The 83,794-nt window shown below is 66.5% G+C and carries 76 protein-coding genes and 2 pseudogenes; 31 read left to right on the forward strand and 47 right to left on the reverse strand.

Annotated elements, in window-relative coordinates; genetic code table 11:
• Positions 1-168 precede the first annotated feature (168 nt).
• From DWA33_RS18980 to DWA33_RS19000, 5 genes and pseudogenes are all read right to left on the reverse strand, one after another.
• On the reverse strand, positions 169-441 hold the full coding sequence (locus DWA33_RS18980) for a hypothetical protein (protein WP_107344873.1): 273 nt from the start codon (positions 439-441) through the stop codon (positions 169-171).
• A 130-nt stretch (positions 442-571) separates the two neighbouring features.
• Positions 572-868 (reverse strand): type II toxin-antitoxin system HicB family antitoxin, encoded by a 297-nt coding sequence (locus DWA33_RS18985; protein ID WP_114360086.1) that lies wholly within the window; start codon positions 866-868, stop codon positions 572-574.
• A pseudogene (locus DWA33_RS18990) lies at positions 865-1,063 on the reverse strand (type II toxin-antitoxin system HicA family toxin). The gene DWA33_RS18985 and the pseudogene DWA33_RS18990 overlap by 4 nt, the downstream one beginning before the upstream one ends.
• A gap of 790 nt (positions 1,064-1,853) precedes the next feature.
• Positions 1,854-2,978, reverse strand: coding sequence for a GGDEF domain-containing protein (locus tag DWA33_RS18995; RefSeq protein ID WP_244601343.1), 1,125 nt, complete (start codon positions 2,976-2,978; stop codon positions 1,854-1,856).
• Positions 2,979-3,149: 171 nt separating this feature from the next.
• The gene (locus tag DWA33_RS19000) at positions 3,150-4,229 is read right to left on the reverse strand and encodes a DUF3443 family protein (protein WP_167443240.1); all 1,080 of its coding nucleotides are present in this window, start codon (positions 4,227-4,229) and stop codon (positions 3,150-3,152) included.
• A 229-nt stretch (positions 4,230-4,458) separates the two neighbouring features.
• On the opposite strand from DWA33_RS19000, the gene DWA33_RS25510 reads away from it, so the two are divergent.
• Complete coding sequence (locus DWA33_RS25510; protein ID WP_244601344.1) at positions 4,459-5,553, forward strand: hypothetical protein; 1,095 nt, start codon at positions 4,459-4,461, stop codon at positions 5,551-5,553.
• 8 nt (positions 5,554-5,561) lie between these two features.
• On the opposite strand, the gene DWA33_RS19010 is transcribed toward DWA33_RS25510, so the two are convergent.
• The gene (locus DWA33_RS19010) at positions 5,562-5,906 is read right to left on the reverse strand and encodes a 5-carboxymethyl-2-hydroxymuconate Delta-isomerase (protein ID WP_114360088.1); all 345 of its coding nucleotides are present in this window, start codon (positions 5,904-5,906) and stop codon (positions 5,562-5,564) included.
• A 191-nt stretch (positions 5,907-6,097) separates the two neighbouring features.
• Between DWA33_RS19010 and DWA33_RS19015 the strand changes: the two genes are divergently transcribed.
• Both DWA33_RS19015 and DWA33_RS19020 read left to right on the forward strand, forming a co-directional pair.
• Positions 6,098-6,943, forward strand: coding sequence for an alpha/beta hydrolase (locus DWA33_RS19015; protein ID WP_114360089.1), 846 nt, complete (start codon positions 6,098-6,100; stop codon positions 6,941-6,943).
• Between the two features lie 60 nt (positions 6,944-7,003).
• Positions 7,004-7,984: an NADPH:quinone oxidoreductase family protein gene (locus DWA33_RS19020; RefSeq protein ID WP_114360090.1), complete on the forward strand. Its 981-nt coding sequence runs from the start codon at positions 7,004-7,006 to the stop codon at positions 7,982-7,984.
• A 343-nt stretch (positions 7,985-8,327) separates the two neighbouring features.
• Here the strand turns inward: DWA33_RS19020 and DWA33_RS19025 are convergent, their stop codons facing one another.
• From DWA33_RS19025 to DWA33_RS19070, 10 genes are all read right to left on the reverse strand, one after another.
• A complete protein-coding gene (locus DWA33_RS19025; protein ID WP_114360091.1) occupies positions 8,328-9,905 on the reverse strand; it encodes a gamma-glutamyltransferase family protein in 1,578 nt (525 codons plus the stop codon).
• An 84-nt stretch (positions 9,906-9,989) separates the two neighbouring features.
• The gene (locus DWA33_RS19030; protein WP_114360092.1) at positions 9,990-11,648 is read right to left on the reverse strand and encodes a dipeptide ABC transporter ATP-binding protein; all 1,659 of its coding nucleotides are present in this window, start codon (positions 11,646-11,648) and stop codon (positions 9,990-9,992) included.
• Entirely contained in the window at positions 11,645-12,484 is an 840-nt protein-coding gene (locus tag DWA33_RS19035) for an ABC transporter permease (RefSeq protein WP_114360093.1), read from the reverse strand. The genes DWA33_RS19030 and DWA33_RS19035 overlap by 4 nt, the downstream gene beginning before the upstream one ends.
• Before the next feature lie 12 nt (positions 12,485-12,496).
• Complete coding sequence (locus DWA33_RS19040) at positions 12,497-13,519, reverse strand: ABC transporter permease (protein WP_114360094.1); 1,023 nt, start codon at positions 13,517-13,519, stop codon at positions 12,497-12,499.
• Positions 13,516-15,105, reverse strand: a complete 1,590-nt coding sequence (locus DWA33_RS19045) for an ABC transporter substrate-binding protein (RefSeq protein WP_114360095.1) — start codon at positions 15,103-15,105, stop codon at positions 13,516-13,518. Before DWA33_RS19045 ends, DWA33_RS19040 begins: the two co-directional genes overlap by 4 nt.
• Positions 15,106-15,183: 78 nt before the next feature.
• Entirely contained in the window at positions 15,184-16,767 is a 1,584-nt protein-coding gene (locus tag DWA33_RS19050; protein ID WP_114360096.1) for an acetolactate synthase large subunit, read from the reverse strand.
• On the reverse strand, positions 16,767-18,065 hold the full coding sequence (locus DWA33_RS19055) for an ArgE/DapE family deacylase (protein WP_114360097.1): 1,299 nt from the start codon (positions 18,063-18,065) through the stop codon (positions 16,767-16,769). The genes DWA33_RS19050 and DWA33_RS19055 overlap by 1 nt, the downstream gene beginning before the upstream one ends.
• A gap of 51 nt (positions 18,066-18,116) precedes the next feature.
• The gene (locus DWA33_RS19060; protein WP_114360098.1) at positions 18,117-19,568 is read right to left on the reverse strand and encodes an NAD-dependent succinate-semialdehyde dehydrogenase; all 1,452 of its coding nucleotides are present in this window, start codon (positions 19,566-19,568) and stop codon (positions 18,117-18,119) included.
• Positions 19,569-19,604: 36 nt separating this feature from the next.
• Positions 19,605-20,879, reverse strand: coding sequence for a 4-aminobutyrate--2-oxoglutarate transaminase (gene gabT, locus DWA33_RS19065; RefSeq protein ID WP_114360099.1), 1,275 nt, complete (start codon positions 20,877-20,879; stop codon positions 19,605-19,607).
• A 197-nt stretch (positions 20,880-21,076) separates the two neighbouring features.
• Positions 21,077-21,967, reverse strand: a complete 891-nt coding sequence (locus DWA33_RS19070; RefSeq protein WP_114360100.1) for a LysR substrate-binding domain-containing protein — start codon at positions 21,965-21,967, stop codon at positions 21,077-21,079.
• A 283-nt stretch (positions 21,968-22,250) separates the two neighbouring features.
• Here DWA33_RS19070 and DWA33_RS19075 point away from each other — a divergent pair, with 283 nt between their 5' ends.
• Positions 22,251-24,545, forward strand: a complete 2,295-nt coding sequence (locus DWA33_RS19075; RefSeq protein WP_114360156.1) for a molybdopterin guanine dinucleotide-containing S/N-oxide reductase — start codon at positions 22,251-22,253, stop codon at positions 24,543-24,545.
• A 128-nt stretch (positions 24,546-24,673) separates the two neighbouring features.
• On the opposite strand, the gene DWA33_RS19080 is transcribed toward DWA33_RS19075, so the two are convergent.
• Together DWA33_RS19080 and DWA33_RS19085 are read right to left on the reverse strand one after the other, a co-directional pair.
• Positions 24,674-25,243, reverse strand: coding sequence for a DUF4142 domain-containing protein (locus DWA33_RS19080; protein ID WP_114360101.1), 570 nt, complete (start codon positions 25,241-25,243; stop codon positions 24,674-24,676).
• A 174-nt stretch (positions 25,244-25,417) separates the two neighbouring features.
• Complete coding sequence (locus tag DWA33_RS19085; RefSeq protein ID WP_147305250.1) at positions 25,418-26,461, reverse strand: hypothetical protein; 1,044 nt, start codon at positions 26,459-26,461, stop codon at positions 25,418-25,420.
• A 943-nt stretch (positions 26,462-27,404) separates the two neighbouring features.
• Here DWA33_RS19085 and DWA33_RS19090 point away from each other — a divergent pair.
• The 11 genes from DWA33_RS19090 to DWA33_RS19140 all read left to right on the forward strand — a co-directional run bounded on the left by DWA33_RS19090 (position 27,405) and on the right by DWA33_RS19140 (position 37,248).
• Complete coding sequence (locus DWA33_RS19090; protein WP_114360103.1) at positions 27,405-28,061, forward strand: RNA polymerase sigma factor; 657 nt, start codon at positions 27,405-27,407, stop codon at positions 28,059-28,061.
• A 142-nt stretch (positions 28,062-28,203) separates the two neighbouring features.
• Positions 28,204-29,019, forward strand: coding sequence for a flagellin (locus DWA33_RS19095; RefSeq protein ID WP_114360104.1), 816 nt, complete (start codon positions 28,204-28,206; stop codon positions 29,017-29,019).
• 67 nt (positions 29,020-29,086) lie between these two features.
• Positions 29,087-30,781 carry a flagellar filament capping protein FliD gene (fliD, locus tag DWA33_RS19100; protein WP_114360105.1) on the forward strand — a complete coding sequence of 565 codons (1,695 nt, stop codon included), beginning with the start codon at positions 29,087-29,089 and terminating at the stop codon, positions 30,779-30,781.
• A 2-nt stretch (positions 30,782-30,783) separates the two neighbouring features.
• Positions 30,784-31,188 (forward strand): flagellar export chaperone FliS, encoded by a 405-nt coding sequence (locus tag DWA33_RS19105; RefSeq protein WP_114360106.1) that lies wholly within the window; start codon positions 30,784-30,786, stop codon positions 31,186-31,188.
• A 128-nt stretch (positions 31,189-31,316) separates the two neighbouring features.
• The gene (locus DWA33_RS19110; protein WP_244601345.1) at positions 31,317-31,604 is read left to right on the forward strand and encodes a hypothetical protein; all 288 of its coding nucleotides are present in this window, start codon (positions 31,317-31,319) and stop codon (positions 31,602-31,604) included.
• A gap of 238 nt (positions 31,605-31,842) precedes the next feature.
• Positions 31,843-32,511 (forward strand): flagellar hook assembly protein FlgD, encoded by a 669-nt coding sequence (locus tag DWA33_RS19115; RefSeq protein WP_114360107.1) that lies wholly within the window; start codon positions 31,843-31,845, stop codon positions 32,509-32,511.
• 18 nt (positions 32,512-32,529) lie between these two features.
• Complete coding sequence (flgE, locus tag DWA33_RS19120) at positions 32,530-33,798, forward strand: flagellar hook protein FlgE (RefSeq protein ID WP_114360108.1); 1,269 nt, start codon at positions 32,530-32,532, stop codon at positions 33,796-33,798.
• A gap of 3 nt (positions 33,799-33,801) precedes the next feature.
• Complete coding sequence (locus DWA33_RS19125) at positions 33,802-34,083, forward strand: hypothetical protein (protein ID WP_114360109.1); 282 nt, start codon at positions 33,802-33,804, stop codon at positions 34,081-34,083.
• 1 nt (position 34,084) lies between these two features.
• On the forward strand, positions 34,085-34,540 hold the full coding sequence (locus DWA33_RS19130) for a flagellar protein FlgN (protein WP_114360110.1): 456 nt from the start codon (positions 34,085-34,087) through the stop codon (positions 34,538-34,540).
• A gap of 21 nt (positions 34,541-34,561) precedes the next feature.
• Positions 34,562-36,325 carry a flagellar hook-associated protein FlgK gene (gene flgK / locus DWA33_RS19135; protein ID WP_114360111.1) on the forward strand — a complete coding sequence of 588 codons (1,764 nt, stop codon included), beginning with the start codon at positions 34,562-34,564 and terminating at the stop codon, positions 36,323-36,325.
• Between the two features lie 11 nt (positions 36,326-36,336).
• Positions 36,337-37,248 (forward strand): flagellin, encoded by a 912-nt coding sequence (locus DWA33_RS19140; RefSeq protein WP_114360112.1) that lies wholly within the window; start codon positions 36,337-36,339, stop codon positions 37,246-37,248.
• A 51-nt stretch (positions 37,249-37,299) separates the two neighbouring features.
• Here DWA33_RS19140 and DWA33_RS19145 read toward each other — a convergent pair whose 3' ends face one another.
• A complete protein-coding gene (locus DWA33_RS19145; protein ID WP_114360113.1) occupies positions 37,300-37,887 on the reverse strand; it encodes a PepSY domain-containing protein in 588 nt (195 codons plus the stop codon).
• 283 nt (positions 37,888-38,170) lie between these two features.
• Entirely contained in the window at positions 38,171-38,854 is a 684-nt protein-coding gene (locus DWA33_RS19150) for a TetR/AcrR family transcriptional regulator (RefSeq protein WP_114360114.1), read from the reverse strand.
• A 283-nt stretch (positions 38,855-39,137) separates the two neighbouring features.
• Between DWA33_RS19150 and DWA33_RS19155 the strand changes: the two genes are divergently transcribed.
• A complete protein-coding gene (locus DWA33_RS19155) occupies positions 39,138-39,731 on the forward strand; it encodes a hypothetical protein (protein WP_114360115.1) in 594 nt (197 codons plus the stop codon).
• 114 nt (positions 39,732-39,845) lie between these two features.
• Here DWA33_RS19155 and DWA33_RS19160 read toward each other — a convergent pair whose 3' ends face one another.
• The 11 genes from DWA33_RS19160 to cyoA all read right to left on the reverse strand — a co-directional run bounded on the left by DWA33_RS19160 (position 39,846) and on the right by cyoA (position 50,904).
• Positions 39,846-40,253: a Na+/H+ antiporter subunit G gene (locus DWA33_RS19160; RefSeq protein WP_114360116.1), complete on the reverse strand. Its 408-nt coding sequence runs from the start codon at positions 40,251-40,253 to the stop codon at positions 39,846-39,848.
• Between the two features lie 4 nt (positions 40,254-40,257).
• Complete coding sequence (locus DWA33_RS19165; protein ID WP_114360117.1) at positions 40,258-40,527, reverse strand: K+/H+ antiporter subunit F; 270 nt, start codon at positions 40,525-40,527, stop codon at positions 40,258-40,260.
• Positions 40,524-41,012, reverse strand: a complete 489-nt coding sequence (locus DWA33_RS19170) for a Na+/H+ antiporter subunit E (protein WP_114360118.1) — start codon at positions 41,010-41,012, stop codon at positions 40,524-40,526. The genes DWA33_RS19165 and DWA33_RS19170 overlap by 4 nt, the downstream gene beginning before the upstream one ends.
• Positions 41,009-42,550, reverse strand: coding sequence for a monovalent cation/H+ antiporter subunit D (locus DWA33_RS19175; RefSeq protein WP_114360119.1), 1,542 nt, complete (start codon positions 42,548-42,550; stop codon positions 41,009-41,011). The genes DWA33_RS19170 and DWA33_RS19175 overlap by 4 nt, the downstream gene beginning before the upstream one ends.
• Positions 42,547-42,915, reverse strand: coding sequence for a Na(+)/H(+) antiporter subunit C (locus DWA33_RS19180; protein ID WP_114360120.1), 369 nt, complete (start codon positions 42,913-42,915; stop codon positions 42,547-42,549). The genes DWA33_RS19175 and DWA33_RS19180 overlap by 4 nt, the downstream gene beginning before the upstream one ends.
• A gap of 1 nt (position 42,916) precedes the next feature.
• Positions 42,917-45,793, reverse strand: a complete 2,877-nt coding sequence (locus tag DWA33_RS19185; protein WP_114360121.1) for a monovalent cation/H+ antiporter subunit A — start codon at positions 45,791-45,793, stop codon at positions 42,917-42,919.
• Between the two features lie 232 nt (positions 45,794-46,025).
• On the reverse strand, positions 46,026-46,865 hold the full coding sequence (locus tag DWA33_RS19190) for a universal stress protein (RefSeq protein WP_114360158.1): 840 nt from the start codon (positions 46,863-46,865) through the stop codon (positions 46,026-46,028).
• A 157-nt stretch (positions 46,866-47,022) separates the two neighbouring features.
• Positions 47,023-47,418 (reverse strand): cytochrome o ubiquinol oxidase subunit IV, encoded by a 396-nt coding sequence (gene cyoD / locus DWA33_RS19195; RefSeq protein ID WP_114360122.1) that lies wholly within the window; start codon positions 47,416-47,418, stop codon positions 47,023-47,025.
• Positions 47,415-48,065 (reverse strand): cytochrome (ubi)quinol oxidase subunit III, encoded by a 651-nt coding sequence (locus DWA33_RS19200; RefSeq protein ID WP_114360123.1) that lies wholly within the window; start codon positions 48,063-48,065, stop codon positions 47,415-47,417. The genes cyoD and DWA33_RS19200 overlap by 4 nt, the downstream gene beginning before the upstream one ends.
• Entirely contained in the window at positions 48,062-50,065 is a 2,004-nt protein-coding gene (gene cyoB, locus DWA33_RS19205) for a cytochrome o ubiquinol oxidase subunit I (RefSeq protein WP_114360124.1), read from the reverse strand. The genes DWA33_RS19200 and cyoB overlap by 4 nt, the downstream gene beginning before the upstream one ends.
• Positions 50,011-50,904, reverse strand: a complete 894-nt coding sequence (gene cyoA, locus DWA33_RS19210; RefSeq protein WP_114360125.1) for a ubiquinol oxidase subunit II — start codon at positions 50,902-50,904, stop codon at positions 50,011-50,013. The genes cyoB and cyoA overlap by 55 nt, the downstream gene beginning before the upstream one ends.
• A 188-nt stretch (positions 50,905-51,092) precedes the next feature.
• Between cyoA and DWA33_RS19215 the strand changes: the two genes are divergently transcribed.
• The 3 genes from DWA33_RS19215 to DWA33_RS19225 are packed head-to-tail and all read left to right on the forward strand — an operon-like array spanning position 51,093 to position 54,935.
• Positions 51,093-51,914, forward strand: coding sequence for a class II glutamine amidotransferase (locus DWA33_RS19215; RefSeq protein WP_114360126.1), 822 nt, complete (start codon positions 51,093-51,095; stop codon positions 51,912-51,914).
• A gap of 29 nt (positions 51,915-51,943) precedes the next feature.
• Entirely contained in the window at positions 51,944-53,713 is a 1,770-nt protein-coding gene (locus tag DWA33_RS19220; RefSeq protein ID WP_114360127.1) for an N-acetylglutaminylglutamine amidotransferase, read from the forward strand.
• A complete protein-coding gene (locus DWA33_RS19225) occupies positions 53,703-54,935 on the forward strand; it encodes a carboxylate-amine ligase (protein ID WP_114360128.1) in 1,233 nt (410 codons plus the stop codon). The genes DWA33_RS19220 and DWA33_RS19225 overlap by 11 nt, the downstream gene beginning before the upstream one ends.
• A gap of 33 nt (positions 54,936-54,968) precedes the next feature.
• Here DWA33_RS19225 and DWA33_RS19230 read toward each other — a convergent pair whose 3' ends face one another.
• Positions 54,969-58,202 (reverse strand): efflux RND transporter permease subunit, encoded by a 3,234-nt coding sequence (locus tag DWA33_RS19230; protein WP_114360129.1) that lies wholly within the window; start codon positions 58,200-58,202, stop codon positions 54,969-54,971.
• A 129-nt stretch (positions 58,203-58,331) separates the two neighbouring features.
• A complete protein-coding gene (locus DWA33_RS19235) occupies positions 58,332-59,531 on the reverse strand; it encodes an efflux RND transporter periplasmic adaptor subunit (RefSeq protein WP_114360130.1) in 1,200 nt (399 codons plus the stop codon).
• 201 nt (positions 59,532-59,732) lie between these two features.
• Between DWA33_RS19235 and DWA33_RS19240 the strand changes: the two genes are divergently transcribed.
• Both DWA33_RS19240 and DWA33_RS19245 read left to right on the forward strand, forming a co-directional pair.
• Positions 59,733-60,320, forward strand: coding sequence for a TetR/AcrR family transcriptional regulator (locus tag DWA33_RS19240; protein WP_114360131.1), 588 nt, complete (start codon positions 59,733-59,735; stop codon positions 60,318-60,320).
• 118 nt (positions 60,321-60,438) lie between these two features.
• Positions 60,439-61,608, forward strand: coding sequence for a GGDEF domain-containing protein (locus tag DWA33_RS19245; protein ID WP_114360132.1), 1,170 nt, complete (start codon positions 60,439-60,441; stop codon positions 61,606-61,608).
• Between the two features lie 92 nt (positions 61,609-61,700).
• Here DWA33_RS19245 and DWA33_RS19250 read toward each other — a convergent pair whose 3' ends face one another.
• Together DWA33_RS19250 and DWA33_RS25270 are read right to left on the reverse strand one after the other, a co-directional pair.
• Positions 61,701-62,105, reverse strand: coding sequence for a hypothetical protein (locus tag DWA33_RS19250; protein ID WP_114360133.1), 405 nt, complete (start codon positions 62,103-62,105; stop codon positions 61,701-61,703).
• 203 nt (positions 62,106-62,308) lie between these two features.
• The gene (locus DWA33_RS25270) at positions 62,309-62,587 is read right to left on the reverse strand and encodes a hypothetical protein (RefSeq protein WP_167443241.1); all 279 of its coding nucleotides are present in this window, start codon (positions 62,585-62,587) and stop codon (positions 62,309-62,311) included.
• 16 nt (positions 62,588-62,603) lie between these two features.
• On the opposite strand from DWA33_RS25270, the gene DWA33_RS19260 reads away from it, so the two are divergent.
• Positions 62,604-63,254 (forward strand): CPBP family intramembrane glutamic endopeptidase, encoded by a 651-nt coding sequence (locus DWA33_RS19260; protein WP_114360135.1) that lies wholly within the window; start codon positions 62,604-62,606, stop codon positions 63,252-63,254.
• A 6-nt stretch (positions 63,255-63,260) separates the two neighbouring features.
• On the opposite strand, the gene DWA33_RS19265 is transcribed toward DWA33_RS19260, so the two are convergent.
• Together DWA33_RS19265 and DWA33_RS19270 are read right to left on the reverse strand one after the other, a co-directional pair.
• Positions 63,261-65,123, reverse strand: a complete 1,863-nt coding sequence (locus tag DWA33_RS19265; RefSeq protein ID WP_114360136.1) for a potassium transporter Kup — start codon at positions 65,121-65,123, stop codon at positions 63,261-63,263.
• 250 nt (positions 65,124-65,373) lie between these two features.
• On the reverse strand, positions 65,374-66,210 hold the full coding sequence (locus DWA33_RS19270) for a tetratricopeptide repeat protein (RefSeq protein WP_114360137.1): 837 nt from the start codon (positions 66,208-66,210) through the stop codon (positions 65,374-65,376).
• A gap of 297 nt (positions 66,211-66,507) precedes the next feature.
• Between DWA33_RS19270 and DWA33_RS19275 the strand changes: the two genes are divergently transcribed.
• A complete protein-coding gene (locus tag DWA33_RS19275) occupies positions 66,508-66,681 on the forward strand; it encodes a DUF1328 domain-containing protein (RefSeq protein WP_114360138.1) in 174 nt (57 codons plus the stop codon).
• A gap of 178 nt (positions 66,682-66,859) precedes the next feature.
• Positions 66,860-67,156, forward strand: coding sequence for a hypothetical protein (locus DWA33_RS19280; protein WP_114360139.1), 297 nt, complete (start codon positions 66,860-66,862; stop codon positions 67,154-67,156).
• Positions 67,157-67,250: 94 nt separating this feature from the next.
• On the opposite strand, the gene DWA33_RS19285 is transcribed toward DWA33_RS19280, so the two are convergent.
• The 3 genes from DWA33_RS19285 to DWA33_RS19295 all read right to left on the reverse strand — a co-directional run bounded on the left by DWA33_RS19285 (position 67,251) and on the right by DWA33_RS19295 (position 69,943).
• Positions 67,251-67,874: a GNAT family N-acetyltransferase gene (locus tag DWA33_RS19285; protein ID WP_114360140.1), complete on the reverse strand. Its 624-nt coding sequence runs from the start codon at positions 67,872-67,874 to the stop codon at positions 67,251-67,253.
• Between the two features lie 253 nt (positions 67,875-68,127).
• Complete coding sequence (locus tag DWA33_RS19290; protein WP_114360141.1) at positions 68,128-68,526, reverse strand: PaaI family thioesterase; 399 nt, start codon at positions 68,524-68,526, stop codon at positions 68,128-68,130.
• Positions 68,527-68,665: 139 nt separating this feature from the next.
• Positions 68,666-69,943 carry an ArgE/DapE family deacylase gene (locus DWA33_RS19295; RefSeq protein ID WP_114360142.1) on the reverse strand — a complete coding sequence of 426 codons (1,278 nt, stop codon included), beginning with the start codon at positions 69,941-69,943 and terminating at the stop codon, positions 68,666-68,668.
• A 134-nt stretch (positions 69,944-70,077) separates the two neighbouring features.
• Here DWA33_RS19295 and DWA33_RS19300 point away from each other — a divergent pair, with 134 nt between their 5' ends.
• Positions 70,078-70,338: a DUF6719 family protein gene (locus DWA33_RS19300; protein ID WP_114360143.1), complete on the forward strand. Its 261-nt coding sequence runs from the start codon at positions 70,078-70,080 to the stop codon at positions 70,336-70,338.
• 28 nt (positions 70,339-70,366) lie between these two features.
• Here the strand turns inward: DWA33_RS19300 and DWA33_RS19305 are convergent, their stop codons facing one another.
• Positions 70,367-70,726, reverse strand: coding sequence for a hypothetical protein (locus tag DWA33_RS19305; RefSeq protein ID WP_114360144.1), 360 nt, complete (start codon positions 70,724-70,726; stop codon positions 70,367-70,369).
• Positions 70,727-70,775: 49 nt separating this feature from the next.
• Entirely contained in the window at positions 70,776-70,934 is a 159-nt protein-coding gene (locus DWA33_RS25275; RefSeq protein WP_167443242.1) for a hypothetical protein, read from the reverse strand.
• A 677-nt stretch (positions 70,935-71,611) separates the two neighbouring features.
• Between DWA33_RS25275 and DWA33_RS19315 the strand changes: the two genes are divergently transcribed.
• Positions 71,612-71,875, forward strand: coding sequence for a hypothetical protein (locus DWA33_RS19315; RefSeq protein WP_114360159.1), 264 nt, complete (start codon positions 71,612-71,614; stop codon positions 71,873-71,875).
• Positions 71,876-71,965: 90 nt separating this feature from the next.
• Here DWA33_RS19315 and DWA33_RS19320 read toward each other — a convergent pair whose 3' ends face one another.
• Positions 71,966-72,514: a CreA family protein gene (locus tag DWA33_RS19320; RefSeq protein ID WP_114360160.1), complete on the reverse strand. Its 549-nt coding sequence runs from the start codon at positions 72,512-72,514 to the stop codon at positions 71,966-71,968.
• A gap of 210 nt (positions 72,515-72,724) precedes the next feature.
• On the opposite strand from DWA33_RS19320, the gene DWA33_RS19325 reads away from it, so the two are divergent.
• From DWA33_RS19325 to DWA33_RS19335, 3 genes are all read left to right on the forward strand, one after another.
• Entirely contained in the window at positions 72,725-74,260 is a 1,536-nt protein-coding gene (locus tag DWA33_RS19325; RefSeq protein ID WP_114360146.1) for a L,D-transpeptidase, read from the forward strand.
• Between the two features lie 152 nt (positions 74,261-74,412).
• Positions 74,413-75,372, forward strand: a complete 960-nt coding sequence (locus DWA33_RS19330; protein ID WP_114360147.1) for a polysaccharide deacetylase family protein — start codon at positions 74,413-74,415, stop codon at positions 75,370-75,372.
• 37 nt (positions 75,373-75,409) lie between these two features.
• Positions 75,410-75,973: a dihydrofolate reductase family protein gene (locus tag DWA33_RS19335; RefSeq protein ID WP_114360148.1), complete on the forward strand. Its 564-nt coding sequence runs from the start codon at positions 75,410-75,412 to the stop codon at positions 75,971-75,973.
• 7 nt (positions 75,974-75,980) lie between these two features.
• Here the strand turns inward: DWA33_RS19335 and DWA33_RS19340 are convergent, their stop codons facing one another.
• From DWA33_RS19340 to aspS, 3 genes are all read right to left on the reverse strand, one after another.
• A complete protein-coding gene (locus tag DWA33_RS19340; protein WP_114360149.1) occupies positions 75,981-76,418 on the reverse strand; it encodes a DoxX family protein in 438 nt (145 codons plus the stop codon).
• A gap of 112 nt (positions 76,419-76,530) precedes the next feature.
• On the reverse strand, positions 76,531-78,840 hold the full coding sequence (locus tag DWA33_RS19345; RefSeq protein ID WP_114360150.1) for an NADP-dependent malic enzyme: 2,310 nt from the start codon (positions 78,838-78,840) through the stop codon (positions 76,531-76,533).
• Positions 78,841-78,884: 44 nt separating this feature from the next.
• On the reverse strand, positions 78,885-80,660 hold the full coding sequence (gene aspS / locus DWA33_RS19350; protein WP_114360151.1) for an aspartate--tRNA ligase: 1,776 nt from the start codon (positions 80,658-80,660) through the stop codon (positions 78,885-78,887).
• A gap of 259 nt (positions 80,661-80,919) precedes the next feature.
• Here aspS and DWA33_RS19355 point away from each other — a divergent pair, with 259 nt between their 5' ends.
• The gene (locus DWA33_RS19355; RefSeq protein WP_114360152.1) at positions 80,920-82,398 is read left to right on the forward strand and encodes a protein adenylyltransferase SelO; all 1,479 of its coding nucleotides are present in this window, start codon (positions 80,920-80,922) and stop codon (positions 82,396-82,398) included.
• 102 nt (positions 82,399-82,500) lie between these two features.
• Positions 82,501-83,679: a ribonuclease D gene (gene rnd, locus DWA33_RS19360; protein WP_114360153.1), complete on the forward strand. Its 1,179-nt coding sequence runs from the start codon at positions 82,501-82,503 to the stop codon at positions 83,677-83,679.
• A gap of 15 nt (positions 83,680-83,694) precedes the next feature.
• Here rnd and DWA33_RS19365 read toward each other — a convergent pair.
• Positions 83,695-83,794: pseudogene (locus DWA33_RS19365) on the reverse strand (IS481 family transposase); the annotation flags it as partial.

Below are 83,794 nucleotides of genomic sequence, written 5' to 3' on the forward strand. Positions count from 1 at the left end.
CGATCCCGGACAGAAGCAAGTCACCGGCGACAGGACCACGCAAAAAGGGATTGACTAACCGAGGCCCGTTACAGAAGCCCGGGTGAGCGCAGCGACACCCGAGTCTCTTTGCACCGCCGAGATGCTGCCCCCGGATGTCGCTTCGCTCATCCGGGCTACGGGACTAGCTCAGGACAACGAGTCCCTTCGTTCAAGGGCGCTCGTTAATCGATCGCGCCATTTGATCATATTCCTGCGCCAAGTTTCGTCATACGATCGATCCCGGCGTCTGTCATCGTCATCACTCGCGAATATTATCAGCTCCCGATAAATATCATCCATCAGTCCTTCCATCTCCGGGTCGACTGACCAGCGGAGCGATTTCACGGCATCGACATCAATCTCGCCGCCGCCAATTACCGCATTGAGCGCGATGAGCACTTCTTTGACATCGCAGGTCATCGAAACCACTTCCTCGGGTCGACAGCAAGCGTAGCCCGGATGAGCGCAGCGACACCCGGGAGTCTTCGTGCACCGAGATGCTGCTCCCGGATATCGCATTGCTCATCCGGGCTACAGACGATGCGGCTCGTCACTCCGCCGCCGCTCGCTCCGCCTGCGGCCGGACGAACGCCACCACGGCATCGGCGGCGTCCGCGACGAACTCCGGGTTGTCGCGCAGCTGCTCGATGCTGCGTGGCTTCGGGATCGGATCGCCGTCGGCACGCAGCAATGCAAGATGACCACCGAGCGCTTCGGCGGCGTTGTCGATCGCCTGTTCGAAGGTGTCGCCGGCCGAGATGCAGCCGGGCACGTCCGGAAAGGCGACGCCGTAGGAGGTGTCGCTGTCCTTGTAGACCAGCGCCAGATAGCCGGATGATGCGCTCATCGGACCTCCTTCAGACCTGCCTGCCGATAGACCGACCGCACGACCTTCGGATGCAAGTCCTTCTTCGGATGCGGGACGGTCACTTTTACCAGCCCTCACCGGATGCTTGAAGTGGTGGTGACTGCCGGTGGCGCCGACGAACCGCCAGCCATCTGCCTGCAGTTCCTGGATCAGGTCGCGCGAGTCTTTTGGCATAGTGGGGCGAGCAACGAGTTGATGAAAGCACCGAGCCTATGGTCTTTCTCGCTTCGCGCAACGCGACGAAGGACGTAGCAAGGTCGCAGGCCTGGCACGCGCAGCCCGGGTGAGCGCAGCGACACCCGGGGCTCTGTCGCGCCGCCGAAACGCCGCTCCCGGATGTCGCTGCGCTCACCCGGGCTCCAGGTCATGCCTCTTGACAATATTCCTACAAGGATTATAGTCCGCATCGTCCTGTCCGTGAGGGGCGCTTCGCGAGGCGTCGTTGAGCGGGACAGATCGTCGGCCGGGAGACCGGCTGGTGAGGGTTTGGCGAAGCTGCGCAGGTGCAGCGGCGCCGGGCCTGACGCGGCGTCCTGCGCGAGGTGGTTCGCACCCACGTCGTCCGGGAGGCAGAAGGTCGCCGTCCGCCGCTACTATGAGCGGCTGCCCATCGCGAGGCTGGACGGGACGGAACGAGGCGGGAGAAATCCCCGTGCTCCCCGCGCCCGGAAGAACGGTCCCGATGCCAAAAGATCGCCGCTGGTGGGCGCGCCGTGACGGCGATGCGCGATGGATCGCAAGCCATCGCGACAACCACCAATCTGCGCCAAGCGGCGCGCCCCCGCCCCTCGTCGTGACGACGACGGGCGCAAAGCTCGGGCTCGGCAGAGCCGCGAGATCGCGACGCCGTGGCTGTTTGACAGTGTGATCCCGAAAGCGTGGCGAAGCTCGTCTGAGCGCGCATCCTAGCGTCGCTGAGATGCTGTTCCCGGATCTCGCTTCGCTGATCCGGGCTACGCGACGACTACATCCCGCAATCGACCGTGCGGTCCCGGCCTGCTGCCTTGGCCTGGTACAGCCGGCTGTCCGCCAGCTTGTACAGCGCCGCCCAGTCGCCGGCCTCGCGGATCGTCGCCACCCCGAAGCTCGCGGTCACCGACCGCGAGTCCAGGCCGGGAATGCGGCCCTTGCGGATCGCCTGCCGGAGCCGTTCGGCGCATTCGGTGGCGTCGGCGAGCGATGCGTCCGGCAGGAACACCGCGAACTCCTCGCCGCCGAGACGGCCGACGAAATCGCCCTTGCGTGCGGTCCTGCGCAGCATCGCACCGATCTCCTGCAGCACGACGTCGCCGACATCGTGACCGAAGCTGTCGTTGATCGATTTGAAATGGTCGACGTCACACAGGATCAGCGCCGCGCCTTCGGGCGCGCGGCGCATCGGCGCCGCGATCTCCGCCTCGAAGCCGCGGCGGTTGAGCAGCCCGGTGAGATGGTCGAGGTCGCGTTCGCGGCGCAGATCGTCGATCAGGTCGGACACCGCCGCAGCCAGGATCGCCATCGCCAAGGCGGCGCCCAGCACCGCGAGCGACAATTGCAGCGTCTGCCAGAACACCGAGTCGGCGAAGACAAGTGGTCCACCCGACGGCGGCGAGGCGCCGACCGTGAACACGGTGCGGGGAAAGAAGTGCAGCCCGAGCAGCAACAGCGTCCAGAACAGGATGCGGTCGACCACGCGGCCGTGTCTGAGATGCGCAAGCCTCAGCGCGGCGACGCACAGCAGCAGTCCGTAGCCGAAATTCTGCACGTAGATGCGCGCGAGCAGACTGCGATCGACGTAGAAGAAGTAGTACAGCGCCAGGCAAAACGCGGCGAAGATCGCGACATCGATCCAGATGCCGAACGCCCTGCCCGAGCGGATCAGCACGCCTTCGACCGCCGCGATCACGGCGCAGGTGTAGAGCGCGCCCGACACCATCGCGTTGAGGCCGGTGTCGCGCGGCCAATAGAGAATCTGACTCGCCGCCCCGAGCGCGAACAGCGCACACGCCGCCGCCAGAAGAGCGAGATAAGGCCGCCGCCGGTCGTAGCTCCAGGCCGCGAGAAACGCGAGTCCGAACACGCCGATGATGCCTGGCCCGATCAGGGACAACGTAACTCTGACAACCGAACCCTGCATTTCGAACGCCGCGACCTCGCACACTGAAGCCCGCGTGTTTTGCCTTCATCGGCTGTACGAATCCACCACACACTCGGTGCAATTTTAGCCAAGTGGAATGGTGCGAGCCCGCGAGCGCATCTGGTCCGAACGGCGGACGTCCGTTCAGTGTGCCGCGATCCCGTACATCGGGCCGACGGTTTGCGGCTCGCCGGGGATCGCGCGGCCTTCGATCAGCACGCTGATCCGCTTGCCGAGAAAGAACGGCGCGCCCCAGACGAACGCGGTCGAGGCCGGCGCTGCGGCGAGCGCGAGGCGGTCGGACGCGCCGATGCTCGGATTGCGAAGGCGCTCGTAGTTGCCGATCACCAGATCGACCGGGAGCGCTGCCTGATCGCGGCCGATCAGCGTGGCTTTCGCGGCCGTGTCGGCCGCCGGACAGAAACCGGCGGTCTTGACCCGGCATCTGGGAAGCTCGGCGTCCGGCACGATGTAGGTTTCGGTACCAGAATCGATGTAGCTGCCGGCGAACGCCTGTCCCTGATACACCGTGGTGAAACGGCCGTTGTCGCCCAGCAGCAGACGGCGGGCAGGTCCGAGCCGGTTGTTGGCTGCGGTGCCGACGCCGAAGGTCAGCGTGCCGCTCACCATCCGGTCGCCGCCCGGCGCGCCTTTCGGAAAATCGATCACGACGCCGTTGGCGTGAGCCGGCAGACGGGTCACCGGATTGGGCAGGCGATACGCGGCGTCGACCGCTCCGGTCAGCGGCGTGCAGGCGCCGGCATCGCAGCCGTAGTACAGCGGCATCTTGCTGCTCTGCACGCAGGCCTTGCCGCAATCGGTGGCGTGGATGCCGATGCCGAGCGTGCCGTTCGAGGTCGGTGCCGCGCCGCCGCTGGGGCAGCTGTCGGGCTGTGGTCCGGCCGCCTCGCCGACCACCTGGATCGGAATGTCCGGCGCCGTCAAGCTGCCGAAACGGACATCGGCGCGCACCACGCCGCCCCAGGCGCGGCTGCCGACGAAATGCAGGCACTCCGCCAGCGCGCGCCAATCCGGCCCGAGCGCATCGGGCAGACGAAACCCGGCCGGCAGCGCCGACGCCTGCAACCGAAGCCCGGTCGAGCCGGTGTCGATCATCACGTCGTTCACCGTCGCGCATTGCGAAGTTCCGGGCTTGCACACCGTGACGCTGACCAGCACGCGATTGAATCCGCCGTGCGGCGGAAAGCCGAGTTTGATCGGCACGACATTGTCGGGCGATGCGCTCGACGACGCCGCAAACGCAAACGGACTGATTGCAATCAGAACCGCGATGACGGTCGACGCGGACCGCGAAAATCTCATTCGCTTAGAATTGTTCATGGCGTCACTGTGCTCTCGTAAAGCTCTTGCGCGTAGAGCTCTCCTTCAAGCTACAGATCATCGATTAAGCGATGGCTGCATCCATGTCTCGATTGCGAGGGAGCGAACGATCGTGATCCACCACGACATTGCCAAGACCGTCACCATCAGCGCCATGGCGCTGATGGTGGTTTGTCTCGCCCGGCCCGGCCTCGCGCAGCCGCGCTACGAGAACCACGAAGGCGGCACGTATCTCAAGTTCCTCAACGACAGCGAAACCGGAGACCGGCGCGGCGCGCCGCCGACGCTGCTGATGAGTTTCGGCGGAGACCCGGTGCGCGCGGTGATGGACACCGGCTCGACCGGCATCGTGGTCGCGGCGTCGAGCATTCCCGACATCGACAGCCTGCGCCAGATCGGACCGGGCACGCTGACCTATTCGAGTTCCGGCCGGATCATGCGCGGCCGCTGGGTCGAGACCCGCGTCACGATCGGCGGCAGCAACGACCAGAGCGTCACCACCCGGCCGATCGCGGTGCTCGCGGTCGAGCGGATCGACTGCGTGCCGCATCCGCGCAATTGCGAGCCGAGCGACGCGCCGCGGCACGTCGCGATGATGGGCGTCGGCTTCGCCCGCGAGGGCGATCATCAGAGCCAGAGCACGCCCGACAAAAACCCGTTCCTCAATCTGCCCGGCATGGGCACGATGGCGGCGCCCGGCCGCCTGACGCGCGGCTATGTGGTGACCCGCGCCGGCGTCCATGTCGGACTGACCGCCGCCAACACCCGCGGCAATTATCGCTTCGTCCAGCTGCAGCGCGCCGCGGACGGCCGCGACTGGGGTCCGCTTCCGGCCTGCATCGCGGTGGACGGCGGCGCGCCCGCCTGCGGCACCGCGCTGATCGATACCGGAGTCTCGGTGATGTATCTGACCGTGCCGGCGGATCGCGCAGCGGATCGCACCCAGGCCGGCGAGCGAGGCGGCCAGACGCTGGCGCCCGGCACACGGCTGTCGATCCGGTTCGGCGACGCCACGGCCGAGCGCCCGCCGGGCTACGGCTTCGCCACCGGCGACACCGCCAATCCCGCCGCGCCCGAACGGATCGTGCTGGTCGGCGGCGAGAACCGGCCGACCTTCGTCAACACCAGCGTTCACGCCCTGAACGCATTCGACTATCTGTTCGATGCCGACGCCGGCGTGGTCGGCTTCCGCATGATCGATCGCTGACGCAGGCGTTAGGCTTTCAGCCGCTTCTTGTACGCTTCCGGGTCCATGTCGCGGATGTCGACGCTGAGGCTGTGAATGTCGGGGCAGTGCTCGACCAGGGTCTGGCGCAGCGCGACGCTGAGCGTCACCTTCTGCTCCGGCGTCCGGCCGGCGAGCATGAACACGGCAAGATGCACGAAGCTGTCGCGCTTGCCGGCGAGCAGATAGTCGTCGAAGCCGCGCGCCCGCACCTTGATGTCGGCGGCGTGCATCACCCCGGTCGCCGCGGCGGTGACGGCGAGCTGCTCGATGATGCGCCCGACGCGGTCGCGGCCTAGATCATCGGCCGAATAGTCCATCACCAGATGCGGCATCGTCCCTCCGGTTCGCGTCCGACGGTTTCTGCAGGTGGTCTTTGGCGCCTGCGAGCGCGATCAAGCCCGGGCGGCGGATCGACGCAAGCGCCGCGGCGCTCATGGCCGTATGCGTAAATGCGATCGACAGGCTGGTCGCCTTGCGGCAAAGCTCGCCGCCAACGAGACGCTGCACGTTCGATGGAGCCACAATGACGACCGACCGCCCTGCCGATCCCCGCGCCCGCTGGGCGTATCTGTCGCAGAGCGAGCGCGACGCCGCCTACGATGTCGTCGCCGCGGTGAAGAACAGTGCCGAACTGAGCGCCGAGCGCAATGCGGCGTCGGCGCAGGCGCGTGCGACTCTGAGATCGGCGCTCGATCTGGCTTACGGCCCGCGCCAGAGCGCCAGGATCGATCTGTATCCGGCCGACAGGCCCGACGCGCCCTGCCTGCTGTTCTGGCATGGCGGCTATTGGCAGAAGAATTCGCGCGAGCTGTTCGCCGCCCTGGTCGAGGGCATCGCCGCGCACGGCTGGTCGGTGGCGATCCCCGGCTATTCGCTGGCGCCCGAGGTGACGCTCACCGAGATCGTTGCCGAGAGCCGCGCCGCGCTGGATTGGCTCGCCGCGCATGGCGCCGAGCACGGCGTCGCCGGGCCGGTGGTAACCTCGGGCTGGTCCGCCGGCGGCCATCTGGTGGCGATGACGCTGGACCATCCGCTGGTCGCAGCCGGCCTGTCGATCGCCGGGGTGTTCGAGCTCGGCCCGCTGCGCGACACCTTCTTGAACGCGGCGCTGCGCCTCACCGATGCCGAGATCGCAACGCTGTCGCCGCTGCGGCTGCCGCCGGTCGCCAAGCGGCTCGACCTCGCCTACGGCACCCATGAGCTGCCGGCCCTGGTGCTGGACTCGCTGGATCTGCACGCGCGCCGCGACGCCGCCGGCGCCTCCGGCCGGCTGCTGCCGCTTCCCGGCCACGATCACTTCTCGATCCTGGCCGAGCTGCGCCGCCCGGACGGCGCTCTGGTGCAGGCCGCCCGCGACCTGCTCGGCTGATAGCCCGCCTTTGTCCCATTCCCCGAGAAGGAGCCCGCCTTGCCAGATCGTGAGACCTCGATGAAAGCCGTCGTCGTCGACGACTATGCCGCGATTGACCAGATCGAACTGAAACAGATCGCGCGGCCGGCGGTGACGCCGGGCGCGGTGCGGGTCCGGGTTCGGGCGGTCGGCATCGGCTTCGTCGACGGCCTCAAGGTCCAGGGCCGCTACCAGACCAAGGATCCGCTGCCGTTCATCCCCGGCACGGAATTCTCCGGCGTGATCGACGCGGTCGGCGACGGCGTGGCGGACTACGCGGCCGGGCAGATAGTGATGGGCATGGCGCGCTCCGGTGCGCTCGCCGAGTACATCGTGGTGCCGGCCGAGGCGATCGCGCCGCTGCCGGACGGCGTGTCGCCCGAAGAAGGCGCCTCGTTCCGGGCCAACTACCTGACCGCGTATTACGCGCTGGCCGAACGCGCCGCGCTGAAGCCGGGCGAGATCCTGCTGGTGCTCGGCGCCGCCGGCGGCGTCGGCACGGCCGCGATCCAGATCGGCAGACTGCTCGGCGCGCGCGTCATCGCGGCGGCGTCGACGGCGGAGAAGCGCGACTTCGCGCTCGGCCTCGGTGCCGATGCCGCGATCGACTACACCCGGCCGGACTGGCGCGACACGTTGAAGGCGCTGACCCAGGACCACGGCGTCGACGTCGTGTTCGATCCGGTCGGCGGGCCGGTCGCGGTCGAAGCGTTTCGCTCGATCGCCTGGAACGGCCGGCACGTCGTCGTCGGATTCGCCGCCGGCAGCATCCCGGCGCTGCCGTTCAACCTGCCGCTGCTCAAAGGCGGCAGCCTGCTCGGCGTCGACCTCGCGCAATTGCCGCGGCGCGAGCCCGCTGTGCTGGCGCGCTGCACCGCGGAGCTGTCGCGGCTGCTCGCCACCGGCGCGCTGAAGCCGGCGATCGTCTCGTCATTCGCACTGGAGGATTTTCGCGCCGCTTTCACCGCCCTCGCCGGCCGCGACGCGCTCGGCAAGGTGGTGGTGCGGATTGGGCCTTAGCTTCCCTAATCTCCCTCACCGGCACTCTCTGGATGCGTGGGGCTCGACCCGCGCCTCCATCGCGCGCAGGCGCATCGGCTTACTTCACCGCCAGCGACGTCCCGACCGTCGCGGCGTTGTCGCCACCGAGCCGCGGCGCCATCTTCAGACGATGTTCGAGCACCGGCAGCGTCTGCGCGGCCCATTGCTTCAACTCGGGACGTCGCCGTTACTGGCGCAGCTCTGGAACCGTTCTGTCTGTCCTCGCAACCCGCGGGCGGGCGCCCGTTCCTCTCTGCGGCATCGGGTGACCGGGCGACGGAAGGCGCGGCCGGCGCCCCCGACGAAGCGATCGCCGCCGGTCTCAGTAGCCGAGCGCGACGCCGTCCTTGCGATGGTCGGAGGCGCCGAGCAGCACGCCACGTGACCGATCGATCCTGATCGCCTGGCAGCCGCCGATCGCTTGCTCGGTCCAGCGCACGGCGTGGCCGCGGCGCTGCATCTCGTCGTGGATGTCGCGGCCGATCGTGGTCTCGAGCGTCAGCTCGCCGTCGAAACAGAAGCTGCGCGGGCGCTCGGCCGCGGCCTGAATGTCGAGGCCGAGGTCGAGCACGTTGGACAGGAAGTTGGCGTGCCCTGCCGCCTGATAATGGCCGCCCATCACGCCGAACGGCATCACCGCCTGATCGCCCTGCATCAACATGCCGGGGATGATCGTATGCATCGGCCGCTTGCCGGGCGCGAGCGAATTGGGATGGCCGGGCTTGGAGCGGAAGCTCCAGCCGCGATTGTGCAGCAGCACGCCGGAATTGGGCGCGTAGATGCCGCTGCCGAACGGCGAGAAGATCGAGTTGATCAGCGACACGGCGTTGAGGTCGCGGTCGACCACGGTGACATAGACCGTGTCGCGATGTTCGGTGTCGAGCCACGGCTGCGCCTCGCCGGCGCGGTCCATCGTGATGCCCTGCCGGATCTTGCCGATCACGGCGTCCGAAAGAAAACGCGCAGGTTCGAGTGGATGGATCGCCGGGTCGCAGAAATACGCGTCGCGGGTCGCGTACGCCGCCTTGGTCGCCTCCGCGAGCAGATGAATCCGGTCGGCGTCGTTCAGCTTGCCGACGTCGAAGCCTTCGAGCACGCGCAGGATCATCAGCGCGGCAAGGCCCTGCCCGTTCGGCGGACATTCCATCACGGTGAAGCCGCGATAGTCGGCCGAGATCGGCGTCACATGTTCGCAGCGATGCGCCGCGAAATCATCGACGCTGTGCGCGCCGCCGAGCTTCCGCAGCACCGCGACCATCTCTTCGGCAACTTCGCCTTCGTAGAAGCCGGCGCGGCCCTCGCGTGCGATCTTTCGCAGCGTCGCGCCGAGCCGCGGCTGAGCGCGGACGTCGCCAATCTCGGGCGCACTTCCTCCGGGGAGAAACTGCGCGGCGGCGTTCGGATCGATTTCGACGCGCGCGCGAAACCGGCGCCAGTCGGACGCCACGCGCGGCGTGACGCAGAAGCCCTGCTCGGCCGCCTCGATCGCCGGCGCCAGCACCTCGGCCAGCGGCAGGCTGCCGTGGCGCTCGATCAGCGTGCACCAGGCATCGATGGCGCCCGGAACGGTCACAGCCTCGGGCGACGTCGGCGGGATGTCACGCGCCTCGCCGCCGGCATATTTCTCAGCGTCGGTGCCGGCCGGGGTGCGGCCGGAACCGTTCAGCCCGATCGGGCGACCGCCGCGCGGCGCGTACAAGGCAAAGCAGTCGCCGCCGACGCCGGTCATCTGCGGCTCGACAACGCCCTGGATCGCGACCGCAGCCACCGCGGCGTCGATCGCGTTGCCGCCGCGCCGCAGGATGTCGACCGCCGCCAGGGTCGCCCGCGGATGCGACGTCGCCGCCATGCCGTTCTGCGCGACCGCGAGCGAGCGGCCGGTCTTGTGAAAATCGCGCATCGTTGTTCCCTGTTGGATGTCGTTCGAGGCTATCCGCCGACAGCCCGGACTTTCGCACCGCGCCGGGCCAGCCGGAGCACGCCGCTATGCGATCATCGCGCCGGGGGCCGGCGCATCGTGCGGCCCGGCGAACAGGCTGCGGCCGGGGATCGCATCCAGCAGCGCGCGGGTGTAGGCGTGCTGCGGCGCGGTGAACACCGAGCGGGTGGCGCCCTGCTCGACGATCTCGCCGCGGCGCATCACCACGATGCGGTCGGCAATCTCCGCGGCGACGCGCAGGTCGTGGGTGATGAACAGCATCGCCAGGTTCATCTCCTCGCGCAGCTCGGCCAGCAGGTCGAGAATCTGCGCCTGCACCGAGACGTCGAGCGCCGACACCGCCTCGTCCGCCACTAGCACCATCGGCTTCAACGCGAGCGCCCGGGCGATGCAGATGCGTTGGCGCTGGCCGCCGGAGAACTCGTGCGGATAGCGCTCGGCCGCGCTGGGTTCGAGACCGACCCGCGCCAGCAGACGTTTCGCATCAGCGATCGCCTCGGCCGGTGGCACGCCGTAGGCCATCGGCCCGCGTGCGATCGCGTCGCCGACCTTCTGCCGCGGATCGAGCGCCGCATACGGATCCTGAAACACGATCTGCACCTTGCGGCGCATCGCCCGCAAGCCGCTGCCGTGCAGTTCGAGGAAATCCATGCCGCCGAATTCGACCGCGCCGGAGTCCGGCTCGATCAGGCGCATGATGATGCGGCCGAGCGTCGACTTGCCGGAGCCGGATTCCCCGACCACCGCGACGGTCTCGCGCGGACGCAGGCTGAGCGCGACGTCGCGCACCGCCACCACCGTGCGGTGCGGCCGGAACATGCCCTGCGAGGTGACGAAGGTCTTGTTCAGCCCGTGCGCGTCGAGCAGCGGCTCGCCTTCGAGATGACGGTCGATCTCGGCGCCCGGCCGCGTCCCCGGCACCGCCGCGATCAGCGCCTTGGTGTAGTCGTCCTGCGGCCGCCGCAGCACCTCGTCGACGCTGCCCTGTTCGACAACCCGGCCGCCCCGCATCACCACCACCCGGTCGGCGATGTCGGCGACCACGCCGAAATCGTGGGTGATGAACAACACGCCCATGCCGCGCTCGGCCTGCAGCCGGCGGATCAGCGCCAGGATTTGCTTCTGCGTGGTGACGTCGAGCGCGGTGGTCGGCTCGTCGGCGAGCAGCAGCGCCGGATTGTTGGCCATCGCCATCGCGATCATCACCCGCTGACGCTGGCCGCCGGACAGCTGGAACGGATAGCTGCGGACCAGCGTCGCCGGCTCGGGCAGCCCGACGGCGGCGACCAGTTCCTGCACCCGCGCATCGAGCTCCGCACGGCTCGGCCGCGGCCTGGCGTGGATCAGGATCGCCTCGGCGATCTGATCGCCGACACGGGCCAGCGGATTGAGCGCGCTCAGCGGCTCCTGGAAGATCATCGAGATCGCGCCGCCGCGCAGCTCACGCATGGTGTTGTCGTCGGCGTGCGCGAGATCGGTGCCGCGAAACCGGATCGCGCCCGCGCCGATCGCCAGATTCGGCGGCAGCAGCCCGAGCACCGCATGCGCGGTGATCGACTTGCCCGAGCCGGATTCGCCGACCAGACAGACGATCTCGTTACGCCGGACGCTCAGCGACACCTCCGCGACCGCGTGGCTGCGATCACCGCCCCTCGGCAGCGCCACCGACAGGTTTTCGACGGACAGCAGGATATCGTCGTTCATGCGTTGCGCGCCTTTCGCGAGATGCGCGGGTTCAGGGTGTCGTTCAGCCCCTCGCCGACCAGGTTGATCGCCAGCACCGTCAGCACGATCGCGATGCCCGGAAACACGCTCATCCACCACGCCTGGCGGATCACCGTGCGCGACGCGCCGATCATCAGCCCCCACGACATCTGATTGGGATCGCCCAGCCCCATGAAGCTGAGCGCGCTTTCGATCAGGATCGCGGTCGCGATCGTCAGCGAGCCGGTGACGATGATCGGCGAGATCGCGTTCGGCAGGATGTGCCGGAGCGCCACCACCATCGGTGCCTGGCCCTGGCACACCGCGGCCTGGACGAATTCGCGGCCGCGCAGCCGCATGAATTCCGCGCGCGTCAGCCGCGCCAGCGGCGGCCAGCTCACCGCGCCGATCGAAATGATGACGTTGGTCAGCGTCGGCCCGATCGTCGCCACGAGAAGGATCGCCAGAATGAAGCCCGGAATGGTCTGGAACAGTTCGGTGATCCGCATCATCAGGTCATCGACCCGGCCGCCGAAATATCCGGCAGTCGCGCCGATCACCACGCCGATGCACAGCGCCGCCAGCGTCGAGGCCACGCCGATCGTCAGCGACACCCGGGCACCGTAGGCGATCCCGACGGCGACGTTGCGGCCGAGCATGTCCGAGCCGAGCGGCAATCCTTCGCTCGCCGGCGGCTGGAACGGCGCCCCCACCATCTCCCACGGATCGTCGGGAAAGATCGCCGGCGCGGCGATCGCCAGCACGATCACGCCGATCAGGATCACCAGGCCGATCACACCGGTCGGATGAGTCAGGAAGGTCTTCACGCGATCCATCACACTCTCCGCTCAGGACGCCGCACGCAAGGACACCCGCGGATCGACCACCCGGTAGATCGCGTCGGTGAGAAGATTGAGCCCGATGACGATCACGGACATCACCAGGAAGATGCCGAGCATCAACGGATAGTCGCGCTGCAGCACCGCGTCGAAGGTCAGCCGGCCGAGACCGGGCCACGCGAACACGGTTTCGATCACCACCGCGCCGCCGACCAGCGTGCCGGCCTGCATGCCGGCGACGGTGACCACCGGCAGCACCGCGTTGCGCAGCATGTGCCGCACGATAATCTGGCCGCGTTTCAGCCCCTTGGCCCGTGCGGTCTTGATGAAGTCCTGGTGCGCGACATCGATCACCGCCGACCGCATCAGCCGCGCATAGATCGCCAGATGCACAGCACCGAGCGAGATCACCGGCAGCACCATATGGGCGGCGATGTCGCCGGTACGTTCGAGCGGCGTCATCTGGACGCCGATGCTGACGTAGCCGAACGCCGGCAGCCAATCGAGGTGGACCGAGAACAACAGCACCAGCATCAGGCCGAGCCAGAACACAGGCATCGCGTAGAGGAACAGCGACACGATGGTCAGCGCAGTATCCGACCATTTGCCGGCCCGCACCCCGGCCAGCGTGCCGAGCGAAACCCCGACCGCGAGCGAAAGCAGGAACGCGCTGCAGGTGAGGAGCAGCGTCGCCGGCAGCCGCTCCCCGATCAGCGACAGCACCGAGCGCTGCTGCCGATAAGAATAGCCGAGATCCAGCGTCACGATCCGCTTCAAGTAGATCGCGAGTTGCACCGGGTACGGCTTGTCGAGGCCGTACTCCGCGCGAAGCTGAGCCAGCATCTGCTCGTCGGCCGATCCGCTCTGCCCTGCCATCACCTGTGCCGGATCGCCGGGTGCGGCGTGAACCAGCACGAAGTTGAAGGTGGCGATCACCAGGATCACGGCGATGAACCGCGCCACCCACTGGGCGATCGCTAGTGCGATCGCCACGCCGCGGCTACCGGTGATGGACAGGGCCAACGCTCTCATCCGAACGAAACCGTGCCGAAGGTGTCGTGCACGCCGATCGCGGTGGTCACGACGTTCTTCAACCGCTTGTCCATGAAGTTCGGATAGTCGATTTCGAGCAGCCAGGCGACCGGCACCTCCTCCACCATGATCTTTTGCAGGGCGCTGTAGTGCTCCTGACGCTTGTCGTCGGACGTTGCGACCGCAGCCTCCTCGAACAGCCGATCGACTTCCGGATTGGAATAGCCGCAGGTGTTGGAGAACAGGATGCCCTTGCGGATGTTGGTGGAGACGTAGCTCCGCGACACGCCGAGCGCCGGATCGCCGAACTGATAGACCGTGGTCGAGGTCATCGAGAAGTCCCAGTTGCTGAACTTCTCGGCCCAGCCGGCGACATCGATTCCCTGCAGCTGCAGATCGATGCCGACCCGGGCGAGCGACTGCCGCAGGAACTCGGAAGCCCGCTGATGGGTTTCGCCATAGGGCGGCACCAGATAGGGAATCGACACCCGCTTGCCGTCGGGGCCCGGCTTCAACCCCATCTCGTCGAGCAGCGCCTTCGCCTTCTCGGGCGAGAAGTCGTAGGCCTTGACGTCCTTTTCGTAGAACTTCGTCTTCGACGACACCGGACCGGTCGACACCTTGCCGAGACCGAAATAGACCCGGGCGAGCAGCGCCTTGCGGTCGATCGCGTACATCACCGCCTGCCGGAACCGCTTGTCGTTCATCGGTGCGATCCGGTTGTTCATCTCGAGCCAGGTATGCGGCGCGAAGAACTCGTAGCCCTTGGTGGTCATCGTCAGGTGCGGCAGCTTCGACAGCCGCGGCACCTCGAACAGTTCGACGTCGGTCCACTGCGTGAGCTGAACCGTGCCCTGCTCCAGCGCCACCGAACGCGAGGCGGAATCCGGGATCACGCGGTAGATGATCTCGTCGAGAACCGGCTCGTTTGGACGATAATAGCCCTCGTGCCTGACCAGATGGACGTGCGAACCGCGCACCCATTCTTTCAGCTTGAACGGGCCGGAGCCGATCGCCTTGGCATTGGCCGGATTCTTGCGATAGTCGGTGCCCTCGTAGATGTGCTTCGGCACGATCGGTGCGGTGGTGCAATCGAACGCGGTGAGGAACGGCGCGAACGGCGTCTTCAGTTTGAACACCACCGTGAGCGGGTCGGGCGCCTCGGCCTTCTCGAGGCGCGAGAAGGTGTTGCGCGCCCGCGCGTGGTTTTCCATCAGAATCTTGGTGATCGAGAACACCACGTCTTCCGAAGTCAGCGGCGTGCCGTCGTGGAAGGTGATGTTGGGAAACAGCTTGAACGTGTAGGTCAGCTTGTCGGGCGACACTTCCCAGGACTGCGCCAGGCCCGGCAGCGGCTTGAGATCGAAATCGTAGCGCAGCAGGCTCTCGTAGATCTTGCCGCCCAAGGTCAGCGTCGGCTGCTGCTGGTTGAGCGCGGTCACCAGGATCGGCGGCTCCGGCTGGATGATGGTGTTGAGGGTGCCGCCGCGGGTCTGTCCCGCCGCACGGGTGATGCCGAGCGGAATGCCGGAGATGCCGGCCGCGCCGGCGAGCAGGCCGAGCTTGGTGAATTCGCGTCTGTTCATGGGATCCCCCGCGTTACGAGAAGTTGAACTGGTCGATCGTTCAGGATGTTGATGATTGAGGCGAAGGTGGTCCGTGCATCAGACCATCGCCTCGATGAGATACGGACCTCGGCGCGCGAGCGCGGCGTCGAGCGCGCGCGAAAACTCCGACACCGTCGTGACCCGGCTGGCCTCGACGCCGAGCCCCGCGGCCAGCTTGGTCCAGCCGAGCTCGGGCTGATCGAGCTGCAGCATCCGCTGCGCATTGCGTCCCGGCGTCTGCGCGCCGACCTTACTCATCTCGCCCCACAATGTGGCGTAGGAGCGGTTCGAGAACACGATCGTCAGAACGTCGAGGTTCTCCCGAGCGTGGGTCCACAGCCCCTGCACCGTGTACATGCCGCTGCCGTCGGCCTGCAGGTTGATCACCTTGCGGCCGGGGCACGCGACCGCAGCGCCCGCGGCCATCGGAATGCCGATCCCGATCGCTCCGCCGGTGATCTGCAGATAATCGTGCGCCGGTGCGTCGTAGGACAGCTCGAAGAACCCCGACGACGTCAGCGCCTCGTCGCAGATGATCGCCTGCTCCGGCAGCCGCGCCGCGACCAGACGGTTCACCGCATCCACGCTGAGAGCGCCGCCGCTGGTCGGCACAGCGGTCGCGGCCGGAACATCCGATATCCGCTCGACTTGGGCGCCCGCTTCGTCCGCCAGCCACTCCAGCGCCTGCACCAGATCCTGATCGGGCCCCGCCAATCGCACGATCTCGCAGGACGGCGGCGCGAGCCGGCCGGGCCGGTTCGGATAGGCGAAGAACGCCACCGGCTCCTTGGCGCCGATCAGCACCAGCATGTCGGTGTCGCGCAGCAATGCGCCGCCGCCATCGTGCGTCATCGGCAGCTTGGCGATCGGCGCCCGGCCGCGGCCACGCTCGATCCGGCCGTTGGTGCCCTGCGCATAGATCTCCACGCCGGTCGCGCGACGGATGCTGTCGGCGATCCACAGCGGTCGCTCGCGCAACGCGGCGCCGGTGAGCAGCAACACCACCTTGCGCTTGGCGCGGATCGCGGCGCCGATGCGGGCGACGGTCTCCTGCTCCAGTGGCGTCTGCGGCAGTCGTTTGCCGTGAGCGAGATCCGAACCGTAGACGTGTTCGTTCCACGCCATGTCGGCGGGCAGGATCAGCGTCGAGATGCCGGGCGCCATGCTCTGTGCCCAGGCTTCCGCGACGTCGTGATCGATCCGCGACGGGTCGCCGATCCGCCTGACCCAGCGCGACATCGGACGCGCCAGCGAGTCGATGTCGCTGGTCAGCGGCGAATCCAGCGGCAGGTGCTCGACCGCGTGGTCGCCGACGATGTTGATCATCGGCGAATGCGCGCGCCTAGCGTTGTGCATGTTCGCCAGGCCATTGGCGAGGCCGGGGCCGAGATGCAGCAGCGTCGCCGCCGGTTTGTCGCGCATCCGGGCGTAGCCGTCGGCGGCGCCGGTGACGACGCCCTCGAACAGGCCCAGGATGCACCGCATCCGCGGCTGACGATCGAGCGCCGCGACGAAGTGCATCTCCGAGGTTCCGGGATTGGCGAAACACACGTCGACGTCGTGGGCCAGCAGCGCGTCGCACAGCCGGTCGGCCCCGGTCATCGATTGCGTGGCGGAGGTCGACACGGCTGCGATCGCCATCACAGCTTCCTCAGCCCGCACCACTCGGCGACGAACAGCGCAATGCTCAGCGTCGTCTTGCGCAGGCTTTCGAGATCGATGCGTTCGTTGAACGCGTGCGGTCCCTCGCCGTAGGGGCCGTAGCACAGCGCCGGGATGCCGTAGTCGACCGAATAGTAGCGGGTGTCGTTGACGGCGGTCGACAGCCGCGCATCCAGCGGCGCCTTGAAGGCGGCCTGGTGCGCGATGCTGAGTGCCGCTTCGGCGGCTCCCCCCGGTTCGCAGACCGCCGGGTCGGCCTTGAATCCGCTCCAGACCAGCTCGGCCGGATTTTCCGACAGGAACGCGTCGCTGGCCTGCGCTTCGGCGAGGCATTGTTCGATGCCACGCATCGCCTGCTCGGGCGTGTCACCCGTGAGCAGGCCGAGCCGGCAGTCCAGCTCGCACCAGGCGGCAGTGGAGCTCGCCCAGTCGCCGCCCTTGATAAGGCCGACGTTGAACTTGATCGGGTTCTTGACCTGCCCGAACCACGGATCGCGCACCGCCTGGGCATTGAGCTTCTTGGTGTACTCCTCGAAGGCGCGGATCAGGTGCATCGCGGACAGGATGGCGCTGGTACCGGTCTCCGAATAAGCGACATGCACGGGCGTGCCGCGCACCCGCAGCCGGAACCAGACTGCACCGACCTGCGCGCGCGTCAGGGTGTGGCCGGTCGGCTCCGGGATCAGGCAGGCATCGGCACGATAGCCGCGCATCAGGGTCGAGAGCGCGCCGTTGCCGGTGCTCTCCTCTTCGGTCACGGTCTCCAGATGCACCCGCGCGTCCGGCGCGTAGCCGGCGGCGCGGATCGCATCGAGCGCGAAGATCATCGCCGACACGCCGGCCTTCATGTCCTGCGCGCCGCGGCCGATCATCCAGCCGTCGCGCACCGTGGCGGCGAACGGCGGATCGCTCCACAGGTCGACCGGCCCTTCCGGCACGACGTCGATGTGACCCTGCAGGATCAGGCTGCGGCCCTTGCCGTCGCTGTCCGCGGTCGCGACCACCTGCATCGATCCGGCCGGATCGATGTCGTCCATCGGCGCAGCCTTGGGATGGCTGGCGATATCGACGTCGGCGAGACTGAAGGTGTCGACCTTGTAACCACGATCGGCGAATTGCTGCGCCAGCCATTCCTGCTGCGGCGCTTCCTCACCTCGCAGGCTGCGGAACTGAACCATGCGCTGGAGAAACGCGACCTGATCGTCGAAATTGCGATCGACGGCGGCACGCAGGCTGTCGGCGATCGACTCCGACTTGGTCATAGTATCAGTCGCCACGTTTCAGTCTCCCTTCGATTTGCAGATCGGCTTGTTCGAGATCGCGGCCCGTCAGCGGTCGAGGCCTCCGAGCAGGATGTATTTGGTCTCGACGTATTCCTCGATGCCGTGGCGCGATCCTTCGCGGCCGAGGCCGGATTGCTTGACGCCGCCGAACGGCACCACGTCGGCGCCGAGCAGCGCCGAATTGACGCCGACCATCCCGGACTCCAGCGCTTCGGCGACCCTGAACACCCGCCCGAGGTCGCGCGCATAGAAGTAAGCCGCCAGTCCGAACGGCGAGTCGTTGGCCTGCGCGATCACGTCGGCCTCGTCGCTGAAGCGATACACCGGCGCGACCGGACCGAAGGTCTCCTCGCGCGTGACGACCATGTCGGCCGTCACTCCGGTGACGACGGTCGGCTCGAAGAACGTGCGGCCCAGCGCATGACGCTTGCCGCCGAGCACGATCTTGGCGCCCTTGGCGACGGCGTCGGCGAGATGATGCTCGACCTTGGCGACCGCCTCCTTGGTGATCAGCGGGCCCTGGGTGACGCCGTCCTCGAGGCCGTTGCCGACCCGCAGCGTGGCGACCTTCGCGGCGAGCTTCTCGACGAACGCGTCGTAGATTCCGTCCTGCGCGTAAATGCGGTTGGCGCAGACGCAGGTCTGCCCCATGTTGCGAAACTTCGAAGCGATCACGCCGTCGACCGCGGCGTCGAGGTCGGCATCGTCGAACACGATGAACGGCGCGTTGCCGCCGAGTTCGAGCCCGACCTTCTTCACCGTCGAGGCCGCCTGGCGCATCAGGATCTTGCCGACCTCGGTCGAGCCGGTGAAGCTGATCGCCCGCACCGTCGGATGCTCGGTCCAGGCCTTGCCGATCGCCGGCGCGTCGCCGGTGATGATATTGAGCACGCCGGGCGGAAAGCCGGCGCGCTGCGCCAGCACGCCGAGCGCGAGCGCCGTGAACGGCGTCTCCGGTGCGGGCTTGATCACCACGGTGCAACCGGCGGCCAGCGCCGGCGCCACCTTGCGGGTGATCATCGCGGCGGGAAAATTCCACGGCGAGATTGCCGCGACGACGCCGACCGGCTGCCGGATCACCATCGTTCTGGAGTCGGCACGGTGTGCCGGAATCGTCTCGCCGTAGATCCGCCGAGCCTCCTCGGCATAGAACTCGACGAACGACGCCGCATAGTCGATCTCGCCGAGCGCTTCGGCGAGCGGCTTGCCCTGTTCTGACGTCAGCAGCCTTGCGAGGTCGTCGCGGTGGGCGATGATCTGGTCGAACCAGGCGCGCAGCATCGTCGCGCGCTCCTTCGCCAGCATCTTCGACCACTGCCGGAACGCGAGGCCGGCGGCACGAACCGCTTCCTCGGCTTCGTCCGCACCGAACCGCGGCACCGCACCGATGCGCTCGCCGGTCGCGGGGTTGAACACCGCGTCGACGGCCTCACCACACCACTTGCCGCCGATCAGGCAGCGCTCGGCCAACAGGCCGGGATCACTCGGCATCAGCATCTCGATTAGTCCCGTTTCGACGCACGCGCGCCAGCACTACGCGGCAAGGCAACGCTCCAAGATGGCCAAGCCTTCGTCGACGATGGCATCCGACGCCGTCAGCGGCACCAGGATGCGAATGGTGTTGGCCGCGGTGCCGCACGACAGCAGGATCAGGCCGCTCTCGTAGGCCAGGCGCGTCACCCGCTTGGTCGTCTCAGCATCCGGTTCGTTGCCGCTGCGCTGCTTCAGAATGTCGAACGCGACCATCGCACCGGGCCCGCGCGCAACCGAGGTCGGCACCAGCGTGTTCGACAGCGCGAAGCGGTCGATGGCGCTGCGCAGCCGTTCGCCGATCTGGTTCGACCGCGCGATCAGGTTCTCCTGCTCGAACACGTCGAGCACCGCGAGCGCGGCGGCGCAGGCCAGCGGATTGCCCGCATAGGTCCCGCCGAGTCCGCCCGGCTCGGCCGCATCCATGATCGCGGCCCGGCCGATCACGCCGGACAGCGGCATGCCGCCGGCGAGGCTCTTGGCGACGCACACGATGTCCGCCTGGACGTCGTAGTGCTCCATCGCGAACATCTTGCCGGTGCGGCCGAAGCCGGTCTGCACTTCGTCGGCGATCAGCACGATGCCGTTCTCGTCGCAGATCCGGCGCAGGCCGCGCATTAATTCCGGCGGCGCCTGATGGAAACCGCCCTCGCCCTGCACCGGCTCGATGATGATCGCCGCGACCTGCGAGGCGTCGATGTCGGCCTTGAAGATGAAGGACACGCAGCGCAATGCGTCTTCGACGGTGACATCGCCGCCGGCCACGGGGAACGGCGCATGCCACACGCCGGGCAGCGGCGGGCCGAGCGCCTTCTTGTAGGGGATCACCTTGCCGGTCATCGCGGATGCGAACGCGGTGCGGCCATGAAAGCCGCCGGTGAAGGCGATCACGCCGCTGCGGCCGGTCGCCGCGCGCGCGATCTTGACGGCGTTTTCGGTAGCTTCCGCACCGGTGCTGAGCAGAATGGATTTCAACGGGCCGTTGATCGGCGCCAGAGCATTCAGCCGCTCCGCGAGCTGGATATAGCCTTCGTAAGGAAGTACTTGGAAGCAGGTGTGGGTGAATCGATCCAACTGATCGCGGATCGCCGCGACGACGCGCGGATGGCAATGCCCCGTGTTGAGCACGGCGATGCCGCCGGCGAAGTCGATGTAGCGCTTGCCCTCGACGTCCCAGATCTCACTGTTCAGCGCCCGCTCGGCGAAAATCGGCGTCGCCTGGCTGACACCTCTCACGACGGCAGACTGCCTGCGTGCCAGCAACTCACTATTCGTCATCAGCTCTCTCCCGAACTGATGGCCAAGCTAGAGCAGCAATCACGACAATCAATCAGCTTGTAAGTTCGCTCTGGTGACTTGCATGCACCAATCAATGGTCGCTGCACCAATGCGGGCAAATGCTGGTGATTTGTTGGGCGATCTGCTCGTCCGGCAGACAGCGCGACGTCGCATTCGCGCCAGTCGCTGCCGGCGACCTAACGCTCCGCCAGGACCCGCTTGAGCCAGTTGCGCAGTGCGACGATCTCCGGATCGCCCCATCGCTGCTTCAGCGCGACGAGCTGATATGTCTCCATATAGACCGACGAACTGATCACCTCGACCAGCGCGCCGGAGCGCAGGTCGTCGTCGACCAGTACCTCGTTGCCGAGCGCGACCCCCTGGCCGAGCCGCGCCGCTTCGATCGCCAAATGGGCGTGCCACAGCCGCTGGCCGCGCAATGGCGGCAGGTCGTCGAGCCCGGCGAGTTCGAACCACCGCGCCCATTGCTCGGTGGATTCTTCATGGATGAGTGCGATCTTGGACAGGTCGTCGAGGCTGCGGATCGCCGGGTAGCGCGCCAGATAGGCCGGGCTGGCCACCGGAAAGACCCGCGGCCGCACCAGCGCTTCGGCGATCAGCGACCCGCGCGAGTCGACGGTGTCGGCGTAGACGATCTCGGCGTCCGCCTCGCCGCGCGCCAGATCCGGATGCGTCAGCGTCGGCTGCAGATTCACCTCCCAGTTGCGCGGCGGTCCGGTCAACTCGGGCAGCCGGGAGAGCAACAGGCGGTTGGCGATTCCAGGAATGCACCAGATGTTCAGCGTCGGCAGCGACGACGGTCGCGCACTCATCGTGGCGCGGGCGATAATGTCGAACGCCTGCGAGATCTGCGCATGAAAGCTCGCCCCGGCGTCGGTCAGCATCACACCCCGACCTTCGCCGCGCACCAGCGCGACGCCGAGCGTCTTCTGCAGGTTCTGCAAATGACGTGATACCACGGTGTGGCTGACCGCGAGTTCGTCGCCGGCGGCGCGCACGCTGCCGGTGCGCCCGACGGCCTCGAAGGCACGCAGCGCGATCAGCGACGGCAATCGGCGACGCGTCATGACCAATTCGACACCGGATCAGGAAAGCGGCACGCTCGCACTTTAGCTCCTTGTCGTGGATACGCCGGGCCAGGCTCAGTCATGTCCCGAACGTGAGGCCGGCTGAAAATTTCGCTCTTGTCGCACGCATCCGCAACCGTCACAAATGCGTAACGCTCCCTATCCGCCGCGAATGGTCGATCGGCCGTCCGGCATTCGCATCGATTTTGAACGATCGCAAACACGGCCGGCTCGTTTCGCGGAACGGGCCGGCCGCCCCGAACGATCGAAGGAGAACGACGGGATGAACGACGGCTGGAGCTCGCACAGTTCGCATTGGGGCGCTTTCTCGGCACGCTGGGACGGCCGCGGCGTCGAGATCGCGCCGGATCCTGGCGACCCGGCGCCGTCGCCGATCCTGGGCAATTTCACCGACACGTTGCGCCATAGAGCGCGCATCGAGCGTCCGATGGTGCGGCGTAGCTGGCTTGAGAAAACCGGCGAGCCTCGCGCGTTTGATGGCGCGTTCGTCGAGTTGCCATGGGACGAAGTGCTGGACCTGCTCGCCGCCGAACTGTCCCGCGTACATACCAGCTACGGCGCCGATGCGATCTACGGCGGCTCCTACGGCTGGGCCAGCGCCGGCCGCTTTCATCACGCGCAAAGCCAGATCCATCGGTTTCTCAACGTCGCCTTCGGCGGCTACGTCCGTTCCGTCAACAGCTACAGCGCCGGTGCCTCCGCGGTGATCCTGCCGCACGTCCTCGGGTCGTTCGAGGCGTTGTCGCGTCGTAACGTGACCTGGGATCAGATCAGTGAGCATACCGATCTGGTGCTGGCCTTCGGCGGTATGGCGCTGAAGAACTCGATGGTCGCGAGCGGCGGCATCAGCCGCCACATCGAGCGCGACGCCATGCGCAAGGCTGCGCAGCGCGGCACGCGATTCTATTGCGTCAGCCCGCTCCGCGACGATCTGCCCGAACAGGCCGACGCGACCTGGCTTCCGATAAAGGTCGGCACCGACGTCGCCTTGATGCTCGGGCTGGCGCACAGCCTGGTGACCGAAGGCCTGCACGATCGAGGTTTCCTGGCGCGCTACTGCACCGGCTACGAGCTGTTCGAACGTTATCTGCTCGGCATCGACGATGGTCAGCCGAAACATGCCGGATGGGCATCGGAGATCACCGGCATGCCGGCGGCCGACATCGTCGCGCTCGCCCGCAGGCTGCCGCAGGGTCGCACCTTGATCACGGTGTCGCATTCGCTGCAGCGCGCGCAACACGGCGAGCAGCCGGTGTGGATGGGCGCCGTGCTGGCCGCGATGCTCGGACAGATCGGACTACCCGGCGGCGGTTACAACTACGCGCTGGGGGCGCTCGGACACACCGGCCGTCGGGTCAACGCCGTTCCGATCCCGACCATGCCGCAGGGCCGCAACGGCGTCGATGCGTTCATTCCCGTGGCGCGGATCAGCGACATGCTGCTCAATCCGGGCCGGCCGTTCGACTACAACGGACGGACACTGACCTACCCCGATATCAAGTTGGTGTATTGGGCCGGCGGCAATCCGTTTCATCATCATCAGGACATCAACCGGCTGCGGCGCGCCTTCAACGTGCCGCAGACCATCGTGGTCCATGAAACCGCCTGGACTCCGACCGCGCGATTTTCCGACATCGTGCTGCCGGCGACGATGACGCTGGAACGCGACGATATCGGCGCCGCCGCGACCGATCCCCGGCTGATCGCGATGCGCAAGGTGGCGCCGCCGGTCGGCGAGGCGCGGGACGATTTCGAGATCTTCTCGGCGCTGGCGCGGCGCCTCGGCGTCGAACAGGCCTTCACCGAAGGCCGGGACAGCCGGCAATGGATGGAGCATCTGTACGAGACCACCCGCCAGGCGCTCGCCGCCCGGGGCTGGGATGCGCCGGACTTCGCCGAGTTCTGGCGTCGCGGCGAGTTGGCGCTGCCGTCCGAACCCGACGACGGCGGCTTGCTGCGCGCCTTCCGCAACGACCCGGAAGCTCACAAGCTGCCGACGCCGAGCGGCAAGATCGAAATCTTCTCCGAGACCATCGCCGGATTCGACTACGCAGATTGCCCCGGCCATCCGACCTGGCTGCCTTGCACCGAGCCGCCGACGCCGCGCTACGCCTTGACGCTGATCGCCAATCAGCCGGCGACAAGGCTACACAGCCAGCTCGACTTCGGCCGGCACAGCCAGTCGAGCAAAATCGCAGGTCGCGAGGTCGCCCGCCTCAATCCTGTCGACGCGGAGGCGCGCGGCATCGCCGATGGCGACATCATCCGCCTGTTCAACGACCGCGGCGCCTGCCTGGCGGCCGCGGCGATATCGGATCGGGTTGCGGAGGGCGTGGTACACCTGCCGACCGGCGCCTGGTACGATCCGGCGGCCGGCGATGCGGACGCGCCGTTGTGCGTCCACGGCAACCCGAACGTGCTGACGCGGGACGTCGGCACGTCGCGGCTGGCGCAGGGCTGCACCGGTCAGGTCACCATCGTCGCGTGCGAGAAGTACACCGGCCCGCTACCGCCGATCCTGGCCTACGAGCCACCGACGCCGGTAGCGCAGCGCTGATTCCCCTCAGGGCTCCGTCTGGGCGGTCGAACGCCCTGCGGCGACCCCGGCAATCGCCCACTCGAGTCGCAGCGCAGCCACGAAGCGGCGGCGGCGCCGAGCGTCTCGATGCAAGCTGCCGCCGACGCTTACTTCGCGGCCGGAGCCGTTCCGACGGTTGGCGCGCCGGCCTGCGACGGGCCGAGCTTCTGTGCCATCTCAAGATGGTGCTGGAGCACGGGAAGGGTCTGCGCCGCCCACTGCTTCAGTCGCGGCAGGTCGCCGTTGTTGGCATAGCCCTCGAACAACGCCACCGCGTCCTGGTGAGCCTGCACCTGCTGCGCCGCGTAGGTCGCGACGAACTGCTCACCATCGGTGCCGTTCAGCTTGTCCAGCATCGCCTGATGCTTGCGATCGAGCTGGCTCGGCAGATCCACGCTGAAGGAGCGCTCGATCATGATCCGCCTGAGATCGGCCGACGTTTTGCCGTGATCCTGCAGCATCTGATTGGCGAACTGCTTCTGCGCGTCGCTGCCCCTCGCCAACGCCAGCCGCGCCGACGCGATCTCGAACAGATCCGAGATCGCCACCTGCTTGACGAAACTCGCGCTCGACGCACTGAGCGACTGGACGGCCCCGCCCGCCTTCTGCTGCGCCGTCTGGGCGACGACAGGAGTGGCGAGCAACAGACCGCTCAGCACGATGACGGCGCTCTTCATCTCGATCTCTCCTCATCCAGGTCCGATGCGATCATGAGCGTGCAGGCGAATATGCCTGCGCCCGCAACCGACCGAACTCGGAGAGAAAGCGGTCGTTCCTCGAAGCGCCGGCGGGCGTCGATCCGCCGAATGAGCGACACCCACAAGTGGATACCGCCCTGCTCTGTCGCCGTATCAGGCCGGCAGCGGGTGCCGGACGAAGGGCCCGAGCCCGGCGTCACAGCGCTGCGGACCGCGAACCACTTTCGCTCGAGGGTCGGCAGAGACCTCGGCGACGACACTGTCCGGCTCCGCTTCGGCGAGATCGGCCAGTTGCGCGAGCCCGACAAACGCATCCAGAGCGCAGGGCTCGTCGGCCTCCGTCAACACCACCCAGGTCTCACCATCACCGCCCATCCGCGGATCGATCTCGTCACCGTCGCACAACACCACTTCGAGCCGGGCGAAGCCGCCGGAGTCGGCGGCGAATGCCGATGCGATCGCCTCGATCGCCGTGCAGGCGTCTGCAACCGGGGCGTCGGCCTCCTGGCGGATTGCGACGGTGACCGGCCGCCGGCACGGATCGGGGCTCTGCATGATCAGCACCGGCTCCGGCTGCTGCGGCCGCCCGAACCGATGCGCGGCGGGGGGCCGACTGATTTGCAGTTCGGAGCTCCCTCGGGGCAGCGATGGTGGCACCCGGACCACGGCACCCTGAATCATCGGGTCGCTCTCGCAATAGCTCCGGGGCAACCAGACGGTCTCCAACTGTCGCTGAGCCGACGTGACGATCCAGGCCTGATCGAACACGTAGCTCTCCGGCAACGCCGGGAATCCGGCGTTGAGGCGCCGCCACACCTTGAACAGCGCCGCGGTCGCCGCGCTCGGCCGGAACGCCATCACCCGGGTATCGATGATCCCGTCGGCGCGGCGGTGAAAGGCGACATCGTATTCCAGCGCCTGCGGCAGCATCGGCAACTCCTTGACCGCAGCTTCCGGATCGATCCACAACACCGGACGATCCGTGCGCTGGAGCTGCCGCCAGATCATGTCGATCTTCGCCGCGCAGCCGAACACCTCCGCCGGCTCCGACGGCAACGTCTCGACGACCGCATCAAGGCCCAGCCGCGCGATATCGGCACTCAGTCCCCTCCGGCGTTGGTCCAATGCCGCGGCAGGCCCCGCGCAGGACACGATCAGCACGCCGTCCCGCCGATACACACCGGTCGGCAGCGCCACCGGCTCCCGGCCGCCCCACCACAATTGATGCGGCGCCTCCGCATGATCGGCGCCGATCAGCCCGTGGGTTTCGAACCGCGCCTTGACAGCATCGAACGCCGGATGCTCCGCGCCCGCCACAACCACGACCGCCGAGGAATCGAGCGAGCCGGCCAAGGCCTCGGCCCGCACCGCGTTGAGTGGCTCCAGCACCATCACCAGCGCTCCGGGCGGCACCGTCGTCGTGGTCCTGTCCCATATCACCATCGCGGTCCGACACTCGGCGAGCTGACGGAGACGCGCACACTGCGCCTCACCCAGTCGCGGCATCGCGGAGCAGGAGGCGAACTCATCGAACCGGATCATCGTCGGACCTTTCAGCCTGTGTCGACAGTGGTACGGCCGAGCGGGCGTTTCCGGGCGCACGATCGCGCTGCCGTACGTCGTGAGTGGACCTCCACTCCTCGTTCTGTCACCGGATTTGTCGCCATGTTTCCAATCGTTGCTACTCCTGCGCTGAGCGCGGCTTGCACGCGTTTGACCGCGCCAGAATGCATGGCTGGTAGTTCGTATTAACTATCGATCGATGCAACTGCGATAGCGTCGACGATGCCCGAATCGGAAACTGCTGCCGAGTGCATGAGCGTCACGAGTATCACATGATGGCATCTACGTGGCGCAGTCGCACCATCGGATCGCGCGCGAAATCCGATCGATATCAACGAGGCAGACTATCTGCACGTCGAGAGCGGGGCGCCGGTCGGCGACACGGCAGCCGGTTCGTCATGCCCCCGGCTCGGCAACTTCTCATCGGCAAATATTGCCGCCCGGTCGGCAAAATCTTCCACTTAAGCCTTTGGTCAATCGAGCAAATTTCATCGCCTGATTTCTCGGGCCGGCGCGTATCAACCGTCGAAGCCGCGCACAGCATCACATGCTCGGCACAACGGGTCGGGAGATAGGAATGGCCTATGCGCTCGATATCAGCTCTCCGGTCGAGGCCGCATCGTTGATGACCGCGCCTGCACTGGACGCGTCGATCGCGCCCGCGCGTCCGCGCGACGAAGACGACGAACTGCTCGATCGACTCGCCAACGACGACGAAGGGGCATTTCGCTGTCTGGTCGAACGTCACATCGACCGTGCCTTCAGCGTCGCACTCCGGATCCTCGGCAATCGCGACGATGCCGAAGACGTCGTGCAGGATACCATGCTGAAAGTCTGGACGCGGCGCGGACAGTGGGAGCACGGCCGCGCCAAGTTCTCGACCTGGCTGTATCGCGTCGTTACCAATCGCTGCATCGACCTGCATCGCCAGCCGCGCACCGATAATGTCGACGCCGTGCCCGAGCCCGCCGACACCCAGCCCGACGCGGTCTCGACGATCCAGCGCGACGAAGTCACCATCCTGCTGGAGCGCGCGATGCAGCAGCTCCCCGAACAGCAGCGGGTCGCGGTGATCCTTTCGTACCACGAGAACATGAGCAATCGCGAGATCGCCGACGTGATGGAGACCACGGTGTCCGCGGTGGAATCGTTGCTCAAGCGTGGCCGACAGCAACTACGCGATCTGCTTCGGCGGAACGAACGCGACATTCGGCACATCTTCACCGATTGCTAACCATAACTCGTCCGCCGTCACCGCCGTCCGCCTGATCGGCGGGAGTCCGTCCGTTGTACGCAGCGGACGAGGGACGCCCCGCGTCCGGGATTGGTCCCCGACAGGCGGCAGGCGCCGCCGCATCATTCGAAGGAGCGAGCAGATGCCCGTCATCTCCACCAACACAGCCGCCAACACCGCGGTCCGTTTCCTCAACGTCAACTCCGCCCAGGAGTCGAGCTCGCTGGCCAAGCTGTCGAGCGGTTCGCGGATCAACAAGGCCTCCGACGACGCCGCAGGCCTCGCGATTTCGACCCGGATCTCCTCCGACATCACCACGTTGCAGCAGGCCGCCACCAACGCCTCGCAGGCGACCTCGATCCTGCAGACCGCCGACGGCGGCGCCTCCAACATCAGCGACATCCTGGCGCGCATGAAGTCGCTGGCGACCCAGGCGTCGTCCGGCAACGTCACCGACGACAGCCGCGGCTACATCCAGTCGGAATTCTCGCAGCTGATCTCGCAGATCGACAGCATCGCCAGCGGCACCCGCTACAGCGGCACCAGCCTGCTCAACGGCGACTTCACCACCACCACGATCATGGTCGGCACCTCGACGACCGACACGATCTCGGTGTCGCTGAGTGACCTGACCTCGGCGACGCTGGCCGTCGGTACCCTCGACGTGTCGACCCAAGCCGGTGCGACGACCGCCCTGACCGCGCTCGACGCCGCGATCGACACCGTGTCCTCGGCGCGGGCTTCGATCGGTGCGCTGGAGTCGCGCTTCAACTTCTCGTCGGACTCGATCTCGACCCAATCGGAAAACCTCGAAGCCGCCAACTCGGCGATCGCCGACGTCGACATCGCGTCCGAGCAGGCCAAGCTGGCCTCGGCCGAGGTCAAGGTGCAGGCCGCGGTCGCCGCGGAATCCGCAGCCAACCAGATGCCGCAGTATCTGCTCAAGCTGCTCGGCTGATCGACCTTTCACCACGGAAAGCGGACCGCCCGGCGCGGTCCGCTTCACTTCAGCGGAGCCTTAGCGCATGACGTCCGTCAGCAGCAGCACCAGCAGTGCTTCTTCGATCGCCAACTCCGCCACCGTCACCACCACCGGCACCAGCAATTCGACCAGCATCAACTGGGACACGCTGATCGAAGCCTCCGTCGCTTCCAAGACCGCGCGGGCGGACAGCATCGAAACCAAGATCACCGCCAACGAGGCGAAGGTCTCCGCCTATCAGGAACTCCAGGGCCTGCTGGACACGCTGGCCACCAACACCGAGACTCTGGCCAGCTCGGTCATCAATTCGCTGTCCGGCAGCGCGTTCGCCGCGCGCGCCGCCACCATCAGCACAACCGGCGACGTATCCGCCAGTTCGGTGCTGTCGATGTCGATCGACGACGGCGCGGTGACCGGCGATCACACGCTGACCATCACCCAGGTCGCGACCGCCCACAAGGTGCTCGGCACCAGCGTCGCCGACAAGACCGAAGCGCTCGGCTACAGCGGCGTGTTTTCGATCGGCGTCGAAGGCGGAGACAGCGTCGACATCAGCGTCACCGACGGCATGTCGCTGGCCGACATCGCCAGCGCGATCAACGCCCAGAGCTCGACCACCAATGTCCAGGCCTCGGTGATCCAGGTGTCGAGCACCAGCTACGAATTGCTGCTTTCCGCCTCGGTCGACAATGCCACGATCGAGACCAGTTCCGTCTCCGGCACCGACATCATGACCGCCCTCGGGATCACCGACGATTCCGGCGAATTCACCAACGAGGTGCAGCAGCCGCAGCCGGCGATCATCACCCTCGACGGCATCACGATCAGCCGCGACACCAACGATATCGACGACGTGCTGGACGGCGTCACTTTCAATCTGCTCCAAGCCACCCCGAGCGGATCGTCGATCAGTTTCGACATCGAGCCGGACGCCGACACCATCGTCGCGGCCGTCGAGCAGTTCGTCACCGACTACAACGCGGTGCGCGAATTCATCATCGGACAACAAGCGACCAGTAGCGACGGCACCGCAAGCGACGATGCCGTGCTGTTCGGCGACAGCACGCTGCGCGATCTGATGACCCAGATCTCGGCGGCACTGAACACCACGGTCGGCGGGTTGTCGCTGGCCGATCTCGGCCTGACGTTCGACAGCAACAATGAACTGTCGCTGGACAGTTCGACGCTGACCTCCACGCTGTCGAGCGACCTCGACGGCGTGATCGCGCTCCTGAGCACGCAATTGACACCGTCGTCGAGCAGCCTGAGCGTGGTCAATACCAACGTCTCGCCGCCCTCCTCGTTCACGCTCGACATCGAGGTCGACAGCAGCGGCGCCCTGAGCTCGGTCTCGGTGAACGGCGACAGCAGCCTGTTCACCATCAGCGGCAAGTCGATCATCGGCGCCGCCGGCACCGACTACGCCGGCATCGCGTTCACCTTCCGGGGCACCAGCTCGGAATCGATCACCGTGACGGCCTCGACCGGCATCGCCGCGATGTTGACCTCGATCGCCGAGAACGCCTCCGACACCACGTCGGGCAGCCTGCAGACCTTGATCAGCGATCTCCAGACCCAGAATGCCACCCTGCAGGAACGTGCCGACACCATCAACTCCGCGGCGGCCACCTTCGAAGAGAACCTCCGGCTTCGCTACGCGAAATACCAGGCGGCGATCGAATCCGCGAACTCGACGCTGGACTACCTCAAAGCCCTCCTCAACGCCGACAGCGACTGATCATGGCCTATCCGAACACACATCTAGCGACCCAGCTCTACCAGCGTGCCGCGGTGACGGTTCCGCCGCTGCAGGCGGTGATCATGCTGATCGACGGGGCGATCTTGTCGCTGCGCCGATCGATGCTCGCGGTGGAACAGCGGCGGTTCGAGGACGGCCACGCCCATCTGATGCGGTCGGTCACGATCCTGCGCGGACTGAGCCATCATCTCGACCTGAGCCGCGGCTCGGCGGTGGGAGAACGGCTGTTCAGCGCCTATCACGCGCTGATCATGGCCAGTCTGACCTCCTACGGCAGACCCGACGCCCAGTCGCGCTACGATCGGATCATCGCCGGCCTCACCGAGCTTCGCGATGCGTGGCGTGCGGTGGCCGCCGGAACCGACAGGACGCCGCCGCGGCGATGACGCCGCCGCACGGCAAACTTTCCTCGCGGCGCGGCTTGCTTAAGCTTCCGTCAATGGCGACATGCTAAATCTCTGCAGATTGGCGACCCGAAGCGGTCGCACACCCTCCCCAGAACGGGATGCAGATGATGGACGCCGCAGATTTCCAAAATCTGCTCGATCGACTTGGCGATGATCTGTCGTGCTGGCCCGACCAGCAACGACGCGACGCCGAATTGCTGTTGCGCGATTCAGAGGACGCCCGCGCCGCGTTCGCCGAGGCCCAGCGGCTGCGCCGGCTACTGAGCCCCTCGCCCGTCAACACACCGGACGGTCTGGTCGACCGGATCATGGCGCGCGTGCGCCGCGACCGCAGTGATCCCGCCGCGCCCTCGGATGCGCCGCTGCCGCGCGGCCGCGATCGCGACCCAAGCTGATTGCTCCCAGAATTCCCGCCCGAACCGAGTTCTGATCAGGTCGAAACCGCGGCGCGGTGAGGCGCCGCACGCGTCGCCGCGCCGATCACCGCTGCGCGTATTTTCTTCGCGGCCGCGGCGCAGAAACCCTGCCTGAAATCCCGCGCCGACCCGTTTCAATCTCGAACGGGTTCACCAACCACGACATCAACTGATTGCCGATCCGGCACTGCGTGCCGGTGCGCGCCGGAGCTTTGCCATGAGCGTCGCTGCCACCACGTCGTCCGCGTATGCGGCCACGAGCGCTACCACGACATTGTCGTCGACCGCCTCGTCGACGCTGACGTCGACCGACTTTCTCACCCTGCTCGTGACCGAGCTGCAGAACCAGAATCCGCTGGAGCCGACCGACACCAACGACTTCATTTCGCAGCTGACCTCCTACGCGAATTTCGAGCAGCAGCAGACGCTGAACAGCAATCTCAGTTCGCTGACGACGTCGTTCAACAGCCTGCTGACGCTGAACGCGTCGAACTACATCGGCCAGACGGTCACCGCCAAGGCCGACTCCGCGACGCTGGAGGACGGCTCGATCAGCTTCGGCTACTCGCTGAATTCGGCGGCGTCGAAGGTCAAGCTCGAGATCTCGGACTCCTCCGGCAACGTCGTCTGGTCCGGCAGCGGCACCACCTCGGCCGGCACCAACAGCTTCACCTGGGACGGTACCACGACGTCCGGCACCCAGCTCGCCGACGGCGGCACCTACTCGCTGGCAGTCACCGCCACCGATTCCTCCGGCAACTCGGTCTACGGCTACACCACGGTCACCGGCACCGTCACCGGGATCGACAGCTCGTCCGGCACCGCGATGCTGAAGATCGGCGACACCTCGCTCGCCGTTTCCAGCGTGGTCGGCGTCACCTCGTAAGCAGTTCGGAGTCTCGAGATGAGCTTGACCGGAGCCCTGTCCTCTGCGATTTCCGCCCTCAACGCGCAGAGCCAGTCGCTGGCGATGATCAGCGACAACATCGCCAATTCCCAGACCGTCGGCTACAAGACCACGTCGGCGTCGTTCAGCCAGTTGGTCACCGCGTCGTCCGGTGCCAGCACCTATTCGTCCGGCGGCGTCACGGTGTTGGCCAGGTCCAACATCACGACGCAGGGGCTGCTGACCACCACCACCTCCTCGACCGATATCGGCATTTCCGGCAACGGGTTCTTTCCGGTGACGACGGCGGTCGCGGGCGGCACCACGCTGTACACCCGCAGCGGATCGTTCACGCTCGACAACAGCGGCTATCTGGTCAACGCCTCCGGCGCCTATCTGCTCGGCTGGCGTACCGACGCCGACGGCAACGTGGTCGGCGGCGCCAGCGCCGACACGCTGGTGCCGATCGACACCAGCGTCGCCGCCACCAGCGGCAGCGCGACCACGACCACCACCGTCGCCGCCAATCTTCCGGCCGACGCCGAACTGAACGACACCTTCACCACGTCGATGTCGCTGTACGACTCGCTCGGCACCGCCAACTCGATGCAGATCACCTGGACCAAGACCGCGGAGAACAGCTGGACGGCGACCTTCGCCAATCCGACGCTCGCCTCGGATACGTCGACCACGACCGGAACGGTGTCGGGCTCGATCGCCATCACCTTCAACAGTGACGGTTCGCTGGCCAGCACCAACCCGAGCCCGGCGACGATCGGTGTAACCGGCTGGACCAACGGCGCGGCCGACAGTGTCATCACCATGGATCTCGGCACCGCGGGCGGCACCGACGGTCTCACCCAATACTCGTCCGGCGCCACAACGCCCGCCGTCGACCTCACCGGCATCGAATCCGACGGCATGGCCTACGGCAAGCTGTCGAGCATCGCGATCGGCGACGACGGCGCGGTCAGTGCGACCTACTCCAACGGCAAGACCATCACGATCTACAAGGTCCCGGTCGCCACCTTCGCGGCGGCCGACCAGCTCGAGGCCAAGGACAACGGCATGTATGCCGCGACCCTGGCGTCGGGGACCGCCGTGGTTCAGCTTTCCGGGACCAACGGCGCCGGCAGCATCGAGGGCGGCGTGCTGGAAGCTTCGACATCCGATACCAACACCGAATTCAGCAACATGATCTCGGCGCAGCAGGCGTATTCGGCGGCGTCGCAGGTGATCTCGGCAGTCAACGAGATGTTCGACACGCTGATCTCGGCGATGAGGTAAGGCATGTTCGCGCGGGACACCGACGACCAATTACTGCGACGGCTGCGCCGCGCCGCCGCGGCCGCTAATGCGACGACACGGCGCGACGACCGTCGCCGGCTGCTGGCGCTGGAGAGCGAGATCAGCGCACTGCGCGCCGCCGTGATCGCGCGCCGCGACCGGGTGCTGGCCGAGATCGCCGGCGCCCGCACCCGATCCGGCGCGGTGACCGCCTATGCCCGCTGTGCGGCGCTGGCGCCACGGACAGCCGCACGACCGACAACCGCCAAGACAGCGAGGACGTGACATGACGCCGGATCGAGCACGGCAGACGAGCGACGCAGAGAGCGCGCAACGAATCGAGGAACTGATCGAGCTGATCGACGCCCTGATCGACGTGATCGCCGCCGAAAACACCGCACTCGCCATCGGTCTGCCGGCATCGCAGTCGCGCCACACCGAGGTGAAGACGCGGCTCGCCGAGTACTTCGAGCTGTGGGTCGGCGAGGTTTCGGCGCGGCGCGTCCGGCTGCCGGCGAACAATGCGGCGCTGCAGGCGAAGTTCACCGCCCGGATCGAATGCCTGCGGGAGTCGATGGACGAGAATTTGATCCGGCTGCGCGCCGCGATCGAAGCCAGCCAGCGCCGCATCGAGACGGTGATGTCCGCGATCCGCGAGCAGATGGCCGGCGCGTCGCCCTACGGGGCCGGCGGCCGCATCGTCCAGCGCAGCGCCTCCAGCGGCACCAGCATCCGGGCCTGAGGCTCCGACGGTGAGGTCGACGTGTCGCTGAACATCGCCAGAAGCATCGCACTCAGCAGCCTGATGACGACGCAGGTGCAGATCAGCGTCACCTCGTCGAACATCTCCAACGCCTCCACCACGGGCTATACGGTCAAGACCGCGAACCAGGCGTCCACCGTCACCGGCGGCGTCGGCACCGGGACCACCATCACCGGCATCACCAGCAACGTCGACAAGCTGCTCTTGAAATCGCTGGTCCAGGCGACGTCGGCACTCGGATCGGCGACCACCACCAACAGCTATTTGGATCAGTTGCAGGCGCTGTACGGCACCAGCAGCGACAGTTCCAACACCTCGCTCGCCGACACCCTGACGACGTTGGAGCAGGCGTTGTCGTCGCTGAGCAGCGATCCGAGCAGTTCGTCGCTGAAGGCCAACGTCATCAGTGCGCTGGACACGCTGGCCACGCAGCTCCGCGACACCTCGAACGGCATCCAGGATCTGCGCAGCGACGCCGACCAGTCGATCGACGACGCGGTCGACGACGTCAACGAGCAACTGAATCTGATCGCCGGCCTCAACGCCCAGATCAAGCTCGCCGCCGCCTCCGGCCAGGCCACCGGCGATCTCGAAGACCAGCGCAACAATGCGGTGCAACAGATCGCCAGCCAGATGAACGTCAGCTACTTCATCTCGTCGAGCGGCGATATGCAGATCTACACCGGATCGGGGCAGGCGCTGCTCGACAGCGCGGTGCACGAATTGTCGTACACGCCGGCGTCGACGGTGACCTCCTCCACCACCTACAGCGCATCGTCGACCGGCGGGTTCTCCGGCATCACCGTCGACGGCGTCGACGTCACCGGGCAGATCTCGTCCGGATCGATCGGCGCGCTGATCACGTTGCGCGACACCACGCTGCCGGCGGCCCAGGCGCAGCTCGATCAGCTCGCCACCGAACTGGCCGACAGCATCAACGCGGCGTCGAATCTCGGCACCGCTCTGCCGCCGAAATCGACGCTGACCGGCACCACCGCGGTCACGTCGTCGACGGCCCTGAACGGCACCGGAACGGTGCGGATCGCGGTGACCGATCAGAACGGGGCGCTGGTCAGTTCCGGCGACCTCGACCTCTCCGGCTATGCGACGGTCGGCGATCTGGTCGGCGCGATCAACGGCATCTCCGGCCTGTCGGCTTCGATCGACTCCTCGGGCCACGTCGTGATCGCGGCCTCGAGCGCGAGCAACGGCATCGCGATCTCCAATATCACCGGATCGGTCGGCGACGACAGCCTCGGCCTGTCCGACTTCCTCGGCCTCAACGACGTCGTGACCGCGACCAGCGCCTCCGACTTCAAGGTCGCATCCGATCTCCTCGCCGACTCCTCGAAGCTGCCGACCTCGTCGCTGTCGTCCGCCTCGAGCCTGACGACCGGCGATACGGTGCTGAGCGCCGGCTCCTCCACCGTCACCGACGCGCTGTATACGGCGCTCACCGGATCAACCAGCTTCGCGGCGGTGGGCGGGCTCGGAGCCAGCGCCAGCTCGTTCGCCGATTACGCGGCGGAGATCATCGCCCACGTCGCCACCATCGCCAGCACGGCGGAGGACGCCTACACCGCCAAGCAGACCACGCAGTCGACGCTGTCGAGCGCGCTGTCGTCGCAGAGCGGCGTCAACGTCGACGAGGAGACCGCCAAGCTCAGCAATCTGCAGAACCAGTATGCCGCGGCCGCGCAACTGATCCAGGCGATCAACGAGATGTTCGAATCGCTGCTCTCCGCAGTGCAAAGCGCCGGCTGAGGAGAGCGCCAATGACGATGCGCGTCGCCACCTTCGCTTCCAGCCAGCAGATGATCGCCGCCGCGCTCAAGAGCCAGGCGACGATGACCGCGATGCAGATGCAGGAGGCGTCCGGCGTCGTTTCCACCGATTTCGGCGGTTACGGATCGGGAGCCAAGCAGGTCGTCAACCTGCAGGTGTCGGTCGCCCGCGCCCAGACCTACATCGACACCGCGACTCAGGCCGGCAGCAAGATCGAGGTGATGTATGCGTCGGTGAATTCGATTGCCGACCTGCTGTCGAGCTTCCGCAGCACGTTGACGGCGGCGAGCAACACCGCCAGCACGGATTCATCCAGCGTGATCCAATCCGCGCAGGACGCGCTGGAGCAGATGGCAGCGCTGCTCAACAGCAAATACGGCGCGCAATACCTGTTCGGCGGTGCCCGCACCGATACCGCCCCGGTCGATATCTCCAGCGCGACCTACCCGGCCGCGACCACGCCGTCCAGCCCCGACACCTCGTACTATCGGGGGGACGACGAGCTGGCGTCGGCGCGGGTCTCGGACACCCAGACGGTGACCTACGGCGTCACCGCGGACGATCCGGCGTTCGAGCAGGCGCTACGGGCGATGAACCTGATCGCCAACGCGTCGTCGCTGTCGTCCGACACGCTCGAGGAGGCGCTCGATCTGGTCACCAGCGCGACCGATGCGATCGGCACCGTGCAGAGCCGGATCTCCAATTCGGCGGCGTCGATCGAGCGCGCCAGCACGGTCCAATCCGATTATCAATCGTTCGCGCAGTCGCTGGCCACCGATCTGACCAGCGTCGACGTCGCCGCCGTCACCGCCGCGCTGTCGACCTACCAGGCGCAGCTCACCGCCTCGTATTCGGCGATCGCGACGATCCAGAGCCTCCATCTCAGCAACTACCTGAAGTGAATCGGAACGACGCAGGCGGTCCAGGCCGGAACATCCTGGGTCGCCGGGCCATCATCGCCGCAGCCGCGCGCCCGGAGGCTCCAGCACCACCTCTTTGAGGTCGTCGCCGGCCAGCACCACGACGGCGAATTTCAGCCGGCCCTTCTCCACCCGCAATTCGCCGAGCACGGCGCGACCGCGGGTCGAGCGTTCGGCAACCGCCACCGCATCCGACATTCCAGGACCGATCGCCTGCAGCACCGCGAGCTGGCGCCGTTCGTCCGCTCCGGCCTGCGCCGGCACCGAGTCCGGCGGCTCGCTCGCCGCCGCGCCCGACATACCGGAGACGACACTCGCCCACACCTGCCCGTCGCGCGCCGTCCTGACCCGATACACCAGCTCGTTCATCACCACGTCGGTCTCGATCCGCAGGCTCTTGGTCCCCGGGTGGAGCTTCTCGGCGATCGTGATCGCCTGTCCGGGTGACACCGGCGCAGCGCGGACCAGTTCAAGCTTACGTGCCAATGCCAGGTCGGCGGACGCAACGTCCCCCGGGACTTGCTCGAGACCGGGCATCGGCGCGTCGATGTCGCGGGCGGCGGACGATGGCTGCGTCAGCAGAACCAGAACAACGCCGGCGGCAGTGAATGCAGTTCGCATCGATCGGCTCCACGGATCCGGCCGCCTAACGGCACCACCGCCGGCGCTTCGAAAGAAGCGGCCGATCGCGTGGGGCGGCATGCGATCGGCCGCACGGGGCTTACGGACAGCGTGGGAGTACGGCGATCCGCAAACCGCGAGGCGCTGGGGCGCCATAACGATACGGTACCAGTTCGTTTCGTTTTGTCAATCGGACTGTCCCGGATCGGCCGGCGCGGGGTTCGGAACGATGGATGCGCAAGCGCGGCGTTGGCGGCCGTCCACCGCCGGAGCCCGCTCCCTGTCAGCTCGGGCGAATGCCGGTCAGGAAAAGTCGGACGGCCAGGCGAAGCTGCCGGTCGCGGTTCTTCTGGTCGATCGGAATTCCGAACATCGTCAACCGGGTCAGCGGACCGACCACGATGTTGAGAAAGGTTTCGGCCGCCACCGTGGCGTCGAGGACCTGCACCAGCCCCTGCTCGTTGAGATGATCGAACAGGTGCGCCAGCGTCGAGACCGCGCGCCCCCAGCCTTCCTCGTGGGCGAGCCTGGCCAGATCGGGAAAGTTCGCCGCCTGAAACGACAGCGTGCGCATGATCGCGGTCACTTCCGGTGTCGTCCCGATGTCCTGGACCTGCCGGCCGATCCCCACGAACCAGGCCTCGAGCGATACGCTCGACGGATTGGTCCGACGCTCCTCGACGCCCTGCGACAATGGCGCCAGCCAGCGTCCGATTTCGCGGCGAAGCGCGGCCTCGAACAGCCCACGCTTGTCGGTATACCGGGAATACACGGTCAGCTTGGAGACACGCGCCTCCTCGGCCACAGCATCGATCGTGGTGGCGTCGAATCCCCGCTCCATGAACAGGCGAGTGGCGACGTCGAGCAGCCGAAGATCGCGCTGAAGAGCGGCGGTTCGGGTCGGGCGTCCTCCGCGAGATTTGGCAGCGCGCGCTTTTGCAGCGGTCTTCTTCGCTGCGGATTTCATCGTTCGGGTTGTCTCCATTTGCGACAATCTGCGGCATTATACCCTTGTCCGGCATCCAAGCCATGCCGGGTGCGGATGTTCCATTGGATAAGCCGTACGACTTCATACCCGCCGCACGGCTCGAGCATGTCATCGCCTGAATGTCCCCGCTGTCCGGGAACTCCCCATCGACATCGGCATAACAGAACGTTATCGTTCCATTTAGTGACTGCGTCGGAATATCCCGGAAGGCGGCGTACCCTGGTGCCCCGCCCGTCCCTGCCCAGCCGAAAGCGCGAACGACATGGATGCAAGCGTCAGCACGTGTGACGAAGTGGTTTGGATCAAGCGCAAGCGCGACGAGATCGACATGCTCGTATCGTCGCTGCACGGATGGGCGGCGCATCTGGACGACGACGGCCGAATCCAGGCGCATCGCACCGTCGCCGAACTGCTCTCCATCCGCACCGTGTTCGCCGAGCGACTGGACGCGCTGTCGTCGCGGCGTGCCATCCCGCCGGAGATCGCCGAAGTCACCGTTGCCCGGTTGTCGAAAGAGTGGAGCAAGGCGCACGGCGAAATCCGCTCGTTCCTGCTGGCCCGATCGGACGGCGTTTCCGAGCCCCGCCAGGATCCCACCGAGGTCACGACCAGTAGCAAGGCGGCGATCGAAGCTGCGCTGAGCAAGCTCCAGGAGGAATCCCAGGCGCAGGTCGACCAGGCCAAGCGTGAACTCGATGAAATCGTCGGGCGGATCGCCTCCGAACAGGTCAGGCTCGGAACGTTCTCGACCGCCAGCGACAAGGCGCTGAAGTCGATCAAGGCGCACTTCGAAAAGACGCGACAGCTGCACGAGCGAACGTGGCAGAGTATCGCTGCGATCGTCAGCGAGATGTGATCACGGCGGACGCCTGCGACGATCCGCAGGTGTCGCGGCGCATCCCATCGATAGTTTCAGCCATGACGTGACAGGTCCGCCAGACGGACTTTTCGTCGCGGCTTTCGCCGGCCCTCACCCGCCGTCGGGCATCCGCTTGGCCTTGGCACCCGCGTCGGCACCGTCGGCGCGCCTCGGATAGGTCGCCCACTCTCCCCCGTCCGCAGGCCGCGGCAGGCTCTTGTGCAGACTGCGGCTGCGCAGCAAATACGCCTTGGCGATCATATGGGCGGCGATCGGCGCGGTCAGGAACAGGAACACCGAGATCATCAGTTCGTGCAGCGACGCTGCACCGCGCAGCAGCGCGAAGTACAGCATCGAGGCGATCAGCAGCGATCCGATCCCGAGCGTGGTCGATTTGGTCGGCGCATGCAGGCGGCGCATCAGATCCGGCAGCTTCACCAGGCCGAACGACCCGACCAGCAGGAAGAAGGCGCCGATCAGGATCAGCGCGGAGACCAGGATTTCGCTCGCCCAGATCATCGCCCTACTCGATCACATTACCGCGCAGCAGATACTTGCAGAACGCGATGGTCGTCAGAAAGCCGACCGCCACGAACAGCAGCGCCACTTCGAAATACAGGGTAGTCCCGAACCAGATTCCGATCACCACCACCAGGCCGATGGTGTTGATCACCAGCGTGTCGAGCGCCAGGATGCGGTCGAGCACGTCCGGTCCCTTGGCGAGCCGGTACAGGTTGAGCAGCGCCGACACCGCAATGGCGCCGATCGCGACCAGGCACGCCGTCTGGATCATCCGAAGATCTCCTTCAGTCGTCGTTCGTAGCGGCTCTTGATCCGGCTCACGACCTCGTCCGGATCGGTGGTGTGCAGGCAGTGCACCAGGATGGCGCTGCCGTCGGCCGACAGGTCGGCGCTGACCGTTCCCGGCGTCATGGTGATGGTCCCCGCCAGCAGCACAATCGCCTCGCGCGAGGTGATGTCCAACGGGATCACCACGAACTGCGCCCGCAGGCTGGCGTTGGAACGCAGCAGCACCCAATACGCCACCTGAACGTTGGAGACGACGATGTCCCACAGCACCACCGCCGCGTAGCCGATCAACTTGTGCGGCCGCCGCAGCACGGGGCGGGACGGCCAATACGGGCTGGTGAGCAGCGGCACCACGAGTCCAAGCAGCAGCCCGAACACCACGCTGCCGAGCGACATCGAATTGATCAACGCGATCCAGACCACGGTGATCACCAGCGACAGCGCAGGATGTGGCAGCAGCCTGGTCACGGTCGCATCCTCCCCGACTGCGCCACCGCGGTGGGGTTGACCGCGTCGACATAAGCTCCGACGTCGAGCGTCTGCCGCGCCGTCGCGGTGAGCTCGCGGTCGAGCGGGCCGGCGAACAGCGCCAGCAACACGGTCGCGGCGAGCAGAGCGGCCACCACCACGGCCGGCACCGTGATCGATGCCGCCGCCGCGCCGTGTGCGGGCGCCGGACGCCGGGGGTCGGCCTTCCAGAACAGCGTGCTGCCGGCACGCGCGAACCCGACGATCACCAGAAGGCTGGAGCCCAGCAGCACCGTCCAGCTCGCGGTTCCAAGCGGCGCGCTCCAGGTCGCGTTCAGGATCAGCAGCTTGCCGACGAAGCCCGACAACGGCGGCATGCCGGTCATCGCGATCGCCGCGGCGAAGAACAGCGCGGCGAGCAGCGGCAGCCGCGGCGATGCCGGCGCCGCGACCAGCCGGTCGCCGTGGCGACCGCGCTCCGCCACGATCAGATCGGCGATCAGGAACAGCGCTGCGCCGCTCAAAGTGCTGTGCAGCAGGTAGTACAGGCCGGCCGAGAACCCGGCCTGGTCGAACAGGCCGATCGCCAGCAGCAGCGATCCCATCGACCACACGATCGAGAAGCCGACCGTGGCGAGCAGAGTCGTGCTTCCCAGCACGCCGATCGCGCCCAGCACCAGCGTCGCCAGCGCCGCCGGCATCAGCCACGGCGCAGCGATGTCGGCCGCCGCGCCGGCTCCGGCTCCGAACACCACGGTGTAGATCCGAATGATCGAATACGCGCCGACCTTGGTCATCATCATGAACAGCGCCGCCACCGGCCCGGCCGCTGCGGCATAGGCAGACGGCAGCCACCATTGCAGCGGCACCAGCGCGGCCTTCAGCGCGAACACCAGCAACAGCAGCAGCGCCCCGACCCGCAGCAAGGCCTCGTCACCGGCGGCGACGTTGCCGACCTTGCTGGCCAGATCGGCGATGTTGAGCGTGCCGGTCACGGCGTAGATCAGCCCGACCGCGAACAGAAACAGCGTCGATCCGACCAGATTGATCGCGACGTAGAGGAAGCCGGCGCGCATCCGTCGCTCGCCGCCGCCGTGCAGCAGCAGCCCGTAGGACGCGATCAACATGATCTCGAAGAACACGAACAGGTTGAAGACGTCGCCGGTGAGAAACGCTCCGTTCAGCCCCATCACCTGAAACTGGAACAGCGGATGAAAGTGGCGGCCGCGTCGATCCCACCCGGCCAGCGCGTAGATCACCACCGCCACGGCGAGCAACGCGGTGAGCAGCAGCATCGTCGCCGACAAACGGTCGAGCACCAGCACGATGCCGAACGGCGCCGGCCAGTCCCCCAGCCGGTAGCTCACCGGAGGGCCGCCGGCCGCCTCGACATACAGCCAGGCGGCGATGCCGAGCGACAGCACCGCAGCGCCGACCGAAACGGCCCGCTGGCCGGCGAGATCGTGGCGCATCGCCAGGATCAGGAACGCCGCGACCACGGCAGGCACCAGGATCGGCGCGATGATCCAGTCGCTCATCGATCCGCTCCCGGCGGGTGAAGGTCGCGATGCTGGTCGGCCGCCGCGCTGGTCTCGACCCGCTCGGTGCCGGTCTCGAGAAAGCCGCGGAGCGCCAGCACCACCACCAGCGCGGTCATGCCGAACGAAATCACGATCGCGGTGAGCACCAGCGCCTGCGGCAGCGGATCGGTGTAGCCGGCCGCTCCGCTGCCGATGATCGGCGCCCGATCGATCGCCAGCCGCCCCATCGCGAACAGGAACAGGTTGACCGCATAGGTCAGGAAGGTGGTGCCGATGATCACCGGGAAGCTGTGCCGGGACAGCACCAGGTACAGGCCGACCATCGTCAGTACACCGATTGCGCTCGCGACCAGCAGCTCCATCTCAGCTCTCCGCAGGTGCGGCTGCTGGCGCCGTCGGCCGCGCCGCGGCTCGCGGCGGGAATGGAATGTCGGACGGACCTTCCGGCACCGGTCTGCGGTCGGCGCGGTATTCGACACGCGAGATCTGCGACAACGACAGGAAGACGGTGCCGACCACGGCAAGAAACACGCCGACGTCGAACAACAGGGCTGTGGCGAGTTCGACCTCGCCGATCAGCGGGACCGGGACGTAGACGAAGTAGCTGGTCAGGAACGGCCGGCCGAACAAGAAGGCGCCGATGCCGGTGGCGGCAGCGATCAGCACGCCGGCGCCGAGCAGGCGATGCCCGTCGATATGGCGCTGCTCGGAGCTCCAGGCATAGCCGCTCGCCATGAACTGCATGATGATCGCGGTGGCGACCACGAGGCCGGCGATGAAGCCGCCGCCGGGCTGGTTGTGACCGCGCAGGAAGATGTAGATGCCGACGGTGATCGCCAGCGGCAGCAGCACGCGGGTGGCCACCACCAGCATCAGCGGGTGCGCGTCGCCGGATTCGAGCCGTTGCCGCATCTTGTCCAGGCGCCGTGCCGCCGCGCCTTCGAACGCGCTGCTGAGCAGCGCGAAGATCACCAGCGCGGCGATGCACAGCACGATGATCTCGCCGAACGTGTCGAAGCCGCGGAAGTCGACCAGGATGACGTTGACCACGTTGGTGCCGCCACCGCTCGGCTTGGATTCGGCGAGATGGAAGTCGGAGATCGAAGCGCCGTCGCGGGTCATCACCGCGAACGCCAGCCCCGCCGCCGCCAAACCGCCGACAGCGGCAATCACTGCGTTGATCCATTTGCGGACCGAGCTGGTCTCCGGCGGGGTGATCTTCGGCAGCAGATTGAGCGCGAGCAGCAGCAGGATGGTGGTCACCACCTCGACCGAGATCTGGGTCAGCGCGAGATCGGGCGCGGAGAACTGCATGAAGGTGAGCGAAACGATCAGTCCGACCACGCTCGACAGGATCAGCGTCACCAGGCGGTGGACGTGAAACGCCATCACGCCGAGACTCGCCACCACCAGCAGCGCCCATCCCACCGCTGCCGGCAGGTTGATCGGCAGCATCGCCCGACCACCGGCGGCGTGATTGCCGCCGGTGAAGCCGACTGCGCCGACCACCAGCACGGTCAGGATGATCGCCGCAAGATAGCGCGGCAGCGATTCGCCATGCAGCCTGCGGACGATCCAGCGCGCCGCGCGGGCGCTGGCTGCGATCGTGACCTCGAACATCGTCTTGGCCTCGGGGCGCGGCAGCAGGCCGCGCAGCCTGTCGAGCGGAGCATGCGCCCACAGCAGCAGAAGACCGCCGGCCAGCGCGATCACGCTCATCAGCAGCGGCAGCGTCAGCCCGTGCCAGATCGCCAGCGGCTCGAACCGCAGCGGCATCGGGCCGACCACCGCCTGCGCGGTGCGCTGGACCAGCCCGCCGGCGACGAACTGCGGCCACAGCCCGATCGCCAGCACCGGCACCACCAGAGCCGCGACCGGCGCCCACAGTCCGACCGACGGATCGTGCGGCGTGCCGGCGGCATAGGTGTGGCGCCGGCCGAGATAGGTCGCGAACGCCAGCCGCGCCGAATACGCCGCCGACAGCAGGGCCCCGACCGTCGCCGCGACCGGGACGATCCAGGCCTGTCCCATCGCCTCGGTGTCGACCGCGGCCTGAAGCATCATCTCCTTCGACAGAAAGCCGTTGAACAGCGGCACGCCGGCCATCGCAGCGGCGGCGATCAGCGCAAGCACCGCCGAGATCGGCATCACCCGCAGCAAACCGCCGAGCCGGCGAATGTCGCGGACGCCGGTCTCGTGGTCGACGATGCCGGCGCTCATGAACAGCGCCGCCTTGAAGGTGGCGTGATTGAGAATATGGAAAACGCAGGCGATCACTGCGTATTCGGTGCCGAAGCCGAGCAGCATCACCATCAGGCCGAGATGGCTGACCGTCGAATGCGCCAGGATCGCCTTGAGGTCGGTCTTGAACAACGCGATCCAGGCGCCGACCAGCATCGTCACCAGCCCGGTGGCGGTGACGATCGCGAACCACCAGTCGGTGCCGGCGAGCACCGGCCACAGCCGCGCCAGCAGGAATACCCCGGCCTTCACCATCGTGGCGGAGTGTAGATAGGCCGACACCGGCGTCGGCGCCGCCATCGCGTGCGGCAGCCAGAAATGAAACGGAAACTGCGCCGATTTGGTGAAGGCGGCGCCGAGCACCAGCAGCAGGATCGGGACGTACAGCGGCGATGCCTTGACCACGTCGCCGCGCTGCAGGATCTCGGTCAGCTGATACGAGCCGGCGGCCTGCCCGAGCAGCAGCATGCCGGCCATCAGCAGCAGCCCGCCGCCGCCCGTCACCACCAGCGCCATCCGCGCGCCCTGTCGTGCCTCCGGCGTGTGGTACCAATAGCCGATCAGCAGGAACGAACTGAGGCTGGTCAGCTCCCAGAACACCGTCAGCAGCAGCACGTTGTCGCTGATCACGATGCCGAGCATCGCGCCTTGAAACAGCAGCAGGAAGGCGAAGAACCGTCCCGGCGAGTCGTCGCGCCCGAGATAGAAGCCGGCATAGACGACGACCAGCACGCCGATGATCAGGATCAATGCGGCGAAGAACAGGCCGAGGCCGTCGAGGAAGAACCGGAACGACAGGCCGAGCCCCGGCACCCAGTCGCCGCCGCTGCGGATCGTCGCCCCGTCGAACACCGCGGGCGCACTGGCCATCAGCAGCGCCAGCGACGCCAGACTGACCGCGACGGTCACCGCGGTACACAGGTTCCGGCCGGAGCGGACGGCGAGCGGCGGCAGGACCGCACCGGCCAGCGGAATCAGAGCGATCAGGGCAAGATGCATCGGCGCCGATCCTCGCGATGTCAGGCGTCGGCTCGGAGATCGCCCGGCACCACCCCGTCGTCAATGCAGCATGCAGCGTACAGTGTCGATCCGATCGATAGCAATGAACCATACCCCCGGCGGTGTCACCGAGAGCTCGACGGTGTCCCATCGAAGCGATGATCCGGCATCATCGCCGCCCTCGGACGCGATCGGAACGCGGCATATGGGCGCGGTCGGCCCGATGCGCGCCTCAGTGATACAAAAACAGGGCACACGGCGGATTCGCGACCAGCTCATCCGTGGTCGAACCGAACAACGCCTCGCGGAACCCGCGGCGCCCGTAGGCGCCCATCACCAGGGTGCCGACCTTGCGATCGGCGACCATCAGCCGGATCGCTTCCGACGGCTCGACGCCGGAGGCGAGCGGACGGGAGTCCGACTGGTAGCCGTGAACCCGCAGATACGATGCTGCAGCCGCACAATTGCGTGCGGCAGCCTCCTCGTTCCGATCGACCGCCGCGACCACGATCCGCTGATCGGCGCCGAGGCCGAGCAGCACGAACATCTGCAGCGCGCGCATCGCCGCGATGCTGCCGTCGTAAGCGATCAGCACCTCCTCGCCCTCCGGCAACGCATCCGGACAGACGATCATCGGCCGCGGCGTCCGCAGCAGCAGCTTCGCCAGCACCTCCGACAGCGGCTCGTCGAGGTCGCCGCCGTAGCCGGTGTCGTGACCGGCCACGACCAGATCCCGGGTCTCGCTGGCGAGCTGGAAGGCGTCGAGCGGATCGCCCTCGAACGCCAGCCATTCGAACGCGAGGCCGCGGCCCCTGCATTCCTGCTCGAACGCCTCGTGCAGGCGTTGCTGCGCGTCCTCCGCCTGGCGTTTCAGCTCCTGCTCGAGCTGGGCCTGATAGGCCGAGGTCCCGATCCCGCCGAGCATCGGGGTTTCGATCGTCGAGGGATCGAGCCCGGCGAGCCCTGCCAATTCTGTCCCGGTCCGCTGCACCAGGTTGAACGCATAGCGCCGCGCCGCGACCGACGAGGCGGTCTGACCGAGCAGGATCAAGGTGCGTTTGAGCATGGACATCCGACTCTCCCGTGTCGCTGCGTGCCCATCGCGCATGATCACCGCAACGAAGGCTCGCCGGCGGAACATGCCTTGCGGATCGCGCTCGCACCACGTCGATCGGCGATCGGTTGGGCGGCATTGTGTCGCGCGGGCGTGGATGCGAACGGCAGCCCCGTCACCCGCCCGTCCGCATGAAGTGCTCCATCGGCATCATGTTGTGATTGAGGTGACCCATGATCCAGATCGAACCGCCGACCACCAGCAGCACGATCAGGCTGCCGAAAGCCAGCGCCATGACGTTGTTGGTATTGTCCGGCCCCGTAGTGATGTGCAGGAAGAACACCAGCTGAACACCCATCTGGGCGATCGCCAGCACCGCGATCGCCACCGGAATGCTCGGCTGCCACACCAGGTCGGTGCCGGCGACGAAGAACGAGGCTGCGGTGAGCAGCACCGACAGCCCGAGCCCGGCACCATAGCCGAGCAGCCGCGGGCCGATGCGAACTTCTTCCTCGTCGCCGGGCGCGACATCGTATGGCTCGCCGTCGCGGCCGGTTCGCTGCTCACTCATGTGCCGCTCCCCAGGAGATAGACCATCGAGAAGATCGCCACCCAGATGATGTCGAGCGCGTGCCAGAACAGCGAGAAGCACAGCAGCCGCCGGCAGATGTCGGCGCGAAAGCCCTTGGCGAACACCTGCGCCATCATGATGAGCAGCCACAGCACGCCCACCGTCACATGCAGCCCGTGGCACCCCACCAGCGTGAAGAACGCCGACAGGAACGCGCTGCGAGTCGGCCCGGCCCCCTGCTCCACCAGGCCGGTGAACTCGCGCAGCTCCAAGCCGAGAAAGGCGACGCCGAGCAGCCCGGTCACCGCCATCGCCGCCTGAAACCAGCGCTGGCTGCCGACCGCGGCGGCAATGCTCGCCAACCCGCAGGTGAAGCTCGACAGCAGCAGGCAGCCGGTCTCGACCGCGACATTGCGCAGATCGAACAATTGCGCGCCGCCCGGCCCGCCGGCGGTCGCCCCCGCCAGCACCGCGTAGCTGGCGAAGAAACAGGCGAACATCACGATGTCGGACAGCAGGAAGATCCAGAAGCCGTAGCCGACCACGATCCGCTTCGGCGCCGGTCCTTCGTGGCCGACGCCTGCGGATTGCAGCCCACGCAAATGATGCGGGTCGGCCTGGCCGTGGGACAGCGAGACCTCGGTCATGGCGTCCGCCCCGCCGCGTCGAGCGCCGCGCGCCGCGCAGCGATGTTGGCGCCGTCGATCCGCGCGACCTCTGCCGCCGGGATGACGTATTCGTCGCGGTCGCGCCAGGCGAACACCATGAAGGTGGCGAACGCTCCGATTCCGCCGAGCACGACCATCCACCAGATGTGCCAGACCATCGCGAAGCCCATCACCGTGGCGAAAAACGCGCAGACGAAGCCGGTCGGCGAATTCCGCGGCATCTCGATGTCGCGATAGTCCCGCTTGCGGGTTTCGAGGCCGTGCTGCTGCGCCTTGCGCTTGGTGGCCCAATACGCGTCCTCGCCGGAAACGTCGGGATCGACCGCAAAGTTGAACACCGGTGGCGGCGACGACGTCGCCCATTCCAGCGACCGCCCGTCCCAGGGATCGCCGGTGAGGTCGCGCAGCTCGTCGCGACGGCGGATGCTGACCACGAACTGCACGATCTGCAGCACGACGCCGGTCGCGATGATCGCGGTGCCGATCCCCGCCACGATCATCCACGGATGCCAGGCCGCGACGTCGTAGTGCTGCAGACGGCGGGTCATGCCGAGCAGGCCGGCGACGTACAGCGGCATGAAGGTGACGTAGAATCCGACCAGGGTGAACCAGAACGCCGCCTGGCCGAGCCCCTCGTGCAGCCGGAAGCCGAACGCCTTGGGAAACCAGTAGGTGTAGCCCGCGAACGCGCCGAACAGCACGCCGCCGATGATGACGTTGTGGAAGTGGGCGACCAGGAACAGGCTGTTGTGAAGCTGGAAATCCGCGGGCGGCACCGCGACCAGGACGCCGGTGAGTCCGCCGATGATGAAGGTGACCATGAAGCCGACCGCCCACAGCATCGGCGTCGCGAACCGGATCCGCCCGCCGTACATCGTGAACAGCCAGTTGTAGATCTTCACCCCGGTCGGCACCGCGATGATCATGCTGGCGATGCCGAACACCGCGTTGACTGTGGCGCCGGCGCCCATCGTGAAGAAGTGGTGCAACCACACCATGAATGAAATAATGCAGATCGCCATCGTCGCCAGCACCATCGAGCGGTAGCCGAACAGCGGCTTGCCCGAGAAGGTCGACACCACTTCGGAGAACACCCCGAATGCCGGCAGCACCATGATGTAGACCTCCGGATGGCCCCAGGCCCAGATCAGGTTCATGAACATCATCATGTTGCCGCCGGCTTCGTTGGTGAAGAAATGGAAGCCGAGATAACGGTCGAGCAGCAGCATCGCCAAGGTCGCGGTCAGGATCGGAAACGCGGCGACGATCAGCAGGCTGGAGGCCAGCGTGGTCCAGCAGAACATCGGCATCCGCAAATAGGTCATGCCGCGCGTGCGCAGCTTCAGCACTGTGGTGACCAGATTGATCCCCGCCAGCAGCGTGCCCAGCCCGGAGATCTGCAGCGCCCAGGCGTAGTAGTCGACGCCGACGCCGGGCGAGTAGCTGAGCTCGGACAGCGGCGGAAACGGCAGCCAGCCGGTGCGGGCGAATTCGCCGACCACCAGCGACAGGTTGACCAGCAGCGCCCCGCTCGCAGTCAGCCAGAAGCCGACCGAATTCAGCGTCGGAAACGCGACGTCGCGCACCCCGAGCTGCAGCGGCACGATCAGGTTCATCAGGCCGATCACGAACGGCATCGCGACGAAGAAGATCATGATCGTGCCGTGCGCGGAGAAGATCTGGTTGTAGTGTTCCGGCGGCAGATAGCCGGGCGACTGGAAGGCGATCGCCTGCTGGGTGCGCATCATCATCGCGTCGGTTCCGCCGCGCAGCAGCATCACCATCGCGAGCAGCACGTACATCACGCCGATCCGCTTGTGGTCGACGCTGGTGATCCACTCGCGCCACAGATAAGGCACGTAGCCCTTGATCAAGGCCGACAGCAGCGTAGCGAGGATCGCCGCCATCACGATGGCGGCGGCGATCAGCGGGATTGGCTGATCGATCGGAATGGCCGACCAGTCGAGCTTGCCGAGCATATCGCGTTGGCTCCCCAATTCGCCTCGATGTACGACTGTGCGCCCTCACCGGCCGGCCGCGGCCCCGGCTGCGGCGGGATCTGCTGCGTACTGATCGCGTGAAACAGCAGCGGATCGGCGAGCCGGTAGGCCGGCGTGCCGTTCACCGGCGCCTGCTTCATCAGATCTTTGTAGCTGTCGGCATTCAGCTCACGGCCGCTGGACGCGGTCTTGGCGACCCATTCCGGGAACGCGATCGGCGACACCACGTGCACCGGGAACATCATGTCGGGAAACCCGTCACCACTGAAATGCGACGACAGCCCGCGCAGCTCGCCCTCGCTGTCGGCCCGCAGATTGAGCCGCGTCACCATGCCGTTCATGGTGTAGATCATGCTGCCGAGCTGCGGGATGAAGAACGCGTTCATCACGCTCGCCGAGGTCAGTTCGAACTTGAGCGAGGCGCCGACCGGCACGGTCAGCGTGTTGATGGTGGCGATGCGCTGATCCGGGTAGATGAACAGCCACTTCCAATCCATCGACACCACCTGGATCCGGATCGGACTGCCGGTGCCTTCGACCGGCCTTGCGGGGTCGAGCCGGTGCGCGCCGATCCAGGTCACACCGCCGAGCAGGATGATGGTCAGCAACGGGATCGACCACACCACCAGCTCGATCCGTCCGGAATAGGTGAAGTCCGGGCGATGCTTGGCGCGCGGATTGGATTCCCGAAACCAGAAGGCAAACGCGAGGATTGCGACGATCGTCGGCACGACGATCGCGAGCATGATCACGACGGAATCGATCAGGATCGACGAGTTCCCGTACGCGACCGGACCTTTGGGATCGAGGATATTCATGCAAGCGACTTGACCGCGTGGCGGTGGATGCCACGTGGCTCGGCAACTTTCGGCGCCTGCAGCGGTTCCTAATTTCGAACCGAGCAGACCTACCGATCGCCGAATCACGGAACACCGGCCGTTCGCCGCCGTTGAAAGCATGCGTGCAGAGCCGCGCACGACCTTCCCCAAGGCTTCGAGGTGAACCGATGTGCCGCTGGCTGGCATACCGCGGAGAAGAAACATCGTTCGACAGCTACGTCACCGAACCCGTCCACTCTCTGATCAATCAGAGCCTGCGCGCGCGGGAGTCCGCCGGCAGCACCAATGGCGACGGATTCGGCCTCGGTTGGTACGGGGTCCATCCCGAACCCGGGCTGTATCGCGAGACCAGGCCGGCATGGTCCGATGAAAACCTGCGCTATCTCTGCCGGCACCTGCAGTCGCCCATGTTCTTCGCCCACGTGCGTGCCGCCACCGGAACCGCGGTGACCCGGCAGAACTGTCACCCGTTCGCCTGCGGTCGCTGGCTGTTCATGCACAACGGATTCATCGGAAGCTGGAGCCGGCTGCGTCGCAAGGTGGAAGCGATGATTCCCGACGAGCTGTATCCGTCACGCGTCGGCACCACCGACTCCGAGGCGGTGTTCCTGGCGATGATGGGGCAGGATCTCGATCTCGATCCGATTCGCGCGGCGCAGCGCGTGATACGCGCGCTGTGCGAACTGGTCGACGAAGACGGATTGCGGGAGCGGATGCGTTTCACCTCGGCGCTCGCGAACGGCCAGGATCTCTATGCCTTCCGTTTCGCCCACAACGACACCGCGAACACGCTGTATTATCGCGAGGACGGACCGCTGGTGGTGGCCTCCGAGCCGTTCGACACCGAGCAGCACTGGTCTGAAGTACCAGCCGACCACGTGCTGATTTCACGCCCCGGTCTTCCGGTCGAAATCCGCCCCTTCATGCCGGACCGGGGGATTGTGACGCAGGAACTCAAGGTTGCTCAAAATGTTGTCGAGCGAGCTTAAAAGATCGGCAACGGAGGCCCCGAAGAAAGATGTGTGGAATCTGCGGAGAGATCCGCACACGTGGCGAGCCCTCGATCTCGTCGTTGAAAGCCGTCACCGGCGCGATGCGGAAGCGCGGTCCCGATTCCGAGGGATTGTTCGCACAAGACCACATGGCGTTCGGCCACCGCCGACTGAGCATTCTCGATCTGGCTCCCGCCGCGCAACAGCCGATGATCGACAGCGAACTCGGCCTCGGCATCGTCTTCAACGGATGCATTTATAATTTCCGCGAACTGCGCGACGACCTGACCCGGCGCGGCTATCGGTTCTTTTCGCAGGGCGACACCGAGGTCATCCTCAAGAGCTATCATGCCTGGGGCGCCGACTGCGTCGCAAGGTTCAAGGGCATGTTCGCCTTCGCGCTGTGGGAGCGCGACAGCGGCCGCGTCGTGCTGGCGCGGGACCGCCTCGGCATCAAGCCGCTGTACTACGTCGATGGCCCCGACTCTTTCCGCTTCGCCTCCGATCTGCCCGCCTTGCTGGCGGGCGGTGGTGTCGACACCTCGCTCGATCCGGTCGGGCTGCATCACTTCTTCAGCTTCCATGGCGCCGTGCCGCCGCCGCGCACCATTCTGCGCGGCGTGAAGAAGCTGGAGCCCGCCACCATCCTGACGCTGGAGCCGGACGGCTCCAAGACGACCCGGCGCTATTGGAGTTTTGCGGTCGGCGCCCGGCGCGACGATCGGGCAATGACCGAACAGGAATGGACCGAAGCCGTCACCGAGGCGATGCTGACCGCGGTCGATCGTCGCCGCGTCGCCGACGTCCCGGTCGGTGTGCTGCTGTCCGGCGGACTGGACTCCTCGCTGATCGTCGCGCTGCTCGCCCGGCTCGGTCATGCCGACGTCAAGACCTTCGCCATCGGCTTCGACAGCGTCGGCGGCCACAGCGGCGACGAATTCCATTATTCCGACCTGGTGGCGAAGCACTTCTCCACCGCGCACGAGCAGATCCGGATCGACGGCCGCGAGGCGCTGCAGCATTTGCCGGATGCGATCCGGGCGATGTCGGAGCCGATGGTCAGTCACGACGCAGTCGCTTTCTATCTGTTGTCGCGCGAGGTCGCCAAGCGCGTCACGGTGGTGCAAAGCGGCCAGGGCGCCGACGAGGTGTTCGGCGGCTATAGCTGGTATCCTTCGCTGCTGACGGCAAACAATGCCTCCGACCAGTATCGCGAGGTGTATTTCGACTGGAAGCATTCCGACATCGCCAGGCTGCTGACGCCGGATTTCGAGGCCGACGACTATAGTTCGGAATTCGTCGAGAGTTTCTTCGATCGGACCTCGGCGAGTTCGCCGGTCGACAAGGCGCTGCAGATCGACGCCGAGATCATGATGGTCGACGATCCGGTCAAGCGGGTCGACAACATGACCATGGCTCACGGCCTGGAAGCGCGGGTGCCGTTTCTCGACCACGAGGTCGTCGAGCTCGCCGCCCGGCTCCCCACTTCGCTGAAGCTCGGCGATGGTGGCAAGTACATCCTGAAGAAGGCCGCCCGGGCCTTGCTGCCCGCCGAAGTGATCGACCGGCCGAAGGGCTATTTCCCGGTGCCGGCGCTGCGGCATCTGCGCGGCGAATTCCTCGACTATGTTCGCGATGTCCTGTCCTCCTCCGCCGCACGCAGCCGCGGTCTGTATCGATCCGAATTCATCGATCACATGCTCGATCATCCCGAAGCAGAAATGAGCCCGAAAGGTCATTCGCGGCTGTGGCAGGCCGCCCTTCTCGAAGCCTGGTTGCAGACCCATGCCGTTTGATCAGAAGATTCTCGACAAGCTGCGGCTCAATCTGAGCGCCAATCAGCAGCACCTGGTGATCCGGTCGGCGATCGGCATCGACGCCAATGCCGCCTATTCGTTCGGCATCGAAGAGGAGTATTTCCTCGCCGACGCCGAGACCTTCGAGGTCGCGATGCAGACGCCGAACGGCCTGTTCGAGAGCGCAAGCTGGTCGACCGGCGGCCAAGCGATGCGCGAGATGCTGCAGGCGCAGATCGAAGTCGCCAGCAATGTCCATGTCGATCCCAGCGATGCGCGGGAAGAACTGCGCTTCCTGCGGGGCGAGGTGGCGGCTGCGGCGGCCCAGCACGGCCTGGTGATCATGGCGAGCGCCACCCATCCGACCGCATCGTGGCGGTTTTCCAAGCCGAGCCCGAAGCCGCGCTATGAGGAGATGATCGAGGATCTGCGCACGATCGGCCATCGCAACATGCTGTGCGGGATGCACGTTCATGTGCAGATTCCGCCGCATGCCGAGCGCGTCGCAGTGATGCGTGCGATGATCCCGTATCTGCCGCTGTTCATCGCGTTGGCGACCTCGTCGCCGTTCTGGAACGGCAAGGAGACCGGCCTGCGCGGCTATCGCCTCGCCGCCTACGACGAATTACCCCGCACCGGCCTGCCGGAATTGTTCACCACTCAGGCCGAATACGACGCCTATGTCGAAGCGCTGGTCCGGTCCGGCGTGATGCCGAACGAGAGCTACGTGTGGTGGGCGCTGCGGCCGTCGCTCCGCCATCCGACGCTCGAACTGCGCGCGCCGGACGTGTGCACACGCCTCGAGGACGCGGTGCTGATCGCGTCGTTGTATCGGGGCCTCATCAAGTATCTCTGCGAGCATCCCGATTCGGCCCAGAAGGTCGGCAACGTCGAGCGCGCGATCGCGGTCGAGAACAAATGGCGCGCTCAGCGCTATGGCACCGACTGCATCTTCGTGTCGAAGGATGGACCGATCGAGATCCGCGAATTTCTCGACCAGGTGATCGCACGGGTGCTTCCCGGCGCAGAGGCCCTGGGCTGCGCCGCCGAGGTCGAAGGCTGCCGCACCATTCTGGACCGCGGCAGCTCGGCCGATGCTCAGCTTCGGGCCTATCGCGACTCCGGCGGCGACCTCAGTGCGGTGACGCGTTGGATTGCGCGCCAGACCCTCGGGGAGAGCTCCGCCCCCTCCGCGCGCGGACCTGCCGAACGGGTCCAGTAACGTTCTGCGGCCTCCAGCCCCGGCCGGGTCGCATTACGGATGCGACCCCACCGCGGTCTGTCGCGGTTCCGGCTCGTGGGAGGCCGGCGCCAACGGCGCGGCGTGGTCGACCGTTCCTTCGCCGTGCTGCGTCAGCGGCCGGTTGCCGCTGAGCGCACGCAGCAGCACGTAGAACATCGGCGTGAAGAAGATGCCGAACGCCGTGACCCCGATCATGCCGGCGAACACCGCAACGCCCATCGCGTGCCGCATCTCCGAGCCGGCGCCGGTGGACGTCACCAGCGGCACCACGCCCATGATGAAGGCCATCGAGGTCATCAGGATCGGCCGCAGTCGCAGCCGGCTGGCCTCGATCGCGGCCTCGATCGGCTTTCGCCCGGCGAATTCCAGCTCTCGCGCGAATTCCACGATCAGGATGGCGTTCTTGGCCGACAGGCCGACCAGGACGATCAGGCCGATCTGGGTGAAGACGTTGTTGTCGCCCTTGCTGATCCAGACGCCGAACATCGCAGCGAGCAGCCCCATCGGCACGATCATGATGATCGACAGCGGCAACGTCAGGCTCTCGTACTGTGCGGCGAGCACCAGGAACACCAGCAGCAGCGCCACCGGAAACACGATCATCGACGAGTTGCCGGCGATGATCTCCTGGTAGGTCAGCTCGGTCCATTCGTACGAGGTGCCTTTCGGCAGCGTCTCCTTGGCGACGCGGTCGATCGCGGCCTGCGCCTGCCCGGTCGAAAAGCCGGGCGCGGCGCCGCCGCTGATATCTGCGGTGAGAAAGCCGTTGTAGCGCATCGCCCGCTCCGGCCCGGCGCTTTCCTTGACCCGCAGCAGCGTCGACAGCGGGATCATCTCGCCGGTGTCCGAGCGCACCTTGAGCTGGCCGATGTCGTCCGCCCGCGCCCTGAACTTGGCGTCGGCCTGCACCCGCACCGAATAGGTGCGGCCGAATTTGTTGAAATCGTTGACGTAGAGCGAGCCGAGATAGATCTGCATGGTCTCGAAGATCGAGGTCACCGGCACGTTGAGCTGCCGCGCTTTGGTACGATCGACGTCGGCATAGAGCTGCGGCACGTTGATCTGGTAGCTGGTGAACAGCCCGGCCAGTTCCTTCTGCGCACTCGCCTTGGCGACGAACGCCTTGGTGGCATCGTTGAGGGCCTCGTAACCCAGCCCGGCGCGATCCTCGATCTGCAGCTTGAAGCCGCCGATGGTGCCGAGCCCGGCGACCGGCGGCGGCGGGAACATCGCGATGAACGCATCCTGGATGCCGGCGAACTTCTTGTTCAGCGATAGCGCGATTGCGTTGCCGCTGAGCGACTTGTCCTTGCGTTCGGCGAAGTCCTTCAGCCCGATGAAGACGATGCCGGAATTCGACGAGTTGGTGAAGCCGTTGATCGACAAGCCGGGAAACTGGATCGAATTCTCGACCCCCGGCTCCTGCTGGGCGATCTCGCCCATCCGGCGGATCACCTCCTCGGTGCGGTCCAGCGTGGCGCCGTCCGGGAGCTGCGCGAAGCCGACCAGATATTGCTTGTCCTGCCCCGGCACGAAGCCGCCGGGCACGGCCTGGAACAACCAGAAGGTGGCGCCGACCAGCAGCAGATACACGGTCATGCCGAGCGCGCGGCGCGACACCACCCGCCTGACGCCGCCGCCATAGGCTTCCGAGCTGCGGCTGAAGAAGCGGTTGAAGCGGACGAAAAACCAGCCGAGCGTCTTGTCCATCAGCTTGGTCAGCGCATCCTTCGGCGCGTCGTGTCCCTTCAGCAGCAGCGCGGCCAGCGCCGGAGACAGCGTCAGCGAGTTGAATGCGGAGATCACCGTCGAGATCGCCACCGTCAGCGCGAACTGCTTGTAGAACTGTCCGGTCAGACCGGTGATGAAGGCCAGCGGCACGAACACCGCGACCAGCACCAGCGCGATCGCAATGATCGGCCCGGTGACCTCGCGCATCGCCTGATAGGCCGCGTCCTTCGGCTCGAGCCCGCGCTCGATGTTGCGTTCGACGTTTTCGACGACCACGATGGCATCGTCGACCACGATGCCGATCGCCAGCACCAGCCCGAACAAGGTCAGTGCATTGATCGAGAATCCGAACACGTGCATCACCGCGAAGGTGCCGATCACCGACACCGGCACCGCGATCAGCGGAATGATCGAGGCCCGCCAGGTCTGCAGGAACAGGATCACCACCAGCACCACCAGGGCGATCGCTTCCAGCAGGGTGTGGATCACCGCCTCGATCGAGGCGCGGACGAACTGTGTCGGATCGTAGACGATGTCGTAGGAGACGCCGTCCGGCATGTTCTGTTTCAGCTCCTTCATCGTCGCGCGGACGTTGTCGGAGATCTGAATCGCGTTGGAGCCCGGCGACTGGAAGATCGGGATCGCCACCGCGGACTTGTTGTTGAGCAGCGAGCGCAGCGCGTAGTCGGCGGCACCGAGCTCGATCCGCGCGACATCGCGCAGCCGCACCACTTCGCCATTGTCGCCGTTCTTGACGATGATCTCGCCGAATTCCTCTTCGGTCTGCAGCCGGCCCTGAGCATTGACCGAGAGCTGAAGGTCAAGCCCAGGTTCGCCCGGCGAACTGCCGACCTGCCCGGCCGCGGCCTGAACGTTCTGGGCCCGGATTTCCCGCACCACGTCGGCCGGGGACAGACCGCGCTCGGCGACCTTCTGCGGATCGAGCCAAATCCGCATCGAATAGTCGCCGGAACCGAACAACTGCACCTGGCCGACGCCCGGAATCCGCGCCAGCCGATCCTTGACGTTGAGCACCGCGTAGTTGCGCAGATACGTCATGTCGTAGCGGTCGTTCGGCGACATCAGATGCACCACCATGGTCAGGTCGGGTGCACTCTTGATGGTGGTGATGCCGAGCGCGCGAACCTCCGCCGGCAGCCGCGGCTCGGCCTGCGAGACGCGGTTCTGCACCAGTTGTTGCGCCTTGTCGGGGTCGGTGCCGAGACGGAAGGTGACGTTGAGGGTCATCTTGCCGTCGGTGGTCGCCTGGCTGCTCATGTACAGCATATTCTCGACGCCGTTGATCTGCTCCTCGATCGGCGTCGACACCGTCTCGGCAATGACCCTGGGATTCGCGCCGGGATATTGCGCCGACACCACGATGGTCGGCGGCGCGACCTCCGGATATTCGGAGATCGGCAGCACCGGCATCGACAACAGGCCGGCGAGGAAGATCAATGCCGACAGCACGCCGGCGAAGATCGGGCGATCGATGAAGAACTTGGAGAAATTCATGGCTGTGGTCCGCCGGTTCGCTCGCGCGCGAGCGCAATGATGCCTGCACGGCGGACGGGAGGTCTGCCGCGTGATTGTCTACCGAAAACAATGAGGTGCGGACCCGCCGTGGCGGCGGGGCCGCAGCGGTTAGTTCTGAGCCACCGTTTTGTTGGGATCGGCGGCATCCATCGCCACCGTCTCCGGCTTGATGGTGACGCCGGGCCGGACCCGTTGCAGCCCGTTGACGACGATGCGCTCGCCGGCCTTCAAGCCGGACGCCACCACCCGCAGGCCGTCGACCGAGGCCCCCAGCGTCACTTCGCGATACTGCGCGTGGTTCTCGGCATCGACCACCATCACGAATTTCTTGTTCTGGTCGGTGCCGACCGCGCGCTCGCTGACCAGCAGCGCAGGCTCGGGCTTCGGCTGCCCCATCGACAGCCGCGCGAACTGGCCCGGCATCAGCCGGCCGTCGGCATTGTCGAACACCGCGCGCACCCGCACCGTGCCGGAGCGCGGATCGACCTGATTGTCGATGAACTGCATCTTGCCCTTCACCGGCGCTCCGCCGGCGATCGTCGTCATCTCGACCGGAATCCGTTCGATCGCACCCGGCGTGTTCTCGTCGGCAAGCGTCTTCAGCGCGCGGGTCACCACCTGCTCGTCGGCATTGAAGCTGGCATAGATCGGGTTGACCGAGACCAGCGTGGTCAGCAGCGGCGAACTCGGGCCGGCGGCAATCAGGTTGCCGACCGTGATCTCCACCTTGCCGACCCGGCCGGACACCGGAGCGCGGATCTCGGTGTAGCTGAGATTGAGCTCTGCGGTCTTCAGCGCCGCTTCGGCGGATTTCAGGTTCGCCTCGGCCTCACGATAGGCGTTGAGGCGGTTGTCGACCTCGCGCTGGGTGATGCTGGAACTGGAGAGCTGTTGGCTGCGTTCGACATCCGCCTTGGTGAAGACGACGCGCGCGCGAGCAGCCGACAGCTGCGCCTGGGCGCGATCGACCTCGGCGGCATACAGCGACGGATCGATCCGGACCAAGAGGTCGCCCTTGTTGACCAGCGCGCCCTCCCTGAACTGGATCTCCTGGACGGCACCGGCGACCCGCGAGCGGATCTCGACCCGCTCGATCGCCTCGAGACGCCCGGAGAACTCGTCGGACGGCGTCGTGGCCTTGGTCTGGACCAGCGCCACCGACACCGGCACGGCGGCGGGCGCCGCCGCTGTGGGTTCCGCCTGGGCGGCCCCGGTGCGCTCCATCAGCGCAGCGCCGCCGGCCAACGCGATCGAAACCGCAATCATTCCCGCGCCGAGCGCAGTCTTTCGAGCGAGTGGAGTAGCCATCGCGAATCCTATTTGATCAGGTAAGCTTGTAAAAAGCCCAGCAGATTCAGTAACTCGTCCGTACAGCGGGATGGTGACGACCGAATATCATCATACCACGCTGCAGCGCACATATCCATACCGTCTGGTATAGATGGACTATCGACATCCACTGTCAAGAGACTTATCTACCGCTTGGTAGAAATCTCTGGAGATTCAGCCATGGCCCTGGGACGCCCCCGCGAATTCGACGTCGACGCAGCGCTCGACCTCGCTTTGCATGTGTTCTGGCGCAAGGGGTACGAAGGCACCTCGATGGCGGACCTCACCGAGGCGATGGGGATCACCAAGCCGAGCCTGTATGCGGCGTTCGGCAACAAGGAAGATCTGTTCCGGAAAGCGCTCGATCGCTACGTCGACGGCCCCGGCGGCTACTATCAGGCAGGCCTGCAGAAGCCGACCGCGCGCGAGGTCGTCGAGCACATCCTGTACGGTGCGGTCGATGCGATGACCGATCCAGGAAACCCCGGCTGCCTCGCCGTACAAGGCGCACTGTGCTGCGGCGAAGCCGCCGAGACCATCAAGCAGGAACTGGCGGCGCGCCGCGCCAAGGGCGAGCAGGACCTGCACGACCGTCTGGCCCGTGCGATCGCCGAAGGCGATCTGCCATCCGGCACCGATGCCGGGGACCTCGCCCGCTACGTGTCGGCGATCCTGCAAGGCATAGCGGTGCAGGCGGCAGGCGGCGCCTCCTCCGATCAGTTGCGCAAGCTGGCCGACATGGCCCTGCGGAACTGGCCGCCGGTGTGACGCCGCGACGATCGCGGGCCGCCGGCCACAAACATTTCGTTAAGGATACGGCGACCCGATTACCAACATTGCGCGCAGTTGCCATCGCTTATTAGGAACTGCGAGCGATGTTGCGCGCATGCGCTTCCCGCCATTGTCCCGCTCCCTGCACGCCGACCCACGCATTCGCCGCGAGTTGGTCGAACTGCTCTACACGTCGCTGCCGCAGGTGATGGCGATCGGCGTGACCTCGGTCACGGGCGCGGCGACCTTGACGCTGCTCGGCGGCGATCCCGGCTACGCTGTGATCTCGGTGTTCATCCTGGTCACCGCCACCGCACGCGTGGTCTCGTTGATGCGCTACAAGGCGCGGGCCGACCAGTTCTCCGACGCCGACGTGGTGCGCTGGGAGCGGCTGTACGGCGCCGGCGCGACCGCGTTCGGCCTCGCGCTGGGCGCGCTGTCGTTTCGCGCGCTGCAGCTCGGTGACGCGCCGGGCGCCTGGATCGCGTTCGGCCTGTCGATGTCGTACTGCGTCGGGATGGTGTCGCGCGCGGCGATCCGGCCGTGGATCATCCTCACCGCGGCTGCGGCGCTGCTGGCGCCGACGATCATCGCCGGCGTGATGCGCCCGGAGCTGGCCTACAAGATCGGGGCCGGCATGCTGGTGCTGTTCTGGCTGACGCTGCGCGAAGCCTCCAAGCATCTCAGCGCGGCGTTCACCGAGCGGCTCGAAGCCAAGCACCGGCTGGCGCGTCAGGCCACCCACGATTTCCTCACCGGTCTGCCGAACCGCGCCGGCTTCCTGCAGGCGCTCGCGAACTCCCGCGGCAGCTTCACCGTGATCGCCATCGACCTCGACGGCTTCAAGCCGATCAACGACCGCCACGGCCATCACGCCGGCGACGATCTGTTGCGGCAGGTCGCGGAGCGGCTGACCGCCTGCGCCGGCGCCGACGGCATTGCCGCGCGGTTCGGCGGCGACGAGTTCATGCTGCTGAAGCCGGTCGCCGCCGCGGAGCCCGGCCGTGACGAAGCGCTGGCGCTGGCCCGCCGCGCGGTGTTCGATCTGTCGATGCCGTTCGTGCTGTCCGATCTGCCGGTATGCATCGGTGCCAGCGCCGGAATCGCCGTGAGCGGTACGGCCCTCACCGATGGTTCGACCGCGCAATTCCTGGAGCGGGTCGACCGCGCACTCTACGCCGCCAAACGCGCCGGCGGCGGTTGCGCCTGGGCGGACGACGCCGACGAAAAACGGCCAGGCTGCGACGGCGGCGGCAGTGCGCTCCCCAGCCCGGCGGCGGCCTGACGCCGCGACCTGCGGCAACCCGAGACCGAGCCGGCGCCCGTCGGATCGCAACGCTGGACCAAAACCTCGGCGCCGCCGCCGGATCGTGACGATCAGGTCTTGGGCGCCGCCGCCTTGGGTGCGGCGGCCGGCCTGGGCGCCGCCGCCGGCTTGTCCGCAAAGCCGTTGTAGCAGGCGAGCCGCTCGTCCTCTTCCTTGACCTGGCGACAATCCGCCGCGGTCTTGGCGGGCTTTGATTTGGCGCCAGCCTTGGTCGGTTTGGGCGGATGGATCGCATCGAAGCAGTCCAGCCGCTCCTTGGTGGCGTCCTCGATCTCCAGACACGCCTTCATGCGGTCCGCGACCGAAGGCCTGCCCGCCGCCTTGTCGCCCTTCGGCTTGATCTGCACCAGCGGCCGGTCGCCGACCATCGGTGCCGCACCGGAGGCCGGTGCGTTGCTCTGCGCCAGCGCCGCGCTCGAAGCCAGCAGCGCGGCAAGTACCACGATCGTTCTCATCGAAATCCCCGTCCCTTGCCCCGAGCCGCAAACGGCGACGCCGGTGCGGCAACAATCCTCAAACCGAAGCAGCCAGATGCCGTCAAGCCGGCCGGCTGCCGCAGCCTGTCCAGCGCTCAGCACGGCGTTGGGAATGCGGCGGGTTTGGGGCAAGCTCGTCCTCCTCCCCAATTGCGACCGCTGGCCAGATCGCTCCCTGCACGCTACAGCAAACCGATGAGATGGTTACTGATCGCCTTCGCGGTCGCGCTGCCGGTGACGACCGCTGCCGAGCCGCGCAGGTCGGCGCCGCCGCCCCCGCGTGTCGAGCAAAACACTCCGCTGCCGCGCAATTTGAGCGTGAGGCGCACTCCCTGCGCCGATTTCGGCCCCGGCTTCGTCCAGCTTGAAGGCAGCTCGACCTGCGTCAGAGTCGGCGGCAGCATCAGCGTCGGCGCCGGCGTGCGCCGCTGATCCTCGGAGCCGCCCGTACTGGAACCCACCGGCCAATACCGGATTATGGGTCCTATGACGATTTTGCGACAATCAACCCCGCACGTGTCGCCGGCTCCGCGGCACCCCGCCTTGCACTTCGCCCCGCTCGCCGGGCTGACGCTGCTGCTGGCGGCCCCCGGACTTGCCATCCAGTTCGGACTGCTGCCGTTCGAATACCGGATGGGCGCGCTGATTACCGTGTCGGCGCTGTGCGTCGGGCTGTGCCTGTGGGCAGGGTTCTCGTTGAAGGAGCTCGGTTTCGGCCGCCCGCATCAGTGGCGTCACTGGCTCGGGGCGCTCGCCGTCACCAGCCTGATCTCCGCCATCATGCTGCTGCAGAGCCGGCTGTTCAGCTTCGATGCCCAACCGCCGGCCTGGCTCAGTTTCGCGCCGTTCTACGTCCTGGTCTCGAGCCCGTGCCAGGAGGTGGTGTGCCGCTCGATCCCGAAGCTGATCACCGACCGGATGCGCCACGGCGGCTGGGCCTACGTGCTGTATTCGGCGGCGCTGTTCTCGCTGATCCACCTCTGCTACGGCGACCCGGCGCTGCTGCTCAACACCTTCCTGCTCGGCGTGGTGTGGGGCTTCGTGTACTGGCGCACCCTGAACATCTGGCCGCTGATCGCTTCGCACGCCGTGGTCGGCACCCTGGCATTCTCGCTCGGGCTGGCCTGACCGGCGTCAGATCTCGAGCTGGGTGCCGAGCTCGACCACGCGATCGGTCGGAATCTTGAAGAACGTCGTCGCCCTTGTCGCGTTCAGCGTCATGAAGGTGAACAGCCGCTCGCGCCACAGCGCCATCCCCGGATTGAGGCTCGGCACGTAGGTTTCGCGGCTGAGAAAGAACGAGGTCGACATCATGTTGAACTCGTGGCCGAACTGTTTGCACAGCGCGAGCGCGGCCGGGACGTCCGGGGTCTGCATGAAGCCGTAGCGGATCACCAGACGATGGAAGCCGTCGCCGATGTCGGTCATGTGCACGCGCTCGCTGTCCGGAACGTAGGGCGTTTCCGCGGTGGTCACCGTCGTCAGGATGACGCGCTGATGGACGGTCTGGTTGTGCTTGAGATTGTGCAGCAGCGCCGGCGGCACGCCGTCGGTGGCGGCGGTGAGAAACACCGCGGTGCCCCTCGCCCGCGACACGTTCGGCCCCAGCGCACGCAACACCACGTCGAGCGGCACCGACTGCTTCTTCAACTGCTTGCGCACCAGGGCGCGGCCGCGGCGCCAGGTCGTCAGCACGGTGAAGGAGATGAAGCCGATGAACAGCGGGAACCAGCCGCCCTGCGCCACCTTGATGATGTTGGCGGCGAAGTAAGCGAAGTCGAGCAGCAGCAGCGTGCCGATCACCACCACCACCAGGATCCGATTCCAGCGCCACAGCAGGGCCGCCACGAACGCCACCAGAATGGTGTCGATCATCATCGTCCCGGTCACGGCGATACCGTAGGCGGCCGCCAGATTGCTCGACGACTGGAAGCCGATCACCAGCGCCATCACGGCGAAATACAAGGTCCAGTTGGTGAACGGCACGTAGATCTGGCCGGCCTCCTCGCCGGAGGTGTGGACGATGGTCATCCGCGGCAGCAGCCCGAGCTGGATCGCCTGCCGCGCCACCGAATAGGCGCCGGAGATCACCGCCTGCGACGCGATCACCGTGGCCATGGTGGCGAGCGCCACCATCGGCATCACCATCCATTCCGGCCCGAGCCGGAAGAACGGGTTTTGGATCGCCGCCGGGTCATGAATCAAAAGTGCGCCCTGGCCGAAATAGTTCAGCAGCAGCGCCGGCAGCACCAAACCGAACCAGGCGAGCCGGATCGGAAATTTGCCGAAATGGCCCATGTCGGTGTACAGCGCCTCTCCGCCGGTGACGGCCAGCACCACCGAGCCGAGCGCGTAGAAGCTCATCAGCGGATGGCGGATCACGAACTCGATCGCGAAGGTCGGGCTGATCGCCTCGAGCACCTCCGGCGCATGCACGATATTGACGATGCCGAGCGCGGCGAGCGTCAAGAACCACATGCACATCACCGGTCCGAATAACCGGCCGACCAGGCCCGTGCCGCGCGACTGGATGCCGAACAGGATCGTCAGCACCACCGCGGTGATCGGCACCACATAGGCCTTGAGATCCGGCGTGACCACTTCGAGGCCTTCGACGGCGCTGAGGACCGAAATCGCAGGCGTGATCATGCTGTCGCCGTAGAACAGCGCCGCAGCGATCACACCGAGCATCATCAGCGGATAGTGCACCCGCCGGCCGCGGGTCAGCTCGGTCACCAAGGCCAGCAGCGCCAGGCTGCCGCCCTCGCCGTGGTTGTCGGCGCGCATGATGACGATGACGTATTTCACCGTCACCAGCATCATCACGGTCCAGAACACCAGCGACAGCACGCCGAAGATGTTGTCGGGCGTCACCGGGATCGGGTGATGACCGGCGAAGGTTTCCTTCAGAGCATAGAGCGGGCTGGTGCCGATGTCGCCATAGACGACGCCGATGGCGCTGACCAGGAGACCGAGGCCCTTCTTCTGCTGGCTCATTGCCTACCCCTGAGCCGCGTCAGTCGCACAGCTGCGGCTGCGGCATGGTAGCTGCCGCAGCACCAGCGGTGTCCGATGCAGGACATTGCGGTCTCCGACGGCCCGCTCTCGTTTTCGGTCCCGCGTCTGTTCCATAGGCTGCGCCCTGTGCTTGACCTGGATCGGAGGCGCGCGGCGCCGACGTTCCAGGAACGTGTCGAGTTTGTCGCGATTCGGTTGAAGCCAGATCAGGCGCGGTCGCGCCGATTGCCTAGAAGCATAGGTTTGTCACCATGTTTCCGCGCTTGTCCTTGAGCACATAGGGGCAATCGTTCCGCTTCAGCGCCGCTTTGGCGTCGGCGTTGCCGAGCGCGGCGGCCTTTTCGTAGTACGCTTTGGCCGCATCGCTGTCCCGTGGACCTCCGCGTCCGGCCTGGGCAAACACACCCATCTGCATCAACGCGCCGGGATGACCCTGCCCCGCCGCCTTTTCGAACAAGGCTCGGGCTCCGGCATCGTCCTTCGGCCCGCCGATGCCGTCCGCCAGCATCAGCCCGAGCTGGTATTGCGCCTCGGCGTTACTCTCTGCGCCCTTGGCGAGCAAGGCTCGGGTTTTAACGGGGTCCGACGCCCCCCCACCGCCGAGCGCGGCCAGATTGCTGATGCCGCGCGGATTGCCCGCCGCGGCAGCGCGCTCCAGCAGCTGGCGCGCTTTGGCCTCGTCCTTCGGCAGCCCGGCACCGGTGGCGTAGGCGACACCGAGTTCGACCATCGCCGAACTCGAGCCCTTGTCGGCGGCCCGGCGATAAGCGGCGAGCGCATCCGCGGTCTGGCCGCCCGCCGCGTAGGCGCGGCCCAGCGCATACATCGCGCGGCGCGAACCGGCTGCGGCGATCCGACAATATTTCACCGCGGTGGCAACGTCGCCCGGCGCGATCTCGGCGACGCCTTTGACGTCCGACGGCTTGTCAGGATCGGCCGGATCGGCGGCGATCCGGTCGCACAGCACCAGATCGGCCGACTGCGCGCGAGCGTCCGTCGTGGCGCTGCCAAGTAACAGTGCGAGCAGGACAGCCGATCCGCCGGCGGTCCACGATCTCGTCATCATGCTTCGTCCTCAAGCCCGCCGCAGCCGCCCCGAACACCGCGTTCGGCTGCGCGCGCCGCCCCGCGCGGCATCTCATCCGGCGGCAATCTAGCCAATCCGACCGGAGGTTTAAACCAACCCGTCACGACAAAGGACTGTGGAGGAGCTTGTCGGATGGCGAAAACCGACTTGCGGCGTCGGCCCGGATCGGCCAGCGCCACCAGTCCGTTGCCGGATCAGGGCACCGTCCGATTGCGCAGATCGGAACATTTGCCGCCGCGTGCCGTTCAGAACCAGGTTGATGCGAGGGCGATAGGCATGACGATTCTGAAATGGGCGCTGATCTTTCTGGTGATCTCGATCATTGCCGGCATTTTCGGCTTCACCGGGATTTCGGCGGCGTCCGCGGACATTGCGCGGATCCTGTTCTACATCTTCGTGGTGATCTTCATCGTTCTGCTGATCCTGGGGCTCACGATCTTCAGAGCCTGATGTTGTGCCGCGTTGTCCCGGCGTCGGCGCAAGGCTGAGATGAGCTGATATGCGGCTTGATCTGCCGCAAACGGTGACGGGCCACCTTCGACCAAGGTCGGCTCGCGTCGCCGATATTGAATATTGCAATGCAACATCGGCTCCACTAGGTAAGCCTTCTCCAACCCTGGGGCGGTCGATGAGCGAAGATTGGAATACGAAATACGGCGTGCGGCGCGTGCGGCGCGACCCGCCGACCCTCGAAGAGGCGATTTTCGCCGCGACCGGGATCACCGACGACCTGGATTCTCAGGCGGAGATCGCGGCCTCTCTGATGGGGATGCCGATCGAAGCCGTTCAGAAGGAAGTGCGCAAATCCGCCCGGACCGCAGCGCGAACTTCGCGCGTGATCACCGGCGAACAGGGCTTCCAGCGCTCCGTGGTGGTCGAACGCCGGGTGTCTCGCCGCATCGTCGGCAACGACAAGCGAATCTGACGCCGGACTGCGCTTAGCACCAAGCACCAGATCTTCAACGAACAACGCCGCGGACCCAGGCCCGCGGCGTTGTCGTATCGATCCGGTTCGAACGTCAGGCGGCGCGATTGATGCCGGACATCCGCAGAAACAGATTCCAGCATGCCTGATTGAAGGCGATCAGCGCGTTTGCAGCGCTGCCCGGAACATCGATCGGGCGTGGGACGAGCGCCGTGTCGCCCTGCTGCTGCAGATCGATCGTGCCGGTGGACTCGCCCTGCCGGAAGGTCAGATGTGCGCCGAACTTGTTGGCCAGCGCGCGCATTGCCTGATTCTGCGAGCCGGTGGTGATCCGCAGCTTCTCGTAACCGAGCGAGCGTGCGACCTCCATCAGTTGCTTGAACAGAATGCTGCCGATCCCCTTGCGGCGCAGATGGCTTTCCACGCTGAACGCGATCTCGGGGAGCGAGTCGAAGTGCAGATCCGGCTGATGCAGCTCGGCGGCCGCGTGCACGGAGCCGTCTTCGGCAAAGAACGCGATGATGATCGTGCCGTCGCCGCCGCACTTCTTGGCGTAGCGATCGATGAAGCCTTCGTCAGCGTAGCCGTTGAACCGATCGCGCCGGCTGTCCGCGTCGAGGCGCAACAGATGATCCCGCAGCAGCGGCAGCTCTTGGTTGATCAGGGATCGAATCGTCCCTTTCGAGCCGGTGAGATCGGCAATGAGAGCGTCGTGCATAAGTCTTCTCTCCTCTCGGGATGACCCTCAAGGAGGCGTTCGTCTTCCCTAGACAGAAGTCATATTGTGCAATGCACAATAATATTCAAGACCCATTCGCAGGCGACGCCTAGGAAAGAACGGCAGAGAGCCTTCGAACTTTCGCAAAACCTATCTAAACTAAGGCGCTTAAGAAAGCTTGACGAAGCGCAATCAGGCCTTCGAGCGCGGTTTTGCGTCGCACCCTCGTAGTCTTACGAGGATGCAGACATTATCATAATACCATCTGCGTTTGGGTGACCACGGCCACCAGCTTGCCGTCCTCGCCCTCGATTCGGGTCTGCCACACCTGGGTCCGCCGGCCGCGATGCACCGGCGTCGCAGTCGCGACAATCGTGGTCCCAGCCTTTGCCGGACCGATGAAGTTCGTCTTGCTCTCCAGCGTCGTGGTGCCCTTGGCCTCGGCCGGCAGGTTGATCACCGTCGCCGCAGCGCCGACGCTGTCCGCGAGCGCCATCACGGCGCCGCCGTGAATGCTCGCGCCGACGGTGCAGAGATCGTCGCGCACCAGCAGCGTCGCGACCACACGGTCGGGCGCCGCTTCGGTGAAGCGCACGCCCATCAGCGCCGCGAACGGCAGTGGAAACGAATTGATCTTCTCCAGCGGCGTCATGGGTGCCCTCTCCTCGCCCGCTGATGTCGCAACGGCCGCGCGGGCTGCGGCCGCCGCTGTGGTCGGACGGATCGATGCCTGCCGATCCGCCCCGGAGCAATGACCTGTCAGGTCATGGACACGGCGCGATCGCCGTGTGTCAGGCGGGCTCGACGCCGCACCATTCGGCGATGAACAGCGCGGTCGCCTTGGTCGATTGCCGCAGCGAGTCGAGATCGACGTATTCGTTGAAGCCGTGCATCGCCGCACCGGACGCGCCGAAGCACAGGCTCGGGATGCCGTAATTGAGACCGTAGAACCGGGTGTCGGTCAGGGCGGTGAACACCAGGTCCTCCACCTCACTGCCATAGACCGCCTGATACGCCTTGCCGAACGCGGCTTCCGGCTCGGCCGAGTCCGTCAGCTCGTAGCCTTCGGACAGAAAGCCCGACCACTCCACCTGCGGCGGATTGTTCGACAGGAAGCGATGGTCGCGTGCCGCGGCCGCGACGCAGGCCATGATCTCGGCCTGGTGATCGGCCACCGACCAGCCCGGCAGGATCGCGATCCGGCAATCGACATCGCACCACGCCGGCACGCTCGAGGCCCAGTCGCCGCCCTTGATGATGCCGGGGTTGAAGTTGATGGGGTGCGCCACGTTCTTGAAATGGCGGTCACTGGCGGCGCGCTTGTTCCACTCCTCCTCGAGCTTCTCCAGCGCGTGGATCAGGTGATAGGCCGCGGTGATGGCGTTCGATCCCGACCCGGCTTCGAACACGTGCACCGGAAAGCCGCGGACCTTGAGCCGGAACCAGATCACGCCGACCTGCGATCGCACCATCTTGCCGCCGGTCGGCTCCGGAATGAAGCAGGCGTCGGCGCGATAGCCGCGCTGCAGCGTCGACAGCGCACCGACGCCGGTGCTCTCCTCCTCGATCACGGATTGGAAATGGATGCGACCGGTGGGCTTCAACCCTGCGGCCTTGATCGCGTCCAGCGCATACAAAGCGCCGATGGTACCGGACTTCATGTCGCAAGCGCCGCGGCCGTACATCCGGCCGTCCTTGATCACCGGGGCGAACGGCGGCGTGGCCCACATCTCCAGCGGCCCCGCCGGCACCACGTCGCAATGCCCCTGCAGGATCAGCGAGCGGCCGGCGTTGTTGGCGGGTCGATAGGTGCCGACCACCGTGCGCGCCTTCGAGAAGTCGTGCTCGATCGGACCATAGCCGCGCAGATCCTTCAGCTCATCGAGTTCGATATGCCAATCGTCGACCTCGTAGCCGCGCTGCCGCAGCAGATCCGCGATCATGTCCTGACACGGCCCCTCGGCACCGCGGGTGCTCGGAATGGCGACGAAATCACGCGTAGTCGCGAGCTGGGCGTCGAAACCGGCATCGACGGCATCGAGAATGCGGCGGTTGAGGTCGTCGCTCATGCGGATAGGCACTCCGTTTTTGTTCGTTCTGGCACCGGCGCGCCGGATCAAACCACAGATCGCCAGATTTTCCATGCAGTTTGGCCCTGCACTCGAATCATGCCCTCATGCTGCAAAACTGCTCAGGATAATCGATGCCCGTTCCTCACCCTTCCCTCACTTGGCCGACCATCGTTGCGCTCGGCGCGGCGGCCGTCGCCCTGTTCGCGGCCCCCGCGGCAGCACAACAGCAGGTCTCGCACGAACGGGACATTTCAAGCCTGCGGCTCGGTCAGAAAATTCTGGTCGACGACGGATCCTGCCCCAACGGCCAGATCAAGGAAGTCACAGGTGCGACGCTGTCGGCATCGGGTGTCACCGCGACGCGGAAGTGCATTCAGCGGGTGCGGCGCTGACGCGGCGGGTGACCGGTGACCAAGCCCGTCACTCGAGCGGGTCGAACATGCACTGCAGTGCCGGCTTGGCGATCAGGGTGAAGGTCGCGCTGATCTGCGACTGCTTGGTTTCCGGCACCCAATCGTTGTCGATCGTCGGCACGCCGCTTTCGCGGATGCCGCGGAGCAAGGCCTGACGCAGATCGTTGTCCGGCACCATCGCGGCGGCATGATCGTGCAGACAGCCGCACACCGCATCCGGATGTGCCCACCGCCCTGTCATATGCGCCGTGCACTGGCGGATGAAGTCTGTACGGGGATCCTGAACGCTGAACAGCGACCGCGTCTGACTTTGCGCGTGAGCCGCCTCGCCGAACGTCACACCGAGGCCGAGCACCAGCGCGACCATCCGAAATATCGTCACCAATTCACCAACTCCATCCGGCGACGTCGCCGCATCACCGGGCTGCGCTATTGTGCGCCGCACCCGGGTCCGCGATCGGCGTGCCGAGATAGGCAAAGGTCCCGGCACCCGGCAGCCTGCTCTCGGTCGATCCGGCGGACGCGCTGCCGCCGACCATCAACGCGAGGGCGAGGAAAAAGCTCCAGGTCCGCATCCGAGGTCTCCTGCCATGTCACCAGCCGGCGTCTGCCGCTGCTGTCGTTGACGGGTTGATAACCACGCCCTGTTTCGGGACCGCTGCGCCAGGGTGACCGAATGGTTTCGTCCCACGGCCGAATTGTTTCGTCGTTTTTCCCGCGACGAAACAATTCTAAGAAACCGTCGGCAGTTCAAAGCAGGCGGCGGTGGCCGCGTCGGCGCCCAGAACCCGACTAAAGTCGCTGGCTGTCGGCCGTCCGGAAGTCGGACGTGACATCGCCACGTCATCAACAACCGCTTAGTAGGGCGTCGTACCCGTCGCGCTCGGTGGCTCTGCGGTCCCGACATCGCGGGATTTTCCACCCTCTATTACCAACTTTGGCCGACGGACGCTCGAGGCTAGTAATTTCATTGGATCGGTTCTACAAATGATTAGTTGCGGAGCTTGGCGTGATCCAGCTTTGAGCCGCGCTTTGACGTCGGGTGCAGATCATCGCGGTGCATTGACCGCGGCCGAGGCAGAGACCTGGACGTTCGAGATCCGAAAGTTAACGGACTCGCCCTCTCGCCGCGCCGGCATGCCCGGTCTGCGTCACGAAAAGCCCGCTCCGGCTCGGACCCACGCGTCGTCTCGGCGACGACGCGGCAACGATTCCGGCATCGCGGCGTTAACATATGATGGAGGAAGCAAAAATGGCCAGTAATGCGCGCGAAGGCACTGGCAGCGACCGTCCTGTGGAGCGGCGCTATTCCACCCGCCCGGAGGCTCTGCACGTCGAACCGCTCGGCCACCGCCGCAAAGGCATCGCCACCTCGGGAGAGATGGCGCTGCAGGGTCCGTTCGGACATCCCGCCACCCAGTGCATGCCGCAGCGCCTGGTGCGTCTGGTCGGCTACTGCGCTCCGGCTCGCCGGGCGGCGGCGCAACCGATCTCGACCGACCGGGAGCCCGCCTAGCGGCATCGCTCCGCCTTTCGAGGTCGGCGCTTCCGATGTCGGCGCTTCGCTGCTCGCCACACCGAAGCGCCGCCGTCTTGGTCGCAATCGTTACTTGAAGAAATCTCCGCACTTCTCGACCGCGGTGTCGCCGCCCCACGGCATCACCGGCACCGACGAGGTCGAGTTCTTCGGCGAACCTTCGATCAGCTTGTCCGAATACACCATATAGACCAGCACGTTTCGCTTGGCGTCGCAGCCGCGGACGATCTGCATCCGCTTGAAGAACATCGAACGGCGCTGGCTGAACATGTCGTCGCCCTGATCGAGCTTCTTCGAAAAGTGAATCGGGCCGACCTGCCGGCACGCGAGCGAGATGTCGGAAACCTCTTCGGCCAAACCGAGCCAGCCCTTGAAGCCGCCGCGCTCCGGGACCGTGAAGTGGCAGGCGACGCCTTTGATCTCCGGGTCGTCGACGCCGTAGACGGCCAGCTTGTCGTTGGGGCTGAGCAGCTTGAACACGGTCGAGCGACGGAAGACCAGATCCGGATCTTCGGCGGCCAAGGCAGCGGTGGATGCGCCCGTCACCGCCAGCGCAAGCAACGCGAGAACGCCGGATTTGAAGCGCGAGGAGCGAAATTGTGAGGCACGCCGGTTCATCGAGGTCTCCATAGCAACGGTGCTGAGCATTTGGTGCGCGGATCGCCGGTTTGAAAGATGCAACTGCTGCCCGCCGCCGCGTTTAACTCCCGGTGAAGCTTTTTTGTTACGGTCAGGCGGATTGCGCGGCAGTTCATCCCCGAGGTGAACGCGTCTCGCGCCGCAGAGACTAATCTACGATCCTGGTGGCAAGATTCGGGGAAGAACTGCGTGCGCGTATTTCACTGCGAAGCTGACGGCAGCAACCGACGTTACTCCCGCACCGGCAAAGATGGCGCCTGCCGAATGACGATGAGGCGGGCGACGCTGAGCGCCGGCGTGCTGGCGACCATGGTGGCGTTCGCCCCTGCGGCGCAGGCCTCGCCTTATTGGTACTGGGCGGAGGAAGTGCCGATCTACGACGCGCCGCCCCCGGCCGCGCCGAAGCGGCACCATCCACGCAAGCGGCTTCAACTCGACCACAAGCTCGAAAAGCAGATCGAGAAGCAGGCCGCCAAGCCGCAAGGGCCGGTGGTGATCGCCGTCTCGATCGAACAGCAGAAGCTGCGCGTCTACGACGCCAACGGGCTGTTCGCCGAAACGCCGGTGTCGACCGGAATGCGCGGCCATTCGACGCCGCTCGGCGTGTTCAGCGTCATCCAGAAGAGCAAATACCACCGCTCCAACATCTACAGCGGCGCCCCGATGCCCTACATGCAGCGCATCACCTGGTCGGGCATCGCGCTTCACGCCGGCGCGCTTCCCGGCTATCCGGCGTCGCACGGCTGCATCCGGATGCCGATGGCGTTTGCGATGAAAATGTGGGGCTGGACTCGGATGGGCGCGCGAGTGATCGTCGCGTCCGGCGAGGTGACGCCGGCGAGCTTCGCGCATCCGCTGCTGGCGACCAAAAAGCTGGTGCCCGATCCCGAGCCGATGGTTTCCGACACGCCCAAGCCGGCAAATTCCGCCGCCTCCGGCAAGTCGGCCGAGATCGACCAACCGTCGGATCCACTGCCGCCCGACGAGCTGCGGCGCGGCATTGCGCTGGGCAGCGACAAGCCGTCGGCACCGCCGGTCCGGACCGCGGATGCTGCCGCTGCGGCGATCACCCTGACCGACGCCTCGTCCAGCAAGCCCGCCGACACAACCGACGCCGCCTCTCCGGCCAGGCCGCAGCAGACGGCGCAGGACAAGACCGTCGGCAAGGCGCAAGACGCCGCTCCCGCAGCGTCCCCGGACGCGGACCCCAAGTCCGCCGCGGCGCCCCAAAAGCCCGCCGACGAGGAACGCACCGCCTCGGCTCCGGCGCTCCCGGCCCCGAATCCGAAGCAGCAGATCGCCGCCTTCGTCAGCGGCAAGGACGGCAAGCTCTACGTCCGGCAGAACCAGACCCCGCTGTTCGACGTCCCGGTGACGATCGCCGCCAGCGACCGGCCGCTCGGGACCCACGTCTTCACGGCCGAACTCGACAAGGACGAGAGCGTGCGCTGGACCGCAGTGTCGCTGCCGTCCCGCGCGGCTCAAGCGGAACCTGAAGTGCAGCGAAAATCCCGCCGGCACGACAATGCGTTGGCCAGTGAAGCGAAGACGGAACCTCACGCCGGCAGCGCCGCCGAGGCGCTCGACCGGCTGACGATTCCGCCGGAGGCGATGCGGCGGATCGCCGAGGCGCTGACCAATGGCGGCTCGCTGATCGTGTCCGACCAGAGCATCGCGGCGGGCGAAACCGGCAAAGGCACCGACTTCATCATCCGGCTGCGCTGACCTCCGCCCTTTCGAATCTGCGGGCAACTCCCGGGCCGCGGCAAAAACCGTTGGCGCCGCTGGGGGCGAGTCTCTACCCTGACGCGGCCCGTCCGCCAGCCCGACTCGGCCGGCGGCGGCTTCGGACGAGCAGACGGCGGAAGGATTTCGGCATGCGGATCACGGCAGCTTTGATCGTTGCAGGTGTGGTTTCCCTCGGGACCACCGCGGCCATGGCGCAGGCTCCGAAGGCGCCCGCTGCTGCCCCGCAGCCGGCAGCAGCCCCGCAGGCAGCCGCCGCCCCCGCTCCGGCGCCCGCCCCGCAACCGGCGGCCGCGGCCAAGCCGGCCTGCGCCAATCCGGATGCGCTCGGCGTCGGCCGCATCGTCGAGATCGACACCACCGGCGGCCCCGGCTTCGGCTTCGAGCATTTCAAGCAGCTCGACTTCCTGCGCGACAAGGAAGTGGTGCTGACCTTCGACGACGGCCCGTGGCAGGCGACCACGCCGGCGGTGCTGAAGGCGCTGGCCGACCAGTGCACCCGCGCGATCTTCTTCCCGATCGGCAAACACGCCACCTATTATCCGGAGCTGCTGAAGCAGGTCGTCGCCGCCGGCCACACCGTCGGCGCCCACACCTGGTCGCACGCCAATCTGGCCAACAAGAAGCTCACCGAGCAGCAGGCCAAGGACGAGATCGAAAAGGGGTTCGCCGCGGTGAAGTGGGCAATCGGCGGCGCGCCGGCGCCGTTCTTCCGCTTCCCGGCGCTGCAGCATCCGCCGGCGCTGGTGACCTATCTCGGCACCCGCAACATCGCGATGTTCTCCTGCGACCTCGACTCGTTCGACTTCAAGGCACGCAAGCCGCAGCAGGTCATCGACACCGTGATGAACAAGCTCGACAAGCGCGGCAAGGGCATCATCCTGATGCATGACTTCCAGAAGAGCACCGCCGACGCGCTGCCGGAACTGTTGCGGCGGCTGAAGGCCGGCGGCTACAAGGTGGTGCACATGCGCGCCAAGGCGCCGGTGCAGACGCTGCCGCAATACGACGAGGAGCTGGTCAAGAGCTCGGCGCTGCCGACGGTGAGCACACGGCCGGTCAGCGCCGTGGTTCAGACCGTCTCCGAATAGCCCGCCGCAGCTCCCTGATGCGGACCGCAACGCGCCGATGACGGCGACGCCGGGATTGACGATCGAAGGCTATGTGATCGTGTCGGCCGAGGGCAACCTCGCCGACGCCGACCGGCTGATGCCGGACGCCCTGAAGTACAAAGGCGACCAGGCGTTCTTCGCCGCCGCGCTGGACCGCGCCGACCTGATCGTGCACGGCCGCAATTCGTTCGAGGACCAACCGAACTCGCCGCTGCGCCGGCGGCTGATCGTGACCCGGCAGGTCGCGGGCCTGGCACCCGCCCCGTCGAACCCGAAAGCGCTGCTGTGGAATCCGGCCGGCGCCTCGTTCGAAGACGCCTGCACCCGTGCCGGCGTGACCACCGGCACGGCGGCGATCATCGGCGGCCCCGATGTGTTCGCACTGTTCTTTGATCGCTACGACACGTTCTATCTGTCCCAGGCGCCGCACGCGCGGCTGCCCGGCGGCGAACCGTGCTTCCCGGACGTGCCCGAGCGGACGCCGGAGCAGATCCTGTCGGCGCACGGCCTGCATCCGGCCGACCGGCGGATCCTCGACGCCGAGCACGACGTCAGCGTCACCGCCTGGCGCCGCGGCTGACCGCGGTTCAGGCGCCGCCTGACGCCGCGCCGCCTCTGCCGATGCCCGCGATGATCAGCAGCCCGCCGATCAGCGACAGGTTTTTCAGCGCGACCTGCAGATTGGCCTGCGCGTCCGCACCGGTCTGATTCCAGAAATCGTGGAAGTAAAAGGTCGCGACCGCAACGAACACGATCAGCACCAGCGCGCAGACCCTCGCCCCGAAGTTCAGCGCGATCAGCAGGCCGCACAGCAGCTCGATGCCGCCTGCCGCCAGCGCCAGCATCTGCGCGAACGGCATGCCGGCCGCCTGTTCGAGCTGGGCGGTGTAGCCGACCAGCATCTCCGGCACCACGAACTTGCCGGCCGCCTGCGTAGTCGCGGGAAGATCGAGCAGCTTGGAGGCGCCGGCGAAGATGAACAGGACGGCGAACAGAAAGCGCCCGAGTGCGATCAAGACCGGCATTGGCAACCCCGCTTGCCGGCGGCAAGCGCGCCGCCGGGCGCCGCCAGTATGAGCACGGCGCGGTGGGTTTTCCAACGTACAAAACGCAGCAGCCCGGCAGGCTGAGACGCGGTCAGGCGAACAGCGTGCCCTGGTGCCGCCCGGCCCGCTCCTGCGCCTCGACCACCGCCACCGCGGTCATGTTGAGGATGCCGCGCGGCGTCGCCGACGGCGTCAGGATGTGCGCCGGCAATGCCGGCCCGATCAGGATCGGCCCGACCGGCAGCGCCTCGCCCACCACCTTGATCATCTGATAGGCGACGTTGGCGGTGTCGAGATTGGGCATGATCAGCACGTTGGCGACGCCGGTCAGCCGCGAATGCGGCAGGATCATCTGCCGCGAGGTTTCCGACAGCGCGCTGTCGCCCTGCATCTCGCCGTCGGCCTCGATTTCCGGATGCTTCTCGGCGAGGATCGCGGTAGCCCGGCGCATCTTCAGCGACGAGTCGGTCGGGAAGCTGCCGAAATCCGAATGCGACAGGAACGCGATCTTCGGCTTGATGTTGAAGCGCTGCACGTGGACCGCGGCAAGCGCCGCGAGTTCGGCGAGTTCTTCCGCGGTCGGATTCGGCCGCACCTGGGTGTCGGCGATGAAGATCGGCCCCTTCTTGGTGATCAGCAGCGCCAGCGCCGCGTAGTCCGACACGCCGGGGCGCCGGCCGATCACGTCGCGGACGTGGCGCAGGTGATTCATGTAGCGGCCGTCGAGGCCGCAGATCATCGCATCGGCTTCGCCGCGCGCCACCGCGAGCGCCGCGATCACCGTCGAGTTGGTCCGCACCACCGTACGCGCCGCCGCCGGCGTCACGCCGGCGCGGCCGGCGATGTCGATATACGACTGCACGTAGGAGCGATAGCGCGGGTCGTCCTGCGGATTGACGAGGTCGAAGTCCTCGCCGGGGCGGATCGACAGACCCGAGCGCTTGATCCGCGCCTCCACCACCGCCGGACGCCCGACCAGGATCGGCCGCGCCAGCTTTTCTTCGAGAATGGTCTGCACCGCGTGCAGCACCTTCTCGTCCTCGCCTTCGGCGTAGATCACCCGGACCGGCTGTCCCTTCGCCTTGGCGAACACCGGCTTCATCACCAGGCCGGAGCGGAACGCGAACCGCTCGAGCTGCGCGTAGTAATCGTCGAACGAGGTGATCGGACGGGTCGCGACGCCGGAATCCATCGCCGCCATCGCCACCGCCGGGGCGATCCGCAGGATCAGCCGCGGATCGAACGGGCTGGGGATCAGCGATCCCGGACCGAAGCCGAACGCCTCGTCGCTGTCGAGCCCGACCGACACCGGATCGGACGGCGCCTCGCGCGCGAGCTGGGCGATGGCGTCGACCGCCGCGTGCTTCATCGCCTCGTTGATCGCGGTGGCGCCGACGTCGAGCGCGCCGCGGAAGATGTAGGGGAAGCACAGGACGTTATTGACCTGGTTCGGGAAGTCCGAGCGCCCGGTGCAGATCATCGCGTCGGGCCGCACCTTGCGCACGTCCTCCGGCATGATCTCCGGCGTCGGATTGGCCAGCGCCATCACCAGCGGCCGCTCCGCCATCTGCTTGACCATATCCTGCGACAGCACGTTGGGTCCGGACAGGCCGAGGAAGATGTCGGCGCCGCCGATCACTTCGGCCAGCGTCCGCTTGTCGGTCTTCTGCGCATAGATCGCCTTCCAGCGATCCATCAGTGCGGTGCGGCCTTCGTAAACCAGGCCTTCGAGATCGCAGACCCAGATGTTCTTGCGCTGCGCGCCGAGCGACACCAGCAGATTGAGGCAGGCGAGCGCCGCGGCGCCGGCGCCGGCGGCGACGATCTTGACCTTCGAGATATCCTTGCCGGTCAGCGCCAGCGCGTTCTTCACCGCGGCGCCGACGATGATCGCAGTGCCGTGTTGATCGTCGTGAAACACCGGGATCTTCATCCGGTCCTTCAGCATCGCCTCGATCTCGAAGCACTCCGGCCCCTTGATGTCTTCGAGGTTGATGCCGCCGAAGGTCGGCTCCAGCGCCGCCACGGTGTCGACCACGCGATCGACGGTGTCGGCCGCGATCTCGATGTCGAACACGTCGATGCCGGCGAACTTCTTGAACAGAACCGCCTTGCCTTCCATCACCGGCTTGGCGGCGAGCGGCCCGATATTGCCGAGGCCGAGCACCGCCGTGCCGTTGGTGACGACCGCGACCAGGTTGGAACGCACGGTGAGCTCGGCGGCCTGTGCCGGATCGGCGGCGATCGCGTTACAGGCGGCGGCGACGCCGGGGGAATAGGCCAGCGCGAGGTCGCGCTGGTTGGCAAGCGGCTTCGATGCCTGAATCTCCAGCTTTCCGGGCTTCGGCTTGCGATGATAGCCGAGCGCTGCCGCCTGAAGATCTTCGGAATACGACGCCATACGTTCCCCCGCCATTGTGGTTAGTTCAGACCCGCTGCCAACGCTTACTTGGCGTCGGGCAGATTGAGCCGGATGTGCAGCTCGCGAAGCTGCTTGGGCGACACCTCGGACGGCGCCCCCATCAGCAGATCTTCAGCGCGCTGGTTCATCGGGAACAGCGAGATCTCGCGCAGGTTGGTGGTGCCGCACAGCAGCATCACGATGCGGTCGACGCCGGCCGCCATGCCGCCATGCGGCGGCGCACCGTACTGGAATGCGCGATACATGCCGCCGAACCGGTCGATCACTTCCTGCTCGCCGTAGCCGGCGATCTCGAACGCCTTCACCATCGCCTCGGGACGATGGTTGCGGATGCCGCCCGAGGCGATCTCGTAACCGTTGCAGGTGATGTCGTACTGGAACGCCTTGATGGTCAGCGGATCCTGCGACGTCAGCGCATCCATGCCGCCCTGCGGCATCGAGAACGGATTGTGTGAGAAGTCGACCTTCTTGTCGTCCTCGTTGTACTCGTACATCGGGAAGTCGACGACCCAGGCGAGCGCGAACTGATCCTTGTCGATCAGGTTCAGCTCCTCGCCGACGCGGGTGCGCGCGAGGCCGGCGAACTTGACGAACTTCGACGGATCGCCGGCGACGAAGAACGCGGCATCGCCGGCCTTCAGGCCGAGCGCGGCGCGGATCGCCTCGGTGCGCTCCGGGCCGATGTTATTGGCGAGCGGACCGGCGCCCTCGCCGCCTTCGCGCCACATAATGTAGCCAAGGCCGGGCTGGCCCTCGCCCTGCGCCCACGAGTTCATGCGGTCGCAGAATGCACGGCTGCCGCCGCCCGGCCCGGGGATCGCCCAGACCTGATTGCGCTGCTCTTCGAGCATCCGCGCGAACACCTTGAAGCCGGAGCCGCGGAAGTGCTCGGAGACGTCCTGCATCTCGATCGGGTTGCGCAGGTCGGGCTTGTCGGTGCCGTACTTCCGCATCGAGTCGGCGAAAGCGATCCGCGGCCAGCCCTTGGTGACGCGCTTGCCCTTGGCGAACTCCTCGAACACGCCGGTGATCACCGGCTCCATCGCAGCAAAAACATCATCTTGCGTGACGAAGCTCATCTCGACGTCGAGCTGATAGAACTCGCCCGGCAGACGGTCGGCGCGCGGGTCTTCGTCGCGGAAACACGGCGCGATCTGGAAGTAACGGTCGAAGCCCGACATCATCAGCAGCTGCTTGTACTGCTGCGGCGCCTGCGGCAGCGCGTAGAACTTGCCGGGATGGATGCGGCTCGGGACCAGGAAGTCGCGCGCGCCTTCCGGCGACGACGCGGTCAGGATCGGGGTCTGGAATTCGAAGAAGCCCTGCTCCTTCATCCGCCGGCGCATCGAATCGACGATGGCGCCGCGGGTCATGATGTTCTGGTGCAGCTTGTCGCGGCGCAGGTCGAGGAAGCGATAGCGCAGCCGCACGTCTTCCGGATACTCCTGCTCGCCGAACACCGGCAGCGGCAGTTCGCCGGCCGGGCCGAGCACTTCGATCTCGGTGACGAAAACTTCGACTGCGCCGGTCGGCAGGTCGGGATTCTCGGTGCCCTCGGGGCGGCGGCGGACACGGCCGTCCATCCGCACCACCCATTCGGCACGAAGCTTTTCGGCGTCCTTGAATGCCGGCGAATCCGGATCGGCGACGCATTGGGTGATGCCGTAATGGTCGCGCAGATCGATGAACAGCACGCCGCCATGGTCGCGAATGCGGTGGCACCAGCCGGACAGGCGAACGGTCTGGTCGATATCACTGTCGCGGAGCGCGCCGCAGGTGTGGGTTCGGTAACGGTGCATGGAAATCCCGGGAAAGCCGTCTTCAGGCAGAATCGCGTGTCCGCAAGCCGTTGCGGAGAGGGTCAGGGTTTACCCGAGCGAACCCACCGCGGCAACCAGATGCGGAACGAGCGCACACCGCGATCCTGGCCCTTTGAGCCGGTCCGGAGCCCCGTCGACCGGCGCTCCGGTCGGACTGCAGCATTTCAACCCAGCCTGTTGAAACCGGCCGGTTTCCGGCGGATTGTCGAAACGGCGAAGCGTTCTTAACTGGTGAGCGATGACAGCGCATTTTCCGTTCGACAACAGCTACGTGGCGCTCCCGCCGAACTTCTTCGCGCGGGTCGCGCCGACCCCGGTCCCCGCTCCCCGGCTGGTCAAGCTGAACCGGCCGCTGGCTCTGCATCTGGGGCTCGATCCTGCGCGGCTCGACTCCCCGGAAGGCGCCGAGATCCTTGCCGGTAACGCGATGCCGAAAGACGCGGCGTCGATCGCGATGGCCTATGCCGGCCACCAGTTCGGGAATTTCGTGCCGCAGCTTGGCGACGGCCGGGCGATCCTGCTCGGCGAGGTGATCGACCGCGACGGCGTCCGCCGCGACATCCAGCTCAAGGGCGCCGGCCGCACCCCGTTCTCGCGGATGGGCGACGGCCGCGCCGCGCTCGGCCCGGTGCTGCGCGAATATATCGTCAGCGAGGCGATGGCTGCGCTCGGCATTCCCACCACCCGTTCGCTTGCGGCGGTCCTGACCGGCGAGACCGTGCTGCGCGATCCAATTCAGCCTGGCGCGGTGCTGACGCGGGTGGCCACCAGCCACATCCGGGTCGGGACCTTCCAGTATTTCGCCGCCCGCGGCGATCTGGATGGGGTCCGGGCGCTCGCAGATCACGTCATCGCCCGGCACTATCCGCAGGCGGCACAAGCGGAATCGCCCTATCTGGCGTTGCTCGAAAGCGTCATTGCCCGGCAGGCCGAGCTGATCGCGAGCTGGATGATGGTCGGCTTTATCCACGGCGTGATGAATACCGACAACTGCTCGATCGCCGGCGAGACCATCGACTACGGCCCCTGCGCCTTCATGGACAGCTTCGATCCGAAGACGGTGTTCTCCTCGATCGACCAGTTTGGCCGCTACGCCTACGGCAACCAGCCGCCGATCGCCTTGTGGAACCTGACCCGGCTCGCCGAGTGCCTGGTCCGGCTGCTGGCCGATGACGACGACACAGGCGTCGAAATCGCCCAAAACGCGCTCGGCGGCTTCGCGGAGCGGTTCAATGCCGCCTATCTGGCCAAGCTGACCGCCAAACTCGGGCTGTCCGGCCGCCAGCCGGACGATCCGCAATTGGCGCAGGACTTCCTCGCCGCAATGGCCAAGGGCGAGGCCGATTTTACCCTCGCGTTCCGCAGACTGAGCGACGCCGCAGCCGAACCATCGCAGCTTGGCGAGGTCCGCGCCCTGTTCGCCGACCCGTCCGCATTCGACGAGTGGGCGCCGCGCTGGAGAGCGCGGATCGCGGCCGAGCCGCAGGACGGTTCCGCCCGCCGCGACGCGATGCGCCGGGTCAACCCTGCCTATATCCCGCGCAACCATCAGGTCGAGGCGGTGATCCGGGCAGCGGTCGATCGGGACGATTTTGGTCCCTTCGAGCAGCTTCTGACGGTGCTCGCCAACCCCTTTGAGGAACAGGCGGAATTCGCCCGTTATGCGGTGCCGCCGCAGCCCCATGAACGGGTGCTGGAAACCTTCTGCGGAACTTGATCGCCGCCGGGCGAGCGTGTCTAGTGGTTCGGATTCGACGGCTCTGGGCAGCCGGCGTGGCCGATTGTCGCCCACTACCGTTCCCCAACGCGACAGAGTTTGATGGACCTGATTTCAACTTCCGAGCAGCTTGCCGACGCCTGCGCCCGTCTCGCCCGCCACCCCGTCATCACGGTCGATACCGAGTTTCTTCGCGAGACGACGTTCTACCCGCTGCTTTGTGTGGTGCAGATGGCGAGCGCCGAAGAAGCGTTGGTGATCGACGCGCTGGCCGACGGCATCGACCTGCAGCCGTTCTTCGACCTGATGGCCAACGAGCAGGTGCTGAAGGTTTTCCACGCAGCCCGTCAGGACATCGAAATCGTCTGGCATCGCGCCGGCATCGTGCCGCACCCGATCTTCGACACCCAGGTCGCCGCGATGGTTCTGGGCTATGGCGACAGTATCGCCTACGATCAGCTCGTCGAGCGCATCACCGGCCACCGTCCCGACAAGACCCACCGCTTCACCGACTGGTCGCGGCGCCCCCTCACCGAGGAGCAGGTTCACTACGCGGTCTCCGACGTCACCCATCTGCGTGACGTGTTCGCCGCGCTCGATGCCGACCTGAAGAAGCGCGGCCGCAGCGACTGGGTCAGCGAGGAAATGGAAGTCCTGAGTTCGCCGAGCACCTACGACGTGCATCCGGAGCGGGCCTGGGAGCGACTGAAGACCCGGGTGCGCAAGCCCAAGGAGCTGGCGGTGCTGATGGAGATCGCCGCCTGGCGCGAGCAGGAGGCGCAGAGCCGCGACGTGCCGCGCTCGCGCGTGCTCAAGGACGACGCGCTCGGCGACATCGCCACCCATGCGCCGACCTCGCTGGAGAGGCTGGCCAATCTGCGCTCGCTGCCGAAGGGGTTCGATCGCTCCAAATGGGGCTCCGAAATCGTCGCAGCGGTGCAGCGCGGGCTGGCGCGCGATCCGTCGACGCTGCCGAAGATCGACAAGCCGCGCAACAACTCCAACGGCACCGCGATCGTCGAACTGCTCAAGGTGCTGCTGCGGATGACCTCGGAGCGCCACGCCGTCGCCGCCAAGGTGATCGCCACCGTCGACGACCTCGAACAGATCGCAGCCGACGACAATGCCGATGTCGGCGCGCTGCGCGGCTGGCGCCGCGAATTGTTCGGAGAGGCGGCGCTGGCCCTGAAGCACGGCCGGTTGTCGCTCGCGATCGAGCGCGGCAAGGTGATTCAGGTGGATCGCGGCGCAGGCAATCGGAGTCAAAGCGCCGATCAATGATCGTCCGGCCGCAGCCTAGATGTGGAGCCTCAACAGGTTGTCCTCGGACAGGCCGAGGCGGCTGATGGGTATTTGTGACTTTATGCCGCCGTGGGGCCGGTGCCAATTGTATCGA

The sequence above is a fragment of the Rhodopseudomonas pentothenatexigens genome, assembly GCF_900218015.1.
Lineage (GTDB): Bacteria > Pseudomonadota > Alphaproteobacteria > Rhizobiales > Xanthobacteraceae > Rhodopseudomonas > Rhodopseudomonas pentothenatexigens.

Coding starts and splice junctions, on each gene's coding strand:
- DWA33_RS19235 (WP_114360130.1), bottom strand. CDS start 59,531: ATGGCTACTCCACTCGCTCGAAAGACTGCGCTCGGCGCGGGAATGATT.
- cyoB (WP_114360124.1), bottom strand. CDS start 50,065: ATGCTCGGCAAGCTCGACTGGTCGGCCATTCCGATCGATCAGCCAATC.
- DWA33_RS19320 (WP_114360160.1), bottom strand. CDS start 72,514: ATGAACCGGCGTGCCTCACAATTTCGCTCCTCGCGCTTCAAATCCGGC.
- DWA33_RS19125 (WP_114360109.1), top strand. CDS start 33,802: ATGTTCGCGCGGGACACCGACGACCAATTACTGCGACGGCTGCGCCGC.
- gabT (WP_114360099.1), bottom strand. CDS start 20,879: ATGACGAATAGTGAGTTGCTGGCACGCAGGCAGTCTGCCGTCGTGAGA.
- flgE (WP_114360108.1), top strand. CDS start 32,530: ATGAGCTTGACCGGAGCCCTGTCCTCTGCGATTTCCGCCCTCAACGCG.
- DWA33_RS19040 (WP_114360094.1), bottom strand. CDS start 13,519: ATGAGAGCGTTGGCCCTGTCCATCACCGGTAGCCGCGGCGTGGCGATC.
- DWA33_RS19115 (WP_114360107.1), top strand. CDS start 31,843: ATGAGCGTCGCTGCCACCACGTCGTCCGCGTATGCGGCCACGAGCGCT.
- DWA33_RS19035 (WP_114360093.1), bottom strand. CDS start 12,484: ATGGATCGCGTGAAGACCTTCCTGACTCATCCGACCGGTGTGATCGGC.
- aspS (WP_114360151.1), bottom strand. CDS start 80,660: ATGCACCGTTACCGAACCCACACCTGCGGCGCGCTCCGCGACAGTGAT.
- DWA33_RS19060 (WP_114360098.1), bottom strand. CDS start 19,568: ATGCTGATGCCGAGTGATCCCGGCCTGTTGGCCGAGCGCTGCCTGATC.
- DWA33_RS19080 (WP_114360101.1), bottom strand. CDS start 25,243: ATGAAGAGCGCCGTCATCGTGCTGAGCGGTCTGTTGCTCGCCACTCCT.
- DWA33_RS19015 (WP_114360089.1), top strand. CDS start 6,098: ATGACGACCGACCGCCCTGCCGATCCCCGCGCCCGCTGGGCGTATCTG.
- DWA33_RS19200 (WP_114360123.1), bottom strand. CDS start 48,065: ATGACCGAGGTCTCGCTGTCCCACGGCCAGGCCGACCCGCATCATTTG.
- DWA33_RS19185 (WP_114360121.1), bottom strand. CDS start 45,793: ATGCATCTTGCCCTGATCGCTCTGATTCCGCTGGCCGGTGCGGTCCTG.
- DWA33_RS19090 (WP_114360103.1), top strand. CDS start 27,405: ATGGCCTATGCGCTCGATATCAGCTCTCCGGTCGAGGCCGCATCGTTG.
- DWA33_RS19140 (WP_114360112.1), top strand. CDS start 36,337: ATGACGATGCGCGTCGCCACCTTCGCTTCCAGCCAGCAGATGATCGCC.
- DWA33_RS19070 (WP_114360100.1), bottom strand. CDS start 21,967: ATGACGCGTCGCCGATTGCCGTCGCTGATCGCGCTGCGTGCCTTCGAG.
- DWA33_RS18980 (WP_107344873.1), bottom strand. CDS start 441: ATGACCTGCGATGTCAAAGAAGTGCTCATCGCGCTCAATGCGGTAATT.
- DWA33_RS19155 (WP_114360115.1), top strand. CDS start 39,138: ATGGATGCAAGCGTCAGCACGTGTGACGAAGTGGTTTGGATCAAGCGC.
- DWA33_RS19250 (WP_114360133.1), bottom strand. CDS start 62,105: ATGAGAACGATCGTGGTACTTGCCGCGCTGCTGGCTTCGAGCGCGGCG.
- DWA33_RS19280 (WP_114360139.1), top strand. CDS start 66,860: ATGAGCGAAGATTGGAATACGAAATACGGCGTGCGGCGCGTGCGGCGC.
- DWA33_RS19110 (WP_244601345.1), top strand. CDS start 31,317: ATGGACGCCGCAGATTTCCAAAATCTGCTCGATCGACTTGGCGATGAT.
- DWA33_RS19315 (WP_114360159.1), top strand. CDS start 71,612: ATGGCCAGTAATGCGCGCGAAGGCACTGGCAGCGACCGTCCTGTGGAG.
- DWA33_RS19145 (WP_114360113.1), bottom strand. CDS start 37,887: ATGCGAACTGCATTCACTGCCGCCGGCGTTGTTCTGGTTCTGCTGACG.
- DWA33_RS19245 (WP_114360132.1), top strand. CDS start 60,439: ATGCGCTTCCCGCCATTGTCCCGCTCCCTGCACGCCGACCCACGCATT.
- DWA33_RS19020 (WP_114360090.1), top strand. CDS start 7,004: ATGAAAGCCGTCGTCGTCGACGACTATGCCGCGATTGACCAGATCGAA.
- DWA33_RS19165 (WP_114360117.1), bottom strand. CDS start 40,527: ATGATCCAGACGGCGTGCCTGGTCGCGATCGGCGCCATTGCGGTGTCG.
- DWA33_RS19260 (WP_114360135.1), top strand. CDS start 62,604: ATGGGTCCTATGACGATTTTGCGACAATCAACCCCGCACGTGTCGCCG.
- DWA33_RS19270 (WP_114360137.1), bottom strand. CDS start 66,210: ATGATGACGAGATCGTGGACCGCCGGCGGATCGGCTGTCCTGCTCGCA.
- DWA33_RS19330 (WP_114360147.1), top strand. CDS start 74,413: ATGCGGATCACGGCAGCTTTGATCGTTGCAGGTGTGGTTTCCCTCGGG.
- DWA33_RS19275 (WP_114360138.1), top strand. CDS start 66,508: ATGACGATTCTGAAATGGGCGCTGATCTTTCTGGTGATCTCGATCATT.
- DWA33_RS19215 (WP_114360126.1), top strand. CDS start 51,093: ATGTGCCGCTGGCTGGCATACCGCGGAGAAGAAACATCGTTCGACAGC.
- DWA33_RS19345 (WP_114360150.1), bottom strand. CDS start 78,840: ATGGCGTCGTATTCCGAAGATCTTCAGGCGGCAGCGCTCGGCTATCAT.
- DWA33_RS19225 (WP_114360128.1), top strand. CDS start 53,703: ATGCCGTTTGATCAGAAGATTCTCGACAAGCTGCGGCTCAATCTGAGC.
- DWA33_RS19050 (WP_114360096.1), bottom strand. CDS start 16,767: ATGGCGATCGCAGCCGTGTCGACCTCCGCCACGCAATCGATGACCGGG.
- DWA33_RS19300 (WP_114360143.1), top strand. CDS start 70,078: ATGCCCGTTCCTCACCCTTCCCTCACTTGGCCGACCATCGTTGCGCTC.
- DWA33_RS19305 (WP_114360144.1), bottom strand. CDS start 70,726: ATGGTCGCGCTGGTGCTCGGCCTCGGTGTGACGTTCGGCGAGGCGGCT.
- DWA33_RS19220 (WP_114360127.1), top strand. CDS start 51,944: ATGTGTGGAATCTGCGGAGAGATCCGCACACGTGGCGAGCCCTCGATC.
- DWA33_RS19025 (WP_114360091.1), bottom strand. CDS start 9,905: ATGCGCGATTTTCACAAGACCGGCCGCTCGCTCGCGGTCGCGCAGAAC.
- DWA33_RS19265 (WP_114360136.1), bottom strand. CDS start 65,123: ATGAGCCAGCAGAAGAAGGGCCTCGGTCTCCTGGTCAGCGCCATCGGC.
- cyoD (WP_114360122.1), bottom strand. CDS start 47,418: ATGAGTGAGCAGCGAACCGGCCGCGACGGCGAGCCATACGATGTCGCG.
- DWA33_RS19010 (WP_114360088.1), bottom strand. CDS start 5,906: ATGCCGCATCTGGTGATGGACTATTCGGCCGATGATCTAGGCCGCGAC.
- DWA33_RS19190 (WP_114360158.1), bottom strand. CDS start 46,865: ATGTCCATGCTCAAACGCACCTTGATCCTGCTCGGTCAGACCGCCTCG.
- cyoA (WP_114360125.1), bottom strand. CDS start 50,904: ATGAATATCCTCGATCCCAAAGGTCCGGTCGCGTACGGGAACTCGTCG.
- DWA33_RS19095 (WP_114360104.1), top strand. CDS start 28,204: ATGCCCGTCATCTCCACCAACACAGCCGCCAACACCGCGGTCCGTTTC.
- DWA33_RS19150 (WP_114360114.1), bottom strand. CDS start 38,854: ATGAAATCCGCAGCGAAGAAGACCGCTGCAAAAGCGCGCGCTGCCAAA.
- DWA33_RS19180 (WP_114360120.1), bottom strand. CDS start 42,915: ATGGAGCTGCTGGTCGCGAGCGCAATCGGTGTACTGACGATGGTCGGC.
- DWA33_RS19290 (WP_114360141.1), bottom strand. CDS start 68,526: ATGACGCCGCTGGAGAAGATCAATTCGTTTCCACTGCCGTTCGCGGCG.
- DWA33_RS19045 (WP_114360095.1), bottom strand. CDS start 15,105: ATGAACAGACGCGAATTCACCAAGCTCGGCCTGCTCGCCGGCGCGGCC.
- DWA33_RS19295 (WP_114360142.1), bottom strand. CDS start 69,943: ATGAGCGACGACCTCAACCGCCGCATTCTCGATGCCGTCGATGCCGGT.
- DWA33_RS19340 (WP_114360149.1), bottom strand. CDS start 76,418: ATGCCGGTCTTGATCGCACTCGGGCGCTTTCTGTTCGCCGTCCTGTTC.
- DWA33_RS18985 (WP_114360086.1), bottom strand. CDS start 868: ATGAGCGCATCATCCGGCTATCTGGCGCTGGTCTACAAGGACAGCGAC.
- DWA33_RS19105 (WP_114360106.1), top strand. CDS start 30,784: ATGGCCTATCCGAACACACATCTAGCGACCCAGCTCTACCAGCGTGCC.
- DWA33_RS25275 (WP_167443242.1), bottom strand. CDS start 70,934: ATGCGGACCTGGAGCTTTTTCCTCGCCCTCGCGTTGATGGTCGGCGGC.
- DWA33_RS19130 (WP_114360110.1), top strand. CDS start 34,085: ATGACGCCGGATCGAGCACGGCAGACGAGCGACGCAGAGAGCGCGCAA.
- DWA33_RS19335 (WP_114360148.1), top strand. CDS start 75,410: ATGACGGCGACGCCGGGATTGACGATCGAAGGCTATGTGATCGTGTCG.
- rnd (WP_114360153.1), top strand. CDS start 82,501: ATGGACCTGATTTCAACTTCCGAGCAGCTTGCCGACGCCTGCGCCCGT.
- DWA33_RS19175 (WP_114360119.1), bottom strand. CDS start 42,550: ATGAGCGACTGGATCATCGCGCCGATCCTGGTGCCTGCCGTGGTCGCG.
- fliD (WP_114360105.1), top strand. CDS start 29,087: ATGACGTCCGTCAGCAGCAGCACCAGCAGTGCTTCTTCGATCGCCAAC.
- DWA33_RS19355 (WP_114360152.1), top strand. CDS start 80,920: ATGACAGCGCATTTTCCGTTCGACAACAGCTACGTGGCGCTCCCGCCG.
- DWA33_RS19075 (WP_114360156.1), top strand. CDS start 22,251: ATGAACGACGGCTGGAGCTCGCACAGTTCGCATTGGGGCGCTTTCTCG.
- DWA33_RS19230 (WP_114360129.1), bottom strand. CDS start 58,202: ATGAATTTCTCCAAGTTCTTCATCGATCGCCCGATCTTCGCCGGCGTG.
- DWA33_RS19285 (WP_114360140.1), bottom strand. CDS start 67,874: ATGCACGACGCTCTCATTGCCGATCTCACCGGCTCGAAAGGGACGATT.
- DWA33_RS19240 (WP_114360131.1), top strand. CDS start 59,733: ATGGCCCTGGGACGCCCCCGCGAATTCGACGTCGACGCAGCGCTCGAC.
- DWA33_RS19030 (WP_114360092.1), bottom strand. CDS start 11,648: ATGAACGACGATATCCTGCTGTCCGTCGAAAACCTGTCGGTGGCGCTG.
- DWA33_RS19160 (WP_114360116.1), bottom strand. CDS start 40,253: ATGATCTGGGCGAGCGAAATCCTGGTCTCCGCGCTGATCCTGATCGGC.